General features: G+C 59.6%; 112 protein-coding genes and 7 pseudogenes (1 of these 119 running past the window's edge). 58 read left to right on the top strand and 61 right to left on the bottom strand.

Annotation, left to right across the window (positions count from 1 at the left end; translation table 11 throughout):
- Nucleotides 1–99: 99 nt before the first annotated feature.
- Nucleotides 100–1,152 (bottom strand): AbrB family transcriptional regulator, encoded by a 1,053-nt coding sequence (locus AB4O35_RS18670; protein ID WP_065881679.1) that lies wholly within the window; start codon nucleotides 1,150–1,152, stop codon nucleotides 100–102.
- Nucleotides 1,153–1,261: 109 nt separating this feature from the next.
- Between AB4O35_RS18670 and AB4O35_RS18665 the strand changes: the two genes are divergently transcribed.
- Complete coding sequence (locus AB4O35_RS18665; RefSeq protein ID WP_065876112.1) at nucleotides 1,262–2,161, top strand: LysR family transcriptional regulator; 900 nt, start codon at nucleotides 1,262–1,264, stop codon at nucleotides 2,159–2,161.
- 4 nt (nucleotides 2,162–2,165) lie between these two features.
- Here AB4O35_RS18665 and AB4O35_RS18660 read toward each other — a convergent pair whose 3' ends face one another.
- Together AB4O35_RS18660 and AB4O35_RS18655 are read right to left on the bottom strand one after the other, a co-directional pair.
- Nucleotides 2,166–2,495 (bottom strand): hypothetical protein, encoded by a 330-nt coding sequence (locus AB4O35_RS18660; protein WP_049713356.1) that lies wholly within the window; start codon nucleotides 2,493–2,495, stop codon nucleotides 2,166–2,168.
- Nucleotides 2,496–2,585: 90 nt separating this feature from the next.
- On the bottom strand, nucleotides 2,586–5,078 hold the full coding sequence (locus AB4O35_RS18655; RefSeq protein ID WP_065881681.1) for a TonB-dependent siderophore receptor: 2,493 nt from the start codon (nucleotides 5,076–5,078) through the stop codon (nucleotides 2,586–2,588).
- Between the two features lie 253 nt (nucleotides 5,079–5,331).
- Here AB4O35_RS18655 and AB4O35_RS18650 point away from each other — a divergent pair, with 253 nt between their 5' ends.
- Nucleotides 5,332–9,924 (top strand): RHS repeat-associated core domain-containing protein, encoded by a 4,593-nt coding sequence (locus AB4O35_RS18650; RefSeq protein ID WP_460149177.1) that lies wholly within the window; start codon nucleotides 5,332–5,334, stop codon nucleotides 9,922–9,924.
- Nucleotides 9,921–10,241, top strand: a complete 321-nt coding sequence (locus AB4O35_RS18645; protein ID WP_083207183.1) for a contact-dependent growth inhibition system immunity protein — start codon at nucleotides 9,921–9,923, stop codon at nucleotides 10,239–10,241. The genes AB4O35_RS18650 and AB4O35_RS18645 overlap by 4 nt, the downstream gene beginning before the upstream one ends.
- Nucleotides 10,242–10,305: 64 nt before the next feature.
- Here the strand turns inward: AB4O35_RS18645 and AB4O35_RS18640 are convergent, their stop codons facing one another.
- Both AB4O35_RS18640 and AB4O35_RS18635 read right to left on the bottom strand, forming a co-directional pair.
- Nucleotides 10,306–10,893: an NUDIX domain-containing protein gene (locus AB4O35_RS18640; protein ID WP_065911045.1), complete on the bottom strand. Its 588-nt coding sequence runs from the start codon at nucleotides 10,891–10,893 to the stop codon at nucleotides 10,306–10,308.
- Between the two features lie 11 nt (nucleotides 10,894–10,904).
- Nucleotides 10,905–11,762, bottom strand: coding sequence for an SDR family NAD(P)-dependent oxidoreductase (locus AB4O35_RS18635; protein WP_065872215.1), 858 nt, complete (start codon nucleotides 11,760–11,762; stop codon nucleotides 10,905–10,907).
- A 161-nt stretch (nucleotides 11,763–11,923) separates the two neighbouring features.
- Between AB4O35_RS18635 and AB4O35_RS18630 the strand changes: the two genes are divergently transcribed.
- On the top strand, nucleotides 11,924–12,850 hold the full coding sequence (locus tag AB4O35_RS18630; protein WP_065872214.1) for an alpha/beta hydrolase: 927 nt from the start codon (nucleotides 11,924–11,926) through the stop codon (nucleotides 12,848–12,850).
- Between the two features lie 192 nt (nucleotides 12,851–13,042).
- Here the strand turns inward: AB4O35_RS18630 and AB4O35_RS18625 are convergent, their stop codons facing one another.
- On the bottom strand, nucleotides 13,043–14,203 hold the full coding sequence (locus AB4O35_RS18625) for an alpha-hydroxy acid oxidase (RefSeq protein ID WP_065872212.1): 1,161 nt from the start codon (nucleotides 14,201–14,203) through the stop codon (nucleotides 13,043–13,045).
- Nucleotides 14,204–14,324: 121 nt separating this feature from the next.
- Here AB4O35_RS18625 and AB4O35_RS18620 point away from each other — a divergent pair, with 121 nt between their 5' ends.
- Nucleotides 14,325–15,110, top strand: a complete 786-nt coding sequence (locus AB4O35_RS18620) for a DeoR/GlpR family DNA-binding transcription regulator (RefSeq protein ID WP_065946292.1) — start codon at nucleotides 14,325–14,327, stop codon at nucleotides 15,108–15,110.
- Here AB4O35_RS18620 and AB4O35_RS18615 read toward each other — a convergent pair.
- From AB4O35_RS18615 to AB4O35_RS18605, 3 genes are read right to left on the bottom strand one after another with little or no spacing between them, the layout of a single operon-like run.
- Complete coding sequence (locus AB4O35_RS18615; protein ID WP_065882041.1) at nucleotides 15,075–15,812, bottom strand: DUF72 domain-containing protein; 738 nt, start codon at nucleotides 15,810–15,812, stop codon at nucleotides 15,075–15,077. The genes AB4O35_RS18620 and AB4O35_RS18615 overlap by 36 nt on opposite strands.
- Nucleotides 15,809–16,240 carry a DNA methylase gene (locus tag AB4O35_RS18610; protein ID WP_065872207.1) on the bottom strand — a complete coding sequence of 144 codons (432 nt, stop codon included), beginning with the start codon at nucleotides 16,238–16,240 and terminating at the stop codon, nucleotides 15,809–15,811. The genes AB4O35_RS18615 and AB4O35_RS18610 overlap by 4 nt, the downstream gene beginning before the upstream one ends.
- 2 nt (nucleotides 16,241–16,242) lie before the next feature.
- On the bottom strand, nucleotides 16,243–16,467 hold the full coding sequence (locus AB4O35_RS18605) for a hypothetical protein (RefSeq protein ID WP_065882037.1): 225 nt from the start codon (nucleotides 16,465–16,467) through the stop codon (nucleotides 16,243–16,245).
- A gap of 196 nt (nucleotides 16,468–16,663) precedes the next feature.
- On the opposite strand from AB4O35_RS18605, the gene AB4O35_RS18600 reads away from it, so the two are divergent.
- Nucleotides 16,664–17,167, top strand: coding sequence for a DUF4142 domain-containing protein (locus tag AB4O35_RS18600; protein ID WP_065872205.1), 504 nt, complete (start codon nucleotides 16,664–16,666; stop codon nucleotides 17,165–17,167).
- Between the two features lie 26 nt (nucleotides 17,168–17,193).
- Nucleotides 17,194–17,754: a type 1 glutamine amidotransferase domain-containing protein gene (locus AB4O35_RS18595; protein WP_065872204.1), complete on the top strand. Its 561-nt coding sequence runs from the start codon at nucleotides 17,194–17,196 to the stop codon at nucleotides 17,752–17,754.
- Between the two features lie 59 nt (nucleotides 17,755–17,813).
- Here the strand turns inward: AB4O35_RS18595 and AB4O35_RS18590 are convergent, their stop codons facing one another.
- Nucleotides 17,814–18,020, bottom strand: coding sequence for a PLDc N-terminal domain-containing protein (locus AB4O35_RS18590; protein ID WP_065872203.1), 207 nt, complete (start codon nucleotides 18,018–18,020; stop codon nucleotides 17,814–17,816).
- 280 nt (nucleotides 18,021–18,300) lie between these two features.
- Between AB4O35_RS18590 and AB4O35_RS18585 the strand changes: the two genes are divergently transcribed.
- The gene (locus AB4O35_RS18585) at nucleotides 18,301–18,777 is read left to right on the top strand and encodes a hemerythrin domain-containing protein (protein ID WP_065946293.1); all 477 of its coding nucleotides are present in this window, start codon (nucleotides 18,301–18,303) and stop codon (nucleotides 18,775–18,777) included.
- An 80-nt stretch (nucleotides 18,778–18,857) separates the two neighbouring features.
- Complete coding sequence (locus AB4O35_RS18580; protein WP_065882030.1) at nucleotides 18,858–19,136, top strand: hypothetical protein; 279 nt, start codon at nucleotides 18,858–18,860, stop codon at nucleotides 19,134–19,136.
- A gap of 75 nt (nucleotides 19,137–19,211) precedes the next feature.
- Here AB4O35_RS18580 and AB4O35_RS18575 read toward each other — a convergent pair whose 3' ends face one another.
- On the bottom strand, nucleotides 19,212–19,757 hold the full coding sequence (locus tag AB4O35_RS18575) for a putative natural product biosynthesis protein (RefSeq protein ID WP_065882026.1): 546 nt from the start codon (nucleotides 19,755–19,757) through the stop codon (nucleotides 19,212–19,214).
- A gap of 63 nt (nucleotides 19,758–19,820) precedes the next feature.
- A complete protein-coding gene (locus AB4O35_RS18570; protein WP_065872200.1) occupies nucleotides 19,821–20,204 on the bottom strand; it encodes a DUF2946 domain-containing protein in 384 nt (127 codons plus the stop codon).
- Nucleotides 20,205–20,385: 181 nt separating this feature from the next.
- Between AB4O35_RS18570 and AB4O35_RS18565 the strand changes: the two genes are divergently transcribed.
- Nucleotides 20,386–20,994, top strand: a complete 609-nt coding sequence (locus tag AB4O35_RS18565; RefSeq protein ID WP_049712821.1) for an SCO family protein — start codon at nucleotides 20,386–20,388, stop codon at nucleotides 20,992–20,994.
- The gene (locus AB4O35_RS18560; protein ID WP_065872199.1) at nucleotides 20,994–21,476 is read left to right on the top strand and encodes a copper chaperone PCu(A)C; all 483 of its coding nucleotides are present in this window, start codon (nucleotides 20,994–20,996) and stop codon (nucleotides 21,474–21,476) included. Before AB4O35_RS18565 ends, AB4O35_RS18560 begins: the two co-directional genes overlap by 1 nt.
- A 48-nt stretch (nucleotides 21,477–21,524) precedes the next feature.
- Here AB4O35_RS18560 and AB4O35_RS18555 read toward each other — a convergent pair whose 3' ends face one another.
- Complete coding sequence (locus tag AB4O35_RS18555) at nucleotides 21,525–21,854, bottom strand: DHCW motif cupin fold protein (protein WP_065872198.1); 330 nt, start codon at nucleotides 21,852–21,854, stop codon at nucleotides 21,525–21,527.
- A gap of 124 nt (nucleotides 21,855–21,978) precedes the next feature.
- Between AB4O35_RS18555 and AB4O35_RS18550 the strand changes: the two are divergent.
- A pseudogene (locus AB4O35_RS18550) lies at nucleotides 21,979–22,466 on the top strand (HIT family protein).
- 301 nt (nucleotides 22,467–22,767) lie between these two features.
- Here AB4O35_RS18550 and AB4O35_RS18545 read toward each other — a convergent pair.
- Nucleotides 22,768–23,238: a GNAT family N-acetyltransferase gene (locus AB4O35_RS18545; RefSeq protein ID WP_065872196.1), complete on the bottom strand. Its 471-nt coding sequence runs from the start codon at nucleotides 23,236–23,238 to the stop codon at nucleotides 22,768–22,770.
- A 175-nt stretch (nucleotides 23,239–23,413) separates the two neighbouring features.
- On the opposite strand from AB4O35_RS18545, the gene AB4O35_RS18540 reads away from it, so the two are divergent.
- Nucleotides 23,414–23,749, top strand: coding sequence for a hypothetical protein (locus AB4O35_RS18540; RefSeq protein ID WP_049712816.1), 336 nt, complete (start codon nucleotides 23,414–23,416; stop codon nucleotides 23,747–23,749).
- On the opposite strand, the gene AB4O35_RS18535 is transcribed toward AB4O35_RS18540, so the two are convergent.
- Nucleotides 23,739–25,352: an ATP-binding response regulator gene (locus AB4O35_RS18535; protein WP_065882023.1), complete on the bottom strand. Its 1,614-nt coding sequence runs from the start codon at nucleotides 25,350–25,352 to the stop codon at nucleotides 23,739–23,741. The two genes, AB4O35_RS18540 and AB4O35_RS18535, sit on opposite strands and share 11 nt — an antisense overlap.
- Before the next feature lie 116 nt (nucleotides 25,353–25,468).
- On the opposite strand from AB4O35_RS18535, the gene AB4O35_RS18530 reads away from it, so the two are divergent.
- The 3 genes and pseudogenes from AB4O35_RS18530 (at nucleotide 25,469) to AB4O35_RS18520 (ending at nucleotide 28,401) form a co-directional block, all read left to right on the top strand.
- Complete coding sequence (locus tag AB4O35_RS18530; RefSeq protein WP_065946295.1) at nucleotides 25,469–26,071, top strand: LuxR C-terminal-related transcriptional regulator; 603 nt, start codon at nucleotides 25,469–25,471, stop codon at nucleotides 26,069–26,071.
- A 96-nt stretch (nucleotides 26,072–26,167) separates the two neighbouring features.
- A pseudogene (locus AB4O35_RS18525) lies at nucleotides 26,168–26,998 on the top strand (flavin-containing monooxygenase); the annotation flags it as partial.
- Nucleotides 26,986–28,401, top strand: a complete 1,416-nt coding sequence (locus AB4O35_RS18520; protein WP_065946296.1) for a purine-cytosine permease family protein — start codon at nucleotides 26,986–26,988, stop codon at nucleotides 28,399–28,401. The pseudogene AB4O35_RS18525 and the gene AB4O35_RS18520, both read left to right, overlap by 13 nt.
- Nucleotides 28,402–28,633: 232 nt before the next feature.
- On the opposite strand, the gene AB4O35_RS18515 is transcribed toward AB4O35_RS18520, so the two are convergent.
- The gene (locus AB4O35_RS18515) at nucleotides 28,634–28,930 is read right to left on the bottom strand and encodes a DUF3144 domain-containing protein (RefSeq protein ID WP_065872237.1); all 297 of its coding nucleotides are present in this window, start codon (nucleotides 28,928–28,930) and stop codon (nucleotides 28,634–28,636) included.
- Nucleotides 28,931–29,147: 217 nt separating this feature from the next.
- On the opposite strand from AB4O35_RS18515, the gene AB4O35_RS18510 reads away from it, so the two are divergent.
- The 4 genes from AB4O35_RS18510 (at nucleotide 29,148) to AB4O35_RS18495 (ending at nucleotide 31,923) form a co-directional block, all read left to right on the top strand.
- The gene (locus AB4O35_RS18510; protein WP_175403059.1) at nucleotides 29,148–29,351 is read left to right on the top strand and encodes a hypothetical protein; all 204 of its coding nucleotides are present in this window, start codon (nucleotides 29,148–29,150) and stop codon (nucleotides 29,349–29,351) included.
- A 94-nt stretch (nucleotides 29,352–29,445) separates the two neighbouring features.
- Nucleotides 29,446–29,847, top strand: coding sequence for a hypothetical protein (locus AB4O35_RS18505; protein WP_065890820.1), 402 nt, complete (start codon nucleotides 29,446–29,448; stop codon nucleotides 29,845–29,847).
- A gap of 272 nt (nucleotides 29,848–30,119) precedes the next feature.
- Complete coding sequence (locus tag AB4O35_RS18500; RefSeq protein ID WP_065946346.1) at nucleotides 30,120–30,869, top strand: substrate-binding periplasmic protein; 750 nt, start codon at nucleotides 30,120–30,122, stop codon at nucleotides 30,867–30,869.
- Between the two features lie 598 nt (nucleotides 30,870–31,467).
- Nucleotides 31,468–31,923: a hypothetical protein gene (locus AB4O35_RS18495; protein WP_065882012.1), complete on the top strand. Its 456-nt coding sequence runs from the start codon at nucleotides 31,468–31,470 to the stop codon at nucleotides 31,921–31,923.
- Nucleotides 31,924–32,025: 102 nt separating this feature from the next.
- Here the strand turns inward: AB4O35_RS18495 and AB4O35_RS18490 are convergent, their stop codons facing one another.
- From AB4O35_RS18490 to sseB, 3 genes are all read right to left on the bottom strand, one after another.
- Entirely contained in the window at nucleotides 32,026–32,325 is a 300-nt protein-coding gene (locus tag AB4O35_RS18490) for a hypothetical protein (RefSeq protein ID WP_065882010.1), read from the bottom strand.
- 64 nt (nucleotides 32,326–32,389) lie between these two features.
- Nucleotides 32,390–32,998 (bottom strand): hypothetical protein, encoded by a 609-nt coding sequence (locus AB4O35_RS18485; protein WP_460149171.1) that lies wholly within the window; start codon nucleotides 32,996–32,998, stop codon nucleotides 32,390–32,392.
- Nucleotides 32,995–33,786 (bottom strand): enhanced serine sensitivity protein SseB, encoded by a 792-nt coding sequence (sseB, locus tag AB4O35_RS18480; protein WP_065946347.1) that lies wholly within the window; start codon nucleotides 33,784–33,786, stop codon nucleotides 32,995–32,997. The genes AB4O35_RS18485 and sseB overlap by 4 nt, the downstream gene beginning before the upstream one ends.
- 382 nt (nucleotides 33,787–34,168) lie before the next feature.
- Between sseB and AB4O35_RS18475 the strand changes: the two are divergent.
- A pseudogene (locus AB4O35_RS18475) lies at nucleotides 34,169–34,339 on the top strand (cytosine permease); the annotation flags it as partial.
- 136 nt (nucleotides 34,340–34,475) lie between these two features.
- Here AB4O35_RS18475 and AB4O35_RS18470 read toward each other — a convergent pair.
- Together AB4O35_RS18470 and AB4O35_RS18465 are read right to left on the bottom strand one after the other, a co-directional pair.
- On the bottom strand, nucleotides 34,476–35,246 hold the full coding sequence (locus tag AB4O35_RS18470) for an HNH endonuclease family protein (protein ID WP_065946348.1): 771 nt from the start codon (nucleotides 35,244–35,246) through the stop codon (nucleotides 34,476–34,478).
- A 5-nt stretch (nucleotides 35,247–35,251) separates the two neighbouring features.
- Entirely contained in the window at nucleotides 35,252–36,424 is a 1,173-nt protein-coding gene (locus AB4O35_RS18465; RefSeq protein WP_065946298.1) for an AAA family ATPase, read from the bottom strand.
- 520 nt (nucleotides 36,425–36,944) lie between these two features.
- On the opposite strand from AB4O35_RS18465, the gene AB4O35_RS18460 reads away from it, so the two are divergent.
- From AB4O35_RS18460 to AB4O35_RS18450, 3 genes are all read left to right on the top strand, one after another.
- Nucleotides 36,945–37,238, top strand: a complete 294-nt coding sequence (locus AB4O35_RS18460) for a fructose-bisphosphate aldolase (RefSeq protein ID WP_065946299.1) — start codon at nucleotides 36,945–36,947, stop codon at nucleotides 37,236–37,238.
- A gap of 283 nt (nucleotides 37,239–37,521) precedes the next feature.
- Nucleotides 37,522–38,019, top strand: a complete 498-nt coding sequence (locus AB4O35_RS18455; protein ID WP_065872181.1) for a GNAT family N-acetyltransferase — start codon at nucleotides 37,522–37,524, stop codon at nucleotides 38,017–38,019.
- Entirely contained in the window at nucleotides 38,016–38,441 is a 426-nt protein-coding gene (locus AB4O35_RS18450) for a GNAT family N-acetyltransferase (protein WP_065872180.1), read from the top strand. The genes AB4O35_RS18455 and AB4O35_RS18450 overlap by 4 nt, the downstream gene beginning before the upstream one ends.
- Before the next feature lie 15 nt (nucleotides 38,442–38,456).
- Here the strand turns inward: AB4O35_RS18450 and AB4O35_RS18445 are convergent, their stop codons facing one another.
- On the bottom strand, nucleotides 38,457–39,008 hold the full coding sequence (locus tag AB4O35_RS18445; protein WP_065872179.1) for a hypothetical protein: 552 nt from the start codon (nucleotides 39,006–39,008) through the stop codon (nucleotides 38,457–38,459).
- Nucleotides 39,009–39,097: 89 nt separating this feature from the next.
- Complete coding sequence (locus AB4O35_RS18440; RefSeq protein ID WP_065946300.1) at nucleotides 39,098–40,306, bottom strand: TPM domain-containing protein; 1,209 nt, start codon at nucleotides 40,304–40,306, stop codon at nucleotides 39,098–39,100.
- Nucleotides 40,307–40,434: 128 nt separating this feature from the next.
- On the opposite strand from AB4O35_RS18440, the gene AB4O35_RS18435 reads away from it, so the two are divergent.
- Entirely contained in the window at nucleotides 40,435–41,250 is an 816-nt protein-coding gene (locus AB4O35_RS18435) for an alpha/beta fold hydrolase (protein ID WP_065872177.1), read from the top strand.
- Nucleotides 41,240–42,382 (top strand): PAS domain-containing sensor histidine kinase, encoded by a 1,143-nt coding sequence (locus AB4O35_RS18430; protein ID WP_065946301.1) that lies wholly within the window; start codon nucleotides 41,240–41,242, stop codon nucleotides 42,380–42,382. The genes AB4O35_RS18435 and AB4O35_RS18430 overlap by 11 nt, the downstream gene beginning before the upstream one ends.
- On the opposite strand, the gene dapF is transcribed toward AB4O35_RS18430, so the two are convergent.
- Nucleotides 42,370–43,173, bottom strand: a complete 804-nt coding sequence (dapF, locus tag AB4O35_RS18425; protein ID WP_065872175.1) for a diaminopimelate epimerase — start codon at nucleotides 43,171–43,173, stop codon at nucleotides 42,370–42,372. The genes AB4O35_RS18430 and dapF overlap by 13 nt on opposite strands.
- Before the next feature lie 74 nt (nucleotides 43,174–43,247).
- On the opposite strand from dapF, the gene AB4O35_RS18420 reads away from it, so the two are divergent.
- Nucleotides 43,248–43,811: a P-loop nucleotide/nucleoside kinase family protein gene (locus AB4O35_RS18420; RefSeq protein WP_065946302.1), complete on the top strand. Its 564-nt coding sequence runs from the start codon at nucleotides 43,248–43,250 to the stop codon at nucleotides 43,809–43,811.
- Nucleotides 43,812–43,923: 112 nt separating this feature from the next.
- Here the strand turns inward: AB4O35_RS18420 and AB4O35_RS18415 are convergent, their stop codons facing one another.
- Entirely contained in the window at nucleotides 43,924–45,519 is a 1,596-nt protein-coding gene (locus tag AB4O35_RS18415; protein ID WP_065946303.1) for a L,D-transpeptidase family protein, read from the bottom strand.
- 40 nt (nucleotides 45,520–45,559) lie between these two features.
- Here AB4O35_RS18415 and AB4O35_RS18410 point away from each other — a divergent pair, with 40 nt between their 5' ends.
- Entirely contained in the window at nucleotides 45,560–46,273 is a 714-nt protein-coding gene (locus AB4O35_RS18410; protein ID WP_049712791.1) for a murein L,D-transpeptidase catalytic domain family protein, read from the top strand.
- A gap of 32 nt (nucleotides 46,274–46,305) precedes the next feature.
- Entirely contained in the window at nucleotides 46,306–47,052 is a 747-nt protein-coding gene (locus AB4O35_RS18405; protein ID WP_065872172.1) for a creatininase family protein, read from the top strand.
- A gap of 58 nt (nucleotides 47,053–47,110) precedes the next feature.
- Here the strand turns inward: AB4O35_RS18405 and AB4O35_RS18400 are convergent, their stop codons facing one another.
- Complete coding sequence (locus AB4O35_RS18400; RefSeq protein WP_049712789.1) at nucleotides 47,111–47,452, bottom strand: hypothetical protein; 342 nt, start codon at nucleotides 47,450–47,452, stop codon at nucleotides 47,111–47,113.
- A gap of 34 nt (nucleotides 47,453–47,486) precedes the next feature.
- Nucleotides 47,487–48,122: a hypothetical protein gene (locus AB4O35_RS18395; RefSeq protein WP_049712788.1), complete on the bottom strand. Its 636-nt coding sequence runs from the start codon at nucleotides 48,120–48,122 to the stop codon at nucleotides 47,487–47,489.
- 131 nt (nucleotides 48,123–48,253) lie between these two features.
- Here AB4O35_RS18395 and AB4O35_RS18390 point away from each other — a divergent pair, with 131 nt between their 5' ends.
- Complete coding sequence (locus tag AB4O35_RS18390; RefSeq protein WP_065881990.1) at nucleotides 48,254–48,526, top strand: hypothetical protein; 273 nt, start codon at nucleotides 48,254–48,256, stop codon at nucleotides 48,524–48,526.
- Here the strand turns inward: AB4O35_RS18390 and yfcF are convergent.
- Nucleotides 48,501–49,133: a glutathione transferase gene (yfcF, locus tag AB4O35_RS18385; protein WP_065872170.1), complete on the bottom strand. Its 633-nt coding sequence runs from the start codon at nucleotides 49,131–49,133 to the stop codon at nucleotides 48,501–48,503. The genes AB4O35_RS18390 and yfcF overlap by 26 nt on opposite strands.
- A 232-nt stretch (nucleotides 49,134–49,365) precedes the next feature.
- On the opposite strand from yfcF, the gene AB4O35_RS18380 reads away from it, so the two are divergent.
- Entirely contained in the window at nucleotides 49,366–50,019 is a 654-nt protein-coding gene (locus AB4O35_RS18380; protein ID WP_139114560.1) for a hypothetical protein, read from the top strand.
- A 9-nt stretch (nucleotides 50,020–50,028) separates the two neighbouring features.
- On the opposite strand, the gene AB4O35_RS18375 is transcribed toward AB4O35_RS18380, so the two are convergent.
- From AB4O35_RS18375 to AB4O35_RS18360, 4 genes are all read right to left on the bottom strand, one after another.
- Complete coding sequence (locus AB4O35_RS18375; protein WP_065946304.1) at nucleotides 50,029–50,565, bottom strand: DUF924 family protein; 537 nt, start codon at nucleotides 50,563–50,565, stop codon at nucleotides 50,029–50,031.
- Nucleotides 50,566–50,650: 85 nt separating this feature from the next.
- Nucleotides 50,651–53,083, bottom strand: a complete 2,433-nt coding sequence (locus AB4O35_RS18370; protein WP_065946305.1) for a TonB-dependent receptor — start codon at nucleotides 53,081–53,083, stop codon at nucleotides 50,651–50,653.
- A 90-nt stretch (nucleotides 53,084–53,173) separates the two neighbouring features.
- Nucleotides 53,174–54,127: a FecR domain-containing protein gene (locus AB4O35_RS18365; protein ID WP_065872166.1), complete on the bottom strand. Its 954-nt coding sequence runs from the start codon at nucleotides 54,125–54,127 to the stop codon at nucleotides 53,174–53,176.
- Nucleotides 54,124–54,621 carry a sigma-70 family RNA polymerase sigma factor gene (locus AB4O35_RS18360; RefSeq protein ID WP_049712781.1) on the bottom strand — a complete coding sequence of 166 codons (498 nt, stop codon included), beginning with the start codon at nucleotides 54,619–54,621 and terminating at the stop codon, nucleotides 54,124–54,126. The genes AB4O35_RS18365 and AB4O35_RS18360 overlap by 4 nt, the downstream gene beginning before the upstream one ends.
- A gap of 134 nt (nucleotides 54,622–54,755) precedes the next feature.
- On the opposite strand from AB4O35_RS18360, the gene AB4O35_RS18355 reads away from it, so the two are divergent.
- The gene (locus AB4O35_RS18355) at nucleotides 54,756–55,910 is read left to right on the top strand and encodes a DUF1624 domain-containing protein (protein WP_065946349.1); all 1,155 of its coding nucleotides are present in this window, start codon (nucleotides 54,756–54,758) and stop codon (nucleotides 55,908–55,910) included.
- 128 nt (nucleotides 55,911–56,038) lie between these two features.
- Here the strand turns inward: AB4O35_RS18355 and metE are convergent, their stop codons facing one another.
- Nucleotides 56,039–58,327: a 5-methyltetrahydropteroyltriglutamate--homocysteine S-methyltransferase gene (metE, locus tag AB4O35_RS18350; RefSeq protein ID WP_065946306.1), complete on the bottom strand. Its 2,289-nt coding sequence runs from the start codon at nucleotides 58,325–58,327 to the stop codon at nucleotides 56,039–56,041.
- A 312-nt stretch (nucleotides 58,328–58,639) separates the two neighbouring features.
- On the opposite strand from metE, the gene AB4O35_RS18345 reads away from it, so the two are divergent.
- Together AB4O35_RS18345 and AB4O35_RS18340 are read left to right on the top strand one after the other, a co-directional pair.
- Nucleotides 58,640–59,026: a GFA family protein gene (locus AB4O35_RS18345; protein WP_460149170.1), complete on the top strand. Its 387-nt coding sequence runs from the start codon at nucleotides 58,640–58,642 to the stop codon at nucleotides 59,024–59,026.
- Entirely contained in the window at nucleotides 59,023–59,481 is a 459-nt protein-coding gene (locus AB4O35_RS18340) for a GNAT family N-acetyltransferase (RefSeq protein ID WP_256532820.1), read from the top strand. Before AB4O35_RS18345 ends, AB4O35_RS18340 begins: the two co-directional genes overlap by 4 nt.
- 171 nt (nucleotides 59,482–59,652) lie before the next feature.
- On the opposite strand, the gene AB4O35_RS18335 is transcribed toward AB4O35_RS18340, so the two are convergent.
- The 7 genes from AB4O35_RS18335 to AB4O35_RS18305 all read right to left on the bottom strand — a co-directional run bounded on the left by AB4O35_RS18335 (nucleotide 59,653) and on the right by AB4O35_RS18305 (nucleotide 66,598).
- Complete coding sequence (locus tag AB4O35_RS18335) at nucleotides 59,653–60,972, bottom strand: OprD family porin (RefSeq protein WP_065872163.1); 1,320 nt, start codon at nucleotides 60,970–60,972, stop codon at nucleotides 59,653–59,655.
- Nucleotides 60,973–61,109: 137 nt separating this feature from the next.
- Nucleotides 61,110–61,943, bottom strand: coding sequence for a phosphodiesterase (locus AB4O35_RS18330; protein ID WP_065872162.1), 834 nt, complete (start codon nucleotides 61,941–61,943; stop codon nucleotides 61,110–61,112).
- Nucleotides 61,944–61,952: 9 nt separating this feature from the next.
- Nucleotides 61,953–62,984 (bottom strand): ABC transporter ATP-binding protein, encoded by a 1,032-nt coding sequence (locus tag AB4O35_RS18325; protein WP_065872161.1) that lies wholly within the window; start codon nucleotides 62,982–62,984, stop codon nucleotides 61,953–61,955.
- Nucleotides 62,981–63,775 carry an ABC transporter permease gene (locus tag AB4O35_RS18320; protein ID WP_065872160.1) on the bottom strand — a complete coding sequence of 265 codons (795 nt, stop codon included), beginning with the start codon at nucleotides 63,773–63,775 and terminating at the stop codon, nucleotides 62,981–62,983. Before AB4O35_RS18320 ends, AB4O35_RS18325 begins: the two co-directional genes overlap by 4 nt.
- Entirely contained in the window at nucleotides 63,772–64,590 is an 819-nt protein-coding gene (locus tag AB4O35_RS18315; RefSeq protein WP_065872159.1) for an ABC transporter permease, read from the bottom strand. The genes AB4O35_RS18320 and AB4O35_RS18315 overlap by 4 nt, the downstream gene beginning before the upstream one ends.
- The gene (locus tag AB4O35_RS18310) at nucleotides 64,591–65,595 is read right to left on the bottom strand and encodes an ABC transporter substrate-binding protein (protein WP_065872158.1); all 1,005 of its coding nucleotides are present in this window, start codon (nucleotides 65,593–65,595) and stop codon (nucleotides 64,591–64,593) included. It abuts the gene before it with no gap.
- Entirely contained in the window at nucleotides 65,579–66,598 is a 1,020-nt protein-coding gene (locus AB4O35_RS18305; RefSeq protein ID WP_065872157.1) for a LacI family DNA-binding transcriptional regulator, read from the bottom strand. Before AB4O35_RS18305 ends, AB4O35_RS18310 begins: the two co-directional genes overlap by 17 nt.
- Before the next feature lie 369 nt (nucleotides 66,599–66,967).
- On the opposite strand from AB4O35_RS18305, the gene AB4O35_RS18300 reads away from it, so the two are divergent.
- Nucleotides 66,968–68,065 carry a carboxynorspermidine decarboxylase gene (locus AB4O35_RS18300; protein WP_065890804.1) on the top strand — a complete coding sequence of 366 codons (1,098 nt, stop codon included), beginning with the start codon at nucleotides 66,968–66,970 and terminating at the stop codon, nucleotides 68,063–68,065.
- A gap of 28 nt (nucleotides 68,066–68,093) precedes the next feature.
- Nucleotides 68,094–69,338 (top strand): saccharopine dehydrogenase family protein, encoded by a 1,245-nt coding sequence (locus AB4O35_RS18295; RefSeq protein WP_065872155.1) that lies wholly within the window; start codon nucleotides 68,094–68,096, stop codon nucleotides 69,336–69,338.
- Between the two features lie 206 nt (nucleotides 69,339–69,544).
- On the opposite strand, the gene AB4O35_RS18290 is transcribed toward AB4O35_RS18295, so the two are convergent.
- Complete coding sequence (locus AB4O35_RS18290) at nucleotides 69,545–70,270, bottom strand: SDR family oxidoreductase (RefSeq protein WP_460149169.1); 726 nt, start codon at nucleotides 70,268–70,270, stop codon at nucleotides 69,545–69,547.
- A pseudogene (locus tag AB4O35_RS18285) lies at nucleotides 70,224–72,530 on the bottom strand (amino acid adenylation domain-containing protein). The gene AB4O35_RS18290 and the pseudogene AB4O35_RS18285 overlap by 47 nt, the downstream one beginning before the upstream one ends.
- A gap of 445 nt (nucleotides 72,531–72,975) precedes the next feature.
- On the opposite strand from AB4O35_RS18285, the pseudogene AB4O35_RS18280 reads away from it, so the two are divergent.
- The 3 genes and pseudogenes from AB4O35_RS18280 to AB4O35_RS18270 form a co-directional block, all read left to right on the top strand.
- Nucleotides 72,976–73,320 (top strand): annotated as a pseudogene (locus tag AB4O35_RS18280) (methyltransferase family protein); the annotation flags it as partial.
- Nucleotides 73,321–73,747: 427 nt separating this feature from the next.
- On the top strand, nucleotides 73,748–73,987 hold the full coding sequence (locus tag AB4O35_RS18275) for a DUF6124 family protein (RefSeq protein WP_065872153.1): 240 nt from the start codon (nucleotides 73,748–73,750) through the stop codon (nucleotides 73,985–73,987).
- A 72-nt stretch (nucleotides 73,988–74,059) separates the two neighbouring features.
- Nucleotides 74,060–74,560 carry a signal peptidase II gene (locus AB4O35_RS18270; protein ID WP_065872152.1) on the top strand — a complete coding sequence of 167 codons (501 nt, stop codon included), beginning with the start codon at nucleotides 74,060–74,062 and terminating at the stop codon, nucleotides 74,558–74,560.
- Between the two features lie 98 nt (nucleotides 74,561–74,658).
- On the opposite strand, the gene glsB is transcribed toward AB4O35_RS18270, so the two are convergent.
- Both glsB and AB4O35_RS18260 read right to left on the bottom strand, forming a co-directional pair.
- Entirely contained in the window at nucleotides 74,659–75,567 is a 909-nt protein-coding gene (glsB, locus tag AB4O35_RS18265; protein WP_049712766.1) for a glutaminase B, read from the bottom strand.
- Between the two features lie 55 nt (nucleotides 75,568–75,622).
- Complete coding sequence (locus AB4O35_RS18260; protein ID WP_049712765.1) at nucleotides 75,623–75,967, bottom strand: hypothetical protein; 345 nt, start codon at nucleotides 75,965–75,967, stop codon at nucleotides 75,623–75,625.
- A 91-nt stretch (nucleotides 75,968–76,058) separates the two neighbouring features.
- Here AB4O35_RS18260 and AB4O35_RS18255 point away from each other — a divergent pair, with 91 nt between their 5' ends.
- Nucleotides 76,059–76,406, top strand: coding sequence for a hypothetical protein (locus tag AB4O35_RS18255; RefSeq protein WP_065881969.1), 348 nt, complete (start codon nucleotides 76,059–76,061; stop codon nucleotides 76,404–76,406).
- A 128-nt stretch (nucleotides 76,407–76,534) separates the two neighbouring features.
- On the opposite strand, the gene AB4O35_RS18250 is transcribed toward AB4O35_RS18255, so the two are convergent.
- A complete protein-coding gene (locus tag AB4O35_RS18250; protein WP_460149167.1) occupies nucleotides 76,535–76,945 on the bottom strand; it encodes a hypothetical protein in 411 nt (136 codons plus the stop codon).
- Between the two features lie 110 nt (nucleotides 76,946–77,055).
- On the opposite strand from AB4O35_RS18250, the gene AB4O35_RS18245 reads away from it, so the two are divergent.
- Nucleotides 77,056–77,910, top strand: coding sequence for an AraC family transcriptional regulator (locus AB4O35_RS18245; protein WP_065946309.1), 855 nt, complete (start codon nucleotides 77,056–77,058; stop codon nucleotides 77,908–77,910).
- On the opposite strand, the gene AB4O35_RS18240 is transcribed toward AB4O35_RS18245, so the two are convergent.
- Genes AB4O35_RS18240 through AB4O35_RS18220 form a run of 5 tightly spaced genes read right to left on the bottom strand, consistent with a single transcriptional unit; the run spans nucleotide 77,911 to nucleotide 83,039 of the window.
- Entirely contained in the window at nucleotides 77,911–78,699 is a 789-nt protein-coding gene (locus AB4O35_RS18240) for an ABC transporter ATP-binding protein (RefSeq protein WP_065881964.1), read from the bottom strand. It abuts the gene before it with no gap.
- Nucleotides 78,693–79,682, bottom strand: coding sequence for an ABC transporter permease (locus tag AB4O35_RS18235; RefSeq protein WP_065872146.1), 990 nt, complete (start codon nucleotides 79,680–79,682; stop codon nucleotides 78,693–78,695). The genes AB4O35_RS18240 and AB4O35_RS18235 overlap by 7 nt, the downstream gene beginning before the upstream one ends.
- The gene (locus AB4O35_RS18230) at nucleotides 79,669–80,727 is read right to left on the bottom strand and encodes an ABC transporter substrate-binding protein (RefSeq protein WP_065890797.1); all 1,059 of its coding nucleotides are present in this window, start codon (nucleotides 80,725–80,727) and stop codon (nucleotides 79,669–79,671) included. Before AB4O35_RS18230 ends, AB4O35_RS18235 begins: the two co-directional genes overlap by 14 nt.
- A 51-nt stretch (nucleotides 80,728–80,778) precedes the next feature.
- Nucleotides 80,779–82,104: an LLM class flavin-dependent oxidoreductase gene (locus AB4O35_RS18225; protein ID WP_065890796.1), complete on the bottom strand. Its 1,326-nt coding sequence runs from the start codon at nucleotides 82,102–82,104 to the stop codon at nucleotides 80,779–80,781.
- Nucleotides 82,101–83,039 (bottom strand): aliphatic sulfonate ABC transporter substrate-binding protein, encoded by a 939-nt coding sequence (locus tag AB4O35_RS18220; RefSeq protein WP_065881958.1) that lies wholly within the window; start codon nucleotides 83,037–83,039, stop codon nucleotides 82,101–82,103. The genes AB4O35_RS18225 and AB4O35_RS18220 overlap by 4 nt, the downstream gene beginning before the upstream one ends.
- 336 nt (nucleotides 83,040–83,375) lie before the next feature.
- On the opposite strand from AB4O35_RS18220, the pseudogene AB4O35_RS18215 reads away from it, so the two are divergent.
- Nucleotides 83,376–83,639: pseudogene (locus AB4O35_RS18215) on the top strand (ABC transporter substrate-binding protein); the annotation flags it as partial.
- A 151-nt stretch (nucleotides 83,640–83,790) separates the two neighbouring features.
- On the opposite strand, the gene AB4O35_RS18210 reads toward AB4O35_RS18215, so the two are convergent.
- Genes AB4O35_RS18210 through AB4O35_RS18200 form a run of 3 tightly spaced genes read right to left on the bottom strand, consistent with a single transcriptional unit; the run spans nucleotide 83,791 to nucleotide 87,030 of the window.
- Nucleotides 83,791–85,266, bottom strand: coding sequence for an FGGY family carbohydrate kinase (locus AB4O35_RS18210; protein WP_065881956.1), 1,476 nt, complete (start codon nucleotides 85,264–85,266; stop codon nucleotides 83,791–83,793).
- Nucleotides 85,267–85,271: 5 nt separating this feature from the next.
- A complete protein-coding gene (locus tag AB4O35_RS18205; protein ID WP_065881954.1) occupies nucleotides 85,272–86,204 on the bottom strand; it encodes a transketolase family protein in 933 nt (310 codons plus the stop codon).
- Entirely contained in the window at nucleotides 86,194–87,030 is an 837-nt protein-coding gene (locus tag AB4O35_RS18200; RefSeq protein WP_065872139.1) for a transketolase, read from the bottom strand. The genes AB4O35_RS18205 and AB4O35_RS18200 overlap by 11 nt, the downstream gene beginning before the upstream one ends.
- 361 nt (nucleotides 87,031–87,391) lie before the next feature.
- Between AB4O35_RS18200 and AB4O35_RS18195 the strand changes: the two genes are divergently transcribed.
- The 7 genes from AB4O35_RS18195 (at nucleotide 87,392) to tal (ending at nucleotide 94,574) form a co-directional block, all read left to right on the top strand.
- Complete coding sequence (locus tag AB4O35_RS18195) at nucleotides 87,392–88,399, top strand: ABC transporter permease (RefSeq protein ID WP_049712752.1); 1,008 nt, start codon at nucleotides 87,392–87,394, stop codon at nucleotides 88,397–88,399.
- A gap of 51 nt (nucleotides 88,400–88,450) precedes the next feature.
- A complete protein-coding gene (locus tag AB4O35_RS18190) occupies nucleotides 88,451–89,383 on the top strand; it encodes a substrate-binding domain-containing protein (RefSeq protein WP_460149166.1) in 933 nt (310 codons plus the stop codon).
- A gap of 15 nt (nucleotides 89,384–89,398) precedes the next feature.
- A complete protein-coding gene (locus tag AB4O35_RS18185; protein ID WP_065881951.1) occupies nucleotides 89,399–90,907 on the top strand; it encodes a sugar ABC transporter ATP-binding protein in 1,509 nt (502 codons plus the stop codon).
- A gap of 145 nt (nucleotides 90,908–91,052) precedes the next feature.
- The gene (locus tag AB4O35_RS18180; RefSeq protein WP_065881949.1) at nucleotides 91,053–91,817 is read left to right on the top strand and encodes an SDR family oxidoreductase; all 765 of its coding nucleotides are present in this window, start codon (nucleotides 91,053–91,055) and stop codon (nucleotides 91,815–91,817) included.
- A 9-nt stretch (nucleotides 91,818–91,826) separates the two neighbouring features.
- Nucleotides 91,827–92,627, top strand: coding sequence for an SDR family oxidoreductase (locus AB4O35_RS18175; RefSeq protein ID WP_065872135.1), 801 nt, complete (start codon nucleotides 91,827–91,829; stop codon nucleotides 92,625–92,627).
- Between the two features lie 45 nt (nucleotides 92,628–92,672).
- On the top strand, nucleotides 92,673–93,626 hold the full coding sequence (locus AB4O35_RS18170; protein ID WP_065872134.1) for a sugar-binding transcriptional regulator: 954 nt from the start codon (nucleotides 92,673–92,675) through the stop codon (nucleotides 93,624–93,626).
- A 24-nt stretch (nucleotides 93,627–93,650) separates the two neighbouring features.
- A complete protein-coding gene (tal, locus tag AB4O35_RS18165; protein WP_065872133.1) occupies nucleotides 93,651–94,574 on the top strand; it encodes a transaldolase in 924 nt (307 codons plus the stop codon).
- 493 nt (nucleotides 94,575–95,067) lie between these two features.
- On the opposite strand, the gene aqpZ is transcribed toward tal, so the two are convergent.
- The gene (aqpZ, locus tag AB4O35_RS18160) at nucleotides 95,068–95,772 is read right to left on the bottom strand and encodes an aquaporin Z (RefSeq protein ID WP_065872132.1); all 705 of its coding nucleotides are present in this window, start codon (nucleotides 95,770–95,772) and stop codon (nucleotides 95,068–95,070) included.
- Nucleotides 95,773–95,995: 223 nt separating this feature from the next.
- Here aqpZ and AB4O35_RS18155 point away from each other — a divergent pair, with 223 nt between their 5' ends.
- The gene (locus AB4O35_RS18155; RefSeq protein WP_065872131.1) at nucleotides 95,996–96,310 is read left to right on the top strand and encodes a type II toxin-antitoxin system RelE/ParE family toxin; all 315 of its coding nucleotides are present in this window, start codon (nucleotides 95,996–95,998) and stop codon (nucleotides 96,308–96,310) included.
- A 2-nt stretch (nucleotides 96,311–96,312) separates the two neighbouring features.
- Nucleotides 96,313–96,600: a NadS family protein gene (nadS, locus tag AB4O35_RS18150; protein ID WP_049712743.1), complete on the top strand. Its 288-nt coding sequence runs from the start codon at nucleotides 96,313–96,315 to the stop codon at nucleotides 96,598–96,600.
- 29 nt (nucleotides 96,601–96,629) lie between these two features.
- Here nadS and AB4O35_RS18145 read toward each other — a convergent pair.
- Together AB4O35_RS18145 and AB4O35_RS18140 are read right to left on the bottom strand one after the other, a co-directional pair.
- Nucleotides 96,630–97,813, bottom strand: a pseudogene (locus AB4O35_RS18145) (sugar transporter).
- Nucleotides 97,814–98,204: 391 nt separating this feature from the next.
- The gene (locus AB4O35_RS18140; RefSeq protein ID WP_065872128.1) at nucleotides 98,205–99,203 is read right to left on the bottom strand and encodes a bile acid:sodium symporter family protein; all 999 of its coding nucleotides are present in this window, start codon (nucleotides 99,201–99,203) and stop codon (nucleotides 98,205–98,207) included.
- 86 nt (nucleotides 99,204–99,289) lie between these two features.
- On the opposite strand from AB4O35_RS18140, the gene AB4O35_RS18135 reads away from it, so the two are divergent.
- Nucleotides 99,290–100,078 (top strand): AraC family transcriptional regulator, encoded by a 789-nt coding sequence (locus AB4O35_RS18135; RefSeq protein ID WP_065872127.1) that lies wholly within the window; start codon nucleotides 99,290–99,292, stop codon nucleotides 100,076–100,078.
- 32 nt (nucleotides 100,079–100,110) lie between these two features.
- On the opposite strand, the gene AB4O35_RS18130 is transcribed toward AB4O35_RS18135, so the two are convergent.
- The gene (locus AB4O35_RS18130; protein ID WP_065872126.1) at nucleotides 100,111–101,124 is read right to left on the bottom strand and encodes an ABC transporter substrate-binding protein; all 1,014 of its coding nucleotides are present in this window, start codon (nucleotides 101,122–101,124) and stop codon (nucleotides 100,111–100,113) included.
- 163 nt (nucleotides 101,125–101,287) lie between these two features.
- Between AB4O35_RS18130 and AB4O35_RS18125 the strand changes: the two genes are divergently transcribed.
- A complete protein-coding gene (locus AB4O35_RS18125) occupies nucleotides 101,288–101,716 on the top strand; it encodes a hypothetical protein (RefSeq protein ID WP_065872125.1) in 429 nt (142 codons plus the stop codon).
- A 360-nt stretch (nucleotides 101,717–102,076) separates the two neighbouring features.
- Here the strand turns inward: AB4O35_RS18125 and AB4O35_RS18120 are convergent, their stop codons facing one another.
- Genes AB4O35_RS18120 through AB4O35_RS18110 form a run of 3 tightly spaced genes read right to left on the bottom strand, consistent with a single transcriptional unit; the run spans nucleotide 102,077 to nucleotide 104,194 of the window.
- Nucleotides 102,077–103,036: a saccharopine dehydrogenase family protein gene (locus AB4O35_RS18120; RefSeq protein WP_065872124.1), complete on the bottom strand. Its 960-nt coding sequence runs from the start codon at nucleotides 103,034–103,036 to the stop codon at nucleotides 102,077–102,079.
- On the bottom strand, nucleotides 103,033–103,434 hold the full coding sequence (locus AB4O35_RS18115) for a VOC family protein (protein ID WP_065872123.1): 402 nt from the start codon (nucleotides 103,432–103,434) through the stop codon (nucleotides 103,033–103,035). Before AB4O35_RS18115 ends, AB4O35_RS18120 begins: the two co-directional genes overlap by 4 nt.
- 16 nt (nucleotides 103,435–103,450) lie before the next feature.
- Nucleotides 103,451–104,194, bottom strand: coding sequence for an SDR family NAD(P)-dependent oxidoreductase (locus AB4O35_RS18110; protein ID WP_065872122.1), 744 nt, complete (start codon nucleotides 104,192–104,194; stop codon nucleotides 103,451–103,453).
- Nucleotides 104,195–104,332: 138 nt separating this feature from the next.
- On the opposite strand from AB4O35_RS18110, the gene AB4O35_RS18105 reads away from it, so the two are divergent.
- The 5 genes from AB4O35_RS18105 to AB4O35_RS18085 all read left to right on the top strand — a co-directional run bounded on the left by AB4O35_RS18105 (nucleotide 104,333) and on the right by AB4O35_RS18085 (nucleotide 108,831).
- The gene (locus AB4O35_RS18105; RefSeq protein ID WP_175403066.1) at nucleotides 104,333–105,235 is read left to right on the top strand and encodes an AraC family transcriptional regulator; all 903 of its coding nucleotides are present in this window, start codon (nucleotides 104,333–104,335) and stop codon (nucleotides 105,233–105,235) included.
- A 429-nt stretch (nucleotides 105,236–105,664) separates the two neighbouring features.
- Nucleotides 105,665–105,796: a hypothetical protein gene (locus AB4O35_RS18100; protein WP_256532845.1), complete on the top strand. Its 132-nt coding sequence runs from the start codon at nucleotides 105,665–105,667 to the stop codon at nucleotides 105,794–105,796.
- 49 nt (nucleotides 105,797–105,845) lie between these two features.
- Entirely contained in the window at nucleotides 105,846–107,090 is a 1,245-nt protein-coding gene (locus AB4O35_RS18095; protein WP_083207192.1) for a YcaO-like family protein, read from the top strand.
- A gap of 104 nt (nucleotides 107,091–107,194) precedes the next feature.
- On the top strand, nucleotides 107,195–107,968 hold the full coding sequence (locus tag AB4O35_RS18090) for a class I SAM-dependent methyltransferase (protein ID WP_175403061.1): 774 nt from the start codon (nucleotides 107,195–107,197) through the stop codon (nucleotides 107,966–107,968).
- 23 nt (nucleotides 107,969–107,991) lie between these two features.
- Entirely contained in the window at nucleotides 107,992–108,831 is an 840-nt protein-coding gene (locus tag AB4O35_RS18085; RefSeq protein WP_175403062.1) for an alpha/beta fold hydrolase, read from the top strand.
- A gap of 44 nt (nucleotides 108,832–108,875) precedes the next feature.
- Here the strand turns inward: AB4O35_RS18085 and AB4O35_RS18080 are convergent, their stop codons facing one another.
- Nucleotides 108,876–109,759 carry the 3' portion of an ABC transporter substrate-binding protein gene (locus tag AB4O35_RS18080; RefSeq protein ID WP_065872119.1) on the bottom strand. Its footprint extends 859 nt past the window's final position, so the window shows 884 of its 1,743 coding nt (coding positions 860–1,743); its start codon lies beyond the right edge, outside the window; the stop codon is at nucleotides 108,876–108,878.

The raw sequence follows: 109,759 nt of genomic DNA, 5'->3' as shown, positions 1-109,759 counted from the left end.
CCTCCCTGATAGAGGACGCAATTGTATGCAAATAGAAACACAGTGAATGTCGTGGATTTGTAAAGCGCCCTACAGGTGCGAGGACGAAGTTGGCCAGGCTTACGCGGCGTTTGCACTGGCCGGTGCTTGGACCGGCGCGGTCTGGTCCAGCAGGCGAAACAGCGGCAGGCACGCCGCCTGGATCACCAACATGCGGATCACCTGCATCGCTGTCACCAGTGTCACCGCCAGGCCCAAGGCCTCGGCGGTGAGGCTCATTTCCGGCGCACTGCCAGGCATCATGCCCAGGGCAAGCGACAGCCATGGCATGCCCAAGCCGGCGCCGAGCGCCCATGCGGCTATCGCCGTGGTGATCACCGAGCCCGTCAACAACAGCAGCACCTTGCTTAGTAGTCCTGGGGCGCGGCGCAAGAAGCTGCGGTCAAACGCAACGCCCAATGCACAGCCGATCAACAACTGGCCGCAGCCACTCAGCCAGCCCGGCATGCTCATCGACAAGTTATTGCAGCCCACCCCCACCGCGCAGATCAGGAACGGCCCGAACGTCCAGGGATTGGGCAGCTTGCAGTGTCTGAAACCCAGCGCCGCGAGCCAGCCCATCGCCAGGATGAAAATCAGCCACGGCCAGATCACCGGCAACGGGGCATGGGCCACGACCTGCGGCATGCCAAAGGTTGCGACCGCAGGCACCGTCAACAGGATCAGCAGCAGGCGAATGCTGTGGGCGGCGGCGATAAAACTGGTGTCCGCCTGGCGTTGTCGGCCCAGGTGAACCATCTCGCTGGAGTTGGCTGGCATCAAGGCAAAGAACGCGGTGCCGAAGGGCACGCCCCAGCGATGCAGGACCAGCACCGAACACAACGCCAACACCAGCGTCAGTAACACCGCAAAGAGAATCAGCCCGAGATGGGCCGCCACCTGTTGCATCACTGGCAATGTGAAATGACAGCCAATGGCAACTGCCACGATAAGCTGCCCGACTTGGCGACCATGGGGGATTTCCGGTACGAGGCTGCCGGCGCAGCGAGTCAACATCACCGCGACCAACGCGCCAATCACCCAAGGCAACGGCCACCCCGCCCAATTCGCAAGGCTGCCGCCCAAAGCGCCGACGATCAGGGTTACAAGCCAGTATTGGCGAAGATTGGGCATCAGGAAGCACTCGGCATGGAGAAGAATGCCGACAGGTTATAGACTCGTTCGCATCACAGAAAATATCCATTTGTGAAACCAGTCATCACTCTTTGTTATGCGAGCCCGTATGAACCTGAAAGCGCTGGAGTACTGCGTAGAGATCGCCCGCCAAGGCAGCTTCACAAAGGCGGCGCAGGCGCTGCATGTGGCGCAACCGGCACTGAGCATGGCCGTTGGCCGACTCGAGGAAGAATTGGGCGTGGCGCTGTTTAACCGCGCCACGCGACAAATCAGCGTGACCGCTGAAGGCCAGTTGTTCCTGACGCGCGCCGAAGCCTGCCTGGAGGGGCTGGCCGGTGCACGCCGTGAGCTGCAGGACCTGACGCAACTGCACAGCGGTGAAATCCGCGTCGGTGTGCCGCCGATGTATGGCATCCGCCACATCCCCGAACTGCTGATGCAATTTCGCGCGCGCTACCCCGGCATTGCGATGCATGTGGTGGAAGGCAGTGCCGATGACATCAGCGAGCGCCTGGCCACGCGGGATATTGACGTGGCGCTGCTGGAGTCGCGGCGGGTCGACCCGGAATGGGAGTCAGTGCTGCTCGGCAGCGACGAGATGGTGTTGTGCATGCATGAGCAGCATCCGCTGGCGGCCGCTTCATCTATCCCGGCTGCGCGGTTGCAAGACGAACCCATGCTGGTCTTCGACAACACCTTCCTGCAACGCCATTTGCTGGATGCGTTTTGCAGCAACGCCCGCGTGCGTTTCAACATCGCCCTGGAAAGCAACTTTGTCCCGCTGGTGATTACCGCTACCCGCAGCGGCATGGGCGTATCGACCCTGCTGCGTTCAGTGCAAGAGCAGGAGCCTGGGCTCGCGGGAGTGTCTTTCGAACCCGCGCAATTCATGCACTTCAACCTGTGCTGGCGCGCCAGTGAATACCTGTCACAGGCCAATAGACGGTTTATTGAAACGGCAAAGGTGTATTTCCAGGAAGATGCCAGCTCACCGCTGTCGCACTAAGCGGTCATTTGCGCGCAACTTTGTAGCGCACGCAGTCCTGATAGAAACTCTGGCGAATTGCCTCGGGTTTCAGCCGTGAGCCGCTGTCGTAGGTCTGTTCCGTGATGCCCATGGCCATCATGCGCATCCAGGATTTGTTGAACTTGATGGTCTGGATTTTCTGCCGCGCGGCGTACAGCGACACCCCCGACAACTTGAGTTCCTGAGCCCTGGCGGCGGTGCCTGCGCCCCAACTGCACATGTACTTGTCACCCTCGCGCAGCTCCCGCGCCTGCACGGCAGCTGCGCCACCGGCCAGGGAGCAGGCGATCAGCATGATTCCAACAGTGCGCATTTGCATCCCCACCTAACCACCTGAAAATAAAAGCGATTCTGGCGAGGATTTTGTTACAAAGGGGCCATTAAATTGCCTTACTGAGTGCCATCACCATTGGTAAGTGGCGCTCGCCTGCACGGTGCGCTGCGAGCCATACCAGCACCACGAGTAGGAGAGGCAAGACGCCACATACTCTTTATTCGCCAGGTTGGTGGCATTTAAGGCCAGGCGCAGATTGTCCTTGGGGTTGGCGATGTTCGGGATGTCGTAGTGCACAGCCGCATCGAACAAGGTGTAGCCCGGCACTTTCAGGGTGTTGGCTGGATCGCCCCAGGACGAACCGACATACCGTGCACCGGCCCCCACGCCGAATCCTTTGAGCTGGCCGTCATGAAGGGTGTAGTCCGCCCAGGCCGAGGCCGTGTGACGGGGTAAACCGTAGGTGGTGGTGCCTTCGACCGGGATCGCCGGGCCTACGCCCCCGTCAGTGATCGGTGCGTATTGCACCGTGCTGTTGGACTTGCTCGCGCGGTTATCCAGGTAAGCGTACGCCGCCGTAATGTCCAGGTTGTCGTTGAGGCTGGCCTTGCCTTCCAGCTCAAAGCCACGGGACTGTTGTTCGCCGTCCTGAATGTTGCAACGGCCACTACCACATAGATGGTCCGGGTTCGGGTCCAGCGTCGGTACATTGGTTTGGCGCAGATCGAAAATGGCAGCCGTAATGAAGCTGTTGCTGCCCGGCGGCTGGTACTTGATGCCGATCTCATACTGCTTGCCTTCGGTCGGTTTGAACACCGAACCGCCATAACCGGTACCTGACTGCGGGTTGAACGACTCCGCATAGCTGGCATAAGGCGCCAAGCCATTATCGAACAGGTAAACCAGCCCTACACGTCCGGTAAACGCCTCGCTGTCCAGCGAAGACTTACTCTTGGCGCCCGTAGCAAGGGTTTTGGTGGTGCTATCGGTACTGGCCCAGTCATAACGACCGCCGAGCAACAACACCCACTTATCCCACTTCATTTGCTCCTGCAGGTAGACCCCGGTCTGCTCGCTACGCGAGGTAGCATCGGTGCTGAACGCCGGCGTCACCACGGGCGCGCCGTAGACCGGATCAAAGATATCCAGGCTCGGTCCCTTGCCGTAACCCGCCTTGGTGTCGGTGCTGGTGTTCTGGTAATCAAGGCCCATCAACAACGTGTGCTGTAACGGCCCGGTATCGAATCGGGCCTGAACCTGGTTGTCCAGGGTGTAGGCGTCCATGTCGACATCGGTGGCGATGGTCGAACGGTTCGACGTGCGGTAATCAGCCTGCAAATTGCTGTTATAGATGCTGCGGTAAATGCCCTCGGCGCGCAGGTAACGTGCGTTCTGGCGTAGGGTCCAGACATCGTTGAAGTGATGTTCGAAGGCATAGCCAATCGAGTAATACTCGCGATCACTTTTTTCGAAGTTCTTCTCGCCATCATAGAAATCCACATCGATGCTGCGCCCGGTCGGGCTGTGCAGCACCGAGCCCCAGGCCGGCACCGAGCCGTAAGACGCACCTTTGGGGTCCTTCTGGAAATGCCCGAGCAGGGTCAGCGAGGTGGCATCATCCGGGCGCCAGGTGAAAGCGCTGGAGAGCGATTGGCGACGCGTCTCGGTGTGTTCGACCTGGCCATCGGCATCATCGAAAAGGCCTGCCACGCGGTAGGAATAAACGCCTTGGTCATCGATTGGGCCGCTGAGGTCAAAGGTGGTGCGCTTCTTGTTGAAGGTGCCGTATTCCACACCCACTTCATGAAACGGCGCGTCCAACGGGCGCTTGCTGACCATGTTGATCACCCCGCTCGGCGTGCCCTGCCCATACAACACCGACGCTGGGCCGCGCAGCACTTCGACGCGTTCCAAGTCAAACGCATCCTTTTGCGGCAAGGCGTCACGGCTCGAAGGCATGCGCAAGCCATCGAGATAAGTGGCCGGGGCGAAACCGCGAATGGTCAACTGATCGAGACGCGACGCAGTGGCGCCACGGGTTTCCGGGATGACAGCGGCGCTGTAGCGCAGGATCTGGTTAAGGCTCTCGGCGTTTTGCGCACGCATCTGGTCTTTGGTGACGATGGAGATCGACTGCGGGGTTTCGATCAACGCGGTATCCGTCTTGGTGCCCGACAAACTGCGCGTGGCCACATAACCCGACACCGGCCCGGTCGGGCTTTCGGCCTGGTACGCACCGCTGATGGTGGTGGCCCGCAGCTCCATGGCCCCGCCGTTATCCGGGATAGCTTCCAGGCGGTAGCGATCGGCGGAGAGTTTCATCGCCTGCAGGCCGCTGCCGGCGAGCAGTTGGTTCAGCGCCACGTCGGTGTCGTATTGCCCGCTCACCCCGTTGCTGCGCTTGCCCCGGGTCAAGCTTGCATCGAAGGCCAACACCAGGCCCGCCTGCTCGGCCAGGCTATTGAGCGCCTGGCTCAGGTCACCGGCAGGAATCGAGAAACTGCGCACGGCGCTGCTGCTTTCTTCGGCGAAGACGGTTTGGGCAGTCAGCAACGGCACGGCGGCAAAAGCCATCGCCACTGACAGGGTCAGTGGATGCAAGGGACGAGCAAGGCGCGACATGGGAAATCCTGCGTAATGGAGGTTCTATTAACCATGACGGCCATGTCGGGGAATCGGGCAAGGATGAGAGCGATTTTTATTTGAGAGTGGTTGCTGCAATCAGTTTTATCGCCATTTTGTGTAGCTCTTGGGGTTGGTATTGCGCGGTTTTTTCCCCGTTGTAGTGGGCCTTTTCTGAATTTCTCAACCGTTCATCCAGGCGCTTTTTCCTGCGGCATGCTCCGACGCCTTGCCCTTTGCCGAGCCGTCACGGATGACCCACGCTTCCCACATCGCCCTTATCGAATTTGAGCTGGATGGCTTTCATCAGAGCTTGGAGATTTATCGCCAGCAGATGGGTGCCTGGTATTCGCGTGCGCTGGATTCGGTGAGCCATGGGTTGGACATGCCGTCGTTGCTGGGGATGGATCGGGTGTTGCGGGTCGGGGATTCGCAGCGGTCGGTGAGCATGGCTGATACGGACTTTGCGACCGTGGCCCAGTGCCCGCTGGGCGGTGAGCTGAAGATTCAGAGCCTGTTCGAGTCGGTGTATGACGTGCCGATCGGCGATATCCCGGTGGAGGTGATGGGGCTGGATGACGGCAGTTCCACCGTGATCTTGCTGGATGAACAAGGTAAAGGCTCACACCACTGCGCGGCTGGCGGGCGGTATCAGGTGCGGGTGCAGGGCGGCGTTTCCGAGGAACAGGTGGACGCGTTGTTTGCCTCTTACGCCGGGTTGATGGCGGATCTGGAGCAGTGGCTTCGGTCGCAGTGGGCCGGGTTTAAGCCGCATTGGGAGCGATCTACTGCCAGCGCAATTGGCAGCGGCCTATTGGCGGGCAGTTGGGCGGCGATCCGTGATGTGTGGGACAGCATCAAGCGGGTGCAGGCAATTCTTGAAGACCCACTGAAGTTCGTCGAGCAACTGGGAGATCAGGCCGCCCAGTTGGCGCAAATCGCCACAGACGCACCCAAGGTCATGGAGCAGGCAATGTTGCTGGCCAGTGATGAGGCGGCGCTGTTCCTGTTGGTGCGCACGGCGATGATCTGGCTGGACGCGTTGCCGCCCGGTGAAATGGCCGAGGTGGCGGCTGGGTTAGTGGTGGCGTTGCTGATTGACCTGGTGATTGGCGTGGTGTTGACCATCGCGTTGCCTGCGGCGGGCGTGGCGTATTTGAGTTTGCGCTTGGTCAAGTATGGCGCGCAGATCCTCGAGGCGGCGGTGGGCTTTGTCAGGGGGCTTCTGGTGATTCTGACGAAGTTTATGCAGGCCGTGGATCGCTATAAGGCGGTGGCCGTTCGCGGGGTGGTTGGCGGGCTGAAGCAAGGCACGATGCAGATGCGCTGGAAGGCGCGGCAGAACGCGGTGCTGAAGCAGACAGAGCATGTCGATGATGTGCCTGTTGGTTCGAAAAATCCCGCGGGAGATGCGGCGGCTGCTTCGGATAAGACCGCGACCAATGGCTGCCCGGTGTCGATGGTTACCGGGGAGGAACTGCTGACACTGACCGATGGTGCGCTCGATGGGATTTTGCCGTTTGAGTGGACACGGTTATATCGCACCAGTGCGGTGGAAGTGGATTGTGGGTTGGGGTTTGGCTGGAGTCACTCGCTGGCGCATCGGCTCGCGGTTTCCGGTGATTCGGTGGTGTGGACAGATCATGAAAATCGGTCGACTACCCTGCCCTTGCCATCTGTTTCTCGGCCCGCGATCACCAATAGCCTGGCCGAAGCGGCGATCTACCTGGGGGCTTTGCCTGATGAGTTGGTGCTGGCTCAGGCGTCGCGTTTCTACCACTTCCGCGACGGTGTGCTGACAGCGATCAGCGACGCGTATGACAACCGATTGCGCATTTTCCGTAACTACCTGGGGCAGATCGAACGACTGGACAACGGCGTGGGGCGCTCGTTGTTTTTGCACTATGCGTCGGGCCGCATTGTTGCCGTGGATTACCAGGTTGAACGGGCGGTGGATGAGGGTCCGTTTGTCTGGGTGACAGAGCAGAAGGTTGTTTCCTACGCCTATGACGCTGCTGGTCGGTTGGTTTCAGCGACTAACGCTGTAGGCGAAAGTGAGGTTTATCGGTACGACGAACAGCACGTCATTCTTGAGCGCGGACTGGCCGGTGGGGCGAGTTTCTTTTGGGCGTGGGAAAGGTCTGGCAAGGCGGCGCGGTGTGTCCGGCATTGGGCGAGCTTTTCGCAGATGGACACGCGGTATGTGTGGGATGACAACGGGCAGGTCACGGTTCATAACGCCGATGGCAGCCAGGAAGTCTACGTGCATGACCAGCGGGCGCGGCTGGCGCGGCGGGTGGATCCGGATGGTGCTGAGCACTTCAAGTCCTACGATGACAAAGGCCGGCTGACGGTTGAGCAGGATCCTCTCGGCGCGATCACGGCCTACCAGTACGACGAAGCCGGACGCTTGGTGGCGTTGTTTCCGGGGGATGATGAGCCCACTTCCTACGAGCATGAGAATGGGTTCGTACGGGTTGTAAGGCGGGGTCTGGCGGTTTGGAAATATGAGCGTAATGACCAGGGCGACGTTACGCGTAGGACTGATCCAGACGGGCATTCCACGGACTACAGCTACAACAAATACGGGCAGCTAATTGGGGTTTGGTTTCCGGATCACAGTTGTCAGCGGCTGGTCTGGAATGAACGCGGACAACTGCTTGAAGAGCAATTGCCGAATGGCGGTATCAAGCGCTATCGCTATGACGATCTGGGGCGGCAGGTTGCGCGTGAGGATGAATATGGTGCGCTCACACAGTTCGAATGGAACAACGCTGGGCGCCTAGTCCAAATAGTCTTGCCGAGTGGTGACACGCGTAAATATACCTATAACGCTTACGGAAAAATCACCTCCGAACGCGATGAACTGGGGCACGTCACTCGTTACGAATATGCCGACGGCTTGCACCTCATTAGCCGCCGCATCAACGCCGACGGAACCCAGGTCAAATACCGTTACGACAACGTGCGGTTGTTGCTGACCGAAATCGAAAACGAAGTCGGCGAAACTTACCGGCTCCAATACCACAACAACGGCCTGATCCAACAGGAAACCGGGTTTGACGGCCAGCGCACTGCCTACGTTTACGACCTCAACGGCAACCTGCAAGAAAAGACCGAACATGGCGACGATGGCAGTCAGTTAGTCACCCGCTACGAGCGCGACCACGCCGGTCGACTCGTAAGAAAAACCCTGCCCGACGGCAACATCGTCGATTACGCCTACGACCGCCAAGGCAACCTTCTAAGCGTCGACGACGGCCACTGGGCGCTGGCCTACGAATACGACCCACAAAACCGCCTTACCGCTGAACACCAAGGCTGGGGCACGTTGCGCTATGGCTACGACGCCTGCGGTCAGCTGAAAAACCTGCGCCTGCCGGATAACAACCGTTTCACCTTCAACCACGATAAAGGCGGCCATCTAGCCACTGTCGACTTGAACGGTGAAACCCTCACCTCGCACCTGTTCAAAGCCGACCAGGAACAGCAACGCCAACAAGGCCAACTGATCAGCCATTACCACTACGACGATAAGCAACGCCTGCACGCCCACGCCGTTACCCAACAGGAACACTACCTTTACCAACGCCAATACGACTACGACAAAGCCGGCAACCTCACCCGCCTGCTCGACACCCGCAAAGGCGAACACCACTACCACTACGACCCGCTAAACCGCCTGACCCGCGCCGATCACTCCCAAGGCGAGCAGGAACGCTTCGGCCACGACCCGGCCGGCAACCTGCTCATGCAAGACCGCCCCGGCCCGGACATCGTCGCCGGCAACCGCCTGATGATCCAAGGCGACCGCCACTACGACTACGACGCCTTCGGCAATTTGATCCGTGAACGCCGAGGCAAAGGCCAGCAACTCGTCACCGAATACCGCTACGACTGCCAGCACCGCCTGATCAGTATTAAAAAACCTAACGGCCAGGACGCCAGCTATCGCTACGACCCGTTTGGTCGTCGGATCAGCAAAACCGTTGACGGCATCACCACCGAGTTTTTCTGGCAAGGCGACAAACTCATCGCCGAACACCACGCGGATCGGCACCGCAGCTACCTCTACGAACCGGACAGCTTCCGTCCGTTGGCGCTGCTGGAAGGCTTCGGCCCAAAAGAAACAAAGCCCTACCATTACCAACTCGACCACCTCGGCACCCCACAGGAACTCACCGCCCCAGACGGCGAAATCGTCTGGTCTGCGCACTACCGCGCCTACGGTGAAATCACCCGCCTCGACATAGGAAAAGTCGACAACCCGCTGCGCTTCCAAGGCCAGTACTTCGACCAGGAAAGCGGACTGCACTACAACCGCCATCGCTACTACAATCCGGATATTGGTCGTTACCTGACGCCGGATCCGGTAAAGCTGGCGGGTGGGATCAACGCCTACCTATACGTCCCTAACCCTACGGGATGGATAGACCCATTAGGATTGAGTTGTAAGATTGGAAATTGCCCTGGCGGCATACTAGATACACACGAAGATGCAGGGGGGCATTTGCTCAAGAAGCACGTTGAGCAGACGGATGCACAATTGTTTGCAAGGCTGGAATTGGAACCACATATTCCAGCGGCATCTACGTTCAGAAACAAAAAGGAAGCAGAAGCTCTTGTTTCTAAAAGCTTAACCAACCGTAGACAGGAAATCTTAAATTTTTTAGAAGGAAAAAAAGATAAACATATCATCAACGAAAGTTCAAACTTTCCGGTAGGATTGAGCGCTATTAGAGGCGTTGAATCGTCCATTCCAGTCTACAACTTCATTCTGGTTCTGAAGAGAAAACCTAAGATGCCAGATGGCTATTTATTACTGACGGGATATCCTGAAAAATGAACCTACCACTGACTGAACTTCAGCAATTTTTTGGCGCCTACTTTAATCAGGATTGGACAGCGGAATACTCTTCAGCCGATGAAGTAATTGGCTCATTCCTACTTGACTCACAAAGAGATGTCATCACCACTGTAAAAATGGAAATAATAGAACTAATAAAAACCTACACAAATGAACCAGAGTTCCAAAATAACTTATTTCATGAACAGCACTGCTACTATTACTACCCTAATCAATGGGCATCAGGACCCTCATGGTTAAATCACATCATTGTTAAATTCGATGAGCACTTACTGAAACAAGAAAACCCTATTTAAAAGCAACCTATGTGGCGAGTTTTCTCGCTCGCCACAATAAATATGCCGCCGAGGAAGAACTGACTCACCACCCTTCTTTCAACATCCGCAACTCCAGATGCTGCAACAGCATGATGGTCTTCCCGTCCGCAATCTCCCCGCTTTGCACCATCGCCAGCGCTTGCTCAAAGCCCAGCTCCAGCACCTCGATATCCTCGCCCTCTTCTTCCAGACCGCCACCGCTGCCCACCTGATCCCCCGGTTTATATTCACCGATGAAAAAGTGAATCCGCTCCGTCACCGAGCCCGGGCTCATGAACGCCGCATAAACCTTCTCCACATGCCCCACGCGATACCCGGTTTCTTCTTCCGCTTCCAGGCGAATACGTTCCTCGGGACTGGCATTGTCGAGCAATCCCGCCGCCGCTTCGATCAGGTAACCGTGGTAATCATTGACGAACGTCGGCATCCGAAACTGGCGAATCAACAACACTGTGCGCCGCTCGCGGTTGTACAGCAGGATGGTCGCACCATTGCCGCGGTCGTACACCTCGCGGGTCTGGGCTTGCCAGCTGCCGTCGCGGCGGCGCAGGTCGAAGCTGTATTTTTTCAGCAGGTACCAGTTTTCCGAGAGTGTCTCTTCTGCGGTGATGCGAACGGGGCTGTTGTCCATGATCGGTTTTCTCAAGAAAGTGTCTGCGTTTGTTTGATGCGATCCCAGGCGGCAGCGACTTCTTCTGCGCTGCGGGCTTTGATTCGGGCCAAATCACGGGGGTATTCCACACCGGGATTTTCCGTAAAGCGCGTGGCGGTGAATTGCCCGTTGCTGGCACGCAGAATGTAACCCGTGTCGTCGCACTGCGTTGATGCAAGGAACACAACCCCCGGCGTCACCCACTCCGGCTTGAGTTCATCCGGTTCTTCGGTCACGCCCCACATGCGCGTCTTGGCGACCGGTGAGATCGCATTGACTCTGATCCCCGCATCAAAGCCTTCATGGCTCAACGCGTTCATGATCCCCAATTGCGCCATCTTGCCTGCGCTGTAGGCCACCAGGCCGGTCTGTTCATATTGCGCATACATGGCGCGGTCGGAGGTGGTGAGGATGATGCGCGGCGCAGATGAACGCAGCAGGTGCGGCCAGGCGTGCTTGCACAGCCAAAGTGGTGCGTAGAGGTTGATGTCCATGGCACGTTGCAGGAACGCCACGTCGAGGTCGGCGATGTTCTGGTAACCCACCCAGCCAGCGTTGTGAATCAGGATATCGAGTTGGCCGAATGCCTCGATGGCGTACGCAACCAGTTGTTGGCAGCCCTCGTTCGTGGACAAGTCACCGCCATGGCCGATGACAGTCAAGCCTTCGGCCTGCAAGGCCTCTGCCGCCGACAGCACCACCGAGGCATCGCTGCCTGAGCCGGCATTGTCGGCGCCGATATCGCTGATCACCACTCGCGCGCCACCTTGGGCCAGTGCCCGTGCATAGCTGAGTCCCAACCCGCGGGCGCCACCCGTGACGATTGCGGTTTTGCCTGTGAAATCCATGTGCTTGCTCTCCTGTTCAGCCCCCACCCTAACAATCCCGGCACGCATTGTTCAATGCTGTAACACTTTGCAAGCAATCCCGGTGGACGGCTGTCGAATTAATTCCTGCCTGTGTGGGCCATCTGGTAAAAACCCTGCTTCAACTTTTCTCTGGAACCTTCATGTCTTCACGTTTTCTCTCGCGCCTGAGCCTGCGCTGGTTTCCGCTGTTGTGCATGGCGCTGTTGATCGTCGGCCTGCCGGTGGGGTGCGCCGTGCTGCAACACAAGGAGCGCGAACTGGTGTTTCGCATCGAGCCGGGCACCGCCAGCTGGTACAGCGGCTTGCCCAAGGCCGTGCAGGAGTTCGAACTCAAACCTACCAGTTTCAAATCGGGGCAGAACATACATGGCTGGTGGTACCCGGCGGATAAGAAGGACGCACCCGCAATCCTCTACCTGCACGGCGTCCGCTGGAACCTCACCGGGCAACTGTTTCGCATCGAGCAATTGCACGCCCTGGGCTACTCGGTGCTGGCCATCGACTATCGCGGTTTCGGCCAGAGCCACGGCGAGCTTCCGTCGGAAACCAGCGTGTATGAAGACGCTCGAATTGCCTGGGAACGTTTCCAAGTGCTGCAACCGGACCCCGGCAAACGCCTGATCTACGGGCACTCCCTGGGCGGTGCGGTGGCCATCGACCTGGCCGCCGAGTTAGGCAAACAAACACCACTGCCGGTTCGCGGCTTGGTGATTGAATCCACCTTTACCTCGCTGGCAGATGTAGCCACGGCGGTGGCCAATACTTCGTTGCCGGTGCGCTGGCTGCTGTCGCAGAAATTCGATTCCATCGACAAGATTGCCGATATCCATATGCCGCTGCTGGTGGTGCATGGCCTGGACGACCGCTACGTGCCGCCGCGTTTCAGCCAACAATTGTTTGAAGCCGCCCAGGAACCTAAACGACTGTTATTGGTGCCCGGCGCCAGCCATAACAACAGCATGAGCCTGGGCGGTCGCAGCTACGGCCAGGCGCTGGACAAACTGATGCAAGCGAAGATGCCGCCCCAGGTTGTCACGCACGCCACAGGCCGCAACGGCGACTCTTGAAAACACTTTCCGGCACTGGGTTCGCGCTTGCCTGTCAAGCGCAAACCCTGCCCATGCTGGGCCAAATCAGAAGTTGATCAAATATTGATCTTGGCTTAAATCGCCAACCCTGCCGGGGCTTCGCAAAGTTATCCACAGAGATACCCACGGTTTTCGTGGACAACTCTTTTTATATTTTTACGTTTTTTTTGCTCAGTAAACGTTTTCTGGAAATGTACCCGGCAACAAAATCTCGCGATTCACATCGCGTATATCGTTATACCCACACAGCGCCATCGACACGTCCAACTCACGGGCGATGATCTCAAGTGCCTTGGTCACGCCCGCCTCGCCCATCGCGCCCAGGCCATATAAATGCGGCCGACCGATCATGGTGCCCCTTGCCCCCAACGCCATCGCCTTAAGCACGTCCTGGCCGGAACGAATGCCGCCGTCGAGCCACACTTCAATACGCTCGCCCACAGCCTCCACGATTGCCGGCAGTTGGCTGATGCTAGACGGTGCGCCATCCAACTGGCGACCGCCGTGATTGCTCACCACCAGTGCATCGGCGCCGGAATTCGCGGCCAGGCGCGCATCTTCTACATCGAGAATGCCCTTGATGATCAACTTGCCGCCCCAGCACTTCTTGATCCACTCCACATCGTCCCAGCTCAGGCGCGGGTCGAATTGCTGGGCCGTCCAGGAAGAGAGTGAACTCATGTCCGCCACACCTTTCACATGCCCGACGATATTGCCAAAACCACGGCGCTTAGTGCCCAGCATGCCCATCACCCAACGCGGCTTGGTGGCCATGTTGAGAATATTCGGCAAGGTCAGCTTGGGCGGTGCCGACAGGCCGTTGATCAAGTCCTTGTGGCGTTGCCCGAGGATCTGAAGGTCGAGGGTCAGCACCAACGCATCCACGCCGGCAGCCTTGGCGCGCTCGATCAATTGTTCGATAAAAGCGCGGTCGCGCATCACATACAACTGGAACCAGAACGGCTGGCCGACGTGTTCGGCGATGTCTTCCAGGGAGCAGATGCTCATGGTCGACAAGGTGTAGCGCAGGCCAAACGCGGCAGCCGCGCGGGCGGTCAGGATCTCACCATCGGCATGCTGCATGCCGGCCAATCCGGTCGGTGCCAGCGCCACCGGCATGGCCATGTCCTGGCCGATCATGCTGGCACGGATCGAGCGCTCGTCGATATTGCGCGCCACCCGCTGGCGGAATTTGATGCTGGCAAAATCGCTTTCATTCGCCCGGTAGGTGCTCTCAGTCCAGGAGCCGGAGTCGGCGTAGTCGTAGAACATCCGTGGGACACGCTTTTGCGCGAGCTTGCGTAAATCTTCGATGGTTGTAATCAACGACATCTAAGTCACCTCTCCCTGAACTGAACACTGAGAGTAACCGCCCATCGGCTGCTCAACCAGCCATTGCGTTTATATCGGTAGGCGCATAATCTCGCATAAACCCGCAAAATGATGCAAAACCATGCACAACACTCATCAAGCCATTGACCTGCCTTCTTTGCGCAAACAGAAGATCCTGTTGTTGCTGGAACGCGACGGCAAGGTCACCGCCTCGGAATTGGTGGACCACTTTGCCGTATCCCAAGACACCATCCGCCGCGACCTCGGCGAACTCGCCGCCGCCGGCCTGTTGCAACGCGTGCACGGCGGCGCCCTGCCTCGGCCAAAGGACACTGGCAAAGACTTTTTCACCCGCGTCGGCGAAACCAACGAGGCTAAGCGCCGCCTCGCCCGACTGGCGGCCGACCGCGTGCAAGATGGCCAGATCGTGCTGTTCGATTCCGGGTCCACAACGCTGCAGATCGCGCAGTCATTGCCCCGCTCGATTCGCCTGGCCGTGGTCACAACGTCGCCCATGATCGCCATCGCACTGGCCGACCACCCCGATGTAAAAGTGATCCTCACCGGTGGCCAACTCAACCCCGCGACTCTCTCCACCAGCGGCCACGAAACGGTGCGCCTTATCCAAAGCATAAAGGCCGACCTGCTGTTTACCGGGGTGTGCGCGCTGCATCCGCAAGTGGGCATCAGCTCGCTGCACTTTGATGAAGTGGCGGTCAAGCAAGCTTTGCTCGACAGCGCCTCCCATGTAGTGGCGGTGACCCTGGCGGACAAGCTCGGTGCGGTGGAGCCCTTTGTGGTGGCGCCCTGCAGCCGCATTCATACACTGATTACCGAATGGCATGTGCCGAGTGTGGAAGCGTATGAGCAGTTAGGCTTGGAAGTGTTGCGAGTAGAGGTCGAGTAGTGACAAGGCGTCGGGCGTCGCATGCCCGCTGGCGGTATTGTCGAAGATGCACCACGTGGGAATGCCGGCGTTCGTAGCCTGAACCAATGCCTGCGCAAATGCCTGCACTCGCTCAGGGCCATAAGCACTGTGATAGATACGCGGTGATCCATGCAGGCGCCAATAACTCACGCCCCGCCAACCGCCGGGCACGCCGCCGGTTTCAATCACCGCAGGGTCAGCGGCGACCCTGCCAATTTCAAAATCCTGCAACATCACCTCGGCTGCGAGCCAGGTAGCGTGACGCGGCTCAAGCACCACGGCGCCGGCAAAGCGTTGGCGTAACGCCGTAAAAAAAGCGCTGGCGATGGCAGGTTCATAGCTCAGCGACGGCGGTAGTTGAATCAACAAGCAGCCGAGCTTTTCACGCAGCTGCAGGCTGTGTTCAAGAAACTCATCCAGCGCGGTTTCACAACGCTGCAAGCGCAATTCATGGGTGATGCGCTTGGGCACTTTGACCGAAAAACGAAACGTCGACGGCACTGATTGCGCCCAACGCTCATAAGTCTTTGACAGATGGGGGCGGTAAAACGAGCTGTTGATTTCCACTGCATTGAAGCGTGACGCATAGCGCTGCAAATGCGTGCCCTCGGCCACAAATGCCGGCCAATGCTCACGCGGTAAACTCCAGCCCGCGCATCCCACAAAAAGCGGCGCGGTCAAAACAGCACCGTCGCCGCATCACGCATGAAAATCTCGATGGTTTTAGGTCCCACGCCGTCGAATTCCCCGAGGCGCTTTTCAAACGCCTGCCGGTCTTTACTGGCACTGCGCATCTGGGTGAGCTTGCCGGCGTACTCGGCATTCAGCTTGGCACTGAGGTCCAGCAAGCGCTGCGCGGTGGTTTCGTCATAACGCACGTAGTGAGCACGCCCTAACATTGCGACCAATTCCCGTGAAGTGCAGTGCTGCAACTTGCGTGCAGTGTCGCGACCTTGTTCTTCAACGATCACCTTGTAGGCCTGTGCAGCGATGGGTGCCTGGATCCGCTTGCCCATCAAGAAGCTGGCGATCAACCATTTGAACAGGCTCGCGTCATCATCAGCCTTGAGCTCGATGCCCAATTCAGAAGCGGTAATCGCCCGAGCCATGGTTAGTGCCCCAACTTGCGCTCGGCTTTGTCGGCCTGCTCGTTAATGGCATCGGTCTGGCGCTCAGTCTCTTTGATCGAAGTCGGCGTCAGCACTTTATCGACGGTTTCGGTCTTGGGGTTCGGACGGTCCAGGGTCTTCCCCTTGGACGGCTGTTCAATGCCTTTCTGCACGTTTTCCGAGCTGATCGGGTCTGGGGTTTTGTCAGCATTTTTGTGATCGGTCATGGTCAATCTCCTGGCAGTTGCAGCCCGCAAAAATCCGCGGGCACCTAAGCAGCAGAGGCCACTGAATTTCGATAGTTCAAGAATTCAACCGGGCACGGCCACTGGCGAAATAAGCGCGAATTAAATTAAACCTTTTGCACAGCCGCCCTCTCAACACTCAGGTAACGGCATCAAGCCACCTTTAAGGAGCCACACCATGACTACTCAGTTAATGAAACAAATGGGCCTGACCTTCGTATTGGTTGCAGGCTCGATTTCGACCGCCATGGCCGCCACGTCCAATAGTTTTGTCGACAATGCGGCCGAAGGTGGCATCACCGAAATCGAAGCGGGCAAGCTGGCCCTGCAAAAGAGCAGTTCGGCTGATGTGAAGACCTTTGCCCAACACATGGTGACCGAACACACCGAGGCGAATCAGGAACTGGCGACCCTGGCTAAAAAGCTCGACATCGAAGTACCGGATGATGCTGCCCTGACGGATAAGGCCAAGAAAGCCATTCTGGAAATGCGCGACGAATCGTTTGACGAGGCCTACGCCAACAATCAGGTCGCCGCCCATGAAAAGACCGTCGAGCTGTTCAAGAAAGAATCCACGTCTTCGGACAATGCCGAGTTGAAAGCCTTCGCCACCAAGACGCTGCCAACCCTTGAAGCTCACCTGAAGGCCGCCAAGGATCTGCAAGCCAAATACGCCAAGTAACCCCACGACTCAGGAGGTACTCAAACATGAGTTCGCAACTCAACGGCAAGAACATCCTCATCATCACGTCCAACACGGGTATCGAGCGCGACGAACTGCTTAAGCCCCTGGAAGCGCTACGCGGTTTTGGCGCTACGGTGACCCATGGATCCAGTGAGGGCGGCACCACCCAGACGTTTGTCGGCGACACCGAAAAGGACCGCACCGTAGAGTCAGACGCCAAGCTGTCGGCACTGTCCGGTGCGGATTTCGATGCCCTGGTGATTCCCGGTGGCACCGTCAATGCCGACACCTTGCGCCAGGATGCAGCAGCCTTGAAGTTGATCAACGAATTCGTCACGGCGGGTAAAACCGTGGCAGCGATCTGCCATGGACCGTGGGCGTTGATCGATGCGGGCGTGGTCGAGGGCAAGACCCTGACCTCGTATAAGAGCGTGCGCACCGACTTGGTCAATGCCGGCGCCGCGGATTGGGTCGATGCCGAGACCAAAACGTGCACAGCCAATGGCTGGACGCTCATTACCTCACGCACGCCGGACGACTTGCCGGCATTCAACGACACGATTGCCAAGGCTGTCGCAGGCTAAACAGCTGGCTTTGAACGCAAACAGGCGCCCAATGGGCGCCTGTTTTTTTTACCTCTGATTTAGCCTCGATGCTGCTCGGGCATCTCACGTTTCGGCCCGAGCACTGCCCATGCAATCAACCCAAACAGCGGCACGAAGATCAGGATTATCAGCCACAACCCCTTAGTCTCCCAGCCACTTGTGCTACGCAACACAACGTTAATCGCCCACAGCTCCGCGAGCAGCAAAATCACCGCCAAACCGATCCAGATATATTCTAATTGCATGAGTCACCTCCTGAGGTCTTGTGCATTAGGTCAAGTATCGGCGCTGAGGGTTCATTAAAAATACCTGCAACAGCTAATACGCCCGTCATTCAGGGTGGAATGCAACCCTCCACGCAGGCAACCATGCAAGCTGCACGACACCCGGCCTGTTCTGTAGCAGCTAACCGCATGATTTATCTGAACATTCAGAAAAATCTCCGGTTGGTACACCTGATGCAATGTTTCCTCAGGACGAGGCGTGCATTTCGACACGCCCTGATTTTCCCGTGAGGTGTCACCCATGAATGCCATTGACCTGCTCAAAGCCGACCACGAACGCGTGAAGGCCCTGTTGACTCAATTGAGTGAGTCAACCGAACGCGGGGTTAAAAAGCGTACTGAGCTACTGGCCAAGCTGGAAGCAGAAATCAGCCTGCACACTAAGCTGGAAGAAGAGATTCTGTACCCGGCATTCAGAAAGGCCGGCGGCAAGGAGCAGGACATCATGTACCACGAAGCCAAGGAAGAGCATCGCACCGTCGACTCGCTGGTGCTGCCGGACTTGAAGCAGACTGAGCCTTCGACAACCGAGTTCTCCGGCCGCGTTAAAGTGGTCAAGGAGTTGCTGGAGCACCATATCGAAGAAGAGGAAACCGAGATGTTCCCGCAGGCTAAAAAACTGCTGGGTAAGACGCTGCTGGAAGAGTTGGGCGCTGAAATGGAAGCCATGAAAGCCGCGCATAAAAAGGCGCAGTCGACCAAGCCAATGGCGGCTTGATCGAAGCATGACCGAAGCCTGGACGTAATCCAGGCTTCGGGGCTGTTTCTGGATGTACCCACACGGTAGGGGATTGCGTCATGAAGACCAGATCGTACCAACGGATTTTGCTTATCGTCGGCCTCTCAGCCTTGCTCGCGGGCCCCGCCCTCGCCGCTTTTGGCGATAACCCCGAGCCTGCCGCTAACGCCTTGACTGGCGACAGCGCCGCCGGTTCCGCGCTGCCGCCTGGGACCTACCCCAGCAGCCCCTCCGACAGCGATAAGAAAACCAAAGACACCGACAAACCGCCGAGCAAACCGGCTAAGCCCGCCGATAGCCATAAAGACAGCAAGGAAAAACCTCGCTCAGGCAGTTGACGGCTCATCCGTGACCCGGTGGTTGGTGGTTGGGGTGAAGCGGAAAAAGCTCGACCAGAGGCACTCGGCAGCCGCTCAAGGCACCGGCAACCATCCGCTGAAGCCACGCGATACCGTCAACGGGCACCATGCGAAATCCCAGGGTGGCGGTGGCAGCGCCGGGAGCTCGGTCCCGGTACGCTGAGCGTGTTTCCAATCGACAACCCGCGACGACTGCCAGGCCAGGACAACACCCCGGGCCTGGCTTTCGTCCGTATTGACCCAGCCCGCGGCCGCCGCCGCCATGAATGCCTCGATGGGCTCATCATCGATCTGCGCGCCATACACCGAGCCCAGCAGCCAGCGGCAGACATTCACGTGGTAGGTCCAATCCAGCGGCGGCCGGTTGCGATAGGCCCAGGTCATGAAGCTGCGAAACAGGTTGAGGCCTTCGGGCGGGTCGAGCTTGAGCAGCGCCGGGCAGATATCGAACAGGGTGTGCCAATAGGGCAAAAGGCGCGCATCCAGATGCACGAAATTACGCGAATTACTGGGGTATTCAGGCGGAACAGGTTCCGCGTGCAGGCGACGGGACGCCTTGCTGACCAGGCGGCTGGCGCCTGCGGGCAATAGGAGGTTCATCAAACGCACTCACAGTCATGACGATGGAACGCCTCCTGGTTTCAGGAGGCCCCGGGGCGTACGTCAGCATGCAGGTGAAGCGCGGGGGTTGGCCGAGGGCCAGGAATAACGCGGCGGCGCCTTGTTGCGCCGTTCATGGGCCGGACGTGGCGTTCGGCCCAGGCCCAACAGCCAGGCCAACCCGACCAGAAACACCAGCGCAGGCGTCAACGCGTTGCAGACTGGGCAGGCAAAGTAGTTCGAGATGTTGCTGGAAGACGGGCTGCCCAACCCTTTGTCGGAAACTGGCGCCTGGCTGCCGTCCACCGAACAGAACGTCCCGCCGACGCCATTGAGTGCCTGGCCCATCATCTGCCCATGACCCAAACCGCAGACGAACAGGTTCATCAGCACGCAAAAGTACAGGGCCCAGGCGATCAGTGAACGGTCGGGGTGGCTCAATTTCATGGCGGCGACTCTACCACCAGAGCCGCAAAAGGATGAAGCACGGCACGCCCCTGTGACAGAACGTCGCAGATTACGTGTCGCAGCCAGGGTTGGTAGACTTGGCGCCCTCCTCCTTTACTCTTTTTCAAAGCCTGATGTGTAGATCCAGAGCAATGCAGGCGTTTCACAGGACGCACCGTTGATGAGTACGCTATTCACCCGCCGCAAAGTGCTGACCGGTATGGGCCTGCTGGGCCTGGGCAGCCTGCTGGGCGGCTGTGACTACAGCCCCAAGCTGAACTTCAAGTACGGCAAGGACTTGAGCGACAAGATCATGGGTCGCACCTTCAAGCTCAAGAACACCGCTGGCGAAACCGTCACCCTCAGTTCGTACCGTGGCCTGATGCCAGTGGTGTTCTTTGGTTTCACCCAGTGCCCGGCCGTGTGCCCGACCACCCTGGCGCGTGCCGCCCAGGCCAAGAAGCTGATGGGCCGCGACGGCGAAATCATGCAGGTGGTGTTTATCACCCTGGACCCGGAACGCGACACGCCCGAGATTCTCGACAAGTACGTCAAGGCCTTCGACCCCAGCTTCGAAGCGCTGTATGGCACCCCGGAAGAAATTGCCGTGGCCGCCAAGGAATTCGGCATCTTTTATGAAAAGATCCCCGCCGGCGACACCTACACCCTGTCCCACACCGCCACCAGCTTCGTGTTCGACACCCGTGGCAACCTACGCCTGGGCCTGCAGGCGTCCCTTACCGCTAAAGAGTGCGCAGAAGACCTGCTCACCGTCATGGAGGTCTGCTAATGACTGCCGTTCAACACCTCAAGCGCCTGACGTTCGGCCTGACCCTGCTCGGCCTCGCAGCGCACGCCAGTGCCCAGGTGCAAGTGACCGACGCGTGGGTGCGCGCCACCGTGCCGGGCCAGCCTTCCAGCGGTGCGTTCATGACCGTCACGGCCGACAGCGACAGCCAACTGCTGAGCGTGGCCTCGCCCGTGGCCAAGGACGTGCAGATCCATGAGATGAGCATGAAGGACGATGTGATGCGCATGGGCCCGGTGGACTCGGTGGCACTGCCTGCCGGCAAAGCCGTAACCCTCGACCCCAACGGGTACCACGTGATGCTGATGGGCCTGACCGGCCAGATCAAGGAAGGCGACCAGGTGCCACTGACCCTCACCGTGAAAAACGCCAAGGGCGAAAAGCAGGTTGTCGACGTCAACGCCAAGGCGCGTGGGTTGGATGGCATGGACCATGGCCATATGGACCACAGCAAGATGCATTGATGGAAGACCGTAGGCGCGGGCCTGCTCGCGCCTACGGAGAATGACGGTTTAGTCCACGATAAACAGCTTCGCCCCGACGCCCGTCGATGAGCGATGCCCTTCCATGTCATTGCCCACCTGGTAACTCATTCCAGCTGTCAGGGTGAACTGGCGGCCATCTTCCAGCTCCGTGTGCAACTCGCCTTCAAGGCACAACAGCACATGCCCGCGCCAGCACCAGTGATCCGCCAGGTAGCCGGGCGTGTACTCGACCATGCGCACCCGGGTGGTACCAAAGTGACAGGTACGCCATAAGGCGCTGCCGGTGACGCCAGCGTGGATACTGGGTTCGAGGGTGGACCAATCGGTGGTGCCAAAGGGGACGGCGGTGAGATCCATGGTGGGCTCGGTGGTGGTTGGAGTCGTTTGAGGCTATCCACCGGGTGCCGCGTGCGATAGACACAGATCGACCGCATTTGTGGGATACAGGTATTCTGCCGGTCCAGCTCCCATGGATACGCTTATGCAGATCGACCCTGCCTTCGTCCTCCACCAAACCGAACACTGGCGCCTCAACCACCACGTGGCTTCGGCACTGCCGGGGTACCTGATGCTGGGTGCCAAAGCGCCAATCCACTCCCTGGCGGATATGCCGGACGCAGCGCTGGCCGAGCTGGGCGGGTTGCTCGCGAAGACTCAGCGAGTGATGGAAGCGCAGCTAAAGCCGAAATGGCTGTACATCAGCCGTTATGGGCACATGCCGGGATTCCCGCTGCATTTTCATTTCATCCCGGTGTACGACTGGGTGGAGGACGCGTTTTGGCGGGATGAGCGATATCGGATTCTGCAGGGTTTTGGCCCGCAGCCTCCCGCGCAGGCGCTGACCGACGGGGCCGAGCTGACGCTGTTTGTGTGGCGCGAATTTGGCGAGAGCACTACGCCGCCGCAGGTCCGGGGGAATCAATCTACCCAGTGATTGCGCGGTTGCGCACGGCCTTTCGGTCGGCGTGATGAACATTGGCGCTGTCGAGTCCCGGCGAGACTGCGAAGGCGGCGGCACTGCCAGCTTTTTTGTCGCCTGACACTCCGCTTTCGCAGCCTCGCTAAAGCTCGACAGCTCCCACAGGGGATCTGCTGTTTTGGCTGGATTTCGGTTATAGCTGCGGGCGCAATTTCAGCAGCGACGCAGATCAAATGTGGGAGCTGTCGAGCCCCGGCGAGGCTGCGAAGGCGGCGGCACTGCCAACACTTTAAGCGCCTGACACACCGCCATCGCAGGCAAGCCAGCTCCCACCTCTTGAACAGTGTTCAGTCAGGCACTCAGTCGTTTTGTCATCGGAATACACGCTAACGCTAACCCCGAGGGCGAGTGGTAAGTCGCCTGCTCGTCCCCCACGTATCCGCAGGCTCGATAGAATGTCGCTGCGTTCAACGTCGCATCCAGCACCACGGTTTCAATCGCCCGTTCCTGCGCAACGTTTTCGAGGTGATCGAGCATTGCCTTGCCATATCCACGCCCGGTGAATTCGGGCAGTACAAACAGCGCACCTACTTCGTTGTTGTCCAGGTCGAGCATCCCGGTGGCAACCGGCTCCCCCTGTATACACCCCAGGTAAAACAGTTTATCCATCAGCACGTCGTAGCCATCCTCGGCCTTTCCCCGCGTCCACAGCATCATTTGCTCGCGCGTATAGGCGCCGATGCACTGGCTACGGATGGCCTGCAAGCGGATGTCGAACGCCACCTGGGCATCCTCCGGGGCAGCCCGTTTTATCTCCAGCATTTCACTCTCCCTCCATGAAATCATCGCGCCACTAGCACACTTGTGCTAATCGACCCCTCCCCCTTGCGGCGCTATATTCCTCGGCACTTCCAACGCTCCTCTGGCACCGCGCATTTATCGCGGGTGGGCCTGTTGCGCGCCGGAAAAGCCCTAACAACCCCAAGGAAGAATCACCATGAAACTGCAATCCTCCGTTACCCGCCTCACCTTGTTGGGCGCCTTGATCATTGGCGTGGCCGGCTGCAGCAACATCAAGCCCACCGAAGACCATCTCAAGACGCTGTCGGAAACCAACCTGGGCGAGCCGGTAAAGCGTATTGCTAACGTGCGCAGTGACTCCATGACCACCTATTACATCGCCAGCACCGCGTCCGGCGACTATAACTGCGTGCTCTCAACCGGCGTCGGCGGGGCGCTGCATGCGGTAGGAAGCTTTGGCCTGATAAAGCCTGCAGCCTACTGCCAACCCAAAGGTGCGCGCGGCAATGCATTGCAGGGCTTCACTCAGTAACGGCCTCCTGGCTCAAGTCCCGCAGAACACCGCGCAGTTCAGCGGGGCGCACCGGCTTGGAGAGAATCGCGATCTGACGGTCGTGCAACGCGGCCTGGATTTTCTCCACGTCGTGCCCGGTGAGGATCAGCGCCGGGACTGCCCAGCCGCGTTGTTCGCGCAGGGCATCGATGCATTCGATACCGGTGGCGTGGTTTCCCAGGTCGTAGTCGGCAACGATGATGTCGCAGTCGCTGACCAAGTCGCGCCCCGAGGTTTCAGCCTGTACCTCACAGCCCCAACGCTCCAACAGCGCCTGGGTGGCGAGCAATACGTTGTAGTCATCTTCCACCAGGCACACCTTCAAGCCGGTCAGCAGGCCGGTCTGACGTGTGTCGTCGCGAGGTGCCGCTGCATGCGGCGCGGTGGCCAGGGTCAGGCCGTAGAGGCTTACCGAGGTGCCACGGCCGACCCGTGAACGCAGGCTCACTTGCACGCTCATCAACTGCCCCAGGCGCTTGACGATGGACAGCCCCAGGCCTACGCCTTCGACGTCTTTGTCACGCAGGTGGCGCACCCGATAAAACTCTTCGAAGACCTTTGACAGATGCTCCTCGGCAATCCCCCGCCCCCGATCATGAATCTCCACTGCCAAGCCGCCGTCGCGAATGCGCACGCCGATCAGCACCGGCCGTTGCGCGCCGTATTTGAAGCAATTGGAGAGCACGTTCTGCACCATGGTCGCCAACAGCGCCGGATCGACCAGCACCCAATGCGCACAAGGCCGCAGGCGCAACTCCACGCCGGCCCAACGTGCGGCCTCGGCGTTCTGGCGCACCAGGTCGGCGAGAAACTCGCCCAGGTGCACCGCCTGGTACTTGGGCAGCAAGCGGCCGTTGTCGAGGGTGTAGAGGTCGAGAATCGAGCGGAACAACTGCGACACGTTAAGCAGCGAGCGGTCGATGTTGTCCACCAGTCGGCGCTCTTCATCGCCCAGCCGGGCTTCGCGCAGGCAGGCGGTGAACAGGCCGATGGAGTGGATGGGCTGGCGCAGGTCATGGCTGGCCTGGGCGAGGAAACGCGATTTTTCCAGATTGGCGGCGATGGCTTGCTCGGACGCCTTGCGCGTGCGCTCCAGCAGGATATGCGCGTACACCGGGATCACCGTGCTGGTGGTCATCAGCATCAGCACCATGAATGGTTGCGCCTGCCACACCGGCGTGAGGCGGTACACGATCAACAGCGCCAGCAACGCCAGGCCCGTGGCAATCGCCAGGTAACGCGAGCCATAGCGCATGCCGTTGCCGAGGTTGACCCACACCATCACCGCATACAGCGGCAGTGCCGCCTCGCCGCCGACCACCATGCCGAACGAGGTGCCGGTGTAGTCCTGGATCATGCCGAAGATCCGCCGCGCCGGGTAATGCCCGGGCCATCGGGCGATCACCTGGCGAAATACGATGGAGGCCAGCAGGAACAGGACGATATACACGATTACCGGCAGGTACGTGTCCAACGAATGCCCAGGCAAAAAGCCGAGGATGCTGATGTAGACAATCGCGATACCGGCCACCACGATGCGCAGGTTGGCCTGGTCGAGCTCGGAGTTGGTCTCAAGACTCATGGGGTTACGTCCTTGTGCGGCAATCATCAATTCCTTCACGCTCCACAGGCAGGCCCCGGGCGCAGTGGTAAGGTAGCATGCCAGAGCACAACCCTGCCCCAGGAAGGAGCACCCTCATGACCGGTCGCATCATCATTGCCGACGACCATCCGATGTTTCGCGAAGGCATGCTGCGCACCGTGCAGCGCCTGCTGCCCGAGGCCGTGGTGCAGGAGGCCGGCGACCTGGACCGGGTACACGCGCTGCTCCGTGAAGACGGCGAGATCGACACCCTGATCCTCGACCTGCGCTTTCCGGGCCTGACCTGCCTGAGCCAGCTGGCAGAACTGCGCCAGCAACTGCGACGCACCATGTTGATCGTAGTGTCGATGGTGGACGACCCAGCGCTGATCGATCAGGTGATGGCCTTGGGCGCAGACGGTTTTATCGGCAAGAACATCGCCCCCGACGAAATCGGCCAGGCGCTGCTGGCCATCCGCAAGGGCGAAGTGCTGGTCAAGTTCGCGCCCTCAGGCTTGCTGCCCCTCGACACCCACACCCTCACTGCGCGCCAGCATGACGTGCTGCGCCTGATCGCCCAGGGCAAGACCAACAAGGAAATCGCCAAGGCCCTGGATATCTCGCCGTTTACCGTGCGCATCCATGTGTCGTCGCTGTTGCGCGCACTGGATGTGCCTTCGCGGGCGGCAGCGGCGGTGAAGTATTCCGGAGAGTTCTAGTCACAGCCGGGCCAGCCTTGCTGCATCCGATATTTATGCTCAATTCCCAGCTTAATAATATTTTATTTATAGCCCCCCTCCCCCTACCTTGAAGTCATGCCAACGCTGAATCCAACTGCATTACGCAAGGACAGAGACATGACTGAAGCAATAATAAAAACAGACACCCTGGTGGTGGGCGCCGGTCAAGCGGGCGTGGCCATGAGCGAGCATTTGAGCAAGCAAGGCGTGCCCCACCTGGTGCTGGAGCGCAGCCGCATCGCCGAGCGCTGGCGCACCGGGCGTTGGGATTCTCTGGTGGCGAACGGACCGGCCTGGCATGACCGGTTTCCAGGCCTGGTATTCGATGATGTCGCCCCGGATGGCTTCGCGCCGAAAGAATGCGTAGCGGATTACTTTGAGGCTTATGCACGCACGTTCAATGCCCCGATCCGCACCGGCGTGGACGTAACCTCCGTTGTACGCAATGTCGGCCGCCCCGGTTTCACCGTGCACACCAGCGACGGTGTGATCGAAGCCAACCGCGTGGTGGCGGCGACCGGGCCGTTCCAGACGCCAGTGATCCCAGCCATCGCACCCAAAGACACGGCACTGCACCAGATCCATTCCGCTGACTATCGCAACCCTGCACAATTGCCAACGGGCGCCGTGCTGGTGGTGGGTGCCGGCTCGTCCGGTGTGCAGATCGCCGATGAATTGCAACGCTCGGGCCGCCAGGTCTACCTGTCAGTTGGCGCCCATGACCGCCCGCCCCGCGCCTATCGCAACCGCGACTTCTGCTGGTGGCTGGGGGTGCTGGGCGAGTGGGATCAGGTAGCCATGAAACCGGGCCGTGAACACGTGACCATCGCGGTCAGCGGCGCACACGGCGGCAAGACCATCGACTTCCGCGAACTGGCCCAGCAAGGCATGACCTGGTTACCACTGCAACATCCTCCGCCCCGCTTATCGAAAAACACACGATTGGATACGTGCCCCCGGAAGATCGCCATGGAAAGGTAAGAGACCTGTTCACCCTGTGGTTCGGCGGGAACATCGCGCCGCTGCCGATCGTTACCGGTGCGCTGGGTGTGCAATTGTTCCACCTCAACCTCATCTGGGGTATCGTCTCCATCCTTGTCGGCCACCTGGTCGGCGGCGTGCTGATGGCGCTGCACTCGGCCCAGGGCCCGCAAATGGGCATCCCGCAAATGATCCAGAGCCGCGCCCAGTTCGGCTCCCTCGGCGCACTGCTGGTGGTGGTCATCGCCGGCGTCATGTACATCGGCTTCTTCGCCTCCAACATCGTGCTGGCCGGCAAATCCCTGCACGGCGTGGTCGACGCAGTGCCCGTACCCGTGGGCATCGTGATCGGCGCCATCGGCTCCGGGATCATCGGCATCATCGGCTACCGCTTTATCCACGTGCTCAACCGCATCGGCACCTGGGTACTGGGCGCCGGGATCGTGCTCGGGTTTGGCTACATCTTCACCCACGTGCAGACCACGGACTTCCTGACACGCGGCAGCTTCAACATCTCCGGCTGGCTGGCGACCGTGTCATTGGCGGCGCTGTGGCAAATCGCATTTGCGCCCTACGTCTCCGACTACTCCCGCTACCTGCCGGCAGACGTACCCGTCGCGTCCACGTTCTGGACCACCTACCTCGGCTCGGCATTGGGTTCCAGCCTGTCCTTCATCTTCGGCGCCGTCGCCGTGCTCGCCACCCCGGTGGGCATGGACACCATGGACGCCGTCAAACTCGCCACCGGCGCCATCGGCCCATTGATGCTGGTGCTGTTCTTGCTCAGCGTGATCAGCCACAACGCCCTCAACCTGTACGGCGCAGTGCTGTCGATCATCACCCTGGTGCAGACCTTTGCCTATCGCTGGATTCCCACCGCGAAAAGCCGCGCAGTGATCTCGATTATCGTGCTGGCCGCCTGCGCGATTGCAGCGGTATTCGCCTCCAAAGACTTCATCGGCCACTTCGTAGACATGGTGCTGGTGCTGCTCGTGGTACTGGTGCCGTGGACCGCGATCAACCTGATCGACTTCTACGCGATCCATAAGGGCAAGTACGACATTGCCTCGATCTTCCGCGTGGACGGCGGGATCTACGGGCGCTACAACCCGCAGGCCTTGTTGGCGTATGGGATTGGGATTGCGGTGCAGATTCCGTTCATGAACACGCCGCTGTACGTGGGGCCGATTTCGGAGCACATCAACGGGGCGGATTTGTCGTGGGTGGTGGGGTTGGTGGTGACGTCGCCGTTGTATTTCTGGTTGGCGAGTCGGGACAGTGCTTATAAGCGCAGGATGGAGGGGGGCAAGTTGGTGGGCGGGATTTGAAACATCCGTCGGCTGTGACTTGAGCTGTCAGAAAACCCGCCTTGGCGGGTTTTCTGATTTTAGGGGATGGCCGGGCATCGCCTTTTTTGTAGTGAGCGGGCTTGCCCCGCGCCAGGTTGTGAAGCGGCAGCCAATCTAACCGTCGAGGTGTACCAGCATGCGCCTGGTCGATAGTGGCCCATCGAGATCGACTGCCAAAAAACAGTCAATCACCGAGAGTAACCAAGATTAATCAGGCGTCTTGCGCAGTCATATACTTGCTGAAGTTGTTGATATGGTCGTCGAGATTATCCTCAAGCATCATCCGGTACTGCTCACAAAAATACTTCAACATCGCTTCGCGAGCCTGCGCCATTTCCTCGCCTGATTTGAAGTTGCGAGTGCTCACCCAAGCATTGAATCGAGTGGTGCCAAACATCATCGACGCGCTAACCTTTCCAAGGTCTCCGAGCGCCCTAAGCTGCTCGTTCGACAGGTTTATATGCGCGTCTGCACGATCAAAGAATGCTTCATCGGTGGCATCTGGCATTGCTGGGTACCTATCTATCATTGTCGGAAATTCCGTAATTGGAACACTTCCCGCATCGGCTATGCTACGACACGTAAACAAAAAAATGCCAAGGTTTGACGCCCGCTATTGGCACTCGCCGCTCACCACGCGGGTGCCCTTCAGCAAGCGTTGAACCTGGCGATAACCTGTTCGGCGACTCGCGCGGACTCAAGCGCGTTCCCACTGCGGCGATGACATGGACTTCGATTGCTTTGTGCTGATGACCGAACAGGTGATTGACGGAGAGACTCTGCACTGGCGCCGTTTTGGGTTGAGCGTATCCAACGGTCTGGAAGTCGGTATTACCACTCGATGGGACGCCGAGAATCGCCCGATCAGTTTTTCCCTGGCGGAATTTCGCGAGGCGCTGGAGGACTTTTACAGGCTGATGAAAGCCTAAGGGCTGAATGAATTACCCCTGCCCAAGTCGAAAATTTTGCCAAAGAGTTGCCCGCCATTTAACGAAGTGATCGAACACTAGGGATGAACCGCAAATGAGCAAACTGGGTTGTAAGTGTGGTCATGTGATTACCGATCAAACCGACAGCTTGCCCTATAAGGCGAGCCTGCTTCGCGACGAGGTAGAAAATGAATGTTGGGATGAGGTGCACCGCGAACTCAAACCTCTGGTAGAGGCTGCGGAATCCGGAGACAAGGCTGCGATAGCTGAGGCATTTGGCGGGTTCGCACCCTGGAGCAGCGCTACTGACGAACTGCAAGGCCGAATAGCCCGCATCTACATTCACCGCATGTCGAATGTCTACGAATGCCAGAACTGTGGACGCCTTTGGGTGCAAAAGGATGCCAGTGACAGATTTGTTTCCTATGTCCCTGAGGAAGGCGCATATGGGGCGATCTTGTCAGTGGCATCAGGAGAGTCTGAGAAGCGAGATTGAGCGTGCGCGATTGGTCGAAATCTGCAGTTGCTATTGGCTGCGTTCGGCCAGAACCGGACGGTCACTATATGTCCCAACCGAACCGATAAGAGGCAATCCGCTAAACGCTCTTGAGAAACCTGTGCCATGCGTACTGGTTCGTATGTATCAATCGCCGTGGTGACGGTTTACGGGACTGGATCAGGCGTTTGACGCGTGTCAGGGTCTATACTAATTTCGCTCTTTTGATCAGATCCACCCTTGATCACCGCACAGCCCACCAGGCAGAACACGTGAAACATTCGACACTTACTGCCGCGCTGCTCTGCCTATTACTTGGCACTCCCGTCAGGGCCGAGCAGTATCAGGTCGTTACTGAAGAGTGGGCGCCGTACAACTACCAGGAGAACAATCAGCTCACCGGCATGGCCACGGAGATCGTTCGAGCCATAATGGCGCGGACCGGGGATGACTTTGAGGTGGTGCTGCTGCCCAGTATGCGAAGCGCCCGCGCATTGAAGACCCGGCCCAAGACCATCATGTATTCACTATTCCGCACGGCAGAGCGCGAACCGCTATACAAGTGGGTCGGACCGATCGTGGAAGAGTCCATTCACCCCTATCAGTTAGCCAATGCGCAGCAGCCGGTGAATTCCTTGGAGCAGCTACTGCACGCCCCAAAAATTACCACGAGACATGCCGGCCTGATACCCGAGACTCTGCAGTCGCGGGGCTTCAACAACCTCGAAAAAACTGCAACCGAGAGCCTGCAGCTCTATCGCATGCTGCAAGCCGGGCGCACCGATATCATCATAGGCGACACCGATGCGGGAGTGGCTTACTACACCCGCCAGTTGAACATCGCCCCCGGCACGCTGCGGCAGATTCCCATCGAGCTCTATCGCTCATCGCTGTACATCGCCTTCAGCCGCGACTGTGACGACGAACTGGTAGCCTCCTGGGCCCACGCCCTAGAGCAACTGCGCCACTCGGGCGAGCTGGAGCGCATCCAGGATCGATACAATCAACCCGTCGGGCAATGACAGCGCGGAACCAGCGCAAGCCCGCTTCGCACTTATCCAGACCTGCTCTCACTCAACGCGGAGGATAAGTCATGAACATTTTTGCAATACGCAGCCATCAGCCTTGGAACAAGGGAACGGCTTAACCCGGCCACACCAACGGAGCTTGCGGAGCAGATGATGCTTCACCAAAGTGAGCAGTCAGAGGTGCTCGAGTGGTTCAGGTCGACACTGCCGTTGGGAACGCTCGGAACAACGGACCGGATCTGATCATTGCGAAGTCGCTTGGCCATAGTGGTACCCGCATGCTTGTCCAGCGGCCGCACTTCCTAAAGACTGCTATCGGCCGATTGTGTTGAAAAAGTCGGCTTCGGTTTCCACGGTAGAAAAGTTCGCGCCCGAGATTGAAATCTGTGTTTTTGGCAGAAGGTTCACGACTCGGATTTCATGTAGCAGCACGCAAAACAGGTGTTTTTACCTATCTGTATCCGAGCGTTTTGGACAAACCAACTTTTTCAACACAATCGGCCACAACCGGACATTCGCCGAAGTCCTCCGGCCTTGCCTGACTCGTGCCCAATGTGTCTAATTCTGAGTACCTTTAAGCAAGGAGTAAGGCATGCCGCACAACACTATGACCTTTGAGGATAGGGTTCGCCCCGGAAGCTCATCGGACGGCTGTAGCAGTGTTGAGCGTAGCTTTGCTGATTTTCAAATCGACGAGCATTCTTTACTGGAAATTCTGGTGACCGCTGACGGTGGGCATTCTGACTACATGAGTGGGTTCGTATCAGGTTATCCAGAACAGAATCTCCGGTTTGCCCAGAGCTTGATTCGATGCGACCAGCCCCAGGCAGAGCCCTATCGGGTGCTCATCTATATTTGCCCCGAGTGTGGTGACATCGGATGCGGAGCCTACTCAGTGCAAATTCGCAGATTCTGTGCTGAGATAATTTGGGAGGCATTTGCTTACGAAAATGGATATGAAGAACCTCGCGTAGTACCTGGCGTTGGCCCATTCGTATTCAGCTCAACCTCCTACGTGCGCACTGTAAGAGCCGCGCTTGAGATTTGATTTGGCGGAGGGAGGAGACTGCTCTGTTTTTTTAGGGCGTTCACTCTGGGTCATTTATTGACTGTCACGACTTATTGAAATCGACCCAAAGCGGTCAACTCACTAAACGCATGCTCCACCGACAAAGAATGGGATTCGCTGAATTTCCGCCTCGCTCATTACTCGCCAATCATTTGGCAAAATACCGTACTCGAACTCGGCGCTTTCCAGTGCCTCATCCAATCCAAGTATCAAGTGGTCGCCTTCAATTTGGAGTTTTGCGTAGTCCTTAAAGCGTATCTCCAGATACACCAGGTCATCGTCTTCGGCCCTCAGGCCGAAAAGCACGATAGCGGTAACGTCAGGCCGGAAATCGCTGATTTTCCTTACATAAGCAAATAGGTGACTTGTGTGCTGGGGCATGGCGCCGGCCGTCTCTATTGATGGTGGGTTACGGCATTTTATATGACTGCTCCTTGGCGTCGGCTCAGCACAACCTCTTGCGCACAGCCCTCAACACCGCTTCGATGTGCCAGGTTTCGACGCCGATGGCGACTGCTTCGCCGGCATCAAGCACTAACTCGATTTGGGTGGTTATGCCTTGTTCGAGAAGCAGTCGCTGCGCTTCTTCAAGAAGGCTGCGTTTACCTGTAAGCCAAAGTCGTTGTTTGCCCGTCAGCAACGCAAGGGTTTGCGGATAGGTGCACTGCAGTTTTCGACGCAAATTGACCAGCGCCCGTTTGTCGCCTCGGTCAATTGCGGGGGTCAGTACATACTGGTTGCCCGACACTGCCTCCAGATCGTATTTGTCTTGCAGATACTCATCGACACTCATGCAACTGACGACTGTCTCACGCTCGCCCGTCATGACGTTGATCAAGTGCGCGTTAACACCGACGTAGCAGAACTCCGTCATTCCGTGGACGACGTAATCCTCACTGTTACTGCGAATAACCCAGTAATCACCGTTGGCGGAAAGCTCACATGACTGAATGACAAAACGCTCAGGTTTGCCATCTCTCATGACGCCGTCAAACAGGCCAAGCACGATTTCGCAGGCCTGCTCGGCGGTTAGCACGGCGTTGATCTCTGTCACGCTTTGCCCAAGCCAAACAATGAACGCAGCCAGCCTGCCGACTTTCGTTCATAGAAGGGTGTGGTTTGTTTGAGGAAGTAATCGCTAAGGCCTGATTCCCCTTCGTGAACGCGATAGAGGTCAACGGTTTCGCCATCCGGAGCGGTATCCCCGGCAACGTTACCTGCTTCGCGCATGACCCGTTCAATATCTCCGTCCGCTTCAATACCAATGATCAGATGAGGCTTTTGATCAGACGATGCGTCATGCATCAAGGCCAGAAATGCATGCTTTACGTTGCGATGTTTGGCGAGTAATTGTGTGACTGAGTTGACCATCTTCGACGGATATTGCGACGGCTGTCCGAGCAGCACTTGGGTGTCTTTTTCGACCGTGCGTTGCATCGGCTTTTGGCCGATCTCGTCGGAGAGCAGATGGCGCACTTCCTCCGGGAAAAACTCTTTCCCGTAAGGAGACTTTGGATTGAGGAAAAGAGGGGTACCCAGTGTGATTTCAAACAGCGATCTGGCCGGGATCTCTACGTAGGACTCTTCGCTATCTATGGAAATTTGTAGTGTTTGCAACGAAGAAAAAAACGGGATGACAGCGGAGCCGTCAGGCTTTTGCCAATGCGCGATGCTGATGTTGCTACCAGCCTCGAGGTTGACTTGCCCTTCGCCAGTGCCGGCAGTGCCAAGGACGTAGATAGTGGAATTCAACAGAGTCTTGAAAAAGTCAGGTCGATGGGCCGGTTCATCCGCCGCCAGCCTGAGTGATTTTTCAAGGGTGTTTTCTTGCTTGGTATCCATGATGTCCATCGGCAGTTCCATCAAAACAGACAAAAAGTGAGCGGCAAAGAGCGCGCAGTTTTTCACGCGACGGTGAAAACAGGAAGAACAGCAGGCTAATAAATCTGGAGCATACGGAGAGTCACCCTGAACGGTTTTCCAAGGATAGTTCCTCCATATCAGTGGTGGATGAAGAGCCAAATGCGGTTCGCCTCGAAGGGCTGCTTCTGGCCGACAGACGTCTATCATGACGGGCAGATGCCGACCCGAGCTGACATCCTGACCTTGCGGCGGCAGGCAGTATAAGTGGAGTCGGGCTTGCACTCCGGTAACAGGAAGGTTGACCGGGGCTGGAGCGATGCCAAAATGACACAAATAATGGTGGTCTGACCCCGTTTTTACGTTCATGAACACGCCGCTGTATGTGGGGCCGATTTCGGAGCACATCAACGGGGCGCATTTGTCGTGGGTGGTGGGGTTAGTGGTGACGTCGCCGTTGTATCTCTGGTTGGCGAGTCGGGACAGTGCTTATAAGCGCAGGATGGAGGGGGGGAAGTTGGTGGGTGGGGTTTGAAAAACACACTTCTACGCCATTGAAAGCACTCCACAGCACCGCCCGGCCCCAGGATTTAGGTCCGGGCAGTGCAAATAAAGCGAATATGTCCACAGCTAAGAAACTCGAACAAACTAAAAGACAACGGCCCGCAGCTTCATATAATAGCATCCTCATCTAACACAGAAGTCGGTGGCAAAGCTATTTGACGTGCTACGGAGTCCATCCTCTCGCACTCATCTGTCCACGCACCACATGCCACCATTTCAGACTTCAGCAATATATAATCGGCGGAGTTCAGCACAACGGTTGCGGTCGTTGCGGCGTAGATTGAACACGGCTGACACTCTTCTAATATACCCTCCATATGACGAGAGACCCTGTTCCGCATGCGCGGTAACCGCTCAACTAAGTAAACCGACAATAGTCTCTGACACGACAATATGGAATCCAAAGCAGCCTGCCCTACCTCAAACCTCTTGATCGCTGCGCGCTTGATATTGTTAAGATCAATGACCTCGACCGTATCCACCCCTTTCTCCGTTCGGCCCTTTATTCGAAAATCTTGATAGTAGAGATGATCGGACGGCAAATCCTCATAGGGATTTACAATCGGAATATCACCCACATCATGACCTCCCTTTTTCCCATTACAGCGTTTGCAAGAAGGCAGCAAATTATGCCACTCAACGACTAAATCCGGATAACTATGCTTATCCCGAAAATGCTCCACCTCCATATATTTGCTTTCCTCCGAAACACTGCACTCACAATACGCACACTTCCCCTGACTAGAAACCAACAAAGGCACTTTGATACGATCATCATTCCAGACACTTTCTTTGGAATTTTTAAACTTCTGAGTGAGTAGTTCAACTACCTCACCAGTCAAATATAATGGCTGTTCCGCCCTGGTCAACTTGATCATAATCATTACACCTTGACCGCAGCCAGTTGAAACTTTAAAAGCTTGCGCAAGTGATTTTCCGGATGAAGCAAGGCATCAATTTTGTTATAAAAACCACGCGCCACCTCGTAGTCTTCTTCTTCAATTGCGCCTTCAAATCCTGATAATAGCTTGTGGTAAAGTGGCGTTCGAGTATCCTCCATGCCCATGACATCGGATAATACCTCTTCTACCGTCCACCCCTGAAATCCGAATTCGCTGGACGGGAGGGGGCGTACATGAACATTCCCATCGCTGACTTCTAGAGCTATTACTTCGCTAGGCTGAGCGGCCTGAATCACATGAGGACTATGAGTCGTAACAATAAATTGAGCTTTAGGAAAAGCTTTTCTCAGCAACTCTGGAACTTTGCTCTGCCAAGCAGGATGTAGGTGAAGTTCAATTTCATCGACCAAAACCACCCCATCAAATTCATCAATTTTAATATTTGGATCCTTAAATCTAAACTCAATATCTTTAGCAATCCCAAACAACAATGCAAGACAAGCCTTAAATCCTGACGAAAGGTATTCATAATAAATCTCACCCGCCGAGGTACTTATCATAATATCATTAGAGGATGCAAGAACCCTATTAAATTTAACACTACTATCAAGTAGAGAGAAAAAACCTTGAATGCGACTTAAGTTATATATCTGTTCTTTCGAAAGAGAGCCTTCGTGCCCAGACCACAGAACCCGATGAACAAACCACGCTTTAGTTTCCGAAATATTACTTCCATTCAAAGCCTCCTGCTGCGTGTGCTGAGAGGCTTTTTCGACGTCAACAGAAACAGAACCAAGTGACTTGTAGCTTATAGTTCTGATCGCTTTTAGCGATAACAGATATTTACTCATATCTGCACGCCCTCCAAAATTCACGCCCGAACCGTTAGCGACAAATTCCGAGATATTCACTGAAACATCAAATTCGCTGGTATCCCCCAACGCTATTTTTGTGACAAATTTACCAGAAGTAGAGTTAGCACTTCGTTTTAATATACTATGCCCATAAGCCGCAAAGCTGTGAGCTACACACTCCAATATAGTGGTTTTTCCGACCCCATTAGGACCACAGATAATATTCATAGACTTGTCAAACGTAACTTCTAAATTACTAACACCCCCAATATTGGTGATAGTTATTGATTTTATCCTCACTTTTGACTCTCCGTTGTCAGCCAAACCAACAAGGTGGCATAGAGCCACCTACATTAGCTTACTCTGAGGATCTGAGATAGGTGCTGTGTATCAGTAATTTTAGAAAACCAGAGTGTATGACTGTACCTTCAGCTCTAAAGGCTTGCCCCGGTGTCCAGACCACGCACATTATGTGGCTCGACATCTACCACTGGTAACTCTCGCCTGATCTCTAAATGGTTACATCGGCGCACTGATACTTTCTTGCATACGGTAGAGCCGCACCTTATTATTCGGCGCGTCGCCAACCTTTGTCAGCGACAGGGTTTCGCAGCCCTAAAAAATAGAATCAACCTGCACAGTCATCAGACCCTCAGGCGAAGTCCGCCTGCGTCTCGCTTTATGGCGGCTGTGCGTGGGAGACCTTCGGGTCTGCCGGGGGTGATTCTTCCTGGTCTGCGAACCCGCGCACAGTCGCCACCCAATCTGTTTCGCAGCAGCTAGGTGGCAGTTCTTTTTACCCAAAATAGAATCGAACCTTATGACTAATCAACACCCGCCCCGCCGCTTCACCCCCATGTCCCAAACCGCAACCGACTACCCCTTTTTGCTGATCGACAGCGAGGCCCCACTCAGCGAGCTGCATGCCTGCGCCAGCGAGCGTTTGAATGCTGCCCTCGCCTATCTGCACTTGATGGCCTGTTCCAACGTTTCCGACTATGCCGAGCACGATATCAATACCGTCGCCAATACCGCCCGAATCATGGTCCAGGATGTTGCGGACGTGTTTACGGTGATTGAGAAGCGGGGGTTTGATTCGCCTGCTGCGGGTTGATGTGATTTGAGTTGTGAGAGCACCCGCTTAGGCGGGTTCTCTGGTTTCTGGCGATCTAAAAACTTCTAATTGACCAAGACTTGATGGTGTCTGTACCGCCGCCTTCGCAGCCTCGCTAAAGCTCGACAGCTCCCACATTTAGATCGCCAAACGGCCCGACAATGCAGTTCCCCTGTGGGAGCCGTCGAGCTTTAGCGAGGCCGCGAAGACGGCAGCATGACTGGCAGTGATCTTGCGTGATGCCTATGATGTGGCCTTTCGCTCAACACCCCCAGGACACCCCATGCCCGCCCTCACTTTCCGCAACGCCCTCCCCGCTGACGCCGCTCGTTGCTTCGAGATTGAAACCACCGCCTACGAAGGCGACGAAGCCGCCACCCTGGAAAAAATCGCCACGCGCATTGCGCAATATCCGCAGGGCTTTCTGATCCTGGAAGCCGATGGCGAGGTGGTAGGTTTTATCAACTGCGGCTGCGCTCACGATGTGGTGATGTCGGACGAGGCATTCAAGGAGTTGGTGGGGCATTCGGCCGAGGCGCCGAATGTGGTGATCATGTCGGTGGTGGTCGACCCGGCGCATCAGGGCAAGGGGTATTCCACGGCGTTGATGACCGAGTTTGTGCAGCGCATGCGCGGGATGGGCAAGCAGACGATTCACTTGATGTGCAAGGAACGGCATGTGCCGCTGTACGAGCGCATGGGCTATCGCTATGTGCGACCTTCGCCGTCGGATCACGGCGGGATGGCGTGGCATGAGATGGTCATGGCGCTCCAGGGATGAACGTGCCGCGTATTGAGGTCAGCGACCAACCCAACCCCGACGCCGAGCGCATCCTGGGCAGCGGCCTGGCGGCCTTCAACGAAGCCATCACCGGCTACAACGATCGGCGCTTGCTCACGGTGCTGATCAAGGACCCCGACACCCAGCAAATCCTCGGCGGCATCACCGGCAAGACCACCTTGGGCATGGCCTTCCTCGACCTGTTCCACCTGCCCGATTCGCTGCGCGGCACTGGGCTCGGCAGCCAGTTGCTGCAAGCCTTTGAAGATGAGGCCCGGCGCCGGGGTTGTGCTAACGCGGTGTTGTATACCCTGAGTTTCCAGGCGCCGGGGTTTTACGAGAGGCGTGGCTGGGTGCGGTTCGGCGAGATACCGTGCGAACCGCAGGGCAGCAGCCGGGTGTTTTTGTCTAAGGTGTTGTGACGCGCACCGGCGGGGTCATTCTTCCTCACCCGGCAATGGGAAAATCACTTCCTGGGTGTCCAGGTTCCGGATGCTCGAATAGGTGCGGTATTCAGTGCTGTAGTGCGGCCCCACAGGCCCGATACCTTTGGTGCTGGCCGTCAGGCGGTAGGTCACCATGTAACGCTGGCCGGCTTTGAAGTCGACGTCGTCCGCGCCTTTGTTGCAGAACGCGCCACCGGTGCCCAGAGCATTCATCGACACGTTGCACCAGCGCAGCGAGTGCTTGCCCGGCGTGAGTTTGAGGGCTTGCTCGCCGCTGACGTCCAGGATCGAACGACGCCCTGCCCCGGGCAGCGGCTGGCCATCTACTTCGACGGCCAATACCAGGCGGTGGAACGGCACGCCCAGCTCGCGCTCGCGCCAGGTGTCGAAGTACACCAGCACGGCGTCCGGCGCGTTGTTGGAGAGGTCGACGGGGTGAAGTTTTTCCGGGGCCCAGTCGCCCTGGTAGTTTTTGTAGTGGTAGTCGGAGCAGGCGCCGAGCAGTGGAAGGGTCAATACGGCGGCGAGTTTCAGCAGTTTCATCGGGAGGACTGTCCTTGTGAGCGATGAGATCCTATCGACATCATCGCGAATATCTTGAGGTGAATGCCACTGGCGATTTGCAGTAGCTACTACCAGCTTCCGGACGCTCCGCCGCCACCGCTGGAACCACCGCCACCAGAGGAGCTGCTGCTCGAGCTGCTGCTGGAGCTGGAACTGCTGGAGCTTGAGCTTGAAGAGTCGTCCGAGCTCGACCCCACCCCACCGCGGGTCTTGCCAAAGATGAACAGCGCCGCAAACGAAGCAATGGGGAACGCGTACAGCCAGCCATTACGGCCGAGTTCCATCAGCGTCCCCGCCGCGACATAGACCGCCACAGCAGCCGCCAGCCGCGCGAAAAAGCCCACTCGGCTTTGCTTCCAGGCGTCCCTCAACACCACGAACAGGATCAGGTATAAGCCCAGTACCACCAACGCCCCCACCGGAAACCCCAGCCAGTGGATGAAGTTGACGTCTGCGTACCAACGATCCACCGCCACCAACCCAAGGGTGTAGGCCAGCAGCCCAGTCACGCCGTAAAACACCCCGCGCGCCAGCCACAACGCGCCAAACGCGGCGCCGCCGATCAGCAGGATCAGCGGCATTACGATAAGGAACATCGGCCATTCGCGGCCGCCGCAAAAAATCGCCAACAGGCCGGTGACCGCCACTGCGGCAATCACGGCGCGGCGCCAATGCAGCTTGCCGGCGGCAAGCAGCACACCGCCAATGGCACCGATGATAAACGCGAGAAATATCCCAATGAACTGGGGATTGATCCCTGGCTCCGCGATTTTGGGCAAGTCGCCGCCGTCCACCAACACCACCAGGTCGTTCACGCCCTCGGAGACACCGCCTGCAAAATCCCCCTGAGCAAACGCCGGCTTGATGTGCGCTTCGATGATCTGATGCGTCAGCAAATCGGTGACCGTGCCTTCCAGGCCATAGCCCACTTCGATGCGCACTTTGCGGTCGTCCTTGGCCACCACCAGTAGGATGCCGTCGTCAACGCCCTTGCGCCCCAGCTTCCAGGCCCGGAACAGTTGGTTGGAAAAATCCTCGATACTCGCGCCGCCGGTGCTGGGCACCAGCAACACGGCAACCTGCGAGCCTTTGCGCTGCTCCAGATCGGCAAGTTGCTTTTTCAGACGGGTGGTAGTGATGGCATCGAGGGTGTTGGTGAGGTCGATCACTCGCTGGTCAAGGGCCACGCCGATGGGCGAAGTGTCTGCCTGGGCGGTGGCAAACAGGCTGGCAATCACCAGCAGACTCAAGACGGATTGCCGCACACACCGCATCATGTTTTGTTACCTGAAGTTTCTTCCTGAAGGCGCCGACTTTACCTTATCAGCGCTATAACGCGTGACCCTGCGGCATTGACTATTTAAACTGCCGCACGCATAGCAATAAGCCATAACCGGGGCCCTGCATGGACTTACAAAAGCGCAACAACGTCAGTGTGATGGGCAACGGCGCCTCGACGCTGGTGTTTTCCCACGGGTTTGGCTGCAACCAAGCCATGTGGAATTACTTGGTCCCGTCATTTTGCGAGCGTTTTCGGGTCGTGCTGTACGACTTGGTTGGCGCCGGGCTGTCGGACCTCAGCGCTTTTGACAAGGCTAAATACAGTGCTCTGGATGGCTACGCCCGCGATCTGAACGAGATCATTGATCAATACGCGGTCGGCCCCGTCATTCACGTGGGCCACTCGGTCAGCGCGATGATCGGCACCCTCGCCGACCGCCTGGCCCCCGGCCGTATTGCCGCCCATGTGATGATCGGCCCGTCGCCGCGCTATATCGACGAAGACGGTTATGTCGGCGGCTTCAAGCGCAGCGATATCAATGACCTGCTCGACACCCTCGACAGCAATTACCTCGGCTGGTCCAGTGCCATGGCCCCGGTGATCATGGGCGCGCCCGACCAACCGGCGTTGAGTGACACGCTGACCGACAGTTTCTGCCGCACCGAACCCGACATCGCCAAGCAATTCGCGCGGGTCACGTTTATGTCGGACAACCGCAAGGACGTGATCGGCCTGACCACCCCGGTGCTGATCTTGCAATCGACCGATGACCTGATCGCCCCCATCGCCGTGGGCGAATACCTGCACAGCGTACTGCCCAACAGCACCTATTGCCTGGTGGACAACGTCGGCCATTGCCCTCACATGAGCGCGCCGCACGCCTGCGCGACTGCTATGCAAGCGTTTCTGGCACCGTGGGCCGTGCCCGATGCCGGCTGAGCTATTCGACAGCGCCGCCTGCGCCCTGGCAGTCACCGCGCAAGACGGCACGATCCTGCAGGCCAACGCGCGCTTCAGCGAGTGGCTGGGGTTCAGCACTGCCGAATTGTGCGGCCAGCGTTTCCAGGACCTGCTGACCATGGGCGGGCGGATTTTCCACCAGACCCACCTGGCGCCGATGCTGCGCATGCACGGCAGTGTCGCCGAGGTGAAACTGGACCTGCTGCACCGCGACGGGCACAAGCTGACCATGCTGCTCAACGGCAATAAACGCGAACTGGCCGATCACGTGGTCTACGACCTCGCGTTGTTTGGCACGACTGATCGCGACAAATACGAGCGGGAGCTGCTGAACGCCCACAAAACGGCCGAAGCGCTGCTGCAGGAAAAAACCGCCGCTGAACTGGCACTGCATCAAGCCCAGGCCGAGTTGAGCGAGGCCTATGCCATCGCTCAACGCCGTGCGCTGTTCGCCGAGCAGATGGTCGCGATTGTCAGCCATGACCTGAAAAACCCGCTCACCGCGATCCGCATGGCGTCCGACTTTCTCAGCCGTGGCGAACGCACGGCCAAGGAACGCCAACTGCTGGGGCATATCGGTCAATCGTCCGAGCGCGCCCAGCGCATGATCGCCGACCTGTTGGACTTCACCCAGGCCCGTGTCGGCCAGGGCATCGTCATCAAGGCGGCCCCTCTGGATTTGCACAGCGTGATTCACCGCGCCGTGGATGAACTGCGCGTGGCGTTTCCCAAGGCAACACTGGAGCATCACGCACAAGGCCATGGCGATGCCAACCTGGACGCCGACCGCGTGCAGCAGATCATCGGCAACCTGGTGGCCAACAGCGTGGCCTATGGCGACCTGCAACAGCCGATCACGGTGACGTCGCGGCTGGGCGATGGTGCCTGCGAAGTGTCAGTACACAATTATGGGGCGGCGATTCCCAAAGTGCTGCTGGCCGGGCTGTTCGAGCCCATGACCCGTGGCACCGACCAAGGCAGCGATGTGCGCAGTGTGGGCCTTGGCCTGTATATCGTGCGCGAGTTGGCCAAGGTACACGGCGGGGATGTGGCGGTGAGTTCCTGTACCACACTCGGCACCACATTTACCGTGAAGTTTCAGGGCACGTAGACGCTGCCCTGCATGACCGGCTCCACACTGCCCGTCAGCACCACATCGCCCTCGCCTGCCCAGTGCACGGTCACGGTGCCGCCGTCGCATTGCACCTGCACCGTGGCATCCAGCAACCCACGCCGAATCCCATTGACCACCGCCCCACAGCAGCACGAGCCGGAACCCAACGGCACGCCACCGCCGCGCTCCCAGATACGCAGGCGGATGTGGCCCCGGTCGAGCACCTGCACGAAATGCACATTGGTCTTGGCCGGGAACAGTGGGTGGTTTTCCAGCGCCGGGCCCAGGGCCGCTACGTCGACAGCCGCGATGTCTTCCACGAAAAACGTGCAATGGGGGTTGCCCATGCTGCACGCCGCCGGGTTGCCTTCCAGAGGCAAGGTGCGTGTGTCCATGGCTTCAGCCAGCGGTACTGCCGACCACTCCAGCGAAGGCTCGCCCATATTCACCGACACTTGCCGCCCCGGCGCACGCACGCAGGTCAGCAGGCCCCGATCAGTGCGCAGCACCACCGAATCCGTGCCGGCCTCATGCATCAAACGGTCGGCCACACCACGGGTGGCGCTGCCGCAGGTTGCCAGTGGCGTGCCGTTGGGGTTCCAGAACTTGATGCGCGCGGCGGCGTCTTCACAGTCGAGCAGCACAGCCAGCTGGTTGAAGCCGATTCCGGTGTGGCGGTTACCCAACTGGCGGGCGATTTGCGGGCTAATCGGATCGTCGAGTCCACGGCGGTCAACGATGATGAAATCGTCGCCGTGGGCGTGCATTTTTACGAACGGCAAAGGCATCGGCTGTCCCGTGGTCGACCTGTGGGGGAACTGAAGGATACTCTGAACCGGCCCAACCCCATCGAGAGCAACGCATGTTAATTGTCTTCAGCGGACTGCCCGGCACCGGCAAAACCACGATTGCCCGCGAACTGTCGCGCCAGATCGGCGCGGTTTACCTGCGCATCGACGTGATCGAACAGGCGATCCGCGAGGCTGGCGTGTTGGCGACTGATGTGGGCGCCAGCGGCTATGGCGTGGCGAACGCGCTGGCGTTGAGCAATCTAAGCTTGGGTCACACAGTGGTAGCCGACTGCGTGAACCCGGTCGAGGAAAGTCGGGAAGCGTGGAAGACCGTAGCGGCAACGGCAGAGGTGGCGTTGCTGGATGTCAGGGTGATTTGCTCTGACCGGCTGGAACATCAACGGCGGGTAGAAGCCCGTGCGGGGGATATTGCCGGCCTGGCGCCTCCAACCTGGGCGTCGGTTCTGGTGCATGAGTACGAAGATTGGAATGAAGCACCGCTGACAGTCGACACCGCCTTCATGACGCCAGATCAGGCAACTGCAATGATTTTGACAAGTCTCACCTCTACGGCAAAAGAGGTCTTTGTAGTGAGCGGGCTTGCCCCGCGCCGGGCTGCAAAGCAGCCCCAGTAAGACCACCCCGCATCACTCCCGCGAGAACCTAGCCCGAATTCAGGGCTGCTCCGCAGCCCGGCGCGGGGCAAGCCCGCTCACTACAGGCCCGCGGTGGTGTCGAGCGAGTGCCTCAGAGCACACTCCCCATCGCCTTCATCAACACCAGGTCCCGCGCATAAATATCCGGCGCGTACACCAACCCACCCTGGCGGTCGACCTCGACCGTCCAGTAGCCCAACAGCACCGGCACCGGTGTCGCCAACCTGAACTCATGGGTCACGCCGGTCGCCAGCAGCTCATCCGTACGGGCGCGCTCAGCCGGGCTTACCAATAAATCCCTGAGCAACAACGGTTGCTCGACCCGCACACAGCCCGAGCTGAACGCCCGCGGCCCTTTGGTAAACAGCGGCTGGCTGGGCGTGTCATGCAGGTACACCGAAAACGGGTTGGGAAAGCGCATCACAATCTTGCCCAGCGGGTTGCGCGGGCCGGCTTCCTGGCGCAGCAGGATATTGCCGGGGCGCGCCCAGTCAATTTGCTCGGGTGCCAGCGGGTGGCCTTCGGCGTCGAGCACTTGCAGGTTTTGCTGGCGCAGGTATTCGGGGTTGAGGCGGATGGCCGGGAGCTTGTCCTCGCGCATGATGGTGGGCGGGATGGTCCAGGTGGGGTTGAGCGTCAGCCGCGTGATGCGCGATTTGAGCAGTGGCGTCTGACGTTCGGCGCGACCCACTTGCAGGCGAGTTTGCCATACCGGGATGCCGCTCTGATACACGCTCAGTTGCGCAGCGGCGACGTTGACCAGCACGCCTTCAGGCTCCAGGTCCTGGGCCAGCCAGCGGAAGCGTTCAAGGTTGATGCGCAGTTGTTCGCGGCGGATCGCCGGGCTGATATTCAGTTCCGCCACGGTGCCGGCGCCGATCACGCCGTCAGCCTGCAATGAGTGGCTGAGCTGGAAGGCCTTGACCGCCTTGACCAGCTCGTCGTGGTACTGCTTGCCGCTGGAGGCCTTGGCCAGGTAGCCGCCACTGATCAGGCGTCGCGCCAGTTCCGGCACGCGCGGGTCTTCCATGCCGGGGCGCAACAGTGGGCCGCTGGCGACCGGGTCCCAATGGGGCAACGGCTGCTGGCGTACAGTGGAATAGGCGTTACGCAGGCTGCGGTAGAGGTCCGCGCTGGGACGGGCCTGGTCAAACGCCTGGGCCATGTCTTGCAGGCCGGTGGCGGCAAAGGCCAGCACTTCGATGTTGGGGTCGCGGGTGGGCGGTTGGGAATGCCACAACGGTTCGAAGCGCGATTGCTGCAGGCGCCCGTAGTGCAGATCCTGCAGGGCTTGCAGGTAGCTTTGGCTGATGCTGATATCGCTGCACAGCACGTTGGCCGTGGCGTCCGCCGAAGGCAAGCTATAGTGGGTGGGGTTCAGGCCGTCATCGGCGAGCATTTGCAGTTGGGTGTGCAAGGCTTGGCGGCGCTCTTCGGCTGACCACAACGGCGCGTTGCCCTGCTGTTGGTAGAACGCTTGCAGGCGCAGTTGGCCGACGGCGTCGATCTGCGGCGCCAGGCCTGGGCAGACACTGGGCAGTTGCGCCAACGCCTGTTGCACGGGCGCCAGATCGACCGGCGCCGGCGTGGTCACTGGCAACGGCTCAACCGGCAGCGCGTCGGCTGTCGCGACCAATGGTGCAACGAGCAGGCAAATGCTCAAGTAACATGCGTGTTTTTTGAACAATTGTCTTAGCTCCAATCCACAGCGGGGGGATGTACTGTAGATGTTGAATTTTCTTTGCCGCCTCGGCCTGATCGCCATGCCCTTGGTTACGTTGAGCAATTTTGCGCTCGCCGCCAATGGGATTCCTCCTTCCTTGTATAGCAGCCTGGCGCGCTCGGCTCCAGAACTCAATCCCACAGTCTTGAAAAGTGCCCTGAACGCGGTGCAGTGCGCGGTCAATAACGGCGAAGAACGTTCCGATCGCCTGGCCGTCATTGATTACTCCCAGCCCTCGACCGCCCGTCGGCTGTGGATCTTCGATTTGCGCAAGAAGACCCTGGTGCTGCGCGACCTGGTGGCCCATGGCGCCAAATCCGGGGAGAACTTCGCCACGCAGTTCTCCAACCTGGAAGGCAGCCACCAATCCAGCCTGGGCCTGTTCCGCACCCAGGAGAGTTATCTGGGCACCCACGGTTACTCATTGCGCATGGATGGCCTGGAGCCGGGCTTCAATGACCAGGCCCGCGACCGCGCCATCGTGATTCATGCCGCCGACTACGTGAGCCCGTTGTGGAGCAAGCGAGAAGGCCGTATCGGCCGCAGCCAGGGTTGCCCAGCCGTGCGCCCGCAGGTGGCGCGCCAGGTAGTGGATAAACTCAAGGATGGGCAGTTCATGTTTTCGTGGTACCCCGACCAGCGCTGGTTGAAGTCCTCGACGTACCTCAATTGCAAACCCCAACAGGTGGCGAGTAGTCGTACAATCCGTGGCGGATAGCCTGTCCCCATAGATAAAAAAGAGAGCGTCGAATGCTTTTACACCAATCCACCTGGATCGAGATCGGGCAGTTTCTGGAGCGCAGCCGCACGGTGGTGATCCCCATCGGTTCGAACGAGCAGCACGGCCCCACCGGCCTGCTCGGTACCGACTGGATGTGCCCGGAAATCATCGCCCACGAGGCGCAAAAGAATGCCGACATCCTCATCGGCCCGACCTTCAACATCGGCATGGCCCAGCACCACCTGGGCTTCCCCGGCACCATTTCCCTGCGCCCTTCCACCTTCATGGCCGCCATTGGCGACTGGGTGCGTTCGCTGGCCGGGCACGGTTTCGAGAAGATCCTGTTCCTGAACGGCCACGGTGGCAATGTTGCCACCATTGAAGCGGCATTTTCCGAGCTGTACGCCGAAGCCAGCTTCGCCCGCCGCCCGGCCGGATTTGCGTTAAAGCTGGTGAACTGGTGGGACCTAGAAGGTGTGAATGACCTGGCTCAACGCCAATTCCCGGTAGGCCATGGCAGCCATGCCACGCCATCGGAGATCGCGGTGACGCAGTGGGCGTACCCGGAATCGATCAAGACCGCCGACTATTCGCCACAAATCGCCAACACCGGGCCGATCCGCGAAGCGCTGGACTTCCGCGCGCGCTTCCCTGATGGGCGCATGGGCTCAGACCCAGCGCTGGCGACGGTAGAGAAAGGTGGGGAATTGGTGGCGTTGGCGGCTCAAGGGCTGATCAAGACGGTCAACACCTTCAGCAACGAAGCCAAACCCTAGGCCCTACACACATCCAAACTGTGGGGGCGGGCTTGCCTGCTCCCACAGGGATCGTGTGTTACTTACATTCCTGTGCAGCCAGCTCCAACCGCGACGGCGTAATCGTCGACGCCAGTGGCTTGCGTTCATACAAGAACACCTTGGCGCCCTCCTGGGACTTGTAGGCTTCCAGTACATCGTCGGCGGCAATCTTACTGGTCAACAACACCCTGGCGTGGCGCGAGCCTTGTGTCACGGTGGAGGTAATCCCGTGCTTTTCCAGCTTGGGCAACACACATTGCACATAAGCCTCGGGGGCCTTGCTGGTTTGCAGGGTCAGCGTTGGTGCATTGGGAGCAGAAACACAACCGGCCAGCAACAGGGAAGCAAAGGCCAAGCCCGGGGCGAAAAAAGAGCGCATGAAAAATTCCTGACTATAAAAATAAGGGTTCACATCAACCCGCACGGACTAACGCCTTGAGCGACGCATCGAACTGCTTCAAGGCATCCAGCTGCACATCCCGCTGCTGCTCGATCTGCGCGGCAATCTCTGGCGCGGCCTTGTCACGTACCCACACCGATGGCACCTGCTTGTGCACCGAGCCTTCGGCCTTGGCGATGTATTGCAGGTTCGCGTCATAGAACCGCGCAATAAAACGCGCCTCGACCTGGTCGTTACGCTGGGTCAGCAGTTGGTTATGGGTATCGAGCATCACCACCACATCCGGATGAGCCTGCACCAGGGCATCCAGGTTGTCGTAGACAGTCACCGACAAGAAACTGCCTTGCAGCGAGTTCATCAACCAATCGATGGCCAGTTCCGGGTCGGAACTGTTGACGAACGCCTGGCGGATGCGCCCGTCGAGGGCATCCTTGGCGCCATTCAAGGCCATGTCGTGGTAGCGTTCAAGGTAGCTGAGGTTGTCGCGGGTGTTATCGCTCAACAACACACCTACCGACTGCGTGTGCTGTAGCGAGTCTACGCTACTGACGATAGGTAGCAAATGGCTATCATCGGCGAGTGCGACGTTGTTCACGACGACCGTGCCAAGCATCAGGGCCATCAAAGCTAGTTGAATAAACGTCCTCATCGCGCATTTCCTTGAACAGCGTCTCGATGGGGAGATTTTCCGCTTTTCCTGCAAAAACAGAACTTGCGATCCGTGATGGTGACTATTATCTGAACCGATAGTGCACCCATAAAACCTATAAGGACCACGCCATGAAGCCCCACCAGAAAACCTTCGACCGCATCCGCGAAGCCGTACTACCGGAGTTTCGCGAGCGGGTCGCCGATTACCTGGTCGATTATGAAAACGTGCTGCAGGATGACGCGGCGGATGCCAGCCGAGTCACGGCCAGTGCCCAGCAACTGCGCGGCTACCTGCGCGGCCTGAACACCACGCGAGTGCTGGGCATGGCGGACTGGGAAGACCTGGACCGCCGCGTCTTGCAGATCACTGAACGCTCTACAGTGCAGGGCGTTGTTGATTGACCCACGCCTGCACGGACGGCCGCTGCCACTGGCGTTGCGCGTATTCCACCAACTCGGCGGGCACGCTGTCGCCGTTGAGAATCAAGCGATTGAGCATTACCGCCAGGTCCACATCGGCAATTGACCATGCGCCGAACAGATAGCCCGGGTTACCCACCAACAACGCCTGTGCCGCACTGATCAACTTCGCGGCGGCGGCTTCGGCCACGGGTGACAGCGGCGGCATCTTCTGCCCATAGAACACCACCATCGTCGAGCGTTCCTGGCGAATCGGCAGCAAATCGCTGCGCAGCCACGCCTGCACCTGCCGCGCCCTCGCCCGCTGCTTGGGGTCGGCCGGGTACACCGGCGTTTCGGGATAAACCTGCTCCAGGTACTCGGTGATCGCCGAAGACTCCGACAGTGCAAATTCACCTTCTACCAAGGTGGGCACACGCTGGGTCAGGGACAGTTGGGCGAAATCAGCCGCCTGGTTCTGCGCAGCGTCCAAGTCCAGGGTGAGCGTGTCGAACGCCAGGCCCTTTTCCTTCAGGGTCACGAACACCGACATGGCGTAGGGGCTGGTATACAAATGATCAACATACAGACGCAACGGTCGCTGGCTCATAACGGCTCTCCTTGAATGGAACACCACGCTACGAGATGTGCCGCGAGAAAGACAATGCGCTGTTTTTATGGGGGCATTCCTGGCAGGAATAGCCAAGCTAGGCTTTGACGGCCAGGCCTGTCAAGGTAGACTCGCCGCCTCGCGTGCAACCCTGCACGGCCGGAAAGGGATTTTCGTCTTGCGCTTGCCTTTTGTGTTTTGCCTGCCCCTCTTCGCCGCTTCGTGGATAGCCATGGCCGACGAAAACTCATCGCCTCCCGGCGAAGCGCAGTACCAGGAAGCAGTCGCGGTCCTGGCGAAAACCGACCCACAGCTCGCCGACCTGATGCGGTCCGTGCAGGCCAACCAGAAGGCGGCGGACTTTGATCAGAAAATGCGCGAGCTGGGCGAGCCATTTCGTCTCACCGAGCGACTGCTGAGCGAGTCGGCAACGGCCGGCCACCCTGTCGCGCAATATCGGCTGGTGTTGCTTTACCAGTCTTATCTGGTCCCCGGTAAAGAACAGGAGATGTGCGACCTCTCGGCGTCAAGCCTGGAGGCAGGCTTCGCCCCTGCCGCCCTGTATCTGGCCAATGCCTGCCTGAGTTACACCCAAGGCCCACGGTATGAACCGGCGCTGCAAGGCGCTCTCGCGAAATTGCCCGACTATGCTCGCTATTACCCGCAACCGACCGTCTGGCTAACGTGCGGGGCGCCCCCCACGGGCGTTGAACTGCAATTGGGCAGTGCAAACGACTTCCGCGCTGAGCTCTACAAATTGCTCGCCAGTCAGACTGATAAGAGGAAGGCGTTGCCCCTGCGCATCGAATACTTAGAGAAAGCGCTGGCAAGCAACGGTTGCCCATATGCGCGCGAGCGGCTGGACATCTACCGACCCGCCCAATAAAACCCTGCTCTATCCAGCAAAGCCACCCTCATCCAGAAACACACGCTCTTCATCCGTGGTCTCTCGAGCCAGCACCTCATTACGATGGGGAAAACGTCCGAAGCGCTCGATGATCGCGGCGTGCTCCTTGGCCCAATGGTAGGTGTTGGCGTCCAGTTGCTGGTTGAGGATCAGGGAGCGTTGCTGATCCGCCGGGTGTTCCGAATGTTCGAACGGCAGGTAGCAGAACGCGCGTAACGCCGGTTCGATCTGCCGGTCCAGCCCGGCGTCCACCATGCGCTGGGCATACAGCCGCGCCAGCGGGTCGGTGGCGAACATATGCGCGGTGCCACGAAAGGTATTGCGGGGGTATTGGTCGAGCAGGATCAGCAGGGCCAGCGCGCCCTCCGCCGAGTCCAGCCAGCTTTCCAGTTCGCGCCGGGCGGCTTGCAAGTGGGCAGCATGGAAGGTGTCGCGGAACGTGGCGTCGAAGACGTCGTCCTTGGCGAACCAGCGTTTTGGGCCGGCGTGTTTCCAGAAGTCGATGACGGCATTTGGCGTTGTCATGATGAGAGGCCTAGGCAAGCGATTCATCTGACGGTATCAGAATCCATCGCCTGGCCGGGATCAAATATGGGAGCGGCGTCGCTGGTTAGAAATCCACCGTCGCCGAGAGTTTGACGGTGCGCGGCTCACCCTGGGTAAGGTAATTATTGGCCGTCGACGCCGACGCCCAATACGCTTTGTTCGCCACGTTCTCGACGTTGGCGCGCAGGGTGATGTACTTGTCGTCGGCCTTGAAACCATAACGGGCGCCGAGGTCGACACGGGTCCAGGCGGGGATGCTCAGGGTGTTGGTGGCGTTGACGTACTCGCCACCGGTGCGCAGCATCCGTGCGTTGACGGCGGCGCCCTGGATGCCGGGAATGTCCCAGTCGGCGCCGACGTTGTACTGGAAGCGCGGCACGCCGGCGGCGCGATTGCCGTCGCTGAGGCCGTTGGAGGTGTTCTTCAGTTCGGTGTTCATCCAGGTCGCACCGGCCAGCAGGCGCAGGCCGTCAATTGGTTCGCCGAAGACGTTCAACTCCACCCCTTTGTTGATCTGCTCGCCGTCGACGCTGAAGGTGTCCAGGGTATTGCCGGGCAGGCGCGATGTGGCGTTGTTCGGCTGCTCGATACGGTAAACACCCAAGGTCGCACCAAAGCTGTCCCAATCCAGCTTGACCCCTGCTTCCGTCTGTTTGCTGCGGTTAGGCGCAAATACCTCGCCAGGGTTGGTGACGTTGGTCAACGGCGCAGTTGGCCCCTGGGCCAGCCCTTCAATGCGGTTGGCGTAAAACGACACGTGCTCCCACGGTTTTACCACCAGGCCATAAACGGGTGTGGTGATGGTCTCGGCGTAGTTGGCATTGCGCACGCCTGTGGTGGTATTCCACGCGTCCACCTCAATGGTCTGGCGCCGCACGCCCAGGGTCAGCAACACACGATCGTCAATAAAGCCCAGGGTGTCGGACACCGCCGCGCTTTTGATGCGGTTTTTGCCGACGATGCGCGGGTCGTGGATATCACTGCCGAAGTAGGTGACAGACGGACGCGGAATCTGCACCGGGTCATACAGATTGCCCGGCTGACGATTGGCCTGCTGGATCGCTTCAAACGCCGAACGCTGCTCACCCCAGATGCCAGACAAACCGACGTTGACCTGATGAGTTACCGCCCCCGTGTTGAAATGCCCGTTCAAGCCGGCCATGGCGCTTTTGTTGTCTTCATCGTGAGGCGAGTACAAAAAGCCCACGCGACCGCTGCCATTGTTGCCCACGTAAAGTGACGAATACTGACCATTTTCCCGCGTGTGCTTGGCCCCGCCGCCCACGTAGGCCGTCCAGTTTTCATTCAGGTCGTACTCGGCATTGAACATGCCGTAGGTGTCTTCCAGCTCCGACCAGCTCCAATCCTGGGCATAGTTGTGCCTTGCCGATGGCGCCTCTGGCACTTGGGTGCCATTCGGGTACACCACGGAGCGGCCATTGTTGATGCGCTGTTTCTGGTAGCCGAAATCGGTGGACACCCGCAGGCGATCGCCACGGTAATCCAGGGCGACGGCCACCAATTGCGAGCTTCTGAATTCATCCTCGATGGCCGTGTCGCCGCCATGCTTGGCCAGGTTAACCCGCGCGCCAAAGCGGTTGTCCTCGCCAAAACGCTGGCCCAGGTCGAGGTGGCCGCCGCTTTGACCATCGGTGGTGGTGTCGAGGGTGACGCTGCGGGTCGGCGTGTCTTCGGCGCGCTTGGGCACCAGGTTGACGCTGCCGCCAATACCGCTGCCCGCTGGCGATACACCATTGACGAACGCATTGGGGCCTTTGAACAACTCGACACGCTCCAACGCTTCGGTGGTGATGATCTGCCGCGGCAGCACGCCGTACAGGCCGTTGAAGGCAATGTCATCGGTGTTCAGCGGCAGGCCGCGAATGGTAAACACCTGGGAAAAATTGCCGAAACCCGAGGATTGGCGCACCGACGCGTCATTGAGCAGCACATCTCCCACGGTGCGCGCCTGCTGGTCGGCAATGGTCTTGGCGGTGTAGCTGACCACGCTGAATGGCACGTCATTGATTGAGCGATTACCCAACACCCCCAAACGCGCCGAACGCGCGACCTGGCCACCGGCATAGGTGTCGGCCTGCGCCCCGCTCTCGCCGCTGATAGTGGTCGCGCCCAGCTCCAGCGCATCGCCAGTGGCCTGGGGCACTACGGTGTAGCCATTCGCGCCAGTGTTTTGCAGGGTATAGCCGCTGCCTTGCAGCAGCTGCATAAAACCCGATTGCGCGGTATAGCTGCCCTGTAAACCGGCGCTTTGCTGGTCATTGAGCAGTGTGGAATCAAACGACAACGGCACCCCGGACAACGCCGCGAACTGCGCCAACACATTGCCCAAGGGGCCCGGCGCGAGGCTGTAGCTGCGTACTGCGCTGGTCGACGCCGCGTCCGCTGCCACGGCACTGTGCAACGGTGCGATCGCCGCCAGGGCAACAGCCAGGCTCAAGGCCTTCAAAGGGCGGATGGGATGCGGTGTGAAGGTCATGGGAATTCCTGTCGGCGCGGTACAAATGTTGAGGGTTCTCCTCTACACCGGGCGACAACTGAAAAGGTATCAGCGAAAAATGAAAAAATTTCAGCGCGGTTCGAGGGTCACCCAGTAACCGGTCAGGCTGCTGACTTTGATCGGCAGGGTTTCCTGCAACAGGCGTAGGCTGGCGTCGGTGTCACGCAAGGGGAATGCCCCGGACACGGTCAACCCGGCCACACTGTCGTGGCAACGCAACACGCCATGGCGATAGCGCCCCAGTTCATCGAGCAAATCCGCCAGGCGCATCTGCTGGGCCAGCAGCATGCCGCTCTGCCAGGTCGTCGCGCTGATATCCAGCGGCTGCACTGCGGCGACGCCGTCACTGCCAAAGGCACTTTGCTCGCCGGCCTTGAGGATCAACCCACGACTGGCGCGCTGCGGCAGCATTTCCACCGCGCCGTCGAGCACAGCCACGCGGCTGCTCTGCTCGCCGACCCGCACGCTGAAATGCGTCCCCAGCGCACGGGCGGTGCCGTGGCGGGTCTGCACGACAAACGGTCGAGGTGTCGGCGCGGGGTCTTTGGCGGTGGTGATCATCACCTCGCCTTGCAGCAACTCGAGGCGCCGCACCTGGTCGGTGAAGGCGATATTCAGCGAGCTGGCGGTGTTGATCAACAGGCGCGTGCCGTCGGGCAACATGAGATTGCGTTGCTCGCCGACGGCGGTGTGCTGGTCGGCGGTCCACGGTTGCCAAGGCTTGTGCCGATAGGCCAGCCAAGTCGCCGGCGCCGCCAGCAGCAACAGCCCGAGGGCCTGGCGGCGTCCGAGGGCTTGCTTGCGGCCGATGCGTTTGAGGGTGTCGCCGGCAATCGCAGCCGGCACGCTGTTGAAATCCCCCAGAATCGCCTGCGCCCGTTGCCACGCCTGGGCGTGCTGGGCGCTGCGGCCCTGCCATTGGGCGATGGCGCGGCGGTCTTCATCGGTGGCGCTGCCGGACTGCAACTGCACCATCCAGTCAGCGGCTTCGCCGAGGATCAGCGGGTCAATGGCGGGGGTCATGCCACGCTCAGGCACGCAAGGAAGGCCTCGCGCATATAGCGTTTGACCGAGACCAGCGACACCGCTAACTCATCGGCTATCTGCTGGTAAGTCAGGCCGTCGATCTGCGACATCAGGAAGGCTCGGCGAGTCTTGTCCGGTAAATCGCGCAGCATGGCTTCGATACGGTACAGCGCCTCCAGGATCAGCCAGCGGGTTTCCGGCGACGGCACTTCCTGCTCCGGCAAGTGCGCGATGGTTTCCAGGTAGGCGCGCTCAACTTCCTGGCGACGCCAGCTGTCGATCATCAAGCCCTTGGCGATATGGGTGAGCAACGCGCGCGGCTCAGTGCCGAACCCGGCGCCGTTCTGACGGGTCAGCAGGCGCATAAAGGTGTCATGGGCCAGGTCGGCCGCGTCGCTGGCATTGCCCAACTTGCGGTCAAGCCAGCGGTACAACCATCCGTGGTGTTCGCAGTACAGGTCCTGAATGGGCAGATTGACGGGGGACGACATGCGAGTCACCGGCACAGGGGCCAAGGAGTAATTAAGAATTGATCGCATTCTAATCCGCGCAACGAATCGCGGCAACGCGCAAATTAATGTTATAGGATAACGCCCCATTTCCACCCTGCCCTGTGACCCTGCCCATGACCGATGCTGTTCCGCTACGCCAACGCCTGCTTTCCATCGACGCCCTGCGCGGTCTGGTGATCTTGTTCATGCTGCTGGACCACGTGCGCGAAACCTTCCTGCTGCACCGCCAGGTCAGCGACCCGATGACCATCGACAGCACCGAGCCCGCACTGTTTATCAGCCGCACCCTCGCCCACCTGTGTGCGCCAGTGTTTGTATTGCTCACGGGCTTGTCGGCGTGGCTATACGGCCAGAAATACCAGGGCCGCCGCGATGTCTCGGGGTTCCTGTTCAAGCGCGGGCTGTTCCTGGTGGTGCTGGAATTTACCCTGGTCAACTTCGCCTGGACCTTCCAGCTGCCGCCCAGCGTGATCTATATGCAGGTGATCTGGGCGATTGGCGTGAGCATGATCGCTCTGGCCGCGCTGGTGTGGTTGCCGCGTCCGGCGTTGATCGTGTTGGCGGTGGTGATCATCGCCGGGCATAACCTGCTGGATGGGCTGCATTTCGACGCGGGTTCGGCGTTGCATATTCCGTGGACGATCCTGCATGAGCGCAACTGGATCGACGTGGGCGACTCGCTGCGACTGCGCACCACTTATCCGGTGCTGCCGTGGATCGGTGTGATTGCCCTGGGTTACGGCTTGGGCCCGCTGTTTGCCAATGGCATGCAACCGGCGTTTCGCCAACGTTATCTGTTGCTGGCCGGTGTGGGTGCGTTGGTGGGGTTTGTGGTAGTGCGCGCGGCCAATGGTTATGGCGAGAAGCCCTGGCAGGCGTATGACAGTGGCGTGCAGACGTTGATGAGCTTTTTCAACGTCACCAAGTACCCGCCTTCGCTGTTGTTTTTGGCGCTGACGTTGGGGATTGGGTTGTTGCTGTTGCTGGCGTTTGAACGTGAGGGGCAGAAACGCTGGATTGGCGTGCTCGCCACGTTCGGGGCTGCGCCGATGTTCTTTTATTTACTGCATCTGTATGTGTTGAAAGTGCTGTATGTCGCGTGTGTGGCGTTGTTTGGCCTGAACCATGGCAACTACTTTGGGTTCGACGGCATGGGCGCGATATGGCTAATGGCGCTGTTGTTGCCCCTGGGGCTCTACCTGCCAGTGCGCTGGTTCGCCGGGCTAAAAGCGCGGCGCCGCGACCTGGCCTGGCTCAAATACCTGTAGCGCCCCGGTTGCTTTTCTGTGGGAGCTGGCTTGCCTGCGATTGCATCACCGCGGTATCACGTTAGACCGAGGTGCCTGCATCGCAGGCAAGCCAGCGCCCACATTTTTGACCGTGTTCTACTCAGGAATCAGGCCAGTTCGGCGCGCAGTTGACGGGCGGCCGTCACCATGTGGATCAACGCCGCCTCAGTCTCCGGCCAGCCACGGGTTTTCAACCCACAATCCGGGTTCACCCACAACCGCTCAGCCGGAATCCGCTTCGCCGCCTTGCGCAACAGATTGGCCATCTCCGAAGCCTCTGGCACGCGCGGCGAGTGGATGTCATACACGCCCGGCCCAATGTCATTCGGGTAAGCGAAGGCTTCAAACGCATCCAGCAACTCCATATCCGAACGTGACGTCTCGATGGTGATCACGTCAGCATCCATCGCCGCGATGCTTTCGATCACATCGTTGAATTCGCTGTAGCACATGTGGGTGTGGATCTGGGTTTCGTCACGCACACCCGAGGCGCACAGGCGGAACACTTCGGTGGCCCAATCCAGATAAGGCTGCCACTGCGCCTGGCGTAGCGGCAGGCCTTCGCGGAATGCGGCTTCGTCGATCTGCACGATCTTGATGCCGGCGGCTTCCAGGTCCACCACTTCATCACGAATGGCGAGGGCCAGTTGACGGGCCTGCGCTTCGCGGCTCACGTCTTCGCGGGGGAACGACCACATCAGCATCGTCACCGGGCCGGTCAGCATGCCCTTCATCACCTTGCCTGTCAGGCCTTGGGCGTAGCGTATCCACTCCACGGTCATGGCTTTCGGGCGGCTCAAGTCGCCCACAATCACCGCCGGTTTCACGCAGCGCGAACCATAGCTCTGCACCCAGCCGAAGCGGGTGAATGCATAGCCGTCCAGTTGCTCGGCGAAGTACTCGACCATGTCGTTACGCTCGGCTTCACCGTGCACCAGCACGTCCAGGCCGAGGTTTTCCTGCACCTCCACGGCGTGCTTGATCTCGCTGTGCATGGCTTCGACGTATTCGGCTTCGCTCAGTTTTCCAGCCTTGTACGACTGACGCGCCAGGCGAATCGACGCGGTCTGCGGGAACGAACCGATGGTGGTGGTCGGGAACAGCGGCAGGTTGAGGCCGGCCCGTTGCTTCTCGATGCGCTGGGCAAACACTGACTGGCGCTGGCTGTCCCTGGCGGTAATGGCGGCGACACGGGCCTGCACCGCAGGTTTATGGATACGCGGCGACGCGGCGCGGGCCGCTTGTACGGTGCGGCTCTCAGCCAGGGCAGCCAGTACGTTTGGCGCTTCTGGCACGTCGACCGCACGTGCCAACACGGCGACTTCAGCGCACTTCTGCACGGCAAACGCCAGCCAGCTTTTCAGCTCAGAATCCAATTTGTCTTCACGGCCTACATCCACCGGGCTGTGCAACAAGGAACAGGACGGCGCAACCCACAACCGATCACCCAGTTTCTCATGGGCGTGCTGCAAGGTAGCCAAGGCCTTTTCCAGGTCGCAACGCCAGACGTTACGGCCGTTGACCACGCCCAGGGACAGCACCTTATACGCCGGCAGGCGGTCGAGGATGGTCGGGTACTGGTCCGGCGCACGCACCAGGTCGATGTGCAGGCCATCCACCGGCAAGTTGGCGGCCAGACCGAGGTTCTCTTCCAGACCACCGAAGTAAGTCGCCACCAGCTTTTTCAACGGGTCGCGCTGGATCTGGTTGTAGGCACGTTCAAAGGCGTTTTTCCAATCCTGCGGCAGGTCCAGCACCAGGATCGGCTCGTCGATCTGCACCCATTCCACGCCCAGTTCTGCCAGGCGCTGGAAGATCTGGCCGTACAGCGGCAGCAGGCGGTCAAGCAAATCGAGCTTGTCGAAATCACCACCCTTGGCCTTGCCCAGCCACAGGTAAGTCAGCGGGCCGATCACTACCGGCTTGACGTTGTGGCCCAGCTCGTGGGCTTCCTGGACTTCTTCGAACAACTGATCCCAACCCAGGTGAAACTGCTGGTCAGCACTGAATTCAGGCACCAGATAGTGGTAATTGGTATCGAACCACTTGGTCATTTCCTGGGCGTGGGCACTGCCGCAGCAGCTGTCGCTGACACCACGGGCCATGCCAAACAGGGTCTGCAGGGTGGCTATGCCATCCGCCGGGCGGAACCGCTCCGGGATCACACCGAACATCAGCGAGTGGGTCAGTACCTGGTCGTACCAGGCGAAGTCACCGGCTGGCAGCAGTTCAATGCCGGCCTGTTTTTGCAGGTCCCAGTGGGTCTTGCGCAGATCACGGCCAACGGCGCGGAGGCCGGCTTCGTCGAGCTCACCCTTCCAGAACGCTTCCTGCGCTTTTTTCAATTCACGATCGCGTCCAATGCGCGGAAAACCAAGGGAATGAGCGACTGCCATGACTTACAACTCCAATGTCGGTATTTATGGCAGCCATTGTCGGCAGACGGCGATAGTGAGACAAACTCATTTAATTCGAGATGATCACAAGATCTGCTCATGTTGAAAGGTAGTGAGCGGGCTTGCCCCGCGCTGGGTGGCGAAGCCGCCCCAATAAATCCACCTCGGTTTTTCAGAAAGATTGCGGCGCCTGGGTTTAGGGCGGCTTCGCCACCCAGCGCGGGGCGAGCCCGCTCACTACAGGGCGGCCCTCACATTTGAGTTGAGGTGTTTTCAGGTTATCGTGCCGGCACCGTCAGGAGAAGAACCCACATGGATGCAATGACTCAAGGCAGTTGCCTCTGCGGCGCCGTCACTTATCACGTCTCGACATCACTCAAGGCCGTCACCCACTGCCACTGCAAAACGTGCCAGAAAAGTCATGGTGCAGCGTTCGCCACATATGCCAGCGCACCCCAATCAGCCGTGACTATCATTGCTTTGCGGGACGCGCTGAAAAGTTATGAGTCGTCACCGGGTATTACTCGCCAGTTCTGTTCAGCATGCGGATCATCACTGTTCTGGAGCGACGCCAAAGGGCAGTACCCAGAGTGGATTTCGATTGCGTTGGGCACTCTCGATACATCTTTCAATGCAGAGAACCAGGTGCACACTTGCACCGACTCCAAGGTACCTTGGCTTCGCGGGCAGTTCCTGTGAGTCAGCTCAACGAAGAATTCTCGATACGCAAACTGGAACACCTTCCGGAGCAAATCCGCGTGTTGGAAGCGCAGGCCGTCGCTGAAGGTTTCAGGTTTCTGACGCGATTGATCACAGAATGGGAGGACGCCTCCAATCGATTTGATCAACCGGGCGAGTGTCTTCTGGGCGTGTTTTTTGACACGCAGTTGGTGGCAATCGGCGGCCTTTGCTGTGACCCCTTCGCTGAGACAGGGGTTGGTCGGCTTCGCCGGGTGTACGTAGTGCGGGCTGCCCGTGGACGCCACGTAGGAAAGGCCTTGGTGCAACAGTTGCTGGAACACGCCGCCGTGCATTTTCAAAAAATCCGCCTGTCTACAGACACTCCTGAGGCCGCAGCTTTCTATCTTCACTGCGGTTTTCACCAGCTGGACGATGACACTGCAACGCACGCCAAAACACTGAAGGGCTGCTGAGGCGGACACTGTCGACTCAGCAACACAGATCAACTGTGGGAGCTGTCGAGCTTTAGCGAGGCTGCGAAGGCGGTGTGTCAGGCGGCATCTCTATCGGCAATGCCGCCGTCATCGCGGCCTCGCTGGGGCTCGACGGCTCCCACATTGGTTTTTGCAGAGCTTTGAGAGTAATTACATCAACGGAATCGAATAACTCACGAACAGCCGATTCTGGTCCTGATCCCGTGCGACCTCGCTGCGCGAAACCCCATTACGCCAGCCAAACCCAACGTTCTTGAACGTACCGCTCTGCACCACGTAATCCAGGGAAATATCCCGCTCCCATTCGCTGGCATCGTTGCCACTGGCGGTAAGGATATGGTCGCCTTTCAAGTACATCAGCGACGCCTTCAAACCCGGCACGCCGAGCGACGCGAAGTCATAGGCATATTGCGCAAACGCGGTGCGCTCGCCGGCCTGGATGAAGGTCTGCACGGTGCGGTCGGTGTAAAGGTACAGGCTGGAACCACCCTCCCCTTTATTCACCAGGCCGCCCTGGTTGAGTTGGGCGAAGTTGCTGTCGTCCGAGACTTGCTGGTAACCGGCAGTAATCGCGTGCGGGCCCAGGGAATAGATGAACGCGGCGCTCCAGGTGTTGTTGTCGATTTCACCGGTGCCGTTCTTGGTATAACCGCCAAGTTTGTAGCCTTCGGCACGACCGGCGACGGTGCTGTTTTTGCCGTCGGACGTGGTTTTGAAGTAACGCAGGTCAGTCTTCAGCGAGCCGTATTCGCCGAGCGGCAACACGTGGATCAGCCCGGCAAAGTGCTGTTGGTAATAGTCTTCAAGGTTGGCGTAGTAGTACTGGACCATCAGGTCCTTGGTCACCTGGTAGTCGGCACCGGCGTAGTTGAATTTGTTGCTTTCCTGAGTGCCACCCGCCGCGGCCAGGCCGCTGCGATCACTGGAGCCTCGACCGGTGGTGTGTTGCAGTTGGCCGCCGACCAGGGTCAGGTTGTCGATGTCCTTGCTGGTGATTTGCCCGCCTTCGAACGACTGCGGTAACAGGCGCCCATCGTTGCTCACCAGGATCGGCAGGTTCGGTCGCAGGTAACCGTAGCGCGCCTCGGTCTTGGCGAAACGCGCCTTAGCGGTGGCGCCGCCACGGCTCCAGCTATCGGCGGCCTTACCGTCGTCGTTGGGGATCATCGAGCTGCCCACATGGCGGCCGGCGCCGCTGTCGAGGGTCAGGCCGAGCATGCCGACCGCATCCAGACCAAACCCCACCGTGCCATCGGTAAAGCCCGACTGATAGTTGAGGATAAACGCCTGGCCCCACTCTTCGGTCTTCGACGGTGCGGCGGCGCCGTCACGGTTGTCGTTGTTGAAGTAGAAGTTGCGCATGCTCACGTTGGCTTTACTGTCACTCAAGAAATCAGCCGAGGCCAAGGGACTCAGGGCAATGCCCAGGCCGCCGGTCAATACGCTTATTACATTCAAAGTGGCTTTCATCAGGACGAACTCCGGCGCGGAATCCAAGTTCCGGGCGCAAAAAATGGGCAGCAGGAAGCACGTGGCCAAACTCGGCTTGGCCGGTGCGTTAACTAACGTTTACGACTTAGTTGCGCGAAGTGAACCTCCGTAAAACCTCAGTCAATCAATCCATGAGCGTCATAAAACGGATACGGCCCCGGGTACTCCCCGAACACGCCGTTGTGGCTGATCAAACCTTGTTGCGCCTCCCAGCGATGCAACAAATAGCCCGCCGGCTCCAGGTTGAAATGCGCGGGCGCCGCTTCTTGCAAATCCAGCACGATCTGGTGAGACGTGCCGGGACACACACAACTCAAACTGCCGCCGAAACGGCGCTGCATCGGCCGATGCAGATGCCCGCACAACAGCCGCTCCACTTGCGGGTGGCGTGCGACGACCTGCTCCAGGCCAGCGGCGTTGATGAAGGGTTCGCGGTCCATATGGCCGATACCGCTGATGAACGGCGGGTGATGCAGGATCAGCAAGGTGGGTGCATCAGGACGCAACGCCAGTTGCTCATCGAGCCACTGCAATTGGCTGTCCAACAACTGCCCGCCATGGCCGCCGGGAATGGTGGAGTCGAGGCCGATCAGGCGCAGCGGATACTCGTCCACCACCCAGTCCAACGGGCCATCTGCCGACAGTGGCAAATAAGGGTGATCACGGAACGCCTCCAGCAACGGCCCGCGTGTGTCATGGTTGCCCGGCACCAGGTAGCACGGCATGTGCAGGCGTGCGAGTTCGGGGTGCAGCACGGCATATTCATCGGCGCGGCCGAAGTCCACCAGGTCACCGCTGATTACCACGATATCGGGCCGTGGGTGGCTTGCGTTCAAATGGTCGACGGCGCGGCGCAACGCACCCAGGGTATCGACAACGCCATAGGTCAGGCGCTGGCCGGCTTTGAGGTGCAGGTCGCTGATCTGCGCGACTAGAAACGGACGATTCACAATAGATTCTCAAGCATTCAGGGTGAACAACATGTGCGGCGCAACCGCCAGGGCAATCGGCGCGCCGACCGCGTACAGCTGGTTGTCGCTGCTGTCGACCAACAGCGGTTGCGGGCCGCCGACATCCACCAGCAGGCGGCTTTGCGCGCCCTGGAAAAACTGCGCCAGCAGATGGCCGTGCAGGTGCCCTTCGCCCTCCATCACCCGCAGGTGTTCAGGGCGGCAGTAGACCGTGCCCGGCAGGTTGGCTTCGTGCCACGGCAACTCGCCGCCGCAGACTTTCAAGCCATGGGCTGACGGCTCGATCACCACGAAAGCGTTAAGGTTGCCGACAAAGCCCGCGACGAAGGCGTTGGCCGGTTTCTGGTAGATGTCCCGTGGGCTGGCCAACTGGGCGACGCGACCGTGCTCCATCACCAGGATACGATCGCCCAGGGCCATGGCCTCACCCTGGTCGTGGGTAACGAACACCGACGTAATGCCGAGACCGCGTAGCAGTTCATTCAGCTCACTGCGCAGGCGTTCGCGCAGTTGCGCATCCAGTGCTGCCAGAGGTTCATCCAGCAATAAAACCTTGGGGCGCGGCGCCAACGCACGGGCCAACGCCACGCGCTGACGCTGACCGCCGGAGAGTTCATGGATGCTGCGCTTGCCGTGGTCCTGCAAACCCACCAATTCCAGCAATTCATCACAACGCTTGTTGCGCTCCGGTGCCGACATACCGCGAATTTTCAGGCCGTAGACGATATTGCCCGCCACATCCAGGTTGGGAAACAGCGCATAGTTCTGAAACACCATGCCCACATCGCGGCGCTCGATGGGCAAGCGGGTCACGTCCTGGTCACCGAAAAACACCTGGCCCACATCCGGGCGCTCCAGGCCGGCAATCAGGCGCAGCGTGGTGGTTTTGCCACAGCCGGACGGGCCGAGAATCGCCAGGGTTTCGCCGCCTTCGACGGTCAGGTTCAAGTCATGCACGGCCACGGTGCCGTCGGCGAACGCCTTGCGACAGCCTTGCAGGCGAATAGTGATAGCGGTCATCGACGCTCTCCACGGGACAAACGGGCACTGATGGCCTGCAACGCAATCAGCAGCGGCACGATCATCAGCAAAAAGATAAGGGTGTAGGCGCTGGCGATTTCCAGCCGGGCCGAGGCGTAGCTGTCGGCCAGGCCGACCGGCAAGGTTTTGGTCATCGGCGTGTGCAGCATCCAGGTCAGGTTGAACTCACCCAGGGACAAGGTGACCACCATCAGCACACCCGCCAGAATCCCCGCCCGGCAATTGGGCACCACCACGCTGAAAAAGCGCTTGATCGGCCCCGCACCAAGACTGGCCGCTGCTTCCTCCAATACCGGCAATTGCTGGCGTTGCATCACCGCCATCACCGGGCGTACCAGAAACGGCAAGGTGAACAACACGTGGCCGACGAGGATGAACAACCAACTGCTGCGAAAGCTGCCGAACTGGCCGTAGGTCAGCAGCAAGGCTAGCGCACTCGCCAGGCCGGGCATGGCCACCGGCAACACCATCAACTCTTCGAAGGCGCGACTGAAGCGGTTGTTCATACGCACCAAGGCGTAGGCTGCCGGCACACCGATGACACAGACGCACACCGCGCAGGCCAAGGCCAATTGCAGCGACAGCCACACAGTCGGCGAATAGGCCTGCCACACCTGAATAATCCAATCAAAGGTCAAGCCACTGGACACACCCACGAAAAAGTTGCGGGTCAGCCCGGCCAACAACGACATCAGCACCGGCACCAGCATGAAGGCACACACCAGCAGGGTGAACAGCAGTTGAATCACAAACAGCGATGAGCGTTTCACAGCACAGTCCCCGCGTTTTTCACCAGGCGTCGCGTGAGCAGCAACACCGCCCAGGTCACCGCACCGAGTACCACCGACAGCGCAGCGGCGACGGCAAAATTGGCATAGTTGGTGAACACGTTGTAGATCGCCACCGGGGTGACATTGAGCCGCGTGCCCAAGGTAAAGGCGGTGCCGAAAGCGCCCATGGACGTGGCAAAGCAGATCGCCCCACAGGACGCCAACGCGGGTGCCAAACCGGGCACGATCACGTCGCAGACCACGCGCCAGTGCCCTGCGCCCAGTGAATGCGCGGCCTCCTCCAGGCTGCGGTCGAGGCTTTCACAGGCGGCCATTACCGTGAGAATTACTCGCGGAATCGAGAAGTACAGGTAGCCCACAAACAGCCCCGCCAATGAGTAGGCGAAGATCCAACGTTCCCCGGCCAGTTGCAGGCCCAGTGAGGCCAGCAGGCCTTGGCGGCCTGCCAACAAAATCACCAGAAAGCCCACCACCACGCCGGGAAAGGCCAAAGGAAAAGTGAGCAACGCCACCAGCGCCGAGCGCCCGAAAAACTGCTGGCGGGCGAGGAACACGCCGCTGATGCCGCCAATCACCAAAGCGACCAGCGTCACCACCACTGCCAGGATCAGGGTTTGCCCAAGGCTGCCCAGGTACTGCGCGCTGCTGAGCACCTGCCAATAGCCGCTGCCGCTGCTGTCGCGGCTCTCGGCGCCAAGCACCATCAGGTGCGCCAGCGGCAACAACCAGAACGCGAGCAGTACCGCAAAAGCCGGGGCCAGCGCCCAGGCTGCATGTCTTGCCGATGCGGCCACTTACTTGACCTCGTTAAGGTATCGGGCGGCGAAGGCTTCCTGCACAGCGGCCATTTTTTCGTAGTCCACCACACCGGCACGGGCGTAGTCGCTGTCCGGGAGAAACTGCGCAGCCACGTCAGCCGGCATTTTCATTGGACGCACTGGGCGCAAGTAAGCCTTGGCCCAAAGCGCCTGGCCTTCGTCCGACAGCACGAAGTCGAGGACTTTCTCGGCATTGGCGCGGTGCGGTGCATTGGCGACCAGGCTCATCACGTAGGGCACGCTGATGCTGCCTTCTTTCGGAATCACGAAGGCGACGTTGGCGTTGTCTTTGTAGCGCGCGCGATAGGCGTTGAAGTCGTAGTCCACCAGGATCGGCAATTCGCCGGAGAGCACCCGCGCATAGGCGGTTTGCTTGGGCACGATGGGGGCGTTTTTCGCGAGTTTCTGGAAGTAGTCGATGGCCGGGGCGAAGTTGTCCAGGTCGCCGCCCATGGCGCGGTTGATCGCCACTGCCGACACGTAGCCGACGAAGGCACTGGACGGATCGAGGTAACCGACCATGCCTTTGTATTCCGGCTTGAGCAGGTCAGCCCAGCTTTGCGGGACCGGCAAACCGCCGAGCGCGTCGACATTGACCATGATGCCCAAGGTGCCGGAGTGGATCGCGAACCAATGGCCGGCCGGGTCTTTGAGGCCAGCGGGGATCTGGTCCCAGGCCTTGGGTTTGTAGGTGTCGACCACGCCGGCTTTTTGCGCCTGCAGGCCGAAGGTCACGCCGTAGTAAACGACATCGGCGACCGGTGCGGCTTTTTCCGCCACCAATTGCGCCAGGGACTGGCCGGAGTTTTTGTTGTCCAGCGGCACTTGCACGCCGGTGCTGGCGGCGATGGCCTTGAGCTGGGTGCCCCAATCGGCCCAGTCCGGCGGGCAGTTGTAGCAGATCGCGGTTTCGGCGGCCTGGGCCAGGCTGGCCGCACCGCACAGCAACAGGGCTGCCAGGGTTTTACTGAGTGCGCGCATCAAGGGTCTCCTCATAGGGTTGAGTACTTTCGCCGGGCCGGATATGGCAAGGCAGGCAATGGGACGTCGGGGTGTTGCCGGCGATTTGCGCCAGCAGTTGGTCAATCACGGTGCTGGCCAACAGCGCAATGGGCTGCACCACGCTGCACAGGGTCGGGTGCATCTGGGTGCCGAGGCTGATGCCGTCAAAGCCCATCACCGAAAGCTGTTGGGGCACGTTCCAGGCGTTGCGGCGCAGTTCGGCGATCAGGCTGATCGCCAGGAAGTCGTTGGAGCACACCAAGGCGGTCGGTGCATCGGCGCCCTGGAGGAAAGGTTCGATGGCGGCGAACTCAGCCTGGGTGTGAGCCGGCATTTCGATCACCGGACGGCTCTTCAGGCCGTATTCCTGCATGGCATCGCAGTAGCCGGCGTAGCGCAGGCGAGCACGGTCCGATTGCAACGCGGGCCCGGCGACCATGCTGATGCGGCGGTGCCCGGCTTCCAGCAGATATCGCGTGGCGAGGGCCATGCCAGCGCGGTTGTCGACCGACACAGCGCTGTAGTTGGGGTTGCTCGGCTGGTGATACGCCAGCACGAACGGGGTCTGCTCGGTGTTCAGGCTGCTGAGCACGCTGTTGCTTTCGGCATCGGTGACCGTCAGTACCAAGCCGTCGACGCGCTGGCGCAGCAGTTCTTCCACCACAATGCACTCACGTTCGCTGCTGTAGTCGGTGGTCGCCAGCAACAGGCTGTAGCCGCGCGACCGTGCAGCGCGCTCCATGGCCTGGAACTGTTCAGCGAACACCGGGTTGAGCAGGTTGGGCACCACCACGCCGATCAACTGGGTGGTTTGCAGGCGCAGTTGGCGGCCCAGCAGATTGGGCCGAAACCCCAACTCGCGGGCGGCGGCGAACACCTGTTCACGGGTGGCCGGGCGCACTTGGTCAGGGGAAGCAAAAGTGCGGGCGGCGGTGGCGCGGGATACGCCAGCCAGGCGCGCAACGTCTTTCAGGTCAGTCATTGTCACTCGCTTGAGATCGATCTCATTGGCGAGGACAGTAGCGGGGGAATGTGGCAGGACGGTGGTGGGGAGATGACGGTTTGATGTCACTGAGCATTAAGCGCCCTCTCCCGCTGGGTGATGATCAAAGGTGGGAGCTGGCTTGCCTGCGATTGCGGACTATCAGCCAGTACTGTTGGCACTGACCCACCGCTATCGCAGGCAAGCCAGCGCCCACATTCGACCTGTGTATGCCTATAGACAGTCATACTTCGCAACTACGATTGAAAACCGGGTGCAGCAAATTCCGCCCACTAACCTTTCGATTCAATCCAAGTGCGGGCACAATGCCTGTCCTTTTTTGGCAGGCACCGCCGCAGGCTCTCAAAAATGATCAAAACGCCGTACTACCTCATCGATAAACAGAAACTTCTGGTCAACATGCAGAAGATTGCTTATGTGCGCGAGCAGTCCGGCGCCAAGGCGTTGCTGGCGCTCAAGTGCTTTGCCACCTGGTCGGTGTTCGACCTGATGCAGCAATACATGGACGGCACCACCTCGTCGTCGCTGTACGAGTTGAAGCTCGGCCGCCAGAAATTCGAAGGTGAAGCGCACGCCTACAGCGTGGCCTGGGCCGACGATGAAATCGAAGAGATGCTGGAGCACTGCGACAAGATCATCTTCAACTCGATCAGCCAGCTGCAGCGCTTTGCCGAACGCTCCGAAGGCAAGACCCGTGGCCTGCGCGTGAACCCACAGGTGAGTAGCTCCGACTACCTCCTGGCGGACCCGGCGCGCCCGTTTAGCCGCCTCGGCGAATGGGACCCGGTGAAGATCGAAGGCGTCATTGATCAGATCTCCGGCTTCATGTTCCACAACAACTGCGAGAACGGCGATTTCAGCCTGTTCGACAAAATGCTCGGCACCATCGAAGAACGCTTCGGCGCGCTGCTGCACAAGGTCGAGTGGGTCAGCCTTGGCGGCGGCATCCATTTCACCGGTGAAGACTATGCCGTGGACGCGTTCTGCGCCCGCTTGAAGGCGTTCTCCGAGAAGTACGGCGTGCAGGTCTACCTGGAACCGGGCGAAGCAGCGATCACCAACAGCGCCTCCCTGGAAGTGACCGTGCTCGACACCCTCTACAACGGCAAAAACCTCGCCGTGGTAGACAGCTCCATCGAAGCCCACCTGCTGGACCTGCTGATCTATCGCCTCAATGCCAAGCTGGCACCGAGCGAGGGTGAACACACCGTCATGGTGTGTGGCAAATCCTGCCTGGCCGGGGACATTTTCGGTGAGTATCAATTTGATCGTCCGCTGGCCATCGGCGATCGGCTGTCGTTCATCGACACCGCGGGCTACACCATGGTCAAGAAAAACTGGTTCAACGGCCTGAAAATGCCGTCCATCGTAGTGAAACAACTCGACGGTACAGTCGAGGTGGTTCGTGAATTTGGTTACGACGACTACCTGTCCAGCCTTTCGTAAGCTGGCGGATAAAGGAGAGATAAAGCAATTGAAAAAGAACGTTCTTATCATTGGTGCAGGAGGTGTCGCCAAGGTGGTGGCCCACAAGTGCGCGCAGCACAACGACGAACTCGGTCGTATTGCTATCGCGTCGCGCAACATCTCCAAATGCCAGGCCATCATCGACAGCGTCAAGGCCAAGGGTAGCCTCAAGGTTCCCGCCGACATCCAAGCCTTCGCGCTGAACGCCCTGGACGTGGAAGCGACCAAGGCCCTGATCCGCGAGACTGAATCGCAGATCGTCATTAACGTGGGTTCCGCGTTCCTCAACATGTCGGTACTGCGTGCCTGCATCGACACGGGCGTTGCGTACCTCGACACCGCCATCCACGAAGAGCCGGGCAAGGTCTGCGAGACCCCGCCGTGGTACGGCAACTACGAATGGAACCACCTGGAAGAGTGCAAACAGAAGAACATCACCGCCATCCTTGGCGTGGGCTTCGACCCAGGTGTCGTCAACGCGTACGCCGCGCTGGCGCAGCAACAGCATTTCGACCGCATTGACTCGATCGACATCCTCGACGTCAATGCCGGCTCCCATGGCAAATACTTCGCCACCAACTTCGACCCGGAAATCAACTTCCGCGAGTTCACCGGACAGGTGTGGAGCTGGCAGAACAGCCAGTGGACCAGCAACACCATGTTCGAAGTCAAACGCACCGACGACCTGCCGGTCGTCGGTTCGCAGAACCTTTACCTCACCGGCCACGATGAAGTGCACTCCCTGTCGAAAAACCTCGACGTGCCCAACGTGCGCTTCTGGATGAGCTTCGGCGAACACTACATCAACGTGTTCACCGTACTGAAAAACCTCGGCCTGCTCTCCGAGAAGCCGGTCACCACCGCCGAAGGCCTGGAAGTCGTGCCGCTGAAACTGGTCAAGGCCGTGCTGCCCGACCCGTCTTCGCTCGCGCCCGGCTACACCGGCAAGACCTGCATCGGCGACCTGGTCAAAGGCACCAAGGACGGCCAGCCGCGTGAGATGTTCATCTACAACGTGGCGTGCCATGAAGAAGCCTTTGCCGAGACTGACAGCCAGGGCATTTCGTACACCGCAGGCGTTCCACCCGTAGCCGCTGCGCTGCTGGTTGCCCGTGGTGAGTGGGATGTGAAGCACATGGCCAACGTCGAGGAACTGCCGGCTGAGCCGTTCCTGAAGGCGCTGGACGTGATGGGGTTGCCAACTCGGATTAAAGACGAGAATGGTGATCGTGCTTGGGATGCGACTGCCTGAATAGGCGATAGCTGACCGAACAAAAAAATGCGCCCTCAGGGGCGCATTTTTTGTTGGGGCTCACATAAATCCCAAAGAAGAATGAAGATCAACATGTGGGAGCTGGTTTGCCTGCGATAGCGGTCTTCCAGTGACTGAGAGACTGCTGACACACCGGTATCGCAGGCAAGCCAGCTCCCACAGGGATGGCACTGCGCCCCAAATTCTCAGATATTTCCAACGCCGCCTCCCAACCGGTCCAGGTAGCGCGCCAGCACGTCTCCCGAGAATTCCGATTGCCGAATCCCGCTGCCCATCAAAAAAGCCCGGACATTGCGCCTATCCCAAGCGTAATTGTGCTGGTAAAGCTGCAATATCGTTTGCCCCTCATGCATGTCGTCCTTGAACATCCCCAATAGCGGGTACAGCAACGCATCCGTCTGGTTTTCCCACAGCCCAACCCATTTCTCGTACGGCAAGACAGCAAGGCGGCGCCCATAGTAACGGCCAACCCGCGAACAAAACTGCTTGAGATTTGGATCACGGTGCAGCGTCTGGCACAGGTTGAATTTCTTGCCAAGGGCCGCAGGTTGGCGAGCAATGTGAGCGACGGCCTTTACCATGTAGTCAACAGTCGTCAGGCCTTCGCGCATTTTTCGCAGGTCTGGCACCGCGCCATGCTCAAGACAGGTTTTGATAAACCGGCCCCACCACTGGTAGTCGGCACATACGCCGGTGCGGCTGTGACAGGTCGCGTAACCGAGGCGGAAAGTCATCAAGGGCAGGCCTTTGGCCGCCGCCATATCCGCTATTTTTTCCATCACCCACTTACTTTGAACATACCCAAGATCGTGCCGTATTGCGGGTAGGTTTTCATCGATGCAATCGTCCTCGTACACACGGCGCTTAAGGGTATAGCGGTGCCCCCAGCTGTAGATGGAAATAGTCGACATCAACATCAGCGCTTTGGTTTTTTCCTGCGGCGCAAAAACTGAGAATGCGCCTGAGGCCCTCGACGTTATCAGTCCTCATGTAGGAATACGGCATGATGAAATTGACCGCGCTGGCCGAGTGGACCACCGCATCAATCATTTTAGAAAGTCACGCATACTCGCCGGGCTCTAATCCCATGTTGTGCTGCGACAAATCGCTGACATACACACGGATGCGCGCCCAATCACTCGCTTTAAGCTCCACCCGGTAACGCTCGCTGATTTGTTGAAGCCGCGCCAGGCCGGCTTCGGGCTGTTCACAGCGTACCGGGCAATGAATGCACGCGGCGCCCGTGGCTAAAAGCTGCTGGAGCAGATGAATCCCAACGAACCCTGTCACCCCGGTAAGCCAGACATGCTTTGGGTCGCCTACCTGTGCGGTATCAAAGCCACCTCTAAAATCCGTACCGGCATCCAGGAATACATCATCTTCGAAATTGATGGCAGGCTGAGCGCCGCCCTGCGCGGAAGGCTGACAGCGGTGGGCCAGCTCAGCGGCAAGATCTTTCAATACGATATGTTCATAGATTTCACGCACTGCCACCCTGATACCGAAGCCTTCAGACAGCTGTTTAGCCAACTGCGCCACGCGCAACGAATGCCCGCCCACCTCAAGAAAACTATCGTCCACTGAAAAATTGCCATGCCCGAGCACCGCATACCAAGCGAGCGCGACCTTGCGCTGGTTTTCATCGCTGAAGCGATCCACTGCCAACAGGTCGGGTTGCAGTTTTTTCAATAATTCGAGCAGGGCTGGCTTATCGGTCTTGCCGTTGCCATTGCTTGGCAGTTCGGCCACGCAGTGGAAGGTGAAAGGCACCATATATTCAGGCAAGTCGCGCCCAAGGCTACGGCGCAGGTCGGCCTCCAGCCGCTTCGGATGGACGTGTCGATTCCAGGGCACGACAAATGCAACCAAACGTTTGTCAGCCTGAGTGCCCCCATCTTCCACAACCACCGCCGCACTGGTGACTTGCGACTCCTTAAGCAGGCGTGCCTCGATCTCACCTAGTTCAACCCGGTAGCCGCGTATCTTGACTTGACCGTCCAGCCGCCCTAGAAACTGGATACTGCCATCCTCAAGGATCCGCGCTTGGTCGCCGCTGCGATATAGGCGACGCCTGAGCACTTTGGAATAGATGAAACGCTGCCGGGTCAATTCAGGCGCGCCCAGATATTCTCTGGCTAAACAGGGCCCGGCAATACACAACTCACCTACCTTGCCAGCGCCTACTTCCTGCAAATGCTCATCAAGGATGTAGATTTTGCACTGCCCGATCGGAAGGCCAATGGAATCGGCTTGGTTCAAACGTCTGCTTTGCACAAGGTGCGAGGTAACGAAAATGGTCGCTTCGGTGGGGCCATAACAGTCCACCAATTTAAAGGATAAGTGCTCCACTCTCAGGGGATGCAGCTTTTCGCCACAGGTATAGATGTATTTGAGTGAGAGGGCTGGCGGCTGGCGGGCATTCACGATGTTGTAGACTTTCAGGGTTGGTACGAACGCGTGCGTGATTTGATGCGTCACACAAAAAGCCAGGAATGCATCACTGCTGAGTAACGACTCTTGATCCAGCAGATAAAGGCAAGCTCCGACAACCAGATTTGACCAGACTTCTGCTTGGATCAAGTCAAACCCTACTGCTGCCATCACCGTGGATCGGCTGCTCGGGTCGATATCCAGACGTGCATTGTGTTCGAGCATCAACCCTATGACGCTACGATGCTCGACGACCACGCCCTTCGGATTGCCCGTAGTGCCCGATGTGAAAATCACGTACATAACGTCCGTGGGCTTGACCCAGACAGGTCGAGACAGCACGGACTCGGGGCCGGCCAGCAACTCGTCGACCGTTGTTAATGTGCACTCAGGCAATGGCGCTCGATCATCAGCCAGGGTAGAGAGCACCACCCGAGCGCCGCATTGCCGGGCAACGTATTCTTTGCGGTTCTGTGGCAATGTCCTGTCGAGCGGGACGTACGCTGCACCGGTTTTGAGTACGGCCAAAAAGGCAATGATCAGCGCCACCGAGCGCTCAGCCTGAACCAACACGAGATCGCCGACACCGATCTTCAACGCTTGCAAACCAGCCGCCACCTTAGTGCTTTGATGGTCGAGCTCTGCGTAAGTCAGCCGTTGCTCGTGGCCTACCACAGCCAACCGATCGGGGTTGACCTTGACCTGTTGTGCAAATGCGCTCACAACCGTGTGCGGGAACATGTTAAACCCTCCTGGTTCTCTCTCCTTGGCCATGTACTGCCGCCTTCGAGCTGTTATTTTTTTCTGATTTCCAGAACATTTCTCCTGTTAGAAATGACAGTTTTTTAGACTGACTTCATCTAATTGCTATAGCGTCCGAACACCGCCCCCCCCCCAATTTGCTCACTCAGTCACTCCTACGCCTTCATCCCCGCCAGCGGATATCCCGGCGCATTCAATTCCGGCGACCAGCCCCCACCGCTTCAAAGACACTGTCACTTCTCACAGGTTACTGATCTCATAAACCCCGCTAGCCTTAGCCAGTCGAATTCGTACGTCGACTGGTTTACCCATTCACCATGCACGAAAGGAGTCGTCCATGATCTCGCAAAAAAACTCAAACAGCCTCGTCGTGCGGGTGTACAGCATCGGCTGCTATCTGACTTTCCTGGTCACGTTTTTATAGCTGGCGACGTTGTTGTTCAGCCACTTCGAACTTTTCGGGCTCAAACAGGCTATTGACCGCTGGCGCGGCACGGCACAACACGCGCCGGCATTCAGAACGCCGCTGCTCTACAAGATCGTTCGTCACCCGCTTTACCTGGGGTTCTTGATTGCCTTTTGGGCAACACCGGACATGACGGCAGGTCATCTGTTGTTTGCGGTGGGGCTGACCATCTATCTCTTCGTTGGGACCCACTTTGAAGAAAAGGATCTGGTGGTGCTGTTTGGGGAAAGGTATCAACGGTATCAGGGTGAGGTGAGCATGATCGTGCCGGTGCCGAAGAGGAAAGCCAGGGGATGCCAATAAAGACAGTGAATAGACACTCCAGCCGATGATTTACGATGTGGCGAGAGTGCCAGTGCCGGATGTGCTAGCTGACACACTGCATCGCAGGCAAGCCAGCTCCCACAGGGATGGCACTGCGCCCCAGATTCTCGGATATATCCCACAACCGTTTCAGGTTGTCACTCGGAAGTTCGCTGACTAACCTCTCTGCCGTCGCTGCCAATTCAGCGACCGGATTTGACCGTCCGACTTCAAAGAGCAACTGCGCCTACACCGATCTTCGGCGTTTTTTTTACGCCTGATGTATTGTGTCGCGGCAGCTGTACGCGGGATACCTTCGGGTATGCCGGTTTTGCTTCTTTGGCCGGTCGGTCAACCCGCGTATAGCTGCCACCCTAATTCGGTTGACCGCGAATCGTGGCAGCTCCATTTACAAAGGAGCTTCACCATGATCAAAGACAGTCCAAATCCCCCAGAAACACTCTTCACCGTCCGCGCCGACTTAGGCACGGAAACCCTGCTGGTCAACGCCTCCCAGGACCTGGCCTCCATCAACGATATCGCCACTCACCTGGCCTTTGAAATCGACGGTGCTCAACGCAACGTCGCACTGGGTATCTGCCGCATGCTCGAAGGTGTGCAACTGCTGGTCGACAAGGCATTGGACGTAGCCCACCCGGCGGCCTGAAGATGGACGGGATAGAGCGCCTGAGCTATCTTCGGGCGCTCTATCGACCGCCCCCAAACAGGAAGTTACCGCTTGAGCACGTCACCCCTACTGCGAGGCCGCACCTTCGCCCTCCTCGCCGGTATCGCCTTTGTTGCCGTCGACCAACTCGTCAAACTACTGGCCCTGGTTTCACTGCAAGCCAACAGTTTCAAAATCGGCTCTAACCCCATCAACCTCGCATTGGAACTGAGCCTGAACCCAGGCGCCTTCCTGAGCCTGGGCGCTGCTTTGCCGCCGCAGGTCAAACAGCTGATCTTTATCGTCGGCGTGGCAGTAGTGGTGGCCTGGGCGATGTGGTGGTCGCTGTCCAATTGGAGCCAACCACTGCGTAAGGTCTTGCCGCTGTATGCGATTGCGCTGGGTGGCATTGCCAACCTGATCGACCGCGTCTTTCGCCACGGTCATGTGGTCGACTACATGGTCCTGAATGTCGGACAGACGCATACCGGCGTGTTCAATATCGCCGATATAGCGATCACCGCTGGAGCACTGTACTTGATGGTGGATTTGTTTTTGAAACGTAAGGCCTAAAGTGATTGCTGAACCCGTGTGGGAACGGGCAAGCCCGCTCCCACAGGGAAATCATGGTGCTGGTAGATTGCATTTCAGCAGATAAACGCCATTACACCTTAGAACACCGACCACCCAATCCGCTCACTCAACAACTCCAACGCCTTCATCCCCGCCAGCGAGTTCCCCGCCGCGTTCAGCTCCGGCGACCACACGCACACCGTAAACTGCCCCGGCACCACCGCGACGATCCCGCCGCCGACCCCGCTTTTGCCTGGCAGCCCCACGCGATAGGCGAAATTCCCTGCCTCGTCATACAGCCCGCTGGTGGCCATGATCGAGTTGACTTGCTTGGTCTGGCGCGCCGTCAGGATCTGCTCGCCGCTGTGGGCGCTGGTGCCCTCGTTGGCGAGAAAGCTGAAGGCCTTGGCCAGGTCCAGGCAGCTCATCTGCAACGCGCAATAGTTGAAGTAGCTGTGCAGCACCGCGTCTACGTCGTTGTGGAAGTTACCGAACGACTTCATCAGGTATGCCATGGCCGCGTTGCGCGCGCCGTGCTGGGCTTCGGAATCGGCGACGACGCTGTTGACCAGGATCTGCGGGTTGCCGGACAGGCGCCTTACAAAGTCGCGCATCGACAGGATCGGTACGGCAAAGCGCGATTGGTTGATGTCACAAATCACCAGCGCGCCCGCATTGATAAACGGATTACGCGGGCGCCCGCGCTCGAATTCCAGTTGCACCATGGAGTTGAACGGTTGCCCGGACGGTTCGTGGCCCAAGCGTTCCCAGATGGTTTCGCCGCCGTGGTCGATGGCCTGCACCAGGCTGAACACCTTGGAAATGCTCTGCACCGAGAACAACGTATCGGCGTCACCGGCGCGGTAGGCCGAGCCGTCGTTGCCGTACACGGCGATGCCGATCTGGTTGGCGGGTACATCGGCCAGCGCGGGGATGTAGTCGGCGACTTTGCCGAGGCCGATCAATGGACGAACTTCGTCAAGGATCGAGTCCAGCAGCGCCTGCATGTCTTGTCCTGTCATCTGTCTTTGAATCAGTGATAAGCGGGGCGCGGAGGATACTTCAATGCGCGCGGAAGCCCCACACAATCTCTACCACCCGCTCGGCCACCACCAGATACACCAGGATCAACAACAGCTGTAGCGCCAGGTGATAACGCAGCTTGGCCAATCGACGGATACCATCACTGACGTTCAACAGCATCAACAGCGTCGACAGCACAATCAGTCCCCAGCCGGCCACGCTGGAGGCAAACACCCCGATAAACAGGTCCTGCTGGCCCACGAGCGTATTGGTCCCTGCCGCAAACAACAGCGCACACACCAGCAGGTTTTTCACGTTGTCGAAAATCTGTGTGCTCAGATCGTTTTCCAGCAAGGCCAAATACCGCTTCCATAACGTGTGCATGGGTAAGTACCGGGTAGGGATCGCTCGTCAATCAAAGTAGTCCAATTGCCCGTACACTGCACCGCTGCGCTTACCCTATGAGGACTTTTGCATGAAATTGATGATCGGCCTGGCCGCCCTGCTGTTGGTATCGGCTTGCACCTCAACAGCGCCCACCACGCCCCCTGCGCAAGACGCCGCCGCGTCGACGTGCCTGGCAGGCGGCGGCACGATGAAGCAAGTCGGCAAGTTGCAGAGCTGGAAATGCATCACGCCGTACAAGGATGCAGGTAAGGCGTGTACCGACTCTAGTCAGTGTGATGGCGAGTGCCAGACCAGTGTCACCACCCAAACGGGCAATGGCCCGGTGACAGGCGCGTGCCAGGTGGACAACAGCCACTTCGGCTGCTCGGCGACGGTGGAAAAAGGCAAGCTCGGCCGGGCGATTTGCGTGGACTGAGCCTCGCCACCGAACAAATGTGGGAGCGGGCTTGCTCGCGAATACGGTGTATCAGTTAACGATGTATCCACTGATCAAACGCATTCGCGAGCAAGCCCGCTCCCACATTTTTTGCTCCACATTACCCTTCAAAAATGCGCCACATCCGACACCCGCTCATCCAGCACATCCCGCGCCAGCGCCCAGGCCAGGTCCTTGGATTCCACCACCAGCAACGGGTACCCCCACGCCTTGCCGAACATCGCGGCGAACGGCTTGAGCGCCAGGCGCTGCGCGGCGCTGGGTTCCACCTGGATCATGCCTTTGACGTAGGCACGCAGCGCCTGTTTGTTTTTCTTCATCCAGATCGAGGCTTGCTTGCGTTCCTCGTGGGAGTGTTCGTGGTTGTTTTCAGCCACGGCTTTTTCGTGCAGCAGCACGAAGGATTGCTGACGGGCCAACAGGCTTTCGAAAATCCGGAAGGCATCTTCCGGACCTCTCTCGCTGGGCGCATCAAAGACGATTTTCACCACCGGAAATGTTGTGCTGTCGAGTCGCATGGCAGAGCTCCTTGTTGAGAATGGATCTCACTATATCCATCGCACCACTAGACGGCATTGCACAGAATAGCCAGACTATTTCGCAATTCAGCCAACTTGCGATCCCCGCCATGAAGCACCATCGCCTTGACATGCACGACCCGCTGATGGCCAAGGACGCCGATGTGTTCCCCCGCGCCGTGGTGGCCGTGACCGCCACCAGCACGTCGGACACCTGGGAACATGCGCAACATGCCCATCGCAAGGGCCAGTTGATGTACACCCTGCGCGGGATCATCCATTGCGAGATCGAGGCGGGTATCTGGATCGTGCCGCCGCAATGTGCACTGTGGATTCCCGGCGGCACGTCCCACGCGGCGCGCGGGTCTGGCGAAGCGGAAGTCTATTGCCTGTTGATCGACCCTGGCGTCGCATGCGCCCTGCCCCCGCGATGCTGCACGTTGGCCGTGTCGGGGCTGTTGCATGAGTTGATCAGCAAGGCCGTGAGTTTCCCGCAGCTCTATGACGAAGGGGGTGCCCAGGGCCGTTTGATCAATACGCTGCTGGATGAACTGGCAGCCGCCCCTATCGAAGCCTTGCATTTGCCCATGCCCAAGGACCCTAGACTGCGTCGCCTGGCCGATAGTTTGTTGGCCGAACCGGCGGACAAAACCACCCTCGGCCAATGGGCGGTGCGCATCGGCATGAGCGAGCGCAGCATGACGCGCCTGCTGCTGGAGGAACTGGGGCTGAGCTTTGGCCGCTGGCGCCGGCAGTTGCATGTGATCCTATCGTTGCAGCGCCTCGCCAAAGGCCAGAGCGTGCAAACGGTGGCGCTGGACCTGGGTTATGAGAACGCCAGCGGCTTTATCACCATGTTCCGCAAGGCGGTGGGCCAGCCGCCGGCGCGTTACCTGGCAGACCGCGCCGGAGCATTTAGCGCGACGCCCCAGGCCATTGCGCTGAAAGAAGCTGACCCTGAATGACTACCAGCTGCCGCCCAACCCCAGCAGGCCCAGTATCTGGCGCCGCAGGTCAACCAGATAAGGATCATCGCGGTGCCGTGGATACGGCCGATCAATGCTCAATTGCGCCTGAATTTTTGCCGGACGGTCGCTGAACACAATCACCCGGTTGGCCAGCAGCAAGGCCTCTTCCACGTCATGGGTCACCAGCAACGCCGTGTAGCCTTGGCGTTGCCACAGGCCGATCAGCTCTTTTTGCATGGTAATGCGGGTCAAGGAGTCGAGCTTGCCTAAGGGCTCATCGAGGATCAGCAGGCGCGGTTGATTGACCAGTGCGCGCGCCAGGGCCACCCGTTGCGCCATGCCACCGGAGAGTTGCCGAGGATAGGCACGGGCGAACTGACTCAGGCCGACCTTTTCCAAGGCTTCATCGACCTTGGCCGAATGGGTCTTGAGCAGGCCCTGGGCTTCCAGGCCGACCGCCACGTTGTCCCACACGCGGCGCCACGGGTAAAGCGTCGGGTCCTGGAACACCACCACGCGGCTTGGGTCCGGGCCGGTGATGGCTTCACCATCCGCCAGCAAGCGGCCGGAATCCGCCGGTTCCAGGCCAGCCACCAAACGCAACAAGGTGGATTTGCCGCAACCCGAAGGCCCGAGCAAGGCCACAAACTCTCCCGGCGCCACCTCCAGAGACACCCGCTCCAACACCGGCAGGTGCTGCCCGTCCAGGGCAAAGCCATGGCTGAGGTTTTCGATGCGCAGCGCCAAGCCTTCCGACGCCGATACTGCGTGTGCCAGGGCTACCATTTCATTGATCCTTTCTGCCAGGCCAGCAACCGATCACGCACCAGGAACAACCCGGTGATCAACCCTGAACAGGCGAGTGCCATGATCAGCAATGCGGCGTACATATTCGCGTAGGCGGCCCACCCTTGGGCCCATTGCAGGTACCAGCCGATGCCGGATTTGACGCCCATCATCTCCGCCACCACCAGCGTCGAAAAGGAAGCGCCCAGGCCCATGAACAGGCCAACGAACACGTGGGGCAAGGCCGCGGGAATCGCCACTTTGAAAACCAGGAAGCCCTGCTTGGCGCCCAAGGTGCGGGCCACGTCGTAATAGGCTTGATCCACGCTCGACACGCCGGACCAAGTCAGTACCGTGACCGGGAACCACGTGGCCAGGGCGATCAGAAACACGCTGGCGCTCCAACTGCTCGGAAACAGGAAAAAACACAGCGGCAACAACGCCGTTGACGGCACCGGGCCAAGGATGCGCAGCACCGGGTGCAACCAGTAGCCGATGCGCGTGGACCAACCGATGGCCACCCCGGCAATAAACCCGGTGATCGCGCCCAGGGCCACGCCCGAGCCGAGCAGCAACGCCGAATGCAGCAGGCTGTCGGCCAGTCGCGGATAGTCTTCGAGATACACCGCCAGCAAGGCCTGGGGCGGCGCAAAAAACGGCACCGGCAACAGCGCCAGCTTGGCGGTGGCCAACTCCCAGATACCCAGTAGCACCGGCAAGGCGATCAACCAAGGGCCGGCATTACGCAAGCGCAGGCCTAGCCCTGGCAGCTTGCGCCCCAGCAGGCTCAGCACGATGAACAGCGCCGCCACAGCCACACACAGGTTGGCCAAGCCTTGGGTCATCGGCCAGTTGCGTGTCGCGTTGGGCCAGTAGCTGATCAACAGCGCAACGGCGACCCAGGCCCCGACCACCGCCACGCCCTGCCACCAGACTTTGAACGCCAGGGAGGGGTTCAGGGTTGTTGCATCAGCTGAAGACATCGACGGTGATCTCCTTGGCAAACTCCAACGGGTCGGTGCTCTTGCTGATCACCTCGACGGTTTTCAGGTCGGTAATGTAGGTGAGGATTTCCTGGGTCAGCGCCGCGCCCACCGCGTGGTGACCGTGGGTGTGGTCGTGGAGGATCGCCTGCACTTCCTCCACCGAGGTGTTCAGCGCATGGGCCTGGAAGCCTTTGGCGACTTCTTCCGGATGTTGCACCGAATAGTCGTGAGCTTCGAGGATCGCCTGGGTCAGTGCCGCGACCACGCGCTTTTCTTCACGCACCAGCTTGCCGGTGACACCGACCACGCAGCAGCTGAGGTTGGCGTACTCCTCCACCAGGTTGGTGGACAGCTCCTTCGCCACGCCAGACTTGATCAGGCGGTACATGAAGGGGTCGCTACCGCTCACCGCCTGCACTTCGCCGCGCTCAAGCGCAGTGCCGAGTAGGTCGGCTGGAAACAGACGCCATTCCACGTCACGTACCGGGTCGACACCGTGTTTTTTCAGCAGGATCGAGAAGAAATTGCGGTCCGGGCTGGCCATGTCGGTCACGCCAATGGCCTTGCCCTTGAGGTCTTCGAGTTTGGTCACGCCGCCATTCACCGCACTGAGCAAGCGCAGGCAGCCACCGTGGGTGCCGGCGGTGAGTTTCACGTCAAAACCCTGCTCCAGCGCCTTGAGCCAACGCAGCGCCATGCCCACGCCGGCATCGGCCTTGCCGGTGGCAATCGCTTCCAACAGCACTTCGGTGGAGTTACCGAAGTTGACCAGTTCCACGTCCAGGTTGTGATTGGTGAAAAAGCCCTGGCCATGGGCGATCACCACCGGGGCCAGGCACACGGCGTTCAGGTTGACGGCGAGTTTCAACTTGCGCGGTGCGTCGAGGCGGATGAACTCACCGGTGCCGGCAGGTTCCTGGGCGACATTATGGCCGGCATGCGCGTCGGCAGCGAAGCCGAGGCGCGGCAGCGACAGGCTGGCCAGGGTGATACCGGCCAGGCCGAGCAGGCGACGACGGGTTAAATAATCGAAATCAGTCATGCAAAGTGTCCCTTCTAAATTGATAGATTTGCGGATATGACATGTGGGCGTTCAGCGTGTGAGATCAGCGAGGCCCAGGTGCTCGCGCAGCGTCGTCCCCTCATACGCCGTGCGGAACAACCCCTTGCGCTGCAAATGCGGAATCACACTCTCCACAAACTCCGTGAACGAGCCCGGCAGATACCCCGGCGAAATCACAAACCCATCGCAACCGCCCTGCTCGAACAGCTCGGCCAACTGGTCGGCGATTTGTGCGCCCGTGCCCACCAACTGGGGCACACGCACGCTACTGGCGAAGATGCGGCCGAGTTGTTCGAGGGTGGTTTCCGGGCCTTGCATCAATAGCTTTTCAGCGGCCGCCCGAGGGATCAGGGGCGACTGAGCGATCTCGGCCAGCGTCGCCGACAGCGGGAATGGCGACAGGTCGACATTCAGCTGCGAAGCCAAGGTCACCAACCCCAACTCCGGACGTGCCAGCGCGTTGTGCTTGTCGCGCTTGGCGCGGGCCTCGGCTTCGCTGCCACCAATAAACGGCATCACCGCCGTGAGCACTTTGCAGCTGTCAGCGGCACGGCCTTGTTGCACGACCTGGGCACGTACGTCATCACGAAACGCGCGCATCGCCGCCAAGTGCGAGTGAATGGTGAAAATGGCCTCGGCCCAACGCGCACCAAAACGCCGGCCACGCCCCGAAGAACCGGCCTGGATCAGCACCGGCCGGCCCTGGGGCGTGCGCGGAATATTCAGCGGGCCTTCAACCTTGAACCACTCGCCCTGATGCTGCACCGAACGGATCAGCTCAGGGTCAGCCAGCACCCCGCTTTCGCGATCCAGCTTCAGCGCGTCCTTGCCCCAGCTGTTCCAGAGCTTCAGCGCGACTTCGACAAACTCGTCGGCGCGGTCGTAGCGCAGGTCGTGTTCCAGGTGCTTGTCCTTGCCGAACAGGCGCCCTTCGCTGTCGTTCATCGAGGTGACGATATTCCACGCTGCACGGCCCTTGGACAGGTGGTCGAGGGTCGCGAATTCACGGGCAATGTGCGCCGGCTCGTAATAGGTGGTGGAGCGGGTGGCGCCCAGGCCCAGCTTGGTGGTCTTGCCCACCAGGTAAGAGAGGATCGGCAACGGGTCCAGGCGCGTGGCGTCCTGGGCGCCGTAGCGCAAGGCGAACTCGCGGGAGCCGCCCATCTGGTCACCCACCGCGAGGCGATCGGCGAAGAACAGGAAGTCGAACAGCCCCTCCTCCACCACCTTGGCTACCCGTGCGTAATACTCGGGGTCGAGGTAATTGCCGACGGTTTCCGGGTGGCGCCACACCGCATGGCTGTGCACCACCGGCCCACTCAACAGGAACGCGGATAAATGGATTTGGCGGCTCATGGTTTGGGTGTCCACACGGTGATTGCGCTGACCTTCAACGCCTTGGGAATCAGCTTGGCGGCGTAGTAGGTGTCGGCGATGCGTTGTTGTTCGGCGAGGTGTTCAACCTTCACGGGAATGATGTCGTAGCTGCGGCGACTGTTCGCGCGCTCCACCGTGGCAGGGGCGATATTGCCCCACAGTGGGCCAAGTATTTCGGCGGCTTCCTTGGGATGGGCCTTCACCCATTGGCCGGTCTCGCGCAGGGTGTCGAAGGTCACCTGCAACACGTCCGGGTGGGCGTTGGCGAACTGAGTGGTGGCCAGGTAGAAGCGGTTGTAGTCGGCCAAGCCGTCCTTGCCATCGGCGATCACACGCACATGATGATCGAGTTGCTGGGTGGCGAGAAACGGGTCCCAGATCACCCAGGCGTCCACGCTGCCATTGGCGAAGGCGGCGCCGCCATCCGGCGCTTCCAGGTAACGCGGGGTGATATCGCTTAGCGTCAGCCCGGCTTTTTTCAGCGCAGAGATCAGCAGGAAGTTGCTGCCCGAGCCTTTGGATACGGCGACGGTCTTGCCCTTGAGGTCGGCGATGCTGTGGATCGGTGATTTTTCCTGGACGATGATCGCCTGGGCACTCGGCGATGAGTTTTCCTGGGCGTAGTAGGTCAACGGCGCGTCCGCGGCCTGGGTAAACAGGGCAAAGGCGTCGGCCACATCGGCGTGCAGATCGACACTGCCAGCGTTGAGCGAGCTGAGCAGGCCGGTGCTGAACTCATGCCAGTTAACTGTGAAACCCAGCGGCTTGAGGCGCTGTTCCAACTGGCCATTTTGCTTGAGCAGGATCCACAAGGTGGACGAACGCTGGTAGCTGATATCCAGGCTTTGCTCGGCATGGGCCGCCGCAGCGGCGAACAGCAAACTGGCGGCAACAATAAGTTTCTTGAACGTCATGGAAGACCTTGGCGTGGGAGAAATGAAAAGAGCTGCATATGCCAAAAACCCGCGCAAGGCCTGGCAGTAGAGTTAATTCGATTATATTAATGACGAGAAATTATGAAAGAACCCTATAATTCTATGGTTATGCCCAATTCGTCGGAACCTGGGAAAAGCGCCCTAAGCTAAGATCGAAAGAGTATTTAACGAATAGTTTTTAGAACCTTAAGCTCAAAACTATTTCGTTAGAGATCGAGCACACCATGTCCATACGTCGTCCCCTCGCCGCAGTAATCGGGTTGCTGGCTTTTTCCATCGGCATAAGCGCCGAGGCCCAGGCTATCGTGGGGTGCGTTGAAGGTGGTGTATGACGCGTTGGAAAAAGCGGGCAAGTGGGTGAAAACCAACCCGCAGGACGCGGCTAAAGTGCTCGGCCCGTTGTGGGGCAATCTGGATGTCGCCACGGTTGAAGCGGCGAATGCACTCCGCAGCTATCAGGTGCAGCCGGTGACAATCGATCAGTTGGGTGAACAGCAGAAGATTGCCGATGCATTCTTCAAGGCGGGGTTGTTGCCCAAGGCGGTGGATGCGAAGGATGTGCAGACCTGGAAGCCTTGAGCGAATAACAGGCACAACTCGATCAATTGTGGGAGCTGGTTTGCCTGCGATGGCGGTGGGTCAGCAATGAAAATATTGGCTGAAAAACCGCTATCGCAGCGGTGCGACGATTCGACAAGCCAGCTCCCACACTTTTAGGCTGCATAAATAGTTAGAGAAGAGTACGGCTCAAGGCCTTTTTCCACTCGCCATAACGCCCCGCCATCGCCGGATCTTCCTGCGGCTCAAACCGCTCCCGCTGGCGCTCCAACGCGCCCAGCGCTTCATCGCTCGCCCACACTCCCGACGCCCTGCCCGCCAGGTGCGCCGCGCCCAATGCCGACACCTCCGGTGACAGGCTGCGCACCACCGGGCGTTGCAGCAGGTTGGCCAGGAACTGCATCAGCCAGCGGTTGCGCGTCGCGCCGCCATCCACCCACAACGCCTTCAACGGGCTGCCGATGTCCTGCTGCATCGCTTCGAACACATCACGGATCTGATAACCGATGGATTCCAGTGAAGCCCGCAGGATGTGTGCGCCGGACGTGGCTTCGGTCAGCCCGCAGATCAAGCCGCGTGCGTCAGCTTTCCAATGTGGCGCGCCCAGCCCGGACAGCGCCGGCACGAAGTACACGCCGCCGTTGTCGGGCAGTTGCGCGGCCTGCTCCGTCAAGGCGTCCAGGGATTCCCCGGCCACCAGCCGCGAAGCCCACTGCACGGCGGCACCGGTGTGGACGATATTGCCTTCCATGCCGAAGGTCGGTTTACCGCCGTCGTGCCAGGCCAGTGTGGTCGAAAGGCCGTGAGTGGAGGCAATCGGGCCGCTCATGGGCGTCATCAAGGATGAGCCGGTGCCAAGCGTGGCTTTCACCAGGCCCGGCGCAAAACCACCCTGCCCGTAGAGCGCGGCGTGTGAGTCGCCGATCATCGACATCACCGGGATGCCGGCGGGCAAACCGCCCACCGCGACGGTTTCGGCGAAGAAGCCGGCGCTGGGCCGAATCGGCGCCAGTGCCGCCAGCGGGATGGCGAACAGCGCTAACAGCTCAGGGTCCCAGGCGCAGGTGTGCAGGTTGAACAATTGCGTGCGCGCGGCGTTGGAATAGTCGGTGGCAAATACCTGGCCGCCGCTGAGTTTCCACAGCAGCCAACTGTCGACAGTGCCCAGGCAGATATCACCCGCAGCGGCGCGGGCATGGCCATTTTCCAGGTGGTCGAGAATCCAGCGAAATTTGCCGGCGGAAAACATCGGGTCGAGGGCCAATCCGGTTTTTTCCAGAATGAGCGCCTCATGACCTTGCTCGCGCAACTGGGCACATAACGCCGTGGAGCGCCGGCATTGCCAACTGATGCACGGCGACAGCACTTCACCGGTATGTCGATCCCAGGCCACCACCGATTCACGCTGGTTGCTGATGGCCAATGCAGTGACTGGCCGATCCACCTGGGCCAGGCATTCTTCAATGGCGGCCAGGGTGCTGTGCCAGATCAACAGCGGATCCTGCTCAGAAAAACCCGGCTGTGGATGAATGATGCTCAATGGCCGAGAGCCGCGTGCTATCACCTGCCCGAGCTCGTTGACCAGCACCGCCTTGGCGTTGCTGGTGCCTTCATCTATCGCCAGGATCAGCGGCGTATGGTTATTCATGGGGGTCACCGCAACCGAGTGGCAGCCGCCACAATCCCAGCCGCGTCGATGTTATGCAAGGCGCGCGTCGGTTCGCGCGCGCCCGCGGCGGCGTATTCGCCATCGCCGATGCCCAGGCGGGTCAGCGCAATGCCCAGGCCGGCCTCGGCGAGCACTTCGGCGACCAGGCTGCCGACACCGCCATTGATGTTGTGTTCTTCAACCGTGATCACTGCGCGCGTGCCACGCAACGCGCTCAACAGCACATCACGCTGCAAGGGGCGGATCGACGACAGGTTGATCACCTGCGCCTGAATGCCCTGCTCCGCCAGCAACGCCGCCGCGTCGACCGCTTCGTGCACCACCGAACCCAGGGCCACGATGCTGAGGTCTGTACCCTGGCGCAGGATATCCACGTGCCCGGGTTTGAATTGGTAATCGGCGCCATGAACGTCGGGCAAGGCCTTGCCGTCGAGACGGATATACACCGGGCCCTCATACCGCAGCGCGTAATCGACAATCTGCCGGCACTCGACGGCATCGGCCGGGGCAAAGATCTGCACATTGCCAAAGCCACGCATCACCGAAATATCGTCGAGGCTGTGGTGGGTACTGGCTAACGGGCCATAGCTGGTGCCGGCATTCAGACCGAACATCTTCACATTGGCCTGGTTGTAGCAGACGTCCACTTTGATCTGTTCATTGGCCCGCGAAATCAGGAACGGCGCCGCATTGCAGGTGGCGGCGATCTTGCCGCCCAATGCCAGCCCCGCCGCAACGCTGACCAGCGACTGCTCGGCAATGCCAACGTTGATCAGGCGCTCGGGAAAACGCTGCGCAAACGGCCCGATCTTGGCCGTGGAGGTGGAGTCGCTGACCACCGGCACCACGTCGAGCCCGGCATCGACGGCGGCAATAAAGGCGTCCACCATGACGCTCGCCAAATGTTCACTCGCCATGGTTCAACTCCTCCAGTGCTGCGTTGATTTCATCACCCTTGGGCACACGGTGGTGCCATTCGGGGCGAGCTTCGATAAACGACACGCCCTTGCCTTTGATGGTGTGGGCGATCAGCACCTGGGGCGCGCCGGTTTTGGTCTGCATGCTTTCCAAGGCTGCGATCAACTGGCCCACATCGTTGCCGTCGCACTCGCTGACGCTGAAGCCGAAGGCGGCCCATTTCACGTCCAGCGGGTCCAGCGGCATGATGTCGGCCGTCAGCCCCGCCAGCTGCAGCTTGTTTTTGTCGACGATCACAAACAGGTTATCCAGGCCGTATTTGGCCGCCGCCATCGCGGCTTCCCAGTTGGAGCCTTCGGCCAGCTCGCCGTCGCCGGTGAGTACGTAAATGCGCTTTTTGCTGCCGGACATCTTCGCCGCCAACGCCAGCCCCACCGCCACCGGCAGACCGTGGCCGAGGGCGCCGGTATTCAGTTCGATGCCGGGGGTTTTCTGGCGTACCGGGTGGCCGGGCAAGTGGGAATTGAAGTGTTGGTAGGTGGGCAACCACTCGGTGGGGATGTAGCCCGCCTGCGCCAGGCAGCAATACAAACCGCCGACGCCGTGGCCCTTGCTCTGGATGTAGATATCCCGCTCCGGGTCTTCGGTGCGCTCCGGACCGGTATTGAGGATGCGGAAGTACAGGGTGGCGAGGATGTCGGTTTCCGACAGGTCGGCCCCGGTGTGCCCGCCGGCCGGAGAGTCGGCATTCAGGCGGATCACGTGGCGCCGGATCAGGCGGGCCTGTTCTTTGATCTGGTGAGCGTCGTACTGGAAGGCATTCATGCAGCGGCTCCTGTGGGCTGACCACGCGAGGTGAAAGTGCCGAAAGCTGTGTTTGAATATTTATTCAGCAGTGACAATATATTTCTATTTAGACGCCGAACGCCCCGCAGGTCAAGTAAGCGGACGGTGGAAAAATGAAATAAAACCCGGAAAGATCCCTCGGACAAACGGCCAAAATCCCAGGCGCGCCACTCTATCCCGTGGCTTTGCGCCCGGTAAAAGCTGCGTTCTAGAGGCATACCTGAAAAATTAAGCGCTTGACTTTGACACGGTGGCACTGGAATCTGAATTAACAGTCAGGCACGCATAAATATTCAAGTCGCCTGAAAGCACTCCAAAAAAAATAAATCAGGAGAACACTGTGGACGCCAAAGCTATTGTCCAGCACCCGGCCGAACTCAAGCCGCCCCACCGCCCACGGCTGGTGAAACTGCTCCCCAGCAACATCGGCGGCCCGCTGATCGGCCTGGTGCTGCTGGTGCTGGTCTTCTCCTTCAGTTCGGAATTCTTCTTCTCTTTACGCAATGGCCTGAACATCCTTGATCAGGTCACGGTGCTGGGCATCCTGGCGATTGGCATGACCGCCGTGATCGTGATCGGCGGCATCGACCTGTCGGTAGGGTCGGTGCTGGCCTTCTCAATGATGATGCTCGGCTGGCTCTATCAGGATCAGGCCGTGCCGCTGGGCTTTGCGATTCCGATCTCGATCGCCACCGGCATGCTCGCCGGGCTGGTGTCGGGCGCGCTGATTACCTATGCCAAGTTGCCGCCATTCATTGCCACGCTGACCATGATGTCGGTGGCCCGTGGCCTGGCGAATATCCTCACCGAAGGCCGGCAGATTGTCGGCTACCCGGAGTGGTTTACCAATCTGGCCACGGTGCGGCATTTCGGTTTTCTCTCGGCGACGGTCGGGTTTTTCCTGGTGATGCTGGTAGTGGCCTGGGTGTTCCTGCGCTTTCGTGCCGGTGGCCGCAACCTTTACGCCATGGGCGGCAGCCCGGAAGTGGCGCGACTGTCGGGTATCAAGGTGCGCGCGATCACACTGTGGGTGTACGCCATCAGTGGCGCCCTCGCCGGTATCGCCGCCGTGACCCTGGCCGCGCGCCTCGATTCCTCGCAACCCAGTGCCGGCCTGAGCCTGGAACTGGACGCCATCGCCGCCGTGGTCATTGGCGGCGCCAGCCTTAACGGTGGCGTCGGCAGCATCGGCGGCACCCTGGTGGGCGTGTTGATCATTGGCGTGCTGCGCAATGGCCTCAACCTGCTGGGCGTTTCACCCTTTATTCAACAAGTGGTGATCGGCGTGGTCATCGCCCTCGCCGTGACCATCGACACCCTGCGACGCCGCTCCAGCACTGCCCGTTAAAACCTGTTCGACAGTTGACACCCTCCAACAATAAAACCAGGAGTCACCGACATGTTCAGCCCCAAGAAACTGCTGTTGGCCACCGCTCTCGCTGCCGCCACCCTCACCGCCGCCGGCACCACCTGGGCCAAGGACCTGACCATCGGCCTCGCCGTGGCCAACCTGCAGGCCGACTTCTTCAACCAGATCAAGCAATCGGTGGAAGCCGAGGGCAAGGCCAAGGGGATCAAGGTGATCACCGTGGACGCCCAGGGCAACTCGTCTACCCAGGTCAGCCAGATTGAAGACCTGATCACCCGCCAGATCGACGTGCTGATCTACATCCCTGCCGGTGCGACCGCCGCCGGTGTGCCAGTCAAAGCCGCCAAGGCCGCCGGCATCCCGGTGATCGCCGTCGACCGCAACGCCCCTGACGCGCCGGGCGATACCTTTATCGCCAGCGACAGCGTGGCAGGTGCCAAGACGCTGGCCGAATACGTCGGCAAGATCACCGACGGCAAGGGCCGCATCGCGATCCTGCAAGGCCAGCTCGGCACCACCCCTGAAAACGATAGAGCCAAAGGCTTCGAAGAAGGCTTGAAAGCCTTCCCGGACCTCAAAGTCGTCGCCCAGCAACCCGCCGAATGGGTCCAGGACAAAGGCTTCGCCGTGGCCCAGGACTTGCTCCAGCGTGACCCGAACATCACCGTGTTTTTCGGCCGTGCCGATGCCATGGCGTTGGGCGCTGCACAGGCAGTGAAAGTCGGCAACCTGGATCACAAGGTCGTGGTGGTTGGTTTTGACGGTGACGTCGCCGGGCTCAAGGCGGTGCAAAGCGGTGTGCTGAACGCGACTATGACCCAGCAGACGCAGAAGATGGGCCGCCTGGCGGTGGCGTCGGCGATTGACCTGAAGGCCGGCAAAGACGTGCCCAAGGAACAACTGCTGCCCACCGTGCTGACCACCAAAGACAACGTCGCGCCGTTCCTGCAACAGCACCCGTAAACCTTGGAGGTCGTCATGCGAGCAGCAGCTCTGGATAACACCGCCGAAGCGGTGTTGTGCCTGCGCAATATCAGCAAGGCCTACGGGCCGGTGCAGGTCCTGTCGCAGGTCAACGTGGACATTCGCCCCGGCGAAGTATTGGCCCTGCTCGGCGAGAACGGCGCGGGTAAATCCACCCTGTCGTCGATCATCGCCGGGCTTGTGCAGCCCGAAGCCGGCGGCAGCATGACCTGGCTCGGCGCGCCTTACGCACCGGGTTCGCCGGGGGCCGCGCTGAGCGCCGGGATCGGCCTGATCCATCAGGAAATCCGCCTGCTGCCGCAATTGTCGATCGCCGAAAACATCTTCGTCGGCCGCCTGCCCATGCGTTATGGGAAGGTGGACCGCGAATACATGGAAGCCCAGGCGCAGATCCAGTTGGAACGCCTGGGGCTCAAGGTGCCGGCGTCGCGCAAGGTCGAAGGCCTGAGCGTGGCGGCGCAGCAACTGGTGGAAATCGCCAAGGCGCTGACCCTCAAGGCGAGCCTGTTGATTCTCGATGAACCCACCGCGGCGTTGGGTGGGGAAGAGACCGAGCTGCTGTTCAAACAGGTGGAACGGCTCAAGGCTGAGGGGGTGTCGTTTATCTACATCAGCCATCGCCTGGAAGAAATCGCGCGTATTGCCGACCGCGTGCTGGTACTGCGTGACGGTCGCCAAATTGCCTTGCACGCCACGGCCCAGGTGCCGGTGCGTGAGTTGGTCGAGCAAATGGTCGGACGCAGCCTGGAGCGAATTTTCCCCGCGCTGCAACCGCCGCAGGACCAAGTGATGTTGCAGGTCAAGGATTTAAGCTGCCGTGAATTCGCCCTGCACGGCATCGATTTCAGCGTGCGCGCCGGTGAGGTATTCGGCATTGCCGGCGTGGTCGGCGCCGGGCGGACCGAACTGGTGCGCACCATTGCCGGCGCGGCCCAGGACATTCAGGGGCTTATGGTGCTGGATGGCGAGGTGCGTCAGTTGCGCTCGCCGTTCGAAGCCATCCAGGCCGGCGTGGTGCTGGTGCCCGAGGACCGCAAGCAGCAAGGCGTGGTGGTGGAACATCGCATCGAAGACAACCTGATCTATGGCAACACCGACCTGCTGGATAAACGCGGCTGGGTGTTCCCTGCCCCGCTACGTGAATTCGCGCGTACGGCGGTGGCTCGACTCGGCGTGAAAGGCGCGCCGCAGTCGCGGATTTCCAGCCTGTCCGGCGGTAACCAGCAGAAAGTGATCATTGCCAAATGGCTGGCGCGTAATCCCAAGGTGTTCATTCTGGACGAGCCGACTCGAGGCATCGACGTGGGCGCGCGGGCGGCGATTTATGAGGTGATTGCAGACCTGGCGGCCAAGGGCATGGCGGTGATAGTGGTCAGTTCGGACCTGGATGAGGTGCTGGGATTGTCCCATCGCGTGATGGTGATGAGCCGGGGACGGCAGATGGGGATTCTGGAGCGTGGTGAAGCCACACCGGTGTCAGTGATGGAAATGGCCACCGCGTGAGCAAAGACAACACACATCAACTGTGGGATCTGGCTTGCCTGCGATGGCGGTGTACCAGCCACCGAAGAGGTGACTGAACGACCGCTATCGCAGGCAAGCCAGCTCCCACAGGGGTCCCACTGTGATTTCAACAATGGAGTATTTCATGCAGCTTTTTAGTCTTCAGGGCCAAGTCGCCTTTGTAACTGGCGCCGGCAGTGGCATCGGCCAAGCCATCGCCGTCGGCCTCGCCGAAGCCGGCGCCGATGTAGCCTGCTTCGATCTACCCGGCAGCCCGGGTATCGCCAGCACCGTCGAACGCATCCAAGCCCTCGGCCGTCGCGCCCTGGCCCTCAGCGGCACGGTCACCGAACGTGCCGCCCTGGATGCGGCCGTCGCCCACACCGAAAGCGAACTCGGCGAACTCAGCGTCGCCGTCAACTGTGCCGGCATCGCCAACGCCCAGGCTGCCGAAGACCTGGAACTGCAACGCTGGCAAACCACCCTCGACATCAACCTCACCGGCATCTTCCTCAGTTGCCAGGCCCAGGCCGCGGTGATGTTGCCGCGTGGCAAAGGCGCCATCGTCAATATCGCCTCCATGTCCGGTAGCATCGTCAACCGTGGCCTGTTGCAGGCGCACTACAACACCTCCAAGGCTGGGGTGATCCACCTGAGCAAAAGCCTGGCGATGGAATGGGCCGACAAGGGCTTGCGCGTGAACTGCATCAGCCCCGGCTACACCGCCACGCCGATGAACTCGCGGCCGGAAGTGGCCGACCAGGTGAAGATATTTGAACAGACCACGCCCATGGGCCGCATGGCCAGCGTGGAAGAAATGGTTGGCCCGGCGATCTTCCTGGTGAGCCAGGCGTCGTCTTTCTGCACCGGTGTCGACCTGTTGGTCGATGGCGGCTTTGTGTGCTGGTAGGAGTTCATCATGTCGCAACGATTCAGCGGTAAAACCATCGTCATCACCGGCGCCTGCCGTGGCATCGGCGCCGGCATTGCCGAGCGCTTCGCCCAAGAGGGCGCCAACCTGGTACTGGCCTCCAACGACCTGGAACGCGTGACCTTTACCGCCAACCAGCTCGCCCAGGAATACAACGTGGACACCCTGGCCCTGGGCATCGACGTCACAGACGAAAGCGACATCGAAAAGCTCTACCGCGAAGGCCATGCCCGCTTTGGCAGCATCGACGTGTCGGTGCAGAACGCCGGCATCATCACCATCGACCACTACGACACCATGCCCCGCGCCGACTTCGACAAGGTGCTACAGGTCAACACTACCGGCGTGTGGCTGGGGTGCCGGGAAGCGGCCAAGTACATGGTCAAACAAGGCAGCGGACGGCTGATCAACACGTCATCCGGCCAGGGCCGCCAGGGGTTTATCTACACGCCGCACTACGCCGCGAGCAAAATGGGCGTGATCGGCATCACCCAGAGCCTGGCGCTGGAGTTGGCGCGGCACAACATCACGGTGAATGCGTTCTGCCCCGGCATCATCGAAAGCGAGATGTGGGACTACAACGACCGCGTCTGGGGCGAGATTCTCAGCACCGACGAAAAGCGCTACGGCAAGGGGGAGTTGATGGCCGAATGGGTCAAGAACATCCCATTGCGCCGCGCCGGCAAACCCTCGGATGTCGCGGGGTTGGTGGCGTTCCTGGCGTCCGATGACGCGGCTTACCTGACCGGCCAGGCGATCAATATCGACGGCGGCCTGATCATGTCGTAAGGGTTTGGTATCCTCACCCGCATTGATGTCATCACTGAGGCCTTCATGAGCCAGATCGAAGAACAGCGCCTGATCACCAAGATCGCGAGCCTCTATTACGAAGAAGGGCTCAAGCAATCCGAGATTTCCGCACAGTTGGACTTGTCGCAGTCCTTTATCAGCCGCGCCCTGCGTCGGGCGCTGCAGGAAGGCGTGGTGAAGATCAGCGTGATGCGCCTGCAGGGCCTTCACCTGGAGCTGGAAACCCAATTGCAGCGCCGCTACGGCGTGCGCCAGGTGATCGTGGTGGAAGCCACCGAGCCCGGTAACGATGAAAGCATCAAGCAGGCCATCGGTTCAGCGGCCGCGCATTACCTGGAAACCAGCCTGTCGCCCCAGGACCATATCGGTATTTCGTCGTGGAGCAGCACCATTCGCGCCATGGTTGGCCACTTGCATGCGCAGCCGGGCAAACAGGCAGCCCAGGAAGTGGTACAACTGTTGGGCGGCGTCGGCCATAAGGGCGCGTTTGAAGCCACCCTGCTCACCCAGCGCCTGGCCACCCTGCTCAACTGCCCGGCGTTTTTGCTGCCGTCGCAAAGCATCGAGCAATCAGTGCAAAGCAAGCAGCGCATCATGCAGATGGAAGAGGTCAAGGAGGTGCTGCAACGCTTTGACAGCATCACCCTGGCGATTGTCGGCATCGGCGACCTGGAACCGTCGCAACTGCTGCGCAACAGCGGTAACTACTACACCGAAGACATGCTGCGCCTGCTGGCCGAGCGCGGTGCCGTAGGTGATATCTGCCTGCGCTACTTCGATGCCCAGGGCAAGCCGGTACTGGAGGAAGACGAAGAATTCGTAGTGTCGGTGGCCCTGCCCAAATTGCGCTCGATCCACCGCGTGCTCGGCCTGGCCGGCGGGTTGAACAAGGTCCAGGCGATTCGCGGCGCGCTCGAGGGCGGCTACCTGGACATCCTGATCACCGACCTGGATACCGCACAGGCCTTGAATCACTAAACTCATTAGGGAGATCGACCGCTCATGACATCCAAGCTCGAACAACTCAAGCAGTTCACCACGGTGGTCTGCGACACGGGCGACCTTGAGGCTATCAGCCGTCTGAAACCGGTCGACGCCACCACCAACCCGTCGCTGCTGCTCAAAGCCTCGGCTATCGCACACTACGGCGACATCCTGCGTCACTCGGTCGACCTGTCCAAGGGTGACCTGGGCCTGGCCTGCGACCAGTTTTCAGTGGCAGTAGGCTGCGGCATCCTCAAGGCCATTCCAGGTCGCATCTCGACCGAAGTCGACGCGCGCCTGTCGTTTGACGAAGACGCGCTGTGGGCCAAGGCCAACCAGCTCATCGAGCTGTATGACAAAGCCGGTGTCGGCCGCGACCGTGTACTGATCAAACTGGCTTCTACCTGGGAAGGCATTCGCACCGCCGAGCGCTTGGAAAAAGCCGGTATCCAGACCAACCTCACGTTGTTGTTCTCGTTTGCCCAGGCGGCAGCGTGCGCCGATGCCGGGGTGTTCCTGATTTCACCTTTCGTCGGCCGCATATACGACTGGTACCGCAAGAGCACGGGCCTGGACTACACCGGCGCTAAAGACCCGGGCGTGCAGTCGGTGACGCGGATCTACAACTACTACAAGGCCAACGGCATCAAGACTGTGGTCATGGGCGCCAGCTTTCGTACCCTCAGCCAGATAGAGGAATTGGCCGGGTGCGATCGCCTGACCATCAGCCCCGAATTGCTGCAAAAACTTGATGAAGACCACGGCCCGCTGGAGCGCAAGTTGGTACCGGGGGCGACGGGCGAGCCGCGCCAGACCATCGACGAGGCGCAATTTCGCTGGGCTTCCAACGAAGATGCGATGGCTACCGAGAAGCTGGCCGAAGGCATTCGCCAGTTTGCGCGGGATCAGGAGAAGCTTGAGGCGGTATTGGCTGCGCTGTGATGACGCTGTCTACTTTTGGTCCGGTGGCAACCTGATAGCCGCCCGAACCCTATCAGGTGTAAATCGATCAAAATGTGGGAGCTGGCTTGCCTGCGATGGCGGTTTGTAGGGCGGCCATGTGTTGTGGTTGGAATGAGTACATATCCGTTATTTAGGTGATGGCTAATATAGGTTTCGCCCTTACGGCGAGTCACTTTGCAAAAGCGGCAAAGTAACCAAAACGCTCTTGCCCCACCACTCGGCACCTCGCCCAGGCTCGGTGTGCCCTCACTCCGGCTTGAATCCGTGGGCCGCCGCGATGGGCCATCCTTGGCCCAGCGCGGCTAACCCGGCGTCCTGCCGGGTTACCCACGGATTCAAGCCTGCGTTCGGCCAGCGTGGTTGACGGGGCTCCTGAGATCAACATCAAAAACAGATCAAAAGCCAAGGCCAACGCCAAAGCCAACACTGCCGAAAGCTAAGTCTGTACCGATTTTCTCAAACGTATAAGGTGTCAACTCGGCTTTTGCTCGCCCAGCGTGCGAGCTGCCAACGCTCCCAACACTCCGCCAACAATTGGCGCCACCCAGAACAACCATAGCTGCGCCATGTATTCGCCCCCGGCAAACAACGCCGGTCCGGTGCTGCGCGCCGGGTTCACCGACGTATTGGTCACCGGGATCAGCACCAGGTGAATCAACGTCAGCGCCAGGCCGATGGCAATCGGCGCAAAGCCAGGCACAGCGCCCGGTGCGGTCACGCGCATGATGATGAATACGAAGAAAAACGTGGCGATCAGTTCGGCCAGCAACGCGGCCTTCATGTCGAAGAGGCCTGGGCTCAATGGGCCATAGCCGTTGGCGGCAAAACCACCCACTGCGAAATCAGGCTGCCCGCTGGCAATCAGGTACAACGCCGCAGCGGCGACGATCGCTGCGCTGACCTGCGCCGCGATGTACGGCAGCACATCACCCGCAGGAATGCGGCGCCCTGCCCATAGGCCAATGGTCACCGCCGGGTTGAAATGCCCGCCGGAGATGCCGCCGACCGCGTAGGCCATGGTCAATACAGTGAGACCAAACGCCAGCGAAACGCCCACAAAGCCAATGCCCAAGCCGGGGAAGGCAGCCGCCAGAATGGCGCTGCCACAGCCGCCGAACGTCAGCCAGAAAGTGCCGATAAACTCGGCGGTCAAACGCTTTTGCACAGTGGACTCCATTGCTGCTCAAGTGCCGTCACCACAGGCCGTGGGCGGTCCTGGGCGACGGTAGCAATGGGTATCAAAATACTGTGTAAGACTTGTCTGGAGTTCTAGCCCCTGAACACGTTGCTTCTGAAGCACGCCGGCCCTTTGTATAAAACCCGCTTACAACTAACCTGCTGTTCCCCTTCCCTGACTGCACTAGCATTGCCGCCGACTAAGTCAATGGCGTACATTTGCTATGATTTTCATTGAAACTGCGGTTTTCACCCGGCGTGTAACGGAGCTCATGAATCACGACGCCTACCTGGGTTTGCAGGTAGCGTTGATGTTCAATCCGTGCGTTGGAGATGTGATCGAAGGAACGGGCGGCATCCGAAAGCTGCGTATTGCTTCAAAAGGTCACGGCAAACGAGGCGGCGCCAGAGTGATTTACTACCACTTTGTAACGGCTTCAAAAATTGCGTTATTAATGATCTATCCAAAAAACGAACAGCAAGACCTGACTAACGATGAACGCAAAGCACTGAAAGCCGTCATCGAACACTGGAGATAACCATGAGCAAATTCTTCGATGAGCTGATGGAAAGCGTGCAACAGATGGACGAAATCGTCCGAGGCGAGCGCAAGCCCTCTCGCGAATTCATTGTTGACGCGCTTCAAGTCAAACAAATCCGTAAGGCAACGGGCCTGACTCAAGCCAAATTCGCAGCCATCATCGATGTTCAAATCGGCACGCTACGTAATTGGGAACAGGGGCGACGCGAACCAACAGGGCCAGCAAAGGCGCTGTTGAGGGCCATTCACAATGACCCGGTCCATGTGTTGAATGCGTTGGCCCTTTAACCCAACGGTGGCTGGCGCGAGAGTTTGATTCAGGCTCCCGCCACACCCTGCCCAAACTTGCGAATCGCCAAGCAATACCCAATCAACGCCACCGCCGCCAGCAACCCGCCCGCCGCGCCGATCCAGGCGAAGCCGAACTGGCTGCCGACCCAGCTGCCCATCAGTGCGCCGCCGCCGATGCCGATGTTGTAGATGCCGGAGAACATCGCCATGGCCACGTCGGTGGCATCCGGTGCCAGCACCAGCACTTTGGACTGCATGGCAAGGCCAAAGCCCATGATCGCCATGCCCCAGAAAATGCTCAGCACCACCAGGTAGGATTCCGCGCCGCTCAACGGCAGCAGCAGCGCCAGGCACGCGGCCAGGATAAATACCGCGCCGACGACGAATAAATGCGGGTTGAAGCGGTGCACCAGGCTGAACAGCAGCGAGCCGATGATGCCCGCGCCGCCGAATACCAGCAGGATCAGGGTCACCGCGCTGCCGCTCATGCCGGCCACGCCTTCGACGAAGGGTTCGATGTAGCTGTAGGCGGTGAATTGCGCGGTGACGGTCATCGCGGTAAGCACATAAAGCGCCACCAGCGCCGGGCGCTTGAACAGCAGCGGCAGGCTGCGCAGGGAGCCGGAGTTCTGGCTCGGCAATAGCGGCAAGGTGCGCGCCAGCCAGAACACCAGCGCGGCAGCGAAGGCGCCGATCACCAGGAACGTGGTGCGCCAGCCCATGGCTTCGCCGAGCAGGCGACCCAGGGGAATGCCCAGGACCATGGCCAGGGACGTACCGGTAGCCAACAGGCCGAGGGCTTGCACCTGCTTGCCTTCCGGCGCCAGGCGAACGGCCAACGATGCGGTGATCGACCAGAACAAGGCATGGGACAAGGCAATGCCAATGCGACTGAGCATCAGCAAGCCGAAGCTGTTAGCGACGCTGGAAAGGATGTGGCTGACAATAAACATGCAGAACAGCACGATCAGCAGCTTGCGCCGTTCGATGTTGCGGGTCAGCAGCATCACCGGCAGGGAGGTCAGGGACACGATCCAGGCGTAGATCGTGAGCATCAGGCCGACGCTGGACACCGGCATGTCGAAGCTGGCGCCGATGGCACTGAGCAGCCCAACGGGCACGAATTCGGTGGTATTGAACACAAAGGCGGCCAACGCGAGGGCGATGACCGGTTGCCAATTGGTTTGGGGGTTGCGGCTGAAATGCTCATTGAACGGCGCGGTACTCTGACGGTGATCGAGCGGCCACCCAGGACAAGCGCCGCCGCCGAGCATTCTATAGGTTTCTGGCCCCGCTGTTGACGCGGATCGTCGCCTAAGGGGGTCAGGGCGACGTCAGGATGATCACTTAGTTACACGCCTGGACTCGGCACAGCCGTTCAACTCAATGACCGTGCCCCTGTGCGTATTTGTCGCACATCCGGGCTCGACGACACTGCCCACGGTTTGCGCCGCGCCGCACGCCCCCGCCCAGAAGCACAACAGGCCGGTAAGCAGCGAAATACCTTTAGTGCTCATGCCGACACGCCTTACTGGGCTCTTACCACTAAGTTGTCTGGCCGGGCGTTTATTGAGCTTACTCGGCAAAGGCTGTGACGTAGATCAAGGATCCACCTGCCCCATCAATTCCGGAATGCTTTCCGGGCGCTTGGCATAACGCTGGGCCAATGCCGCACAGACCATCAACTGGATCTGGTGAAACAGCATCAGCGGCAGGATCAGCACCCCCATGGTCGCCCCGGCGAACAGCACCTGCGCCATCGGCACGCCGGTCGCGAGGCTCTTCTTCGAGCCGCAGAACAGAATGGTGATGCGGTCTTCCTGGTTAAAGCCGAAGGCCTTGCCCAGCACCGCCGACGCCACCAACACCAAGGCCAGCAACACGCAGCACGCCACCACCAGCCCGCCCAGTTCCCACAGCGGGATCTGGTGCCAGATGCCTTCGTTGACCGCTTCGCTGAACGCGCCGTACACCACCAGCAGGATCGAGCCTTGGTCGACGAATTTCAGCCAGGATTTATTGCGCCCCACCCACTCGCCGATCCAGCGACGCGCGATCTGCCCGGCGATGAACGGCAGCAGCAATTGCACGCTGATTTTCAGGATTGCGTCGACGGTCGAGCCGCCGTCACCGTGCACGTTGAGCAGCAATGTCACCAACAGCGGCGTGAGGAAGATGCCAAACAGGCTGGAGGCCGCCGCACTGCAAATCGCCGCCGGGATATTGCCGCGTGCCAGGGACGTGAAGGCAATCGCCGACTGCACCGTAGCCGGCAGAGCGCAGAGGTAAAGCATGCCCATGTACAGGTCGTTGCCGATCATTGGCGACAACAGCGGCTTGAGCGCCAGGCCCAGCAGCGGGAACAGCACGAAGGTCAGGCTGAACACCAGCAGGTGCAGGCGCCAATGACCGGCGCCGGCAACAATGGCCTGGCGCGACAGCTTGGCGCCGTGCAGGAAAAACAGCAGTGCGATAGCCAGGTTGGTGACCCAGCCGAAGGCCACGGCGGTCTGGCCGCTGGCGGGCAACAGGGAGGCGAGGATCACCGTGGCGATCAGCGTCAGGGTGAAGTTGTCGGGCACGAAACGCGGGCGAGTCATAAGCAGGATCTTCCAGGGGTTGCCAAGAGCGTCACCGCGACTCTAACGTAACGGCTTATTACCGACTAACGCCAATGAGCCAGTAAATGCCGCCTAAAGGACATGAAAAGACCGTCCGCCGCAGTGTCCCTGGGCTTTCCAGCCTGCCACGGCCGGTGTATGGGCGCACCGAATCGCTGCCCAACCGTGCGCTGACCCGCCGACACAGCCACCCTTGGGTGCAATTGTCCTACGCGATTTCCGGGGTGCTGGAGATCCAGACCAGCGTCGGCCGTTTCGTGGCGCCGCCACAGCGCGCTGTGTGGATACCAGCGGGAATGCCGCACCGGGTGTTCAGCTCGCCCCACACAGAAATGCGCAGTCTGTACCTCGATTGCAGCGTCACGGCCTGGGCGGCTGAGCGCTGTCATGTGCTGGAAGTGAGCAATTTACTGCGCGAGTTGATCCGCAGCTTCAGCGAACTCCCGGTGGAATACGCTGAGGACGGGCCGGATGGGCGTTTGGCGCAAGTGGTGCTGGATCAATTGGCAGCGGCGCCGCAGGTCGATTTGATGTTACCGCTGCCGCTGGACCCGCGCTTGCGGCAGATCTATCGCAGTTTGAACCTGCACCCGGAGCAGCAGACAACGTTGGGCCAGTGGAGCCAAAAGCTGGACGTGAGTGAGAAGACGTTGAGCCGGTTGTTTTTGAGGGATACCGGGCTGACGTTTCGCGCATGGCGCCAGCGCTTGCGGTTGCTCACCGCCCTGCCCGCCCTGGAGCAAGGCGAGCGGGTAACGGATGTGGCGTTGGGGTGTGGGTATGAGTCGACGTCGGCGTTTATCAATGCGTTTCGGCAGCAGTTTGACGCCACGCCCGGTGAGTTTTTCCGCTGACCGCTCAAACACTGCAGATCCCACATTGGAGGTCAGCTGCCGTTACCACTGTGGGCTTCTTCGAAGAAGTAGTCCTTCCAGCTGTCGGCCTTGTTTTTCAGCACGCCGAGTTCCTGCAGTTTTTCAGCATAGATATAGGTTCGCTGCGGCACGATGGTGAAGTCGATTTCCGGGTCCTGGACGATCTTCTCCACCAGGTCCAACGGCAACTTCGACTGCTCTACCCGAATGTACGTCTTGGCCGCCGCCGGTTTATCAGCCTTGATGATGTGTTCGGCTTCGGCCAGCGCGGCATAGAACGCCTTGTAGGTCTTGGGGTTTTCGTCGTGGAATTTCTGCGTGGTGTACAGCACGTTGAACGTCGCCTGCCCACCGAGGATGTCGTAGGAACTGAGCACCTTGTGCACATTCGGATTGAGCAATTCCTGATACTGGAACGGCGGGCTGGAAAAGTGCGAGTTGATCTCCGAGCCACCGGCAATCAATGCGGCAGTCGCGTCGGGGTGCGCCAGGCTGATGGAGATGTCATCAAACTTCTTGTAGTTGGCATCGCCGAACTGCTTGGCCGTCTCGATCTGCAAGGTCCGCGACTGGAAACCCACGCCAGCGGCGGGCACGGCGATGCGGTCTTTTTCGCTGAAGTCCTTGAGGGTCTTCACGTTGGGGTTGTTGGTCAGCAGGTAGTTGGGCATCGAACCGAGCGAAGCGATGGCCTTGACGTTCTGCTTGCCCTTGGTGCGGTCCCACAGGGTGAGCATCGGCGGCACGCCCGCGGAAACCACGTCCAGCGCGCCGGCCAGCAGCGATTCGTTCATCGCCGTGGCGCCGGAAATACTGTTCCACTCCACTTGGATATCCAGGCCCTGCTCCTTGCCATGCTTCTCGATCAGGTGCTGGTCACGCACCACGTCGAGGATCAGGTAGCCGATGCCGAATTGCTGGGCAATGCTGATCTTGCCCTCAGCCTGGGCACCGGGGCTGAGCAAAGTGCTTGCGGCAGCCAGCGAGGCAGCCAGAAGGGTCAAAGAGGAGCGCTTGAGGGTCATGGGGATCTGCCGCACTTTTGAGAAGGTGAACGAGGGTAGCCACGATTTTTAAGACGGGAAAAGAATATCGAGATCTATTGTTATGCAAATAACCCACAAACAGCCGCTCGGCTGCTATTGTGCCGCGCTTTGAAAAACCGCCGAACCTGCGAGGAAATGGACGTTGAACACTGACGAAAAAATGACCGGGGACCTGTTCGAGGTGGATAAGCGCCTGTCACTCAAACCCGTGGTGGACTTCAACGCCTACCTGCGCAGTGCTTTCGGCGAAGGCCCGTGCAGCTGCATCCGCTGCACCGCCAGCCAGGGTGATGAAACCGGCTACGCGTTCCAGCACACCTTCACTTTTGACGGTAAACCTACCCACCGCCGCTTCGCCACCACCGCCGGCAGTGATGTGTTGCAGGCACTGAAGAAAGCCTGGTTGTCGTACACCAAGGCCGAGTTGCCGTTGAGCGGCGTACTGGCGCTGGAGACGGTGAAGGAGTTTGTCGAGCCACAACTGCATAAACGCCTGGCACCGCTGTTTTTGGCCAGTGAGTTGGTCAAGGATGTCGAGGGGGAGTTGCTGGTTCAGCCACAGGCGGCGTGATCTTGAAATCACCGCACGACAATAGGTGGGAGCTGGCTTGTCGAATCGTCGCACCGCTACGATAGCGGCGGGTCAGCAAAGCACTTGTAAACTGACAGTCCGCTATCGCAGCATAAGTATCTACACATCTTGGGGGAACCCTCTGCGTAGCAGCTGTCGAGCCCTGGCGAGGCTGCGTTTGCGGGCTGTCTGACACACCGCTGACGCAGCCTCGCCAGGGCTCGACAGCTGCTACGCAATTTCACGTTGAAGATGTGTAGATACTTATGGCTATCGCAGCGGTTCGACGATTCGACAAGCCAGCTCCCACATTTGAGCTGCGACGTTCTCAAATACCCGCCGATGGCAATTCCCGATAGCTCAATAATCGATGATCTGCGTACCGGCAATCGTCTGGGCAAAGCCCACGCCGAACAGCTTTGCAGGTGTTTCGAAGCCGGCCCGGCGCTCACCGCCGAGTACCCGGCGCGCGGCTTCGACGGCTGCCAGTGGGGTGTAGCTGTAGCCGTTGACGGTCTCGATGACCGAACGCGCCACCGAACCATCGGCACCCATAACTTCGGCCACGGCGAGGGCGCGATGGGCGTCACGCTGTGCCTGGGTGGGGCCATCGGGCAGCAGCGACAGGTCGCCTTCGGGAAAGGCTTCGCCGGTGATGTGCACGAACATGGCGATATTCGGAATAGCGCTGGAATGCCAGGCCGTCACTAGGTCGCCAAACGACAAGGGCGCGCACAGCGCCGGGCCATCGCCAAAGTCCAGGTACTGCGGTTGCGCGTCCGGCGTGGCGACCAGTTGGCCGTCGATCCGCGCCATCACGCCGGCACCGATGATCTCGCCGACACTCATGGCCGACCCACGGGACATGGCGCCGGGCACCTGCAGAGCGATTTTTATCGACTGCGGCTGCTGCACACGGCGGGCAACATGCAGGGCCAGGCAGTCGGTGGGCACCACGTCCCAGCCCACACCGGGCAGCAGCATCACCTGCACTCCAGCCCCGAGTTGCTCGGCCAAGCGGTACACGTTGATTTCGGCGGTGATGTCCAGGTAGTCGGTGCCATTGGCGATGCACGCACGCATCAGGGCTCCGGCGGTCTGGGCGAAAGGGCCGGCGAAATTGAGCAGGACGTCAATCCCTTCCAACTGGGCGGCATCTGGCGTGAATACGCGGTAAGGCGCGTCCAGCTCAGCCGCCAGGGAAGCCAGGCGTTCGACGTTGCGGCCGGCCAGCACCAGGTTGAGTCCGAGTGTTTTCGCGTGTTGCGCCGCCATGCGTCCGGTGTAGCCGGTGGCGCCGTAGATCATCAGGGTTTTCATGAGGTGTGCTGCCAGCTCTTGTAGACGAATTCGAGGCTGTAGCCGTCCGGGTCAAGGACATTGGCCGCGTAGTAGTTGGGGTCGTAATGCAGGCGTGCACCCGGCGCGCCGTCGTCGGTGGCGCCGTTCGCCAAGGCGGCGGCGTAGGCGTTTTCCACCTCAGCGCGATTATTGGCGACAAAGCCCACATGCACCGCTCGCCCTTCCACCACGCCTTCGCGCAACCAGAAAAATATCCGGCCATTGGCGCCAAAGCCCTTCAAGTCCGGGTGGCCGGGTGGGCCGTCTTTGCCGTCGTAGTCATGCCGCGCAGTGATGCCGAGGGGCGTCAGGGTGGCTGCGTAGAAACGAATGGAGCGCTCAATATCACTCACCGAAATAAACAGATGATCCAGCATGGTGGGGTCTCCCGACTCAGATGATGTAGCCGCCCGCGACTTCAAGGGTCTGGGCATTAATCCAGCGGCCTTCTTCCGATAGCAACAGGGCGATTACCCGTGCCACGTCTTCCGGTTCGCCTACACGGCCAAGGGCGGTTTGCCCGGCCAGCTGGGCTTCGAACTCGTCGTTCAAGCCGCCGCCCAGTTCGGTGCGGATCGCGCCGGGGGACACGGCGTTGGCGCGGATACGCCGCTCGCCGAACTCCTTGGCCATGTAGCGGGTGAGCACATCCAGGCCGCCCTTGAAAGCGGCGTAAGGTGCGACGCCAGCCGTAGCGACGCGGGTGGTGGCGCTGGTGAGGTTGACGATGCTGGCGTGTTCTTCCAGCAGCGGCAGCAAGGTTTGGGTCAGGAAAAACGGCCCCTTGAGGTGCACGTTGAACAGGCCGTCGAATTGCGCCTCGGTCACCGATTCAAGGGGGTTGAACAGGCCGTAGCCCGCGTTGTTCACCAGGCCGCTCAGGGTGCTTACGCCCCAAGTGGCTTGCAGGGCGTGCGCCACGGCATCGTGGAATGCAGCGAAAGTGCTGACGGCGGCAACGTCCAATTGCAGCGCCACGGCTTTACCGCCTTCAGCCACTATGCGCTTGACCACCGCCTGCGCCGCATCCGGGTTGCTGTTGTAAGTAAGGATCACGCCGTGCCCCTGGCGCGCACACAATTGGGCGGTACTGGCACCGATCCCGCGGCTGCCTCCGGTAATTACGATGACGCTCATGGCCTGCTCCACTGCTAAAAAGTTGAGTGACCACAGTAGCCATCACCCTACGCCTCCACGCAGCCGTTCCTACTCCAATCCTGCCTGTTTCTGCTTTTTGCTTGCGCGAGGTTTGTAGGAAGGAACAGCATGGCGGCCATGAATACTCAATTGATCGAACTGCGTGCCCTGGCCGCCAAGGCTGAAAACCGCCGCACCGAGACTGGTATCCCCCGCGTGGCGATGGTCCAGGGGGCGATTCCCGAGCATATGCTCGCGGCGGTGTATGACCCGATGATCAACCTGATCCTGCAGGGCAGTAAGTGCATGACCGTGGGCGACCGCACCTTGCACTACGACCCGGCGACGTATTTTGTGATGTCCATCGAGCTGCCTGCCGTGGGGGTGGTGAACCCGGCGAGCACCGGCGAACCTTACCTGGCGGTGAGCCTGACCCTGGACCCGAGCGTGCTGACCACACTGCTCAATGACTTGCCGGCGCCCAGTGGTCGTCGCGAACAGGAAGCCGGTTTTTCAGTGGCGGCGGTGACGCCGGCCTTGATGGATGCCTGGGTGCGCATGCTGCGCCTGATGGGTGACCCCGTGGCGATCGCCGCCCTGGCACCGGTGTATGAGCGGGAAATCCTCTACCACGTGTTGCAAGGCCCCCACGGCTGGATGTTGCGCGAGATTGCTGCGCCGGATACCGCCATAGCGCGGGTCAGCCAGGCGATCCAGTGGATTCGCCGGGATTTTGCAGAGCCGATTCGAGTGGAAGCATTGGCGCAGAAGGCGGCGATGAGTGTTTCGGCGTTTCACCGGCACTTCAAGGCGGTGACTAATCTGAGCCCGTTGCAGTATCAGAAGCGCGTGCGATTGTTGCAGGCGCGCACGTTGATGGTGGCCAGCGCGAGCAGCGTGACAAGTGCGGCGTTTGAAGTGGGGTATGAAAGCGCGACCCAGTTCAGCCGGGACTATGCGCGGGTGTTTGGGCTGCCGCCGGCGAGGGATACAGCGCGAATTTTAGGCGAGAACAAAAGCCGTCATTCAATGCAGGACTGATCTGGGCGTTAGGCGCACCGTGGTGATGCCATCGCAGGCTAGTGAGCGCTCCTATCAATCTTTTTGCAAGCAAGCCCGACAGCGTCAGTAGTACATCAAACCAAGATCAATATCGGGACGGCCATCACCGCTTCACCACCGCGAAAATTCAACACCTCTGGAAGACTTACCCGCCCCTGCCCAGGGCAATGCCTACCGCTACTCCTCTTAGCGATGGATTTCACCACAGACGCAGCCCCCGGTTCCAAAGCAAAGCAACCTCTCCACAGCGGTCAAATATTGAAGTGAAAGAATTCATTTCCATAGCCCTCCGCCAACGCTTTTGCAACAGCTGCTCACATTTGCCCACGCCGGCCATTTTTAATAGGTTCTAGCCGTGCTCATCGAGAGCACGTCACCCTACCTTCAAACAAAAATGAGGCTTCAAACATGGGCTACATGGCTAGTGCAAACGCAAATAAAATCGCCGAGATGGAACAGCTGGAGCAGGAGCACGCGGATGATTTCATCGAGACCCTGCAACTCACTGATACGGAAAGAGCGGAGCTGGAAGCCGAGTAAGTGAGTCGAGGAGAGGCAATGCCTCTCCTCCTTCCCAGGAGTTACCTTCATGAGCATTCCCCAAGCCATCGCCCCCGAACGCTGCCAGACACTCGTACTCGCCCACCATCAGATTCTCGCCCAGTTGAGTGCGTTGAATTTGCGCGCACACTTGCGCATCGTGGGTGAAGGCGAGCTGTGCGTCCAAGCCTGTTTGTACGACGCACATGCGATAGAGGTCGCACGCGGCGCGGGCAAGGGTCCTCCGGCAACGGCACGTGTAGGCGCGTTATATGAGGCACTGGAACACTATTTGAGCGACGATCTGCATGCGTCGCCCCTTCACTGCCAGGCGTCCGGCTACTTTGTTGATCACCCACAGTTTGTCGATGACAGCGCGTTGGCATTGCTGGTCGCACAACAAGAAGACGCTGTCGTTTGCCGCACCTATCGCAGCTTGGTGGATGACCAGTCATTTTCCTACCCGCTAGCGTTGACCTGCCCACGCTACTGCGAGCAGCCACTGCATAACGATCCGACAGACCTGCGCGTCCTGCGCCGTTATTCGAGCAACAGCGGAACTGCCATCGGAGCCACGGCTGACGAAGCGCTTCTGCATGCCTTGAACGAGACTATCGAACGGGATGCCCTTTCACTGTTTCTGCTGGAGCATTTCTACTACCAGCGCCCGCTCAGTCGTCTACGCCGCGTCTATCCGGACAGCCTTGGCCCCGAGGCCCGAGCCGTGTTGCAAACACTGAGTCAGCCCTTCGATGCAGAGGTGGTCTTGCTGGATATCAGCCGCGAATTCTGCGCGACCACCTGCCTGGCCTTTATCAACACGCCTTGCGCGATGCCAACCGTCTACGGCTCAGGCACCTCCCTGACGCCCGCGCACGCGGCCTGGCGTGCACTGACCGAACTAGCACAGTTGCAAGCGCTGGCGGTCGAACCGCCTTTGAGCCGTCATTTGCTCAATGCCCAGCGACACCTGGCACGATTCCCGCGCCTGCAACGCTGCCTGCAATTCGCCCCTGAGCGCCTGATGGCGCAACCCGTCGAATGGGTGCAACTCCACGAGCGGCCGGCGCCAACCGGTCTAGGCGAACAAATCACTCTCCTGGTGGGCGATATGGCCAGCCACAACCTGACACCCGGGGTGTGCCGCCTGTTTCAAAGCCAGCTTGGCACCACGCTCGTCCAGGTGGTGATCCCGGGGCTGGAGCGTTTTTTCCTGGTCTCCACCGGCAATATCGTGGTGCCGCAACAGCGCGGCAGGCGTCTATGCGGTGAATCGCAAGTTGCCACGCTATGAACCCCAGCACCGTGCAACGTCATTTTGAGCCATTGGGATTCGGGCTCAGTCAGCTGTTTGTACTCAATACCGGGAGCCGCCACTGGGCAGGCCGCAACAGGCCGATGCCCGACGATCAGGGGCAACGCCGCCTGAGCAGCCTCTTGCGTCCCTCCATGCTGCTGGGCCCCCTCACCAGCCATCACTGGAGCAATGAAGGCGTTGCACTTTTCTATCAGGCCGCTACGCCTGCGGCCAAGCACCTGGCATTTATCGAAGCACAGCAGCAAATCCATAGCGACGTGTGCTTTCCGTATCCGCCGCTGGAGATGCACGCTGAGGAATTCGTCTGCCCGCCGAGCTTTTGGGAGTGTGACGATGAGCGCGCCACGCAGTTGAACATCGACGAAGCGCACTTTCGTGAACAGTGTGTCGCTGTGCTACGCGAGCGCCTCAAGCCTGGGGCGCTGATCCATGACCCGGCGTGCTCCACCGGCGAGTTGATCGCCCATCTGGCCCAGGCGCTGCCCCGTTGCCGGTGCCTGGGCTCGGACCTTTCGGCCTCGATGATTCGCTACGCATCGCAACGCCACGTCGGTTCAACCGTGCGCTTCAGGCAAGCTGACGCTGCACGGGAAAACCCTGCCTGCGATGCCTTGATCCTACGCTTTCTCAACGCCGAGGTGGTCACGCGGCGCGACGCCGAAACCTTGTTGCGCACATTACTCGGCAGCCTCAAGCCGAGTGGCCTGGCCTTGGTTTTTGGTCATACGCCGGTACTGCCGGCAGTCCCCTGGATCGCACAAGCGCTGGGCATCACCTTGGAATCCTGTGTGGCAGCCCGGCCAGGACAGCTTGAGCTGTTTCAGTTTTACTTGCTCAGTCGCCCCTCGGCATGAAGCCTCTGTATCGCAGTGGGCACTTGCCGGTATCCGGCGGCCATCAGGTGTATTGGGAGCGGCACGGCCAGGAAGGTGGTGAACCGGTGTTCTTCTTGCACGGCGGGCCGGGCGGTAGTTCCAGCCACGATCACCTGGCGTTTTTTAACCTGGAACACTTCGAAGTCGTCCTGTTCGACCAGCGCGGTGGCGGACGCTCGAGTCCCCATGGCGAGTGGCAGAACAACGAAACGGCCCGGATCATCGAAGACATTGAAGCGTTGCGTAAGCATTTTGGCTTTACCCAGATCACATTGCTGGGTATTTCCTGGGGTAGTTGGCTGGCGCTCAAATATGCTTGGCAGGCCCCATCGCGAGTATGCCGATTGGTGCTGGCATCACTGTTCGTACCCACTCCCAATCACCTTGCCACCTACCATCGAGCACTAGCGTGCTACTTGAAGGCCGAGGCGGTTACATCGTTTGAACAAGTGTGCAAGGACCTCGAACAATCTTGCGAACGCTTGCAACACAAGGCAGCGATGGCATGGGTCGGCGCAGCGCTGCGCCTGAATCGCCAGCGGATGGGCAAGGCAGCCTTGGAGCACTTCATTGATGAAGTCGCCTTGCGCGCAATCCGTCTGGAGGTGCACTACCATCGCGCCGGTTATTTTTTTTGCGAGGAGGATCAGGGGCTGACACTGAGCTGTGCGTGCCACGTGATACAGGGCATCAATGACCCTATCGGCCTGTCGAGCCTGCGTTGGTTGCGCCAACGAGCACTGCTGAAATGCAGACTATTGCGCGCCGGGCATGATGCGTTTGATCCCGTGCTGATGCGTGCAATTCAACAAAGCCTGATGCGGGCAAACTGCGGACAGTAAAACGACACGCAAGCGTGTCGTTTTACCCTTCTGCACTGGCGTTATTACTTACGCGCCGCCTCCCACGACTTGAGCAGGTCGCTGTAGCTCACGGTCTCGCCTTTCGGCTTCTCATTCGCCAGTTTGGGTTTTGGCGCGCCCGGCTGGTCGAACCAGTACTGCGCGTCACGCTCGGGGTTCATTTTCGGGCCGCACACCGGTTGCACCTTGGAGCGCTCCAGGCGCGTCATGATCGCATCCTGCTCCTTGGCCAGGTTGTCGAGGGCCTGCTGCGGGGTTTTCTCGCCGCTGGCGGCCGCGGCGATGTTGCTCCACCACAGTTGCGCCAGGCGTGGATAGTCCGGCACGTTGGTGCCGGTTGGCGACCATTCGGTACGCGCCGGGCTGCGGTAGAACTCCACCAAACCACCCAGTTTCGGCGCCATGTCGGTCATGGCCTGGGAGTTGATGTCGGACTCACGAATCGGCGTCAGGCCAACGATGGTTTTCTTCAGCGAGACGGTCTTCGAGGTCACGAACTGCGCGTAAAGCCAGGCCGCGAGTTTCTGTTTCTCCGGCGTCGACTTGAGGAAGGTCCAGGAACCTACGTCCTGATAGCCCTTCTTCATGCCCTTTTCCCAGTACGGTCCGACAGGTGACGGCGCCATGCGCCATTTCGGCGTGCCGTCGGCATTCACCACCGGCAAGCCCGGTTTGACCATGTCGGCGGTAAACGCGGTGTACCAGAATATCTGCTGGGCGATGTTGCCTTGGGACGGCACCGGGCCGGATTCCGAGAAGGTCATGCCCGCCGCTTCCGGTGGCGCGTAGGCTTTCATCCAGTCCACGTATTTCTGTGTGGCAAATACCGCGGCCGGGCCGTTGGTGTCGCCGCCACGGGTGACGCTGGAGCCCACCGGGTGGCAGTCCTCCACGCGAATGCCCCACT

This window comes from Pseudomonas sp. H1_A03, assembly GCF_054685145.1.
The sequence above is the reverse complement of the archived record's forward strand: the minus strand, read 5'-3'. Positions and strand labels throughout refer to the sequence as shown.

Excerpts from the sequence above, each read along its gene's own strand:
- AB4O35_RS18255 (WP_065881969.1), top strand. The coding sequence starts at position 76,059 with ATGAAATTGATGATCGGCCTGGCCGCCCTGCTGTTGGTATCGGCTTGC.
- AB4O35_RS18310 (WP_065872158.1), bottom strand. The coding sequence starts at position 65,595 with ATGCGCGCACTCAGTAAAACCCTGGCAGCCCTGTTGCTGTGCGGTGCG.
- AB4O35_RS18630 (WP_065872214.1), top strand. The coding sequence starts at position 11,924 with ATGTCTTCACGTTTTCTCTCGCGCCTGAGCCTGCGCTGGTTTCCGCTG.
- AB4O35_RS18200 (WP_065872139.1), bottom strand. The coding sequence starts at position 87,030 with ATGAATGCCTTCCAGTACGACGCTCACCAGATCAAAGAACAGGCCCGC.
- AB4O35_RS18430 (WP_065946301.1), top strand. The coding sequence starts at position 41,240 with ATGCCGGCTGAGCTATTCGACAGCGCCGCCTGCGCCCTGGCAGTCACC.
- AB4O35_RS18565 (WP_049712821.1), top strand. The coding sequence starts at position 20,386 with ATGAGTACGCTATTCACCCGCCGCAAAGTGCTGACCGGTATGGGCCTG.
- AB4O35_RS18180 (WP_065881949.1), top strand. The coding sequence starts at position 91,053 with ATGCAGCTTTTTAGTCTTCAGGGCCAAGTCGCCTTTGTAACTGGCGCC.
- AB4O35_RS18610 (WP_065872207.1), bottom strand. The coding sequence starts at position 16,240 with ATGGCTCGGGCGATTACCGCTTCTGAATTGGGCATCGAGCTCAAGGCT.
- AB4O35_RS18670 (WP_065881679.1), bottom strand. The coding sequence starts at position 1,152 with ATGCCCAATCTTCGCCAATACTGGCTTGTAACCCTGATCGTCGGCGCT.
- AB4O35_RS18110 (WP_065872122.1), bottom strand. The coding sequence starts at position 104,194 with ATGAGCGTCATCGTAATTACCGGAGGCAGCCGCGGGATCGGTGCCAGT.
- AB4O35_RS18130 (WP_065872126.1), bottom strand. The coding sequence starts at position 101,124 with ATGACCCTCAAGCGCTCCTCTTTGACCCTTCTGGCTGCCTCGCTGGCT.
- AB4O35_RS18530 (WP_065946295.1), top strand. The coding sequence starts at position 25,469 with ATGACCGGTCGCATCATCATTGCCGACGACCATCCGATGTTTCGCGAA.
- AB4O35_RS18490 (WP_065882010.1), bottom strand. The coding sequence starts at position 32,325 with ATGCCCCAGCACACAAGTCACCTATTTGCTTATGTAAGGAAAATCAGC.
- AB4O35_RS18235 (WP_065872146.1), bottom strand. The coding sequence starts at position 79,682 with ATGTCTTCAGCTGATGCAACAACCCTGAACCCCTCCCTGGCGTTCAAA.
- AB4O35_RS18620 (WP_065946292.1), top strand. The coding sequence starts at position 14,325 with ATGCACAACACTCATCAAGCCATTGACCTGCCTTCTTTGCGCAAACAG.
- AB4O35_RS18100 (WP_256532845.1), top strand. The coding sequence starts at position 105,665 with ATGGGCTACATGGCTAGTGCAAACGCAAATAAAATCGCCGAGATGGAA.
- AB4O35_RS18395 (WP_049712788.1), bottom strand. The coding sequence starts at position 48,122 with ATGAGGACGTTTATTCAACTAGCTTTGATGGCCCTGATGCTTGGCACG.
- AB4O35_RS18335 (WP_065872163.1), bottom strand. The coding sequence starts at position 60,972 with ATGAAAGCCACTTTGAATGTAATAAGCGTATTGACCGGCGGCCTGGGC.
- AB4O35_RS18540 (WP_049712816.1), top strand. The coding sequence starts at position 23,414 with ATGAAACTGCAATCCTCCGTTACCCGCCTCACCTTGTTGGGCGCCTTG.
- AB4O35_RS18105 (WP_175403066.1), top strand. The coding sequence starts at position 104,333 with ATGAATACTCAATTGATCGAACTGCGTGCCCTGGCCGCCAAGGCTGAA.
- AB4O35_RS18645 (WP_083207183.1), top strand. The coding sequence starts at position 9,921 with ATGAACCTACCACTGACTGAACTTCAGCAATTTTTTGGCGCCTACTTT.
- AB4O35_RS18665 (WP_065876112.1), top strand. The coding sequence starts at position 1,262 with ATGAACCTGAAAGCGCTGGAGTACTGCGTAGAGATCGCCCGCCAAGGC.
- AB4O35_RS18580 (WP_065882030.1), top strand. The coding sequence starts at position 18,858 with ATGAAGACCAGATCGTACCAACGGATTTTGCTTATCGTCGGCCTCTCA.
- AB4O35_RS18250 (WP_460149167.1), bottom strand. The coding sequence starts at position 76,945 with ATGCGACTCGACAGCACAACATTTCCGGTGGTGAAAATCGTCTTTGAT.
- metE (WP_065946306.1), bottom strand. The coding sequence starts at position 58,327 with ATGGCAGTCGCTCATTCCCTTGGTTTTCCGCGCATTGGACGCGATCGT.
- sseB (WP_065946347.1), bottom strand. The coding sequence starts at position 33,786 with ATGGATACCAAGCAAGAAAACACCCTTGAAAAATCACTCAGGCTGGCG.
- AB4O35_RS18210 (WP_065881956.1), bottom strand. The coding sequence starts at position 85,266 with ATGAATAACCATACGCCGCTGATCCTGGCGATAGATGAAGGCACCAGC.
- AB4O35_RS18095 (WP_083207192.1), top strand. The coding sequence starts at position 105,846 with ATGAGCATTCCCCAAGCCATCGCCCCCGAACGCTGCCAGACACTCGTA.
- AB4O35_RS18450 (WP_065872180.1), top strand. The coding sequence starts at position 38,016 with ATGAACGTGCCGCGTATTGAGGTCAGCGACCAACCCAACCCCGACGCC.
- tal (WP_065872133.1), top strand. The coding sequence starts at position 93,651 with ATGACATCCAAGCTCGAACAACTCAAGCAGTTCACCACGGTGGTCTGC.
- AB4O35_RS18445 (WP_065872179.1), bottom strand. The coding sequence starts at position 39,008 with ATGAAACTGCTGAAACTCGCCGCCGTATTGACCCTTCCACTGCTCGGC.
- AB4O35_RS18360 (WP_049712781.1), bottom strand. The coding sequence starts at position 54,621 with ATGTCGTCCCCCGTCAATCTGCCCATTCAGGACCTGTACTGCGAACAC.
- AB4O35_RS18515 (WP_065872237.1), bottom strand. The coding sequence starts at position 28,930 with ATGCCAGATGCCACCGATGAAGCATTCTTTGATCGTGCAGACGCGCAT.
- AB4O35_RS18245 (WP_065946309.1), top strand. The coding sequence starts at position 77,056 with ATGAAGCACCATCGCCTTGACATGCACGACCCGCTGATGGCCAAGGAC.
- nadS (WP_049712743.1), top strand. The coding sequence starts at position 96,313 with ATGAGCAAATTCTTCGATGAGCTGATGGAAAGCGTGCAACAGATGGAC.
- AB4O35_RS18155 (WP_065872131.1), top strand. The coding sequence starts at position 95,996 with ATGATTTTCATTGAAACTGCGGTTTTCACCCGGCGTGTAACGGAGCTC.
- AB4O35_RS18455 (WP_065872181.1), top strand. The coding sequence starts at position 37,522 with ATGCCCGCCCTCACTTTCCGCAACGCCCTCCCCGCTGACGCCGCTCGT.
- dapF (WP_065872175.1), bottom strand. The coding sequence starts at position 43,173 with ATGCCTTTGCCGTTCGTAAAAATGCACGCCCACGGCGACGATTTCATC.
- AB4O35_RS18175 (WP_065872135.1), top strand. The coding sequence starts at position 91,827 with ATGTCGCAACGATTCAGCGGTAAAACCATCGTCATCACCGGCGCCTGC.
- aqpZ (WP_065872132.1), bottom strand. The coding sequence starts at position 95,772 with ATGGAGTCCACTGTGCAAAAGCGTTTGACCGCCGAGTTTATCGGCACT.
- AB4O35_RS18400 (WP_049712789.1), bottom strand. The coding sequence starts at position 47,452 with ATGCGCTCTTTTTTCGCCCCGGGCTTGGCCTTTGCTTCCCTGTTGCTG.
- AB4O35_RS18220 (WP_065881958.1), bottom strand. The coding sequence starts at position 83,039 with ATGACGTTCAAGAAACTTATTGTTGCCGCCAGTTTGCTGTTCGCCGCT.
- AB4O35_RS18440 (WP_065946300.1), bottom strand. The coding sequence starts at position 40,306 with ATGATGCGGTGTGTGCGGCAATCCGTCTTGAGTCTGCTGGTGATTGCC.
- AB4O35_RS18355 (WP_065946349.1), top strand. The coding sequence starts at position 54,756 with ATGACCGATGCTGTTCCGCTACGCCAACGCCTGCTTTCCATCGACGCC.
- AB4O35_RS18655 (WP_065881681.1), bottom strand. The coding sequence starts at position 5,078 with ATGTCGCGCCTTGCTCGTCCCTTGCATCCACTGACCCTGTCAGTGGCG.
- AB4O35_RS18370 (WP_065946305.1), bottom strand. The coding sequence starts at position 53,083 with ATGACCTTCACACCGCATCCCATCCGCCCTTTGAAGGCCTTGAGCCTG.
- AB4O35_RS18555 (WP_065872198.1), bottom strand. The coding sequence starts at position 21,854 with ATGGATCTCACCGCCGTCCCCTTTGGCACCACCGATTGGTCCACCCTC.
- AB4O35_RS18585 (WP_065946293.1), top strand. The coding sequence starts at position 18,301 with ATGAATGCCATTGACCTGCTCAAAGCCGACCACGAACGCGTGAAGGCC.
- AB4O35_RS18420 (WP_065946302.1), top strand. The coding sequence starts at position 43,248 with ATGTTAATTGTCTTCAGCGGACTGCCCGGCACCGGCAAAACCACGATT.
- AB4O35_RS18600 (WP_065872205.1), top strand. The coding sequence starts at position 16,664 with ATGACTACTCAGTTAATGAAACAAATGGGCCTGACCTTCGTATTGGTT.
- AB4O35_RS18120 (WP_065872124.1), bottom strand. The coding sequence starts at position 103,036 with ATGAAAACCCTGATGATCTACGGCGCCACCGGCTACACCGGACGCATG.
- AB4O35_RS18090 (WP_175403061.1), top strand. The coding sequence starts at position 107,195 with ATGCCCGACGATCAGGGGCAACGCCGCCTGAGCAGCCTCTTGCGTCCC.
- AB4O35_RS18345 (WP_460149170.1), top strand. The coding sequence starts at position 58,640 with ATGGATGCAATGACTCAAGGCAGTTGCCTCTGCGGCGCCGTCACTTAT.
- AB4O35_RS18260 (WP_049712765.1), bottom strand. The coding sequence starts at position 75,967 with ATGCACACGTTATGGAAGCGGTATTTGGCCTTGCTGGAAAACGATCTG.
- AB4O35_RS18635 (WP_065872215.1), bottom strand. The coding sequence starts at position 11,762 with ATGGATTTCACAGGCAAAACCGCAATCGTCACGGGTGGCGCCCGCGGG.
- AB4O35_RS18375 (WP_065946304.1), bottom strand. The coding sequence starts at position 50,565 with ATGACAACGCCAAATGCCGTCATCGACTTCTGGAAACACGCCGGCCCA.
- AB4O35_RS18230 (WP_065890797.1), bottom strand. The coding sequence starts at position 80,727 with ATGACTGATTTCGATTATTTAACCCGTCGTCGCCTGCTCGGCCTGGCC.
- AB4O35_RS18545 (WP_065872196.1), bottom strand. The coding sequence starts at position 23,238 with ATGCTGGAGATAAAACGGGCTGCCCCGGAGGATGCCCAGGTGGCGTTC.
- AB4O35_RS18505 (WP_065890820.1), top strand. The coding sequence starts at position 29,446 with ATGAGCAAACTGGGTTGTAAGTGTGGTCATGTGATTACCGATCAAACC.
- AB4O35_RS18115 (WP_065872123.1), bottom strand. The coding sequence starts at position 103,434 with ATGCTGGATCATCTGTTTATTTCGGTGAGTGATATTGAGCGCTCCATT.
- AB4O35_RS18595 (WP_065872204.1), top strand. The coding sequence starts at position 17,194 with ATGAGTTCGCAACTCAACGGCAAGAACATCCTCATCATCACGTCCAAC.
- AB4O35_RS18135 (WP_065872127.1), top strand. The coding sequence starts at position 99,290 with ATGCCGCCTAAAGGACATGAAAAGACCGTCCGCCGCAGTGTCCCTGGG.
- AB4O35_RS18570 (WP_065872200.1), bottom strand. The coding sequence starts at position 20,204 with ATGAAATTGAGCCACCCCGACCGTTCACTGATCGCCTGGGCCCTGTAC.
- AB4O35_RS18605 (WP_065882037.1), bottom strand. The coding sequence starts at position 16,467 with ATGACCGATCACAAAAATGCTGACAAAACCCCAGACCCGATCAGCTCG.
- AB4O35_RS18495 (WP_065882012.1), top strand. The coding sequence starts at position 31,468 with ATGCCGCACAACACTATGACCTTTGAGGATAGGGTTCGCCCCGGAAGC.
- AB4O35_RS18405 (WP_065872172.1), top strand. The coding sequence starts at position 46,306 with ATGCTTTTACACCAATCCACCTGGATCGAGATCGGGCAGTTTCTGGAG.
- AB4O35_RS18305 (WP_065872157.1), bottom strand. The coding sequence starts at position 66,598 with ATGACTGACCTGAAAGACGTTGCGCGCCTGGCTGGCGTATCCCGCGCC.
- AB4O35_RS18225 (WP_065890796.1), bottom strand. The coding sequence starts at position 82,104 with ATGAGCCGCCAAATCCATTTATCCGCGTTCCTGTTGAGTGGGCCGGTG.
- AB4O35_RS18625 (WP_065872212.1), bottom strand. The coding sequence starts at position 14,203 with ATGTCGTTGATTACAACCATCGAAGATTTACGCAAGCTCGCGCAAAAG.
- AB4O35_RS18460 (WP_065946299.1), top strand. The coding sequence starts at position 36,945 with ATGACTAATCAACACCCGCCCCGCCGCTTCACCCCCATGTCCCAAACC.
- AB4O35_RS18650 (WP_460149177.1), top strand. The coding sequence starts at position 5,332 with ATGACCCACGCTTCCCACATCGCCCTTATCGAATTTGAGCTGGATGGC.
- AB4O35_RS18190 (WP_460149166.1), top strand. The coding sequence starts at position 88,451 with ATGTTCAGCCCCAAGAAACTGCTGTTGGCCACCGCTCTCGCTGCCGCC.
- glsB (WP_049712766.1), bottom strand. The coding sequence starts at position 75,567 with ATGCAGGCGCTGCTGGACTCGATCCTTGACGAAGTTCGTCCATTGATC.
- AB4O35_RS18510 (WP_175403059.1), top strand. The coding sequence starts at position 29,148 with ATGGACTTCGATTGCTTTGTGCTGATGACCGAACAGGTGATTGACGGA.
- AB4O35_RS18205 (WP_065881954.1), bottom strand. The coding sequence starts at position 86,204 with ATGGCGAGTGAACATTTGGCGAGCGTCATGGTGGACGCCTTTATTGCC.
- yfcF (WP_065872170.1), bottom strand. The coding sequence starts at position 49,133 with ATGAGCCAGCGACCGTTGCGTCTGTATGTTGATCATTTGTATACCAGC.
- AB4O35_RS18365 (WP_065872166.1), bottom strand. The coding sequence starts at position 54,127 with ATGACCCCCGCCATTGACCCGCTGATCCTCGGCGAAGCCGCTGACTGG.
- AB4O35_RS18470 (WP_065946348.1), bottom strand. The coding sequence starts at position 35,246 with ATGATCAAGTTGACCAGGGCGGAACAGCCATTATATTTGACTGGTGAG.
- AB4O35_RS18575 (WP_065882026.1), bottom strand. The coding sequence starts at position 19,757 with ATGAACCTCCTATTGCCCGCAGGCGCCAGCCGCCTGGTCAGCAAGGCG.
- AB4O35_RS18170 (WP_065872134.1), top strand. The coding sequence starts at position 92,673 with ATGAGCCAGATCGAAGAACAGCGCCTGATCACCAAGATCGCGAGCCTC.
- AB4O35_RS18380 (WP_139114560.1), top strand. The coding sequence starts at position 49,366 with ATGGCCGACGAAAACTCATCGCCTCCCGGCGAAGCGCAGTACCAGGAA.
- AB4O35_RS18535 (WP_065882023.1), bottom strand. The coding sequence starts at position 25,352 with ATGAGTCTTGAGACCAACTCCGAGCTCGACCAGGCCAACCTGCGCATC.
- AB4O35_RS18435 (WP_065872177.1), top strand. The coding sequence starts at position 40,435 with ATGGACTTACAAAAGCGCAACAACGTCAGTGTGATGGGCAACGGCGCC.
- AB4O35_RS18325 (WP_065872161.1), bottom strand. The coding sequence starts at position 62,984 with ATGACCGCTATCACTATTCGCCTGCAAGGCTGTCGCAAGGCGTTCGCC.
- AB4O35_RS18185 (WP_065881951.1), top strand. The coding sequence starts at position 89,399 with ATGCGAGCAGCAGCTCTGGATAACACCGCCGAAGCGGTGTTGTGCCTG.
- AB4O35_RS18660 (WP_049713356.1), bottom strand. The coding sequence starts at position 2,495 with ATGCGCACTGTTGGAATCATGCTGATCGCCTGCTCCCTGGCCGGTGGC.
- AB4O35_RS18390 (WP_065881990.1), top strand. The coding sequence starts at position 48,254 with ATGAAGCCCCACCAGAAAACCTTCGACCGCATCCGCGAAGCCGTACTA.
- AB4O35_RS18240 (WP_065881964.1), bottom strand. The coding sequence starts at position 78,699 with ATGGTAGCCCTGGCACACGCAGTATCGGCGTCGGAAGGCTTGGCGCTG.
- AB4O35_RS18560 (WP_065872199.1), top strand. The coding sequence starts at position 20,994 with ATGACTGCCGTTCAACACCTCAAGCGCCTGACGTTCGGCCTGACCCTG.
- AB4O35_RS18275 (WP_065872153.1), top strand. The coding sequence starts at position 73,748 with ATGATCAAAGACAGTCCAAATCCCCCAGAAACACTCTTCACCGTCCGC.
- AB4O35_RS18410 (WP_049712791.1), top strand. The coding sequence starts at position 45,560 with ATGTTGAATTTTCTTTGCCGCCTCGGCCTGATCGCCATGCCCTTGGTT.
- AB4O35_RS18590 (WP_065872203.1), bottom strand. The coding sequence starts at position 18,020 with ATGCAATTAGAATATATCTGGATCGGTTTGGCGGTGATTTTGCTGCTC.
- AB4O35_RS18290 (WP_460149169.1), bottom strand. The coding sequence starts at position 70,270 with ATGTCGACTATTTCCATCTACAGCTGGGGGCACCGCTATACCCTTAAG.
- AB4O35_RS18140 (WP_065872128.1), bottom strand. The coding sequence starts at position 99,203 with ATGACTCGCCCGCGTTTCGTGCCCGACAACTTCACCCTGACGCTGATC.
- AB4O35_RS18300 (WP_065890804.1), top strand. The coding sequence starts at position 66,968 with ATGATCAAAACGCCGTACTACCTCATCGATAAACAGAAACTTCTGGTC.
- AB4O35_RS18640 (WP_065911045.1), bottom strand. The coding sequence starts at position 10,893 with ATGGACAACAGCCCCGTTCGCATCACCGCAGAAGAGACACTCTCGGAA.